This window comes from Chryseobacterium sp. Tr-659, assembly GCF_011752975.1.
Lineage (GTDB): Bacteria > Bacteroidota > Bacteroidia > Flavobacteriales > Weeksellaceae > Chryseobacterium.
In genome coordinates this window covers 57,672-173,014 of record NZ_VWWP01000005.1, presented here as the reverse complement: position 1 = coordinate 173,014, position 115,343 = coordinate 57,672, and the positions used below count along the sequence as shown (strand labels likewise).

The 115,343-nt window shown below is 36.2% G+C and carries 107 protein-coding genes and 1 tRNA gene (2 of these 108 cut by a window edge); 62 read left to right on the top strand and 46 right to left on the bottom strand.

The window, feature by feature from the left end; translation table 11 throughout:
- The 5 genes from F3J23_RS12940 to pnuC all read right to left on the bottom strand — a co-directional run.
- Positions 1–16 carry the 5' portion of a TonB-dependent receptor domain-containing protein gene (locus F3J23_RS12940; protein ID WP_167029475.1) on the bottom strand. It extends 2,594 nt beyond the left edge of the window, so only the first 16 of its 2,610 coding nucleotides appear in the window; its start codon is at positions 14–16; its stop codon lies beyond the left edge, outside the window.
- A 132-nt stretch (positions 17–148) separates the two neighbouring features.
- Positions 149–1,174, bottom strand: a complete 1,026-nt coding sequence (gene mltG, locus F3J23_RS12935) for an endolytic transglycosylase MltG (RefSeq protein WP_167029472.1) — start codon at positions 1,172–1,174, stop codon at positions 149–151.
- 32 nt (positions 1,175–1,206) lie between these two features.
- Entirely contained in the window at positions 1,207–1,971 is a 765-nt protein-coding gene (dapF, locus tag F3J23_RS12930; protein ID WP_167029469.1) for a diaminopimelate epimerase, read from the bottom strand.
- Between the two features lie 92 nt (positions 1,972–2,063).
- Complete coding sequence (locus tag F3J23_RS12925) at positions 2,064–2,759, bottom strand: hypothetical protein (protein ID WP_167029466.1); 696 nt, start codon at positions 2,757–2,759, stop codon at positions 2,064–2,066.
- Positions 2,756–3,433: a nicotinamide riboside transporter PnuC gene (gene pnuC / locus F3J23_RS12920; RefSeq protein WP_167029463.1), complete on the bottom strand. Its 678-nt coding sequence runs from the start codon at positions 3,431–3,433 to the stop codon at positions 2,756–2,758. Before pnuC ends, F3J23_RS12925 begins: the two co-directional genes overlap by 4 nt.
- A gap of 165 nt (positions 3,434–3,598) precedes the next feature.
- Between pnuC and F3J23_RS12915 the strand changes: the two genes are divergently transcribed.
- The 4 genes from F3J23_RS12915 to hemN all read left to right on the top strand — a co-directional run bounded on the left by F3J23_RS12915 (position 3,599) and on the right by hemN (position 8,467).
- Positions 3,599–5,116 carry an amino acid permease gene (locus F3J23_RS12915; RefSeq protein WP_167029460.1) on the top strand — a complete coding sequence of 506 codons (1,518 nt, stop codon included), beginning with the start codon at positions 3,599–3,601 and terminating at the stop codon, positions 5,114–5,116.
- 47 nt (positions 5,117–5,163) lie between these two features.
- Positions 5,164–6,177: a WD40/YVTN/BNR-like repeat-containing protein gene (locus tag F3J23_RS12910; protein ID WP_167029457.1), complete on the top strand. Its 1,014-nt coding sequence runs from the start codon at positions 5,164–5,166 to the stop codon at positions 6,175–6,177.
- Between the two features lie 49 nt (positions 6,178–6,226).
- Positions 6,227–6,865, top strand: coding sequence for a hypothetical protein (locus tag F3J23_RS12905; protein WP_167029455.1), 639 nt, complete (start codon positions 6,227–6,229; stop codon positions 6,863–6,865).
- A gap of 243 nt (positions 6,866–7,108) precedes the next feature.
- The gene (hemN, locus tag F3J23_RS12900; protein WP_167029452.1) at positions 7,109–8,467 is read left to right on the top strand and encodes an oxygen-independent coproporphyrinogen III oxidase; all 1,359 of its coding nucleotides are present in this window, start codon (positions 7,109–7,111) and stop codon (positions 8,465–8,467) included.
- 162 nt (positions 8,468–8,629) lie between these two features.
- Here hemN and F3J23_RS12895 read toward each other — a convergent pair whose 3' ends face one another.
- Positions 8,630–9,997 carry a PQQ-dependent sugar dehydrogenase gene (locus F3J23_RS12895; RefSeq protein ID WP_167029449.1) on the bottom strand — a complete coding sequence of 456 codons (1,368 nt, stop codon included), beginning with the start codon at positions 9,995–9,997 and terminating at the stop codon, positions 8,630–8,632.
- Positions 9,998–10,213: 216 nt separating this feature from the next.
- Between F3J23_RS12895 and secD the strand changes: the two genes are divergently transcribed.
- The 3 genes from secD (at position 10,214) to F3J23_RS12880 (ending at position 15,362) form a co-directional block, all read left to right on the top strand.
- Positions 10,214–13,123: a protein translocase subunit SecD gene (gene secD / locus F3J23_RS12890; protein WP_167029446.1), complete on the top strand. Its 2,910-nt coding sequence runs from the start codon at positions 10,214–10,216 to the stop codon at positions 13,121–13,123.
- 193 nt (positions 13,124–13,316) lie between these two features.
- Complete coding sequence (locus F3J23_RS12885; RefSeq protein ID WP_167029444.1) at positions 13,317–14,552, top strand: TCR/Tet family MFS transporter; 1,236 nt, start codon at positions 13,317–13,319, stop codon at positions 14,550–14,552.
- A gap of 3 nt (positions 14,553–14,555) precedes the next feature.
- Complete coding sequence (locus F3J23_RS12880; protein ID WP_167029441.1) at positions 14,556–15,362, top strand: arylamine N-acetyltransferase family protein; 807 nt, start codon at positions 14,556–14,558, stop codon at positions 15,360–15,362.
- 73 nt (positions 15,363–15,435) lie between these two features.
- Here F3J23_RS12880 and F3J23_RS12875 read toward each other — a convergent pair whose 3' ends face one another.
- Positions 15,436–16,386 (bottom strand): hypothetical protein, encoded by a 951-nt coding sequence (locus F3J23_RS12875; RefSeq protein WP_167029438.1) that lies wholly within the window; start codon positions 16,384–16,386, stop codon positions 15,436–15,438.
- Positions 16,387–16,648: 262 nt separating this feature from the next.
- On the opposite strand from F3J23_RS12875, the gene F3J23_RS12870 reads away from it, so the two are divergent.
- The 4 genes from F3J23_RS12870 (at position 16,649) to F3J23_RS12855 (ending at position 18,913) form a co-directional block, all read left to right on the top strand.
- Complete coding sequence (locus F3J23_RS12870) at positions 16,649–16,996, top strand: twin-arginine translocase TatA/TatE family subunit (protein ID WP_167029435.1); 348 nt, start codon at positions 16,649–16,651, stop codon at positions 16,994–16,996.
- A gap of 6 nt (positions 16,997–17,002) precedes the next feature.
- A complete protein-coding gene (locus F3J23_RS12865) occupies positions 17,003–17,569 on the top strand; it encodes a phosphatase PAP2 family protein (protein ID WP_167029432.1) in 567 nt (188 codons plus the stop codon).
- Positions 17,566–18,378, top strand: coding sequence for a tetratricopeptide repeat protein (locus F3J23_RS12860; protein WP_167029429.1), 813 nt, complete (start codon positions 17,566–17,568; stop codon positions 18,376–18,378). The genes F3J23_RS12865 and F3J23_RS12860 overlap by 4 nt, the downstream gene beginning before the upstream one ends.
- Before the next feature lie 82 nt (positions 18,379–18,460).
- Entirely contained in the window at positions 18,461–18,913 is a 453-nt protein-coding gene (locus F3J23_RS12855) for a tRNA (cytidine(34)-2'-O)-methyltransferase (protein WP_167029427.1), read from the top strand.
- 78 nt (positions 18,914–18,991) lie between these two features.
- On the opposite strand, the gene F3J23_RS12850 is transcribed toward F3J23_RS12855, so the two are convergent.
- Positions 18,992–19,465 carry a 23S rRNA (pseudouridine(1915)-N(3))-methyltransferase RlmH gene (locus F3J23_RS12850; RefSeq protein WP_167029424.1) on the bottom strand — a complete coding sequence of 158 codons (474 nt, stop codon included), beginning with the start codon at positions 19,463–19,465 and terminating at the stop codon, positions 18,992–18,994.
- A 327-nt stretch (positions 19,466–19,792) separates the two neighbouring features.
- Here F3J23_RS12850 and F3J23_RS12845 point away from each other — a divergent pair, with 327 nt between their 5' ends.
- Complete coding sequence (locus tag F3J23_RS12845) at positions 19,793–20,806, top strand: YihY/virulence factor BrkB family protein (RefSeq protein ID WP_167029421.1); 1,014 nt, start codon at positions 19,793–19,795, stop codon at positions 20,804–20,806.
- Here the strand turns inward: F3J23_RS12845 and nhaA are convergent.
- The 12 genes from nhaA to F3J23_RS12785 all read right to left on the bottom strand — a co-directional run bounded on the left by nhaA (position 20,803) and on the right by F3J23_RS12785 (position 36,219).
- A complete protein-coding gene (nhaA, locus tag F3J23_RS12840) occupies positions 20,803–21,981 on the bottom strand; it encodes a Na+/H+ antiporter NhaA (RefSeq protein ID WP_167029418.1) in 1,179 nt (392 codons plus the stop codon). The two genes, F3J23_RS12845 and nhaA, sit on opposite strands and share 4 nt — an antisense overlap.
- Positions 21,982–21,983: 2 nt before the next feature.
- Positions 21,984–24,194, bottom strand: a complete 2,211-nt coding sequence (locus tag F3J23_RS12835; RefSeq protein ID WP_167029415.1) for a RelA/SpoT family protein — start codon at positions 24,192–24,194, stop codon at positions 21,984–21,986.
- Positions 24,195–24,303: 109 nt separating this feature from the next.
- Positions 24,304–24,669: a hypothetical protein gene (locus tag F3J23_RS12830; protein WP_167029413.1), complete on the bottom strand. Its 366-nt coding sequence runs from the start codon at positions 24,667–24,669 to the stop codon at positions 24,304–24,306.
- 294 nt (positions 24,670–24,963) lie between these two features.
- Positions 24,964–26,919 carry an acetate--CoA ligase gene (acs, locus tag F3J23_RS12825; protein WP_167029903.1) on the bottom strand — a complete coding sequence of 652 codons (1,956 nt, stop codon included), beginning with the start codon at positions 26,917–26,919 and terminating at the stop codon, positions 24,964–24,966.
- A 14-nt stretch (positions 26,920–26,933) separates the two neighbouring features.
- Positions 26,934–28,820 (bottom strand): AMP-binding protein, encoded by a 1,887-nt coding sequence (locus F3J23_RS12820; RefSeq protein WP_167029410.1) that lies wholly within the window; start codon positions 28,818–28,820, stop codon positions 26,934–26,936.
- Between the two features lie 104 nt (positions 28,821–28,924).
- On the bottom strand, positions 28,925–29,284 hold the full coding sequence (locus tag F3J23_RS12815; protein ID WP_167029407.1) for a response regulator transcription factor: 360 nt from the start codon (positions 29,282–29,284) through the stop codon (positions 28,925–28,927).
- 9 nt (positions 29,285–29,293) lie between these two features.
- Positions 29,294–31,996 carry an ATP-binding protein gene (locus F3J23_RS12810; protein ID WP_167029901.1) on the bottom strand — a complete coding sequence of 901 codons (2,703 nt, stop codon included), beginning with the start codon at positions 31,994–31,996 and terminating at the stop codon, positions 29,294–29,296.
- Positions 31,989–32,183 (bottom strand): hypothetical protein, encoded by a 195-nt coding sequence (locus F3J23_RS12805; RefSeq protein ID WP_167029404.1) that lies wholly within the window; start codon positions 32,181–32,183, stop codon positions 31,989–31,991. Before F3J23_RS12805 ends, F3J23_RS12810 begins: the two co-directional genes overlap by 8 nt.
- Before the next feature lie 118 nt (positions 32,184–32,301).
- Positions 32,302–32,529, bottom strand: a complete 228-nt coding sequence (locus F3J23_RS12800) for a DUF6814 family protein (protein ID WP_167029401.1) — start codon at positions 32,527–32,529, stop codon at positions 32,302–32,304.
- Positions 32,530–32,572: 43 nt separating this feature from the next.
- The gene (locus F3J23_RS12795; RefSeq protein ID WP_167029398.1) at positions 32,573–34,153 is read right to left on the bottom strand and encodes an MFS transporter; all 1,581 of its coding nucleotides are present in this window, start codon (positions 34,151–34,153) and stop codon (positions 32,573–32,575) included.
- An 88-nt stretch (positions 34,154–34,241) separates the two neighbouring features.
- Positions 34,242–35,621, bottom strand: a complete 1,380-nt coding sequence (locus F3J23_RS12790; RefSeq protein ID WP_167029396.1) for a porin — start codon at positions 35,619–35,621, stop codon at positions 34,242–34,244.
- Between the two features lie 181 nt (positions 35,622–35,802).
- Positions 35,803–36,219, bottom strand: coding sequence for a helix-turn-helix domain-containing protein (locus F3J23_RS12785; RefSeq protein ID WP_167029391.1), 417 nt, complete (start codon positions 36,217–36,219; stop codon positions 35,803–35,805).
- Positions 36,220–36,379: 160 nt separating this feature from the next.
- On the opposite strand from F3J23_RS12785, the gene F3J23_RS12780 reads away from it, so the two are divergent.
- The 9 genes from F3J23_RS12780 (at position 36,380) to argH (ending at position 45,058) form a co-directional block, all read left to right on the top strand.
- Entirely contained in the window at positions 36,380–36,976 is a 597-nt protein-coding gene (locus tag F3J23_RS12780; RefSeq protein WP_228455335.1) for a GNAT family N-acetyltransferase, read from the top strand.
- Entirely contained in the window at positions 36,948–38,144 is a 1,197-nt protein-coding gene (gene argG / locus F3J23_RS12775) for an argininosuccinate synthase (RefSeq protein ID WP_167029388.1), read from the top strand. Before F3J23_RS12780 ends, argG begins: the two co-directional genes overlap by 29 nt.
- A gap of 52 nt (positions 38,145–38,196) precedes the next feature.
- Positions 38,197–39,162 carry an N-acetyl-gamma-glutamyl-phosphate reductase gene (argC, locus tag F3J23_RS12770; protein ID WP_167029385.1) on the top strand — a complete coding sequence of 322 codons (966 nt, stop codon included), beginning with the start codon at positions 38,197–38,199 and terminating at the stop codon, positions 39,160–39,162.
- 113 nt (positions 39,163–39,275) lie between these two features.
- Positions 39,276–40,415 (top strand): aspartate aminotransferase family protein, encoded by a 1,140-nt coding sequence (locus tag F3J23_RS12765; protein ID WP_167029383.1) that lies wholly within the window; start codon positions 39,276–39,278, stop codon positions 40,413–40,415.
- A gap of 100 nt (positions 40,416–40,515) precedes the next feature.
- On the top strand, positions 40,516–41,475 hold the full coding sequence (locus tag F3J23_RS12760; RefSeq protein ID WP_167029380.1) for an N-acetylornithine carbamoyltransferase: 960 nt from the start codon (positions 40,516–40,518) through the stop codon (positions 41,473–41,475).
- Between the two features lie 78 nt (positions 41,476–41,553).
- Positions 41,554–42,348 carry an acetylglutamate kinase gene (gene argB, locus F3J23_RS12755; RefSeq protein WP_167029377.1) on the top strand — a complete coding sequence of 265 codons (795 nt, stop codon included), beginning with the start codon at positions 41,554–41,556 and terminating at the stop codon, positions 42,346–42,348.
- Complete coding sequence (locus tag F3J23_RS12750) at positions 42,323–43,405, top strand: M20 family metallo-hydrolase (protein WP_167029374.1); 1,083 nt, start codon at positions 42,323–42,325, stop codon at positions 43,403–43,405. Before argB ends, F3J23_RS12750 begins: the two co-directional genes overlap by 26 nt.
- A gap of 8 nt (positions 43,406–43,413) precedes the next feature.
- The gene (locus F3J23_RS12745) at positions 43,414–43,581 is read left to right on the top strand and encodes a hypothetical protein (protein WP_167029371.1); all 168 of its coding nucleotides are present in this window, start codon (positions 43,414–43,416) and stop codon (positions 43,579–43,581) included.
- 172 nt (positions 43,582–43,753) lie between these two features.
- On the top strand, positions 43,754–45,058 hold the full coding sequence (gene argH / locus F3J23_RS12740) for an argininosuccinate lyase (protein ID WP_167029368.1): 1,305 nt from the start codon (positions 43,754–43,756) through the stop codon (positions 45,056–45,058).
- 449 nt (positions 45,059–45,507) lie between these two features.
- Here the strand turns inward: argH and F3J23_RS12735 are convergent, their stop codons facing one another.
- Positions 45,508–45,969, bottom strand: coding sequence for an Lrp/AsnC family transcriptional regulator (locus F3J23_RS12735; RefSeq protein ID WP_167029365.1), 462 nt, complete (start codon positions 45,967–45,969; stop codon positions 45,508–45,510).
- Positions 45,970–46,211: 242 nt separating this feature from the next.
- Between F3J23_RS12735 and F3J23_RS12730 the strand changes: the two genes are divergently transcribed.
- The 5 genes from F3J23_RS12730 to F3J23_RS12710 all read left to right on the top strand — a co-directional run bounded on the left by F3J23_RS12730 (position 46,212) and on the right by F3J23_RS12710 (position 52,609).
- Positions 46,212–47,102, top strand: a complete 891-nt coding sequence (locus tag F3J23_RS12730; protein WP_167029362.1) for an aspartate carbamoyltransferase catalytic subunit — start codon at positions 46,212–46,214, stop codon at positions 47,100–47,102.
- 223 nt (positions 47,103–47,325) lie between these two features.
- A complete protein-coding gene (locus F3J23_RS12725) occupies positions 47,326–48,399 on the top strand; it encodes a carbamoyl phosphate synthase small subunit (RefSeq protein WP_167029359.1) in 1,074 nt (357 codons plus the stop codon).
- 41 nt (positions 48,400–48,440) lie between these two features.
- Positions 48,441–48,794: a four helix bundle protein gene (locus F3J23_RS12720; RefSeq protein ID WP_167029356.1), complete on the top strand. Its 354-nt coding sequence runs from the start codon at positions 48,441–48,443 to the stop codon at positions 48,792–48,794.
- A gap of 59 nt (positions 48,795–48,853) precedes the next feature.
- Positions 48,854–52,036 carry a carbamoyl-phosphate synthase large subunit gene (gene carB, locus F3J23_RS12715; RefSeq protein WP_167029353.1) on the top strand — a complete coding sequence of 1,061 codons (3,183 nt, stop codon included), beginning with the start codon at positions 48,854–48,856 and terminating at the stop codon, positions 52,034–52,036.
- Positions 52,037–52,183: 147 nt separating this feature from the next.
- The gene (locus F3J23_RS12710) at positions 52,184–52,609 is read left to right on the top strand and encodes a DUF1801 domain-containing protein (protein WP_167029350.1); all 426 of its coding nucleotides are present in this window, start codon (positions 52,184–52,186) and stop codon (positions 52,607–52,609) included.
- Between the two features lie 102 nt (positions 52,610–52,711).
- On the opposite strand, the gene F3J23_RS12705 is transcribed toward F3J23_RS12710, so the two are convergent.
- The 3 genes from F3J23_RS12705 to F3J23_RS12695 form a co-directional block, all read right to left on the bottom strand.
- On the bottom strand, positions 52,712–53,875 hold the full coding sequence (locus F3J23_RS12705; protein ID WP_167029347.1) for an AraC family transcriptional regulator: 1,164 nt from the start codon (positions 53,873–53,875) through the stop codon (positions 52,712–52,714).
- Positions 53,876–53,996: 121 nt separating this feature from the next.
- A complete protein-coding gene (locus F3J23_RS12700) occupies positions 53,997–54,575 on the bottom strand; it encodes a hypothetical protein (RefSeq protein WP_167029344.1) in 579 nt (192 codons plus the stop codon).
- Positions 54,576–54,583: 8 nt separating this feature from the next.
- Positions 54,584–55,378 (bottom strand): alpha/beta hydrolase, encoded by a 795-nt coding sequence (locus F3J23_RS12695; RefSeq protein ID WP_167029342.1) that lies wholly within the window; start codon positions 55,376–55,378, stop codon positions 54,584–54,586.
- A gap of 391 nt (positions 55,379–55,769) precedes the next feature.
- Here F3J23_RS12695 and F3J23_RS12690 point away from each other — a divergent pair, with 391 nt between their 5' ends.
- From F3J23_RS12690 to F3J23_RS12665, 6 genes are all read left to right on the top strand, one after another.
- Entirely contained in the window at positions 55,770–56,267 is a 498-nt protein-coding gene (locus F3J23_RS12690; protein WP_167029339.1) for a hypothetical protein, read from the top strand.
- Positions 56,268–56,273: 6 nt separating this feature from the next.
- A complete protein-coding gene (locus F3J23_RS12685) occupies positions 56,274–56,846 on the top strand; it encodes a Crp/Fnr family transcriptional regulator (RefSeq protein ID WP_167029336.1) in 573 nt (190 codons plus the stop codon).
- Between the two features lie 59 nt (positions 56,847–56,905).
- A complete protein-coding gene (locus F3J23_RS12680; RefSeq protein ID WP_167029333.1) occupies positions 56,906–57,727 on the top strand; it encodes an acyl-CoA thioester hydrolase/BAAT C-terminal domain-containing protein in 822 nt (273 codons plus the stop codon).
- 159 nt (positions 57,728–57,886) lie between these two features.
- Positions 57,887–60,070 (top strand): TonB-dependent siderophore receptor, encoded by a 2,184-nt coding sequence (locus tag F3J23_RS12675; protein WP_167029330.1) that lies wholly within the window; start codon positions 57,887–57,889, stop codon positions 60,068–60,070.
- 209 nt (positions 60,071–60,279) lie between these two features.
- Positions 60,280–61,548: a PepSY-associated TM helix domain-containing protein gene (locus F3J23_RS12670; RefSeq protein ID WP_167029327.1), complete on the top strand. Its 1,269-nt coding sequence runs from the start codon at positions 60,280–60,282 to the stop codon at positions 61,546–61,548.
- Complete coding sequence (locus F3J23_RS12665; RefSeq protein ID WP_167029324.1) at positions 61,529–62,584, top strand: alpha/beta hydrolase; 1,056 nt, start codon at positions 61,529–61,531, stop codon at positions 62,582–62,584. The genes F3J23_RS12670 and F3J23_RS12665 overlap by 20 nt, the downstream gene beginning before the upstream one ends.
- Before the next feature lie 80 nt (positions 62,585–62,664).
- On the opposite strand, the gene F3J23_RS12660 is transcribed toward F3J23_RS12665, so the two are convergent.
- Together F3J23_RS12660 and F3J23_RS12655 are read right to left on the bottom strand one after the other, a co-directional pair.
- Positions 62,665–63,684, bottom strand: coding sequence for a hypothetical protein (locus F3J23_RS12660; RefSeq protein WP_167029321.1), 1,020 nt, complete (start codon positions 63,682–63,684; stop codon positions 62,665–62,667).
- A gap of 20 nt (positions 63,685–63,704) precedes the next feature.
- Positions 63,705–64,556: a hypothetical protein gene (locus tag F3J23_RS12655; protein WP_167029318.1), complete on the bottom strand. Its 852-nt coding sequence runs from the start codon at positions 64,554–64,556 to the stop codon at positions 63,705–63,707.
- 69 nt (positions 64,557–64,625) lie between these two features.
- Here F3J23_RS12655 and F3J23_RS12650 point away from each other — a divergent pair, with 69 nt between their 5' ends.
- The 7 genes from F3J23_RS12650 to F3J23_RS12620 all read left to right on the top strand — a co-directional run bounded on the left by F3J23_RS12650 (position 64,626) and on the right by F3J23_RS12620 (position 68,594).
- Positions 64,626–65,144: a Crp/Fnr family transcriptional regulator gene (locus F3J23_RS12650; RefSeq protein ID WP_167029315.1), complete on the top strand. Its 519-nt coding sequence runs from the start codon at positions 64,626–64,628 to the stop codon at positions 65,142–65,144.
- Between the two features lie 59 nt (positions 65,145–65,203).
- The gene (locus F3J23_RS12645; protein WP_317167725.1) at positions 65,204–65,752 is read left to right on the top strand and encodes a DinB family protein; all 549 of its coding nucleotides are present in this window, start codon (positions 65,204–65,206) and stop codon (positions 65,750–65,752) included.
- 58 nt (positions 65,753–65,810) lie between these two features.
- A complete protein-coding gene (locus F3J23_RS12640; protein WP_167029309.1) occupies positions 65,811–66,323 on the top strand; it encodes a methylated-DNA--[protein]-cysteine S-methyltransferase in 513 nt (170 codons plus the stop codon).
- A gap of 41 nt (positions 66,324–66,364) precedes the next feature.
- On the top strand, positions 66,365–66,970 hold the full coding sequence (locus tag F3J23_RS12635) for a CDP-alcohol phosphatidyltransferase family protein (RefSeq protein ID WP_194303856.1): 606 nt from the start codon (positions 66,365–66,367) through the stop codon (positions 66,968–66,970).
- A 128-nt stretch (positions 66,971–67,098) separates the two neighbouring features.
- A complete protein-coding gene (locus tag F3J23_RS12630) occupies positions 67,099–67,701 on the top strand; it encodes a DUF2911 domain-containing protein (RefSeq protein ID WP_167029306.1) in 603 nt (200 codons plus the stop codon).
- Positions 67,702–67,704: 3 nt separating this feature from the next.
- A complete protein-coding gene (locus F3J23_RS12625) occupies positions 67,705–68,232 on the top strand; it encodes a GNAT family N-acetyltransferase (RefSeq protein ID WP_167029303.1) in 528 nt (175 codons plus the stop codon).
- Complete coding sequence (locus F3J23_RS12620; protein WP_167029300.1) at positions 68,229–68,594, top strand: cupin domain-containing protein; 366 nt, start codon at positions 68,229–68,231, stop codon at positions 68,592–68,594. Before F3J23_RS12625 ends, F3J23_RS12620 begins: the two co-directional genes overlap by 4 nt.
- Positions 68,595–68,673: 79 nt before the next feature.
- Here the strand turns inward: F3J23_RS12620 and F3J23_RS12615 are convergent, their stop codons facing one another.
- Positions 68,674–69,429, bottom strand: coding sequence for a LytR/AlgR family response regulator transcription factor (locus tag F3J23_RS12615; RefSeq protein ID WP_167029297.1), 756 nt, complete (start codon positions 69,427–69,429; stop codon positions 68,674–68,676).
- Positions 69,426–72,257, bottom strand: coding sequence for a sensor histidine kinase (locus tag F3J23_RS12610; RefSeq protein ID WP_167029294.1), 2,832 nt, complete (start codon positions 72,255–72,257; stop codon positions 69,426–69,428). Before F3J23_RS12610 ends, F3J23_RS12615 begins: the two co-directional genes overlap by 4 nt.
- A gap of 274 nt (positions 72,258–72,531) precedes the next feature.
- On the opposite strand from F3J23_RS12610, the gene F3J23_RS12605 reads away from it, so the two are divergent.
- A complete protein-coding gene (locus F3J23_RS12605) occupies positions 72,532–73,404 on the top strand; it encodes a T9SS type A sorting domain-containing protein (protein ID WP_167029291.1) in 873 nt (290 codons plus the stop codon).
- A gap of 179 nt (positions 73,405–73,583) precedes the next feature.
- Positions 73,584–73,979 (top strand): PEGA domain-containing protein, encoded by a 396-nt coding sequence (locus F3J23_RS12600; protein WP_167029288.1) that lies wholly within the window; start codon positions 73,584–73,586, stop codon positions 73,977–73,979.
- Positions 73,980–74,057: 78 nt separating this feature from the next.
- Here F3J23_RS12600 and F3J23_RS12595 read toward each other — a convergent pair whose 3' ends face one another.
- The 6 genes from F3J23_RS12595 to F3J23_RS12570 form a co-directional block, all read right to left on the bottom strand.
- A complete protein-coding gene (locus tag F3J23_RS12595) occupies positions 74,058–74,801 on the bottom strand; it encodes a dienelactone hydrolase family protein (RefSeq protein ID WP_167029284.1) in 744 nt (247 codons plus the stop codon).
- Positions 74,802–74,951: 150 nt separating this feature from the next.
- Positions 74,952–76,613 (bottom strand): S41 family peptidase, encoded by a 1,662-nt coding sequence (locus tag F3J23_RS12590; RefSeq protein ID WP_167029281.1) that lies wholly within the window; start codon positions 76,611–76,613, stop codon positions 74,952–74,954.
- Positions 76,614–76,631: 18 nt separating this feature from the next.
- Positions 76,632–77,348, bottom strand: a complete 717-nt coding sequence (locus tag F3J23_RS12585; protein ID WP_167029278.1) for an outer membrane beta-barrel protein — start codon at positions 77,346–77,348, stop codon at positions 76,632–76,634.
- Positions 77,349–77,585: 237 nt separating this feature from the next.
- Positions 77,586–78,197: an HAD family hydrolase gene (locus F3J23_RS12580; protein ID WP_167029276.1), complete on the bottom strand. Its 612-nt coding sequence runs from the start codon at positions 78,195–78,197 to the stop codon at positions 77,586–77,588.
- A gap of 121 nt (positions 78,198–78,318) precedes the next feature.
- Complete coding sequence (locus F3J23_RS12575) at positions 78,319–78,732, bottom strand: hypothetical protein (RefSeq protein WP_167029273.1); 414 nt, start codon at positions 78,730–78,732, stop codon at positions 78,319–78,321.
- 93 nt (positions 78,733–78,825) lie between these two features.
- A complete protein-coding gene (locus F3J23_RS12570; RefSeq protein ID WP_167029270.1) occupies positions 78,826–79,257 on the bottom strand; it encodes a type I restriction enzyme HsdR N-terminal domain-containing protein in 432 nt (143 codons plus the stop codon).
- 7 nt (positions 79,258–79,264) lie between these two features.
- On the opposite strand from F3J23_RS12570, the gene holA reads away from it, so the two are divergent.
- The 3 genes from holA (at position 79,265) to F3J23_RS12555 (ending at position 82,204) form a co-directional block, all read left to right on the top strand.
- Entirely contained in the window at positions 79,265–80,302 is a 1,038-nt protein-coding gene (gene holA, locus F3J23_RS12565; protein WP_167029267.1) for a DNA polymerase III subunit delta, read from the top strand.
- A gap of 204 nt (positions 80,303–80,506) precedes the next feature.
- Entirely contained in the window at positions 80,507–81,448 is a 942-nt protein-coding gene (gene trxB, locus F3J23_RS12560) for a thioredoxin-disulfide reductase (protein WP_167029263.1), read from the top strand.
- A gap of 378 nt (positions 81,449–81,826) precedes the next feature.
- Positions 81,827–82,204: a VOC family protein gene (locus F3J23_RS12555; protein ID WP_167029260.1), complete on the top strand. Its 378-nt coding sequence runs from the start codon at positions 81,827–81,829 to the stop codon at positions 82,202–82,204.
- A 222-nt stretch (positions 82,205–82,426) separates the two neighbouring features.
- On the opposite strand, the gene F3J23_RS12550 is transcribed toward F3J23_RS12555, so the two are convergent.
- Entirely contained in the window at positions 82,427–83,242 is an 816-nt protein-coding gene (locus F3J23_RS12550; protein WP_167029257.1) for a hypothetical protein, read from the bottom strand.
- 541 nt (positions 83,243–83,783) lie between these two features.
- Between F3J23_RS12550 and F3J23_RS12545 the strand changes: the two genes are divergently transcribed.
- The 5 genes from F3J23_RS12545 to F3J23_RS12525 all read left to right on the top strand — a co-directional run bounded on the left by F3J23_RS12545 (position 83,784) and on the right by F3J23_RS12525 (position 89,316).
- A tRNA-Ser gene (locus tag F3J23_RS12545) sits at positions 83,784–83,868 on the top strand.
- 788 nt (positions 83,869–84,656) lie between these two features.
- Positions 84,657–86,063: a hypothetical protein gene (locus F3J23_RS12540; RefSeq protein WP_167029254.1), complete on the top strand. Its 1,407-nt coding sequence runs from the start codon at positions 84,657–84,659 to the stop codon at positions 86,061–86,063.
- A 233-nt stretch (positions 86,064–86,296) separates the two neighbouring features.
- Complete coding sequence (locus F3J23_RS12535; protein ID WP_167029251.1) at positions 86,297–86,728, top strand: transposase; 432 nt, start codon at positions 86,297–86,299, stop codon at positions 86,726–86,728.
- 538 nt (positions 86,729–87,266) lie between these two features.
- Positions 87,267–88,163, top strand: a complete 897-nt coding sequence (locus tag F3J23_RS12530) for a hypothetical protein (protein ID WP_167029249.1) — start codon at positions 87,267–87,269, stop codon at positions 88,161–88,163.
- Between the two features lie 586 nt (positions 88,164–88,749).
- A complete protein-coding gene (locus tag F3J23_RS12525; RefSeq protein WP_167029246.1) occupies positions 88,750–89,316 on the top strand; it encodes a DUF6134 family protein in 567 nt (188 codons plus the stop codon).
- 141 nt (positions 89,317–89,457) lie between these two features.
- Here the strand turns inward: F3J23_RS12525 and F3J23_RS12520 are convergent, their stop codons facing one another.
- Entirely contained in the window at positions 89,458–90,534 is a 1,077-nt protein-coding gene (locus F3J23_RS12520) for a hypothetical protein (RefSeq protein ID WP_167029243.1), read from the bottom strand.
- A gap of 708 nt (positions 90,535–91,242) precedes the next feature.
- Here F3J23_RS12520 and F3J23_RS12515 point away from each other — a divergent pair.
- The 6 genes from F3J23_RS12515 (at position 91,243) to gwsS (ending at position 96,824) form a co-directional block, all read left to right on the top strand.
- Entirely contained in the window at positions 91,243–91,857 is a 615-nt protein-coding gene (locus F3J23_RS12515; RefSeq protein ID WP_167029239.1) for a sensor histidine kinase, read from the top strand.
- A gap of 63 nt (positions 91,858–91,920) precedes the next feature.
- Positions 91,921–92,625 (top strand): LytR/AlgR family response regulator transcription factor, encoded by a 705-nt coding sequence (locus F3J23_RS12510; protein ID WP_167029236.1) that lies wholly within the window; start codon positions 91,921–91,923, stop codon positions 92,623–92,625.
- Between the two features lie 658 nt (positions 92,626–93,283).
- The gene (locus F3J23_RS12505) at positions 93,284–93,523 is read left to right on the top strand and encodes a hypothetical protein (protein WP_167029233.1); all 240 of its coding nucleotides are present in this window, start codon (positions 93,284–93,286) and stop codon (positions 93,521–93,523) included.
- 110 nt (positions 93,524–93,633) lie between these two features.
- Positions 93,634–94,680 carry a hypothetical protein gene (locus tag F3J23_RS12500; RefSeq protein ID WP_167029230.1) on the top strand — a complete coding sequence of 349 codons (1,047 nt, stop codon included), beginning with the start codon at positions 93,634–93,636 and terminating at the stop codon, positions 94,678–94,680.
- Positions 94,664–95,590, top strand: a complete 927-nt coding sequence (locus tag F3J23_RS12495) for a hypothetical protein (RefSeq protein ID WP_167029227.1) — start codon at positions 94,664–94,666, stop codon at positions 95,588–95,590. The genes F3J23_RS12500 and F3J23_RS12495 overlap by 17 nt, the downstream gene beginning before the upstream one ends.
- 163 nt (positions 95,591–95,753) lie before the next feature.
- The gene (gene gwsS, locus F3J23_RS12490; protein ID WP_167029224.1) at positions 95,754–96,824 is read left to right on the top strand and encodes a grasp-with-spasm system SPASM domain peptide maturase; all 1,071 of its coding nucleotides are present in this window, start codon (positions 95,754–95,756) and stop codon (positions 96,822–96,824) included.
- A gap of 157 nt (positions 96,825–96,981) precedes the next feature.
- On the opposite strand, the gene F3J23_RS12485 is transcribed toward gwsS, so the two are convergent.
- Together F3J23_RS12485 and F3J23_RS12480 are read right to left on the bottom strand one after the other, a co-directional pair.
- Positions 96,982–97,128: a bacteriocin-like protein gene (locus F3J23_RS12485; RefSeq protein ID WP_167029221.1), complete on the bottom strand. Its 147-nt coding sequence runs from the start codon at positions 97,126–97,128 to the stop codon at positions 96,982–96,984.
- A gap of 28 nt (positions 97,129–97,156) precedes the next feature.
- Positions 97,157–97,300, bottom strand: coding sequence for a bacteriocin-like protein (locus F3J23_RS12480; RefSeq protein ID WP_167029218.1), 144 nt, complete (start codon positions 97,298–97,300; stop codon positions 97,157–97,159).
- 264 nt (positions 97,301–97,564) lie between these two features.
- Between F3J23_RS12480 and F3J23_RS12475 the strand changes: the two genes are divergently transcribed.
- From F3J23_RS12475 to arr, 4 genes are all read left to right on the top strand, one after another.
- Positions 97,565–98,440, top strand: coding sequence for an alpha/beta fold hydrolase (locus tag F3J23_RS12475; RefSeq protein ID WP_167029214.1), 876 nt, complete (start codon positions 97,565–97,567; stop codon positions 98,438–98,440).
- Between the two features lie 58 nt (positions 98,441–98,498).
- Entirely contained in the window at positions 98,499–99,092 is a 594-nt protein-coding gene (locus tag F3J23_RS12470) for a dihydrofolate reductase family protein (RefSeq protein ID WP_167029210.1), read from the top strand.
- A 144-nt stretch (positions 99,093–99,236) separates the two neighbouring features.
- Positions 99,237–100,523 (top strand): hypothetical protein, encoded by a 1,287-nt coding sequence (locus tag F3J23_RS12465; protein ID WP_167029207.1) that lies wholly within the window; start codon positions 99,237–99,239, stop codon positions 100,521–100,523.
- Between the two features lie 393 nt (positions 100,524–100,916).
- Positions 100,917–101,321 (top strand): NAD(+)--rifampin ADP-ribosyltransferase, encoded by a 405-nt coding sequence (gene arr / locus F3J23_RS21830; RefSeq protein WP_410497880.1) that lies wholly within the window; start codon positions 100,917–100,919, stop codon positions 101,319–101,321.
- Positions 101,322–101,382: 61 nt separating this feature from the next.
- Here the strand turns inward: arr and F3J23_RS12455 are convergent, their stop codons facing one another.
- The 5 genes from F3J23_RS12455 to F3J23_RS12435 form a co-directional block, all read right to left on the bottom strand.
- A complete protein-coding gene (locus F3J23_RS12455; RefSeq protein WP_167029201.1) occupies positions 101,383–102,327 on the bottom strand; it encodes an MBL fold metallo-hydrolase in 945 nt (314 codons plus the stop codon).
- 245 nt (positions 102,328–102,572) lie between these two features.
- Positions 102,573–104,027, bottom strand: coding sequence for a sigma 54-interacting transcriptional regulator (locus F3J23_RS12450; RefSeq protein ID WP_167029199.1), 1,455 nt, complete (start codon positions 104,025–104,027; stop codon positions 102,573–102,575).
- Between the two features lie 36 nt (positions 104,028–104,063).
- Positions 104,064–105,203, bottom strand: a complete 1,140-nt coding sequence (locus tag F3J23_RS12445) for a vWA domain-containing protein (RefSeq protein WP_167029197.1) — start codon at positions 105,201–105,203, stop codon at positions 104,064–104,066.
- Positions 105,204–105,541: 338 nt separating this feature from the next.
- Positions 105,542–107,305 carry a flavin monoamine oxidase family protein gene (locus tag F3J23_RS12440; protein ID WP_167029194.1) on the bottom strand — a complete coding sequence of 588 codons (1,764 nt, stop codon included), beginning with the start codon at positions 107,303–107,305 and terminating at the stop codon, positions 105,542–105,544.
- Between the two features lie 12 nt (positions 107,306–107,317).
- Positions 107,318–108,505, bottom strand: a complete 1,188-nt coding sequence (locus F3J23_RS12435; protein ID WP_167029191.1) for an FAD-dependent oxidoreductase — start codon at positions 108,503–108,505, stop codon at positions 107,318–107,320.
- A gap of 561 nt (positions 108,506–109,066) precedes the next feature.
- Between F3J23_RS12435 and F3J23_RS12430 the strand changes: the two genes are divergently transcribed.
- The 3 genes from F3J23_RS12430 to F3J23_RS12420 all read left to right on the top strand — a co-directional run bounded on the left by F3J23_RS12430 (position 109,067) and on the right by F3J23_RS12420 (position 112,340).
- Positions 109,067–110,755 (top strand): sensor histidine kinase, encoded by a 1,689-nt coding sequence (locus F3J23_RS12430; protein WP_228455333.1) that lies wholly within the window; start codon positions 109,067–109,069, stop codon positions 110,753–110,755.
- Positions 110,755–111,408 (top strand): response regulator transcription factor, encoded by a 654-nt coding sequence (locus F3J23_RS12425; RefSeq protein WP_167029185.1) that lies wholly within the window; start codon positions 110,755–110,757, stop codon positions 111,406–111,408. The genes F3J23_RS12430 and F3J23_RS12425 overlap by 1 nt, the downstream gene beginning before the upstream one ends.
- Before the next feature lie 518 nt (positions 111,409–111,926).
- The gene (locus F3J23_RS12420) at positions 111,927–112,340 is read left to right on the top strand and encodes an ACT domain-containing protein (RefSeq protein ID WP_167029182.1); all 414 of its coding nucleotides are present in this window, start codon (positions 111,927–111,929) and stop codon (positions 112,338–112,340) included.
- Positions 112,341–112,401: 61 nt separating this feature from the next.
- Here the strand turns inward: F3J23_RS12420 and F3J23_RS12415 are convergent, their stop codons facing one another.
- The 3 genes from F3J23_RS12415 to F3J23_RS12405 form a co-directional block, all read right to left on the bottom strand.
- Positions 112,402–112,800 (bottom strand): VOC family protein, encoded by a 399-nt coding sequence (locus F3J23_RS12415; RefSeq protein WP_167029179.1) that lies wholly within the window; start codon positions 112,798–112,800, stop codon positions 112,402–112,404.
- A gap of 240 nt (positions 112,801–113,040) precedes the next feature.
- Positions 113,041–113,859 carry a DUF4249 domain-containing protein gene (locus tag F3J23_RS12410; protein WP_167029176.1) on the bottom strand — a complete coding sequence of 273 codons (819 nt, stop codon included), beginning with the start codon at positions 113,857–113,859 and terminating at the stop codon, positions 113,041–113,043.
- A 3-nt stretch (positions 113,860–113,862) separates the two neighbouring features.
- Positions 113,863–115,343: the 3' portion of a TonB-dependent receptor gene (locus tag F3J23_RS12405; RefSeq protein ID WP_167029173.1), read on the bottom strand. Its footprint extends 850 nt past the window's final position; 1,481 of the gene's 2,331 nt are visible here — the last part of the coding sequence; the start codon falls outside the window, past its right edge; it ends in the stop codon at positions 113,863–113,865.

The following is a 115,343-nucleotide window of genomic DNA, read 5'->3' as shown; positions in this document are numbered from 1 at the left end:
CTGTCTTATTCTTCATAGGTTATTTTTTTGTATAAAATCGTGAAAGGATAACCCGTAATATTTTGAATATCTATATCAATTTGATTGTCAAAATATTATGATTTATTTATTATTTTTCTAGCTGTTAAATTTTAGGTGCTTTCTAAGCTTATTTTATATTTTTTGAGTTGAGCCAGTCCTGATAAGCCTTAGCATTTACAGCATGTTCTTCAGCGCTTGCCGTAAATTTATGATATCCAAATCTTGCCGGATCAGCACACATAAATATATAATTGTTGTTTTCAGCATTTAAGACCGCATCTATTGAGTTCTTATCTACCACGCAGATAGGTCCCGGAGGAATACCCGCATTGGCATATGTATTATAAGGAGATGGGGTAGACAAATGCTTATAAAATACCCTTTTAATAGGTTCTTTAAAATTAGTTTGTTTATTGATCGCATAAATTACCGTAGGATCAGACTGAAGTTTCATTCCTTTTCTGTAACGGTTTAAATACAATCCTGCAATCGTTCTCATTTCATCTTTCTTTCCTCCGGATTCTTTATAAACAATAGAAGCCAGTGCATAGATCTGATCTCTGGTAAGGCCAGACTGCTGCTCCTTGTTTTTTCTCTCACTCGTCCAGAAAGTATTATACTGATTTTCAAATTTTGAGAAAAACTCTCTCGGACTTACCGTCCAGAAAAAATTATAAGTATCGATGAAAAAATATTTTTTTAAATCCTCAACACTTTTATAACCTTTCTCCTGAGCTACCGCATCAAGATCATTCACAAAATGCAGAGAGTCCAGTTCTGTTTTTTTGGTTACCTTACCAATCATCTGATACATATCTCCAAAATCTCCAATTCTGAAGGAGTTTGCGGTCTGATTACCCGCTTTGATCATATTAACAAGGTCTGTGTTTCCTGTTCCGTTTTTGATCTGATAACGTCCTGCTTTAAAATTAGCAGCAAGATTTTTATCATTGGCTACAGCTTCAAAAGATTCCTTGTCTTTAATATAAGGAGCAATAGAATCCAGAATCTGTTTGAACCCCGCTTTATGTGGAATCAGAACATAACCCTCTTTTTCTACGTTATTTCCATAATATTTATTATAAAATCTCAAACCAAAAAATCCTACAACTACAAAAACCAGCAGAATGATAATGAGAATAGCTTTTTTCATTCTTATAAATGTTGATTAAAAGTTTTTTATTTTTAAAGATTAGTTTTACCTCTAAAAACTTGTTTTGCAGGTCCTTCCAGCCAAATGTTCTTAAAAGAATCTCCGCTTTTTTCTGCATATACTTTGAGGTTTCCACCTAAAGTTTTAACTTTTACAGAGGTTAGATTGTGTTTTTCAAGAAAAGTTAAAGCAGAAGCTGTAACTCCGGTACCACAACTGTAAGTTTCGTCCTCAACGCCTCGTTCATAGGTTCTTACAAAAATCTCATCATCGGAAATTTTTTCTACAAAGTTGACATTGATTCCTCTTTCTTTATAATTTTCGGAATTTCTGATCCCGTTTCCTTCAGTATATACATCATATTCCGGAAGATTATCCACGTATTTTACATAGTGAGGAGAACCTGTATTCAGAACAAAGTCGTTTCCATCGTGAGAAATTGTATCTACGTCTATCATTTTCAGTTTAATAATCCCATTATGGATTTCAGCATCATGTTCTCCGTCTATCGCAATGAACTTACATTTATCTTCAAAAATGTCAAGGAAAAAAGCAAAGGCTACAAGACATCTTCCTCCGTTTCCGCACATGGTACTTTCTCCTCCGTCAGAATTATAGTAAACCATTTTAAAATCGTACTCAGGATCATTTTCCAGAAGAATAAGCCCGTCTGCACCTATTCCAAAACGTCTGTCACATAATTTTTCAATGGTGGTTTTGTCTTTGGGAAACTGAAGATCACGGTTGTCTATCATTACAAAATCATTCCCAGTTCCCTGATATTTATAAAATTCCATATTTTTTTTGTCTAAAATGAAGAAGCAAAATTAGTATATTTAAAATGAAAAACGAACAGTGTTAGCTGTTCGTTTCCTTATTTATAATCGTTTTATCTAAAGCCGCCTCCGCTGCTCTGTTGTCTGCTGCTTGAGCTGCTGCTTTGGCTGCCTGAGCTATTTCTAAATCCGCCACCTGAAGATTCGGACCTGCTGCTTTCGGAATTTCTGAATCCTCCGCTGCTTTGATTTCTGAATCCACTGTTATTCTGGTTCTGGCTGCCCTGATTATTTTGGTAACCGCTGCTTTGGTTTCTGAAACCACTGTTGCTGTTGGAATTTCTGAATCCGCTATTGTTTTGATTACTCTGGTTATTCTGGTAACCGTTGTTTTGGTTTCTGAATCCACTATTGCTGTTGGTGTTTCTGTTATTATTAAAACCTCCGCTATTGTTATAAGAACCGTTACTATTGGTAGTACGTGTGTTCTGGAAACCGTTTTCTGGTCTGCTAGAAGTAGAAGATCTTCTTTCTACATATACTTTTCTTCTGGTATTATTATAGTTGTAGTAATAATAAGGCATGCCGTTATCATAGTAATAATTTACATTGTTTCTGTAATAATAGCCGTCATTTCCCCAATATCCGCCGCTTCCATAATATCCGGAAGGAGCATAGTAGTATCCGTTATTATAATAGGGATCACCATAATAACCACCATTGCTTCCGTATCCGTCCGTATATGCTAAACAAGATGTTAAACTGGTAATAGCAAAAATACTGACTGCTATTTTAAATAAATTTTTCATGACTTTATTGTACTTTTTTCTTTAAAACTTTTTTTCCAATTAAGGTATCCTAAGATAGCCATTATAGTAAATACCAAATATTGAACCGAAGTGATTCCAAGTCCCTTAAAAATCATCATAGGCATACAAATAAAGTCTCCGATAATCCAGAAAATCCAGTTCTCAATGCGCTGTTTGGCCATAAACCACATTCCTACTAAAAAAATTGAAGTAGTGAAGACATCCATCCAGTTGGCCCAGTCCAGATGATATAATCCGAGACTCGTTCCTTCCATAGAAAATTTATTGTCGATATAAGGCTTATAATAGTAGATAAGCGTTACCAGCGCGAGGCTCAGTATAAAAAGTATAGATGCATAGAACCATTCTTTTCTGGTGGCCCAGGTAACATCCACATGAATATGGTCTTCCGAATTCTTCGCCCACAGAATCCATCCGTAAATACTCATTACAGAATAATACACATTGATCAGACAGTCTCCCAATAAACCGAAATTGTAAAGAATGTATACATAGATCAGAGTAGAAATAATTCCCGTAGGGTATACCCAGATATTTTTTTTAATAGAAAAGTAAACACTTAACGTTCCGAAAACAGCTCCGGAAGCTTCCAGTATAATCTGTAAAGCATCATAGTTTTCATAAGGCTTTACAAAAAGATCATATAAATTCATGTGATCAAAAATAAATAAAAATTAACACTTGCGGAAATAGGGTAAATGAGGTGTCTGTAAGGAATTGAAAGTTTTTAATGTAAAATAAATGATGAAAATTTAACGATTAACGTGAGAGTTTCTAAATTTTTTATATTTTCGTAAATCCTTAATAAATAAAAAAACATGTCGAAAATTTGGGTTAAGAAGCCGCTAAGTGCCTATGAGGCAGATATGAAGAAAAGTGAGCTGAAAAAAGTCCTTGGAAAATGGAGTTTAACAGCAATTGGAGTGGGTGCTATCATCGGTGGTGGAATCTTTGTTCTTACCGGAACCGGAGCCTATTATCATGCAGGTCCTGCGCTTGCAATCTCCTTTATTATAGCAGGTCTTGCCTGCGTTTTTGCTGCACTGTGTTATGCAGAGTTTGCATCAATTATTCCTGTAGAAGGTTCTGCTTATGCCTATGCGTACGGAACAGTAGGAGAAATTTTTGCATGGGCAATGGGGTGGTGTCTCATTCTGGAGTATGCTATGGCGAGTATGGCGGTTTCCGTGAGCTGGTCCGGATACTTTAACAAGTTTTTGAAAATTTTTAATATTCATTTGCCCGCCTATCTCACATCAGATCCGGCGAGTTATACAGGTGAAGGTTTTTCAATGAATCTTCCTGCATTTATTCTTGTTCTTTTGATCACTGCATTATTGGTGAAAGGAACTAAAGAAGCTGCAGGAGCTAACAACTTAATCGTTCTTTTGAAAACAGCAGCTGTTATTTTTGTAATTATTGCTGGGGTTTATATTATCTTTTCAAATACAGATCTTTATAATGCGGCTGATGGAGTTAAGAACTGGAAGCCTTTCATACCGGATCAGGTGAAGATAAGGAACTCCGAGGGAGATATGGTCTCCGCCTATGGTATTCAGGGAATTATTTCCGGAGCTGCAGCTATCTTCTTTGCTTATATCGGCTTTGATGCTGTTTCTACACAAGCAGGAGAAGCTATTAATCCTAAGAAAGATGTACCTTTTGCAATTATCGCTTCATTATTGATATGTACTGCTTTATATATTTGTGTATCTCTTGTATTAACAGGGATGATGCATTATTCAGACTTTAATCCGGAAGGAAAATATCCTGATGCAATTAAAGCTCCGGTAGCGTATGCTTTTGAAATTGCAGGAAAACATTGGGCAAGTAATATCGTAACGATTGCTGCTACTGTAGGATTGATTTCCGTAGTAATGGTAATGATGATGGGACAGTCCAGAATCTTTATCGGAATGGCAAAAGACGGTTTGATTCCAAGATTCTTTGGTGAACTTCACCCGAAAACAAAAACTCCTTATAAAGGAATTATCCTTTTAGGTATTGTGGTTGCACTTATTGCAGCACTTACACCAATTTCAACGCTTGCTGATATGACCAGTTTCGGGACTTTGTTTGCATTTACCTTAGTTTGTATTGCCGTTTGGGTAATGAGAAAGAAAGAACCTACTCTGATCAGACCATTTAAAGTTCCTGCTTATAAAGTTGTAGTAGCTTTAGGTGTAATTATTAACTTATACCTGATCTATAATTTAAGTGACCATGCAAAAGAACTGTCTGCCGGTTGGTTATTACTGGGAGCTATTGTATATTTTGTTTATGGTAAAAGAAACAGTAAACTAAATAATCCTGAGAAATACCAGGATGCAGATTAATAATATAAACCGCTTCGGCGGTTTTTTTTGTTTTTAAATAATATAATATGAAAAAGATTTTCTCCATTTTATTGATGTCCGTGGGATTCATCGCGTTTTCCCAACAGGTAGAAAGCATCGAGACGATTCTTAATGATAAAATCAGTATCAGAGCTATTGAGCTGTATGATCATAAGGTTTGGTACAGCGGAACAGATTCCAAATTCGGGTTTGTGGATCTTAAAGATCATAAAAATCAGAAACAGATTAAATTATCTGATGACAAACTTCAATTCAGAACGTTAGGGCAGGATAAAACGTCTTTTTATGCCATAAACATAGAAAGCCCGTGTCGTTTCTATAAGATAGATAAAAAGGACCTGAAGTCTCAGATTGTTTTTAAAGACACAGCCAAAACAGCTTTCTATGATGCTTTGCATTTTGTGAATGATAAACTGGCATATACTTTCAGTGATTCAGATAAAGATCTTCTGTTGAAGCTCGCAGTGTACAGAGATGGAAAATGGAGTATGCTGAAAAGCAGTTTGAAGCTCAATGAAGGAGAAGCCGCCTTTGCAGCCAGCAATACCAATATTTCTTCAACAGGAAAATATATGTGGATCGCTACCGGAGGTAAGGCTTCAAGAATCTTAAGAATGAATCTTAAAAATGAGAATATTGAAGTATTCAATACACCTTTTGTACAGGGAGAATCTTCTCAGGGGATGTATTCCATAGATTTTGCTGACGATCGTTTCGGAGTTGCAGTAGGAGGAGATTATACCAAACAAGAAGCCAATATCAATAATATCGCAACGACCAATGATGGCGGACAATCGTGGCAGATTCAGGCTTCGGGACAAAATGCAGGCTATATGACCTGTGTAAAGATCAAACCAGGTTCCAAAGGAAAAGAGATGATTGCTGTAGGAGACCAGAACATCAGTTACTCTTCAGATTTTGGAAAAACGTGGAAGAAGATTTCCGATGAAAAAGGATTTTTTGTTTGTGAATGGATAGATGACAATAAAATAGTATTTGCCGGAAATTATAGGATTTCAGTATTGAAATTGAAATTTTAAAATTGAAAGAACTACATTTAACAAGTCAAAATAAATAGTAATGATGAAAATGATTAAAAATAGACCCTTGATTATAGGAGTTATTCTGTCAGCGCTTGTTTTATCAGCCTGCAAGAAAGAAGAAAAAAAAGCAGCGGACAAAACAGCAGATCGTTTAACGGCTTCACCGGAAGGTAATGCACCGGATTCCGTAAATCTGGCTGCAGAAGAGCCGGCGTTTCAGCCTGAAACAGCAGATGAAACAACCGCAGAAAAACTTAAATTATATTTGAGAGATTATCTGAAAGCTGATTTGCCATCACTTGAGGCCTCAGACCGTAAGTTTTCTTTTTATGCAATTGATCTTAATAACGACAAAAAAGATGAATACTTTATTTCGCTTTCAGGGCGAGGGTTTTGTGGAAGTGGCGGCTGTACTTTTCTGTTGCTGGACAATAACTTGAAACTGATCAACAGATTTACGGTAATGAGAGGGCCTGTCTTCAGAAGCTCATCGGTAACAGACGGGTGGAATGACCTTATTTTGAAAGGAAGCAATAATAAGTATATTCATTTGAAATGGGATGCTAAAGCAGGGAAATATCCTTCTAATCCATCTGTGGTTAAAGAAACGGATATAGCTCCGGCAGGACATGATTTTATCATGTGGGATGATGATTTCTCAAGAGCTAAGCCATTTACATTTTAAATGGTATACGAATACTCAGAATATTAAACACCAAAGATTATTTCTTCGGTGTTTTTTGTTTTTGTAATAGTAGAAATAGAATTTATCATTAGATCTTAAAAACCAGCAACAGCCGTATTTAGATTCATTATAAAATAGAACCTAATATAATTCATAGGTTAAAATTCATAACTAATGGTTAATTTTGTAGGATGAATTTTAATAATGTTAAATTTCATGCCCCTATAAAATTTTAATTTTCAAATGAACTCTTTAATAGATAAGTATAATATTCCCGGACCACGTTACACTTCTTATCCTACTGTTCCGTATTGGGATGATTCCACATTTTCACCGGAAAAATGGAAAGAAAGCGTCATCAGGTCTTTTCATGAAAGCAATGCTGAGGAGGGGATTTCTATTTATATCCATTTGCCTTTCTGTGAGGCATTGTGTACATTCTGTGCCTGCCACAAACGTATTACAAAACAACACAGTGTTGAAATTCCGTATCTGGAAAGTGTTTTAAAAGAATGGAAGTTATATCTTGATCTTTTCAACGAAAAACCAAAGTTAAAAGAGCTGCATCTTGGAGGCGGTACTCCTACTTTTTTCTCTCCTGAAAATCTAAGAACTTTATTGGAAGGGATTTTTGGAACGGTGGAAATTGCAGAACATCCGGAATTCTCTTTCGAAGGACATCCGAATAATACCACCAGAGAACATCTTCAGACTTTATATGATCTTGGATTCAGAAGGGTAAGTTTCGGCGTCCAGGATTATGATCCGAAAGTGCAGAAAGCAATCAACAGAATTCAGCCTTTTGAAAATGTAAAAGCCGTTACGGAATGGGCGAAGGAGATTGGATACAGAGGAATCAGCCATGATTTGGTTTTCGGACTGCCACACCAGAATTGGGAAGCAATGGAACATACCATTAGAAAAACAATGGAGCTGAAGCCGGACAGACTGGCATTTTATTCCTATGCACATGTTCCATGGGTAAAAGGAGTAGGGCAAAGAGGATTTGATGAGAATGATCTTCCAAGCGGAGAAGAAAAACGCCGTTTGTATGAAGATGGTAAAAAACTGCTTCAGGATTTAGGATATATTGAGGTTGGAATGGATCATTTCTCTTTAGAACATGATGATCTGTATCAATCATTAATCCATAAAAAACTTCACAGGAACTTTATGGGATATACTTCAAGTAATACCCAATTGATGGTAGGACTTGGAATGTCTGCCATTTCAGACTCGTGGTATGCGTTTGCCCAGAACGTAAAAACAGTGGAAGAGTATCAGAAAATGGTGGAAGAAGGGCAAATTCCTGTAGTGAAAGGACATGTATTAAATGAAGAAGATTTGACGGTAAGAAGACATATTCTGAACCTGATGTGCCAGCTTGAAACCACTTTTAACAGCAATAATTCATTCCCGGAACTTGAAAATGCCCTGGAAATGCTGAAAGAAATGGAAAATGACGGTTTGGTTGAAATCAACGGAACTGAAATTAAAATTACTGAAGAAGGAAGAGCTTTTACAAGAAATGTAGCCATGGTTTTTGACCTTAGAATGTTGAGAAATAAACCGGAAACGAGAATTTTCTCCATGACAATATAAAAATAAAAGCGGTTCAGATCTGAACCGCTTTTTATTTGCTTTTAAATTTTAGTTGAAGTCTTATGTTGTGTACAGTGCTTGTTATGGAGCAGCTGTCTTCCTGAATATAAACTGAAAGTTTAGGAAGGTAGTTCACGAAACATGATATGTTAAAAAATAATTCTATTTAATAATCAATTTCTGACTGTAAGATTTCAGCTCCCCGGATTTCAGATTGATAAAATACACCCCTGCCGGGATGCCGGAAATATTGATGGCTTTACCGTTGGTCATTTGATCCGCTGTTAAAACTTTTCTTCCTTCCGAACTGATGATTTCCAAGGTTGTTTTTTTATCCTTAATACCATCAATAAAAATCTCTTTTGAAGCAGGATTAGGATAAACTTTTATGCTGGCTAAAGCATTTTCCTGAGTGCTTAAAGTTCCCGTGGAGATTTTAAAAATTTTTCCACTGTTAACGGCTGCTACATACAATTCTTTTTGATTATCTTCCCCAAAAGTAGAGAAATTATTTCCGGTATAAGGAGAAGTCCAGGTTATGGCATTATTGGTATCCAGAATTCCGATTTGTGTGGAACAATAGTCCGCAAAAAAATACTTTCCCTGGAGTGAAGGATATTGATTTCCTCTGTACACATAGCCTCCGGTAATGGAACATTTTCCTCCGGAATGGTCATATACGGCTATAGGAAAGGTCATTGTAGATTGAGCCGGACATCCTGTGGTATTGTAAGCGCTGTTTCCTTCATAACACCGCCATCCGTAATTTAAACCAGCTTGTGTAATCGGCATTTTATTGATTTCTTCGATGTTTCCCTGGCCTACATCGGCAATCATAGCATTTCCGGTAGACAGGTCAAAAGAAAACTTCCATGCATTTCGGAGTCCGTAGGCCCATATTTCATCAGCTCCATCTACACCAGCTCCTGCAAAGGGATTATCAGGAGGGATATTGTAAGGGCCTGTGGCATCCACATCTATTCTCAGCATTTTTCCGAGTAGGACATTTTTATTTTGAGAATTATTATTCGGATCACCGCCACTTCCGCCGTCACCGGTAATAATCCATAATTTTCCGTCAGGAGCAAAATGAATGCTTCCTCCGTTATGATTATCAAAAGGCTTCGGGATATTCAGCAGTATTTTTTCAGAATTAGGATCAGCAATATTGGGATCAGCTGAGCTTACAGTGTATCTTGCAACAACCACATTTCCGGCTGTATTGTTGTAATACACAAAAAAATACCCGTTGGTAGAGTACTGTGGATGAAATGCTAATCCCAGGAGACCTCTTTCTCCGCCAAAAACAATCTTTGAAGAAATATTCAGAAAATTAGTGGTATTCACTGTTCCGTTGGGCTGAACAATCTTTATCATACCGTTTTGCTGTACAACGAAGAGCCTGCTGTCATTGGCATTCGTAATCTCTACAGGACTCGTAAGTCCGGTCACAAATTCTTCCAGATTAATGCTTTGAGCATTAACAATTAAAGAAGAAAAAATACTAATGGTAAAAAGTAGATTTTTCATAATATTTTGATAGTTAGTGTGTTGAAATATGAATGAAAATTTTATACCAATCATATTTTGAAAATTTAATTAAGATACCACGAAATAATTATTAAATCTCAAATAGAAATGAGAATACCAATATCTCTGAAAATAAACCATTTCTGTTGTTAAAAATTCATAAAATACAAGAAAATCATTATATTTGCCGACTTAATTTAACGTAGTTATAACAAAATGCAAGGAAAAGGACTTATTACAATTGTCGCTATTGTACTAGGGTTGATTTGCTTAAACGAGCTATTACCAACATGGTACGCCAGCAAAATTGAAAAGCAGGCGACTGCTATTGCAGGAGACAATCCGGAGAAGTATCAGAAAGAAATCGCAAGACTTTCTAAGGATACTTTGAATCTAGGATTCACAAAACTTTATTACACAAGAGCCAAAGACAAGGAAATGAAACTTGGTCTTGACTTGAAAGGAGGGATCAACGTTCTTTTGGAAATCAACCAAAGAGACCTTGTGAATGATTTAACCAATTATTCTACCAATCCTGTTCTTATTGAGGCTCTAAACAAAACCGATGAAGTACAAAAGAATTCTACAAGATCTTACATCGATAATTTCTTCGATCAGTTTGATGCAGTGAACCAAGCTAAAGGTACTAACCTTAAGTTGGCAGATCCGGAAATTTTCGGAAATACCACACTTACTGAGGTAAAGTATAATACTCCTGATGATCAGGTGAAAAGCATTGTTAAAAGAAAAATTGATGCATCTGTAGGAACGGCTTTCGAGGTAATCAGAACAAGAATTGATAAGCTTGGAGCTATTCAGCCAAATGTTCAGAGAGTACCTGGTACTGCTAGAATTTCTGTGGAAATGCCTGGTATGAAGGACATCGATAAAGTGAAAAAAATGCTTCAGACTTCTGCAAAACTTCAGTTCTGGGAAGTACAACAAGTTCCTGAAATTGCACCTTATTTCCAGACTTTAACAACTATGGTTGCTGCAAAAGGAGATTCTATGGGAGTTGCAAAGAATGTGAACTTCATGAACCTTTTACAGCTTGACAAATTAAGAACGAATGGTGTTGCTAACGTAAAATTATCTGATACAGCTGCTGTTAACAAGATTTTAAACAGCAAAGTAGGGATCTCTTTACGTCCGGCTAACATTAAATATACACAGTTTATGTGGGGTTACAAGCCTGAAGCTACAGATGCTGAAAGTTTGGTATTGTATGCAATCAGAGGTAACATCAATCAAAAAGCTCCGGTAGACGGTGCAGTAGAAACAGCAAGCATCAGCTATGACGAACTTGGAAGAGTAGTGGTAGATATGCAGATGGATTCCAAAGGAGCAAAAGAATGGAAAACATTAACAGAGAAAAACGTTGGAAAACCTGTTGCAGTAACTCTTGATAACAGAGTATACACAGCTCCGAATGTTGTGAATGCTATTCCTAACGGTAGAACTCAGATCTCTGGTAACTTCTCTCAGGAAGAAGCTAAAGAACTGGTAGACGTTTTAGGAGCAGGTAAATTACCAGCAGGTGCAAAAGTAGTTCAGGCTACGGTTGTAGGGCCATCATTAGGTCAGGAAGCGATTGATTCCGGTTTAATGTCATTCCTTATTGCATTCGCAATTATTATTGTTTATATCATTTTCTACTACGGTGGAGCTGGTGTTTATGCAGTAATTGCAATGGTGATCAACCTATTCTATATTTTCGGTATCATGGATTCAGGAGACTTTACGCTTACGCTTCCAGGTATCGCGGGTATCGTTCTTACAATGGCCGTTGCCGTAGATACGAACGTTATCATTTATGAAAGAACCAAAGAAGAATTATTTGCCGGGAAAGGTATCCTTGAAGCATATAAAGATGGTTTCAAACATGCATTAAATGCGATTATTGACGGTCACACTACTACTTTCCTAACGGCAGTTGTATTGTTCTTCTTCGGAACAGGGCCTATTAAAGGTTTCGCATTAACATTGATGATCGGTATCGCGATGACATTATTTACATCCGTACTGCTTTCAAGAGTGATGATCTTCTCAAGATTAAATAAAGGAAAAGGACTTTCTGTTTGGACTCCGGCTACAAAGAATTTATTCAGAAATACATGGATAGACTTCATCGGAAAGAGAAAATATGCATATATCATTTCTGCGGTTCTTACCGTTGTATGTATCATTTCAATAGCCACTCATGGTTTTAAATATGGTATCGACTTTACTGGTGGTAGAAACTATGTAGTGAGATTTGATAAAGATGTAAAAGCTGAAGATGTTGAAGAAAAATTAGTCGCTTTATTCAAAACAGAAGACGGTAAAAACTCTTCCGTAGAAGCTAAGACTTTCGGAAATAACAGACAATTAAAGATCTCTACGGACTACCTTATCCAGGATGAATCTTTAAAAGCTGACCAGATTATAGAACAGAAATTATTTGAAGGTTTAAAATCAAACTTACCAGCAGGAACAACATTGAAAGATTTCAAATCTGCTGATAAAGATCATGCAGGAATTATTTCTTCTGAAAAAGTAGGACCTTCCGTTGCTGATGATATTCAGACTCATGGTATTTATGCGGTTTTAGCTGCTTTGGCAATGATCTTCATCTATATTTTGGTGAGATTTAGAAAATGGCAGTTCTCCCTTGGTGCGGTTGCAGCATTATTCCACGATGCGGTAATTATTTTGGGAACTTATTCATTACTTCACAAGTATATGCCGTTCAACATGGAGATCAACCAGGATTTCATTGCTGCGATCCTTACAGTATTAGGATACTCAATCAATGATACAGTAATTATCTTCGACAGAATTAGAGAATATCTGAGAGAGAAAAAATCTTTAACATTGGCCGGTTTATTTGACGACTCTATTTCAAGTACATTGGGTAGAACATTTAACACCTCGTTCACTACGATTTTGGTAATCCTTGCGATCTTTATTTTCGGAGGTGACAACCTGAGAGGATTTATGTTTGCCATGTTGATTGGTATCGGTTTCGGTACTTATTCATCTATCTTCGTTGCATCTGCAATTGCTTATGACTTCCTTAAAAAAGGAAAAGAAGAAGAAGTACATGGGAAGTCTACTTCCAACAAAGAAGTAGCAACTTCAAAGTAATATAAACTACAATAAATTAGTAAAGGCCGTTTCGAAAGAAATGGCCTTTTTTATAACACTCATACATTGGAAACACAGGCAGGCTGGACGGGAGTTTAAAATTTTATCCTTCTGTTTTTGGTGCGTGTTTTCAATTTGAACTTTTCATAATTTAGAACCATTATTTTTAGGATTTGATTAATTTTGCACCATCATGGAAAATTCAAAGAAAAAAGCAGCCATTGGCTTCATATTTATCACTTTACTGATTGATATTACGGGATGGGGAATCATCATTCCTGTTGTTCCCAAACTCATTGAGGAACTTATTCATGCAGATATCAGCGAAGCAGCAAAGTATGGCGGCTGGCTGGGGTTTGCCTATGCCTTTACACAGTTTATTTTCTCACCACTTGTAGGAAACCTGAGTGATAAATACGGGCGCAGACCTATTATTCTGATCTCACTTTTCGGATTTGCAGTAGATTATATTTTTCTTGCATTAGCACCCACAATTTGGTGGCTGTTCCTTGGACGTATTATTGCGGGAATCACAGGCGCGAGTGTAACAACCGCCAGTGCGTATATTGCAGACATTTCTACGGATGAAGACAGAGCTAAGAATTTCGGACTGATAGGTGCAGCTTTTGGGCTTGGATTTATCATAGGACCTGTTCTTGGGGGAGTATTGGGACATTATGGAGCGAGAGTGCCGTTTTATGCAGCAGCAGGTTTGTGTCTGCTTAACTTTCTTTATGGTTATTTTATTCTTCCGGAAAGTCTGGATAAAGATAAAAGAAGAGAATTTGACTGGAAACGTGCCAACCCTGTGGGTTCATTTAAGTTCTTAGGAAAACACCCTGAGATTTCAGGGCTTATCTTTGCTTTGATCTTGATCTATATTGCAGGCCACGCCGTACAAAGTAACTGGAGCTTCTTTACGATGTACAAATTCAGCTGGACGGAAAGAATGGTGGGAATTTCATTAGGAGTTGTTGGACTTCTTGTAGGTTTGGTACAGGGGCTTCTGATCAGATGGACAACTCCAAGGCTGGGTGAGCAGAAAAGTATTTATTACGGGCTGGCTTTCTACGCCGTGGGAATGCTTTTATTTGCGTTTGCTTCCGAAGGCTGGATGATGTTTGTATTTTTGATTCCTTATTGCCTGGGTGGAATTTGCGGACCGGCTTTACAGTCTGTGATCACGAAAAGTGTCCCATCTAATGAGCAGGGAGAACTTCAGGGAGCTTTGACAAGTTTAATGAGCGCAACATCCATTATCGGTCCGCCGATGATGACGAATCTGTTTTACTTTTTCACGCATGATGAAGCACCATTCAAATTCTCAGGAGCACCATTCTTTTTAGCATTTATCTTAATGACCATAAGTGTGGTGGTTACATACTCTGCCTTTCAGAAGACAGGAAAAAAGAAAGATTTAAAAATTTAAATTATGGATCAATCAAGACTTGAAAAATACCTGGAAAGGATTCATTATACAGGAGAAGTGAAGGAAGGAGATTGGGAAGTATTGAAAAAGATTCATCAGCTTCATCCTCAATATATCCCTTTTGAAAATATTGATTCTTATACCGGAAAAGTGCCATCTCTTCATCTGGATGATATTTTTAAGAAACTGATTACCGATTCAAGAGGTGGATATTGCTTTGAACAGAATCTGCTTTTGAAAGATATCCTGACCTTTTTAGGTTTCAAAACAGATCTTCAGCAGGCAAGAGTGCTGTGGAGGAAAGATGAGAACAGTATTTCGGCCAAAAGCCATTTGCTGTTGATTACTGAAGTAGAGAATAAGAAATATCTCGTAGATTGCGGGTTTGGAACAGCAACGCTTACCGCTCCTTTACTTTTGAATGATGAAGGGACACAGGAAACTCCTAACGGGTTATTTAAAATTTCACAAAAAGAAGGAACTTATATACTCTGGACCTTTAAAGAACAATGGTTTCCGGTCTACCGTTTTGATATTGAACATGTGGAAGCAATTGATCTTGAGCTTCCTAATTGGTATTTATCTACGCATCCGGAATCTAATTTTAAAAAGAACCTGGTGCTTTCCAAAGTGGATGAGAATGCCCGTTATACATTCACAGAAAATACATTGAATATCCGTCACGAAAACGGAGGAAAAGAATCTATTCCGATTCTTAATAATACGGAGCTGTTTGATATGCTGAAAGATACTTTCGGACTGAAGGAGAACGCAATAGAAGCTCTTAAGGTAAGAGCTGGAAATGAATAGAAATTAATCTGTAAAATAAAAAAGGAAGCTGAGCAAGCTTCCCTTCTTTTTAAAATCAGATTCTATATGAAAATTACGGATACAGAGATTTTGTTCCGTTGCTCACAATATTGCTTCCCAATCCTGAGAATGATACAGAAAAATTGTTGGAGTTAAAGCTTAAAGATCCGGTAGGTGTACAAAGCCCTAAAGCATATTGACATTGCCCGTATGCACCCGTTCTTTTTAAAATTCGGCTCTCGCTTTTGGCTTTTCCTAAGCTGATATAACCCCAGTCGCTTACATCCGCATTGGAAACTGTAGCTCCGGAATAGTAGATGGTAATCTGGTAGCCTGCTTCGCCTCTCTTAGAACCCCATAACCAGTTTGCTGTCCACCATTGTTTATACCAGGTAGACACTACTTTTGCTGCCGGATTATTTTCAGATGCTTCTGTATTTCCTCTCGTATCCATCATGATCAGACCTCCGAAGATGTTGTCCCAGATAATTCCTGATTCATTATAAAAACATAAGGTGGTAAATTTTCCGTTTTTACTGTTCCAGGTTACTTCCATAACATTGGTGTCCGTTTTAATTTCCTCAGCAATGGTTTCTTTTAATCCTTTCTGAGCTGTTGTCAAATCATCACCGGTATACAGATTACCTATTTTCCCGATCTTTACAGATGAAGGATCCATAATGTTTCCTAAAGCGATGAACTGGTCTTTATCGGAGATCAGGCTTTGAGAAATCTCGATCCCTTTTGAGGAAGATATTTTCCCCAATACATTTACACCTGCAATTTGTAAATCACTTTTTAGATAAGTTTCAAGATTTTTTCCGGATTCATTTAGCTGGGCTTGAACTTTTTCAGGGACCAGCTTGGAAGAAGGTGCTGTCACCTCTTTTTTCAGGTCTTCAGTTGTTAGTTTAGCCTGAAGGGTTTCCTGTTGAGGCATTTCATTGTTTTCGTCACGGCAGCTGTTCAGCAGCAATACCGACAGAACGGCGAAAACTTTAAAAGTAGTCACTAGTTTTTTCATAATAAATATTTAGCGGGTTGTGTAGAGTAAATATACTGAAATTCAACGTAATTCTCGTTAACTTGAATTAATTATTTATTAACTAATAGGTACAGGCGGTTGGGATAAGGGTAACTAAAATCCGCTTTTTTGAATGATGAATATTAAGTTTCTACCTTCTAATTCTCAGCCTTGGGCTTTATACTTTTTATAGAATCTTAAAATTTGTTTAAATTTTTAGTTTATCATCCATAAATGCAATAATCTTTCGTAATTTTACGCCATGGAATTAAGCATTGGAGAAATGGCACTCATTGCCATTGCAATCGTTGTATTATTCGGTCCGGATAAACTGCCTCAGATTGCGCGTGACCTAGGTGCAGGCGTAAGAAAAATGCGTGGAGCAGTAGAAGATATCAAAACGGAAATTATGAAGGAAACAGATAATCCTGTTTCTGAGATTAAACGTGAAATTGAAAAGGTAAAAGATGCGGCAAAAGATTTCAATCCGGTGAAAGACATCGAAAAAGATATTCTGACAGAACCGGCTTCTTCAACTCCTGCCAATGACGAACCTCCGAAACCGAAACCTGCGGACGATGAAACGCACGAAGGACCTGTAAGCAGATAATAATATATGGAGGAGATCATTCAGGAAGATAAAAAGGTATTTCTTTACCTTAATAATTTGGGCGATACATCTTTCGACCAGTTTTGGATGCTCATTTCAAGTACCTGGATCTGGGTGCCTCTTTACATTATATTTCTTTATTTTTTATACAAAAACTATAAACTAAGATCATTAGTTTTTATCCTTATATTTATCGCACTCGGAGCTACGGTTTCAGACCAGCTGGCAAGTGTTTTCAAATATGGTGTGGCAAGGCTGAGACCATGTCATGATCCTACTCTGGAGCATCATATGAGAATTGTGAAATGCGGCGGACAGTATGGGTTTTATTCAGCACATGCATCCAATACTTTCTTTTTGGCTTCCTTTTTAAGTATTTTATTAAAAAAGAATCTTAAATGGTTTCCATATGCTATATTTGTATGGGCTATAGTAGTTTCCTACAGCCGCATATATTTAGGAGTGCATTTCCCGATAGATATTTTGGTGGGGGCGTTTGTTGGATCTTTATTGGGAGTGATATTTGGTGCACTCACCAAAAAAGTGATCAACAAGCAAAATATAACCTCATGAAAAAAAGTTTATTAGTTCTAAGTTCCATTTGTTTCTCATTTAATTTCTATGCCCAGGATAAAAAGCTGGCTGAAGATTGTTTCAAAAAGGCCGATTATAAATGTGCCGAAGAACAATACCTGAAACTGGCAGAAAAGGAGCATATTCAGAAATATCAGTCGGAATATTATGATTATCTCGGAACAGCTCAGAGAAGGCTGGGGAAGACCACACTGGCTTTCAAATCTTATGAATCTGCTCTAAAAGCTAATCCGATGTCTGTTTCGGTATATGTAAATCTGTCATCACTCTATAACCAGAAAGGAAATAAGGCAAAAGCAATGGAGTATGTTGAAAAAGGCCTTAAAATAGATGCTGAAAATGCAGATCTGTATCTTACCCGTTCCAAGATCTATGACAGCCAGGGGAAGAAAGATCTTGCCATTAAAGATCTCAACCATATTCTGACCTTTGCCCCGGATAATATATTTGCCAAAACTGGTTTAGCTAATCTGAAGAAAAATAACGGAGATCTTGATGGGGCTTTAAAAGACTACAACAAACTTATCACTGAAAAGCCGGAATCATTGCTGTACAACGGAAGAGCAGATGTATATTTTAAAATGAAAAAATATAAAGAAGCACTTACAGATGCCAATAAAGCAATTTCCATAGACCCAAAATTCGCACAATCTTATGTAAGCAAAGCCATGATTCTGCTGGATACTTCTAAACTTAAGGAAGCTTGCGAAAACCTGGATAAAGCGGTTGCCCTAGGCTACGAAAAAGCTGTACTCACAGATTCTTATGCAAAATGTGCAAAAAAATAAATCATGATTTTCACTCACCAGATCATTAAAATAAATATATACTCATTGATTTAATTACTTTAAAAACGAATAAAAGAAAAAGATGCTGAATGTTGTTCTTGTAGAACCTGAAATACCTAATAATACAGGAAATATTGGAAGATTATGTGTAGGAACTGAAAGCAGACTACACCTGGTTCATCCATTTGGATTTGTAATTAATGATAAAAACCTAAAGCGTTCCGGGCTGGATTACTGGGTACATCTTGATGTTACAGAATATGCAGATATTGAAGAATGGATTCAAAATATTCCTGATAGGTCACGCGTTTTTTTAATGAGTTCACATGCAGAAAAATCCTATTTGGAAACCGATTTTCAGGATGGAGACTGGCTGGTTTTTGGAAAGGAGAGTGTGGGATTGGGTAAAGATGTTTTAGAGCGTTTCGAAAATCATTTAACAATACCTATGTCAAAATTGATCAGGAGTTTTAATATCGCCAATTCCGTTGCTTTTGTAGTGGGTGAAGCCAAAAGACAAATCAATCTGAAATAGGAGAGTACTTCCTGTTTTTAAATTAGCAATAGACCATAGTTCTAAAGAAATAAAAGCCCTTTCTAATAAAGAAGGGCTTTAGTCGTTATGATAAGGTTTTCCCTGGAGAATCTGATCAGCCCGATAAAGCTGCTCCACAATGAACAGCCTGATCATCTGATGGGTAAACGTCATTTTGGATAAAGACATTTTCTCATTCGCTCTGCTGTACATTTCTTCTGAAAAACCATAAGCTCCGCCAATCAGAATATGCACTTTCTTTACTGAAGAGTTCATCCATGCGTCAATTTTCTGAGAAAATTCCCGGCTGGTGAACTGTTTTCCTTTTTCATCAAGAATTACCACAAGATCGTTTTTATCAATATGATTCAAAAACAATTTTGCTTCTTCTTTTTTGAGGAGCTCCGGGGATAGATTTTTCGCATTTTTAACATCAGGAATTTCCGTGATTTCAAAATTCCAGTGTTTGGGAAGGCGGTTAAGGTAATAATTGATTAAAGACGTAATTTCCTTATCGTCTGTTTTACCGATACAAAGTAAACTGATTCGCATTGTAAGAATTTTCAGAAAGCAAAGATAGGGCTTCGGGAAGTAAAGTTCAAAGATTTCAGGGTAATGTTGAGGAGGGGGAGTTGCTGTTTTTTTTCTAGTTGCTGGTTGGTGTGTCTTTTTCTGGTGATTAATGAATGATGGTTTTTGACTACCGATTTCTTATTAAAAAGATTCACCATTCATCTGCGAAGCAGAATTCCCATTGAGATCCATAGACTGTCATCATTATTTTAGAGTGTATTTTGTCTAATGTCTGTAATCTCTCAGCTGTCATCTTTTCCTCATTTAATTTAATTCCCCTACATTTGTATAAAGACCAACAGATCGATGAGTGTAAAGGTTCCTAAATTTATTTTGAAGATTCAACAGTTTTTTGATAACATCCATATTCCTGTTTTGGGAATATCATTGTGGCAGATGTTTCAGATTTATATTTCGGGGATTTTCAAAGGGAAAATAGGAAGAAAAGCAGCTGCAATTTCCTGGAGCTTTACCATAAGTCTTTTTCCTTTTATTCTGTTCTTACTTTCCGTACTGCCTTATATGCCGCTTTATGATGAGCTTCAGTTTTATATTTTTGATGTACTGATGCATAATGTCTTTCCTTCAAATATGGAAGGAGACGTAAGAGGCTATATTGTTAACAATATTATTCCGAACATGAAAGGGATCAGTAATCTGACTATTGTACTAGCGCTTGTCTTTGCTACGAATGGTACATTTTCCCTGATTAATGGCTTCAACGAAAATTCGGAAGAAAAGCTTAGCGATGTAAAAGAATTCATTCTTTCCTTTTTTATTACGATAGGCTTTATCACCATTGTTTTTCTGACACTTTTTGGGGTGTATTATGCGGAAGTTGTAATGAAGCTATTTACACCTGCCTATGATATTTCGTGGCTGGTAGACAACCTTTCCCGTATTATCGGATTTGTGTCTTTTCCATTGTTTTATTTTATTCTTCTAACGTTATTTTATTGGTTAGGAACCGTGAAAATAACCAGATTCAGACAAGCGGTTCCCGGAGCGATTTTAACAACTGTTCTATTTGTAGCCACAACTTATATTTTTGCAATTTATGTAAAGGATATTGCAAGGTACAACGTACTTTACGGTTCCATAGGAAGTATGATTCTGCTGATGGTTTGGGTAAATGTGAACGTATACCTGCTTCTATTCGGAAATGAATTGAATATGGCGATCAGAAAGCTCCGAATAGAAAAACTGCTGTCTGATGAAATTCAGAAAGAAACCGTACAGTACAGCACTCAGATTACAGAACCTGATTTTGAGGGAGACGAGGAACATAAAAGAAAGCTGGAGAACGGAAAAAAAGATTAATTTTCTTCCAGCTCAGGGTTTTCTTTTGAACTTATGCTCAGAATGGTAAATCCTGCAACAGCGGCTATGAAAGAAGCAATCAGAATGGCAAACTTAGCTTCATCCTGAATTTCAATTTCACCTTTGAAGGAAAGTAATGCAATAAAGATCGACATGGTAAATCCGATTCCGGCCAATAAACCTACGCCAATCATCTGAAGCCAGTTACTGTTCTGAGGTAAAGAACTGAGTTTTAATTTGATAGCGATTAATGAAAACAAATTGATACCAATCAGTTTTCCTAATATTAAACCACAGATAATCCCAAGACCTAAGGTGCTTGTAACGCCTGCAATCATTTCATTGGAAAAGGTAATATTGGTATTCGTTAAAGCAAATATTGGCATAATCAGGAAGCTTACAGGAATGTGTAGCTGATGTTCCAGTTTTTCCAAGGGTGAAATTTCCACATTGGAAGCGTTGGTTGGAATTGAAAAAGCAAGTAAAACTCCTGCTATGGTTGCATGAATTCCGGAATGATGAAGGAAATACCATAAAAATAATCCGGGAATAATATAAAATATTGTTTTGGTAACCTTTAAAAAATTCAAAATAAACAACAAAGCGGTTACACCGAAAGACAATAGAAGGTAGCTCCAATGGATCTGTTCCGTATAGAAAATTGCAATTACCAGAATAGCTCCTAAATCATCCACAATGGCCAGTGCAGCTAAAAATATTTTGATAGAATTGGGGATTTTCTTTCCCAGCATTGAAATGATAGCCAGAGAGAAGGCAATATCCGTTGCCATAGGAATTCCCCAGCCGTTACTGTATTCAGTTCCGGAGTTGAAAATAGTATAGATCACGGCAGGAACCAGCATCCCGCCTACTGCCGCAAAAATAGGAAGAGAAGCGTTTTTAAAAGATGAGAGCTCACCTTCTACAAGTTCCCTTTTTATTTCAAGACCTACCAAAAGGAAAAATACAGCCATCAAACCATCATTGATCCAGATGCTGACAGGATATTCCAGCCCAAAAAGATGTGTTCCCACTTCCTGGTCTAAAAAGTGCTGAAAGTTTTCTGCAGCAGATGAGTTGGCAATAAGCAATGAAATAAGTACACAGAAAATGAGTATAATTCCTGAGGCCTGGCTGTTGTTGAAAAATTTTTTAAAATAAAGAGATAAATTCATGTCTATGATTGTAGTCGTCTCACTCTTGAAACACCATTAATACTTTTAAGTTTTTTAAAGGTCTCTTCCAGCTGACCTTTATTTTTGACTTCGAGATTGATATTTCCTGTGAAAACACCATTATTGGATTCTATGGACATACTCTTCATGTCCATTCCCATACTTCCGCTGATGACGGTGGTAATGTCATTAATCATTCCCATTCTGTCAAGCCCTTCAATTTCAATTTTTACCCTGTTCTTAAAGCTTTCAGCATTTACCCATTTAGCAGGGATCACACGGTAATCATACTGTGCTCTCAAATTAATTGCATTCGGGCAGTTATCACTATGTACTTTGATTCCGTCTGAAATGGTAATAAATCCGAAAATTTTATCTCCGGGAATCACTGTACAGCATTTTGCATAGCTGTAATTAAGCTTTTCTTCATCTTTCCCAAAGACGATCATATCGAGGTTTTCCTGTTTCGGTTCCTCGAAATGCTGGGTTTTATTAGGCGATTTTCTGAATCTTGAAAGCAAGTTGTTGAATACGTTTTTACTTTCAATATACTTTCTCAGGCTGCTGACATCCAATTCATTACTTTGAAATTTAAGAAAGAGTTCCTGGGATGATTTTAAGTTAAAGAACTTTTGAAGTTTGTTAATTTCATCATCATTGAAATTAATTTTTGCATGGCGCAGTTTTCTCTGCAAAATTTCTTTTCCTTCCTCTACCAGCTGATTTTTCTGAGAATTCAGGTAACTTTTGATTTTAGACTTGGCTTTTGAAGTCACTACGAATTCCAGCCAGTCAGATTTTGGCTTCTGGTTCTGTGACGAAAGGATATCTACCTGATCGCCATTCTGAAGGACATACGAAATAGGAACCAATTTTCCATTAATCTTAGCTCCCAAACATTTCATTCCTAAATCTGAATGGACGGAAAAAGCAAAGTCAAGTGCCGTAGCATTGGTAGGCAGAATTTTGATTTCTCCCTTCGGTGTAAATACAAATACCTCTTTGGAATACAGATTAAGCTTAATATTATCCAAGAGCTCCGAAGTAGAAAGATTTTGCTGCTGTTCCAGTACTTCCCGGATCTCGGTTACCCATTTTTCAAAATTTCTGTCGTCAGAACTTTGTTTATATCCTTCTTTATATTTGTAGTGTGCGGCAACCCCTTTTTCAGCGATTTCATCCATTCGTTCTGAACGAATCTGTACCTCGATCCATTTTCTATCCGGGCCTAAAACCGTCAGGTGTAAGCTTTCGTATCCTGTGGAACGCGGCTGGGTAATCCAGTCACGCATTCTGGAGGGATTGCTGTGATATACATCGGTAACGATAGAGTAGATCTTCCAGGCCAGAAACTTTTCGTTCTTCGCATCAGATTTGTAAATAATTCTGATGGCATAGTTATCAAAAACTTCCTCAAAAGAAACTCCTTGTTTCAGCATCTTTCTGTAAATGGAAGAAATGGCCTTGGCACGGCCTTTTATTTTGAAATTTAGACCTTCTTCACGAAGTCTTTCAGATACTTCTTTTTTAAACTCTTCAATATATCTTTCACGGCTTTCTTTGGCTAATTCAAGCTTTTCCGTGATCTCATTATATATTTCCGGATTATTATATTTTAAAGATAGGTCTTCAAGTTCGGATTTGATATTATACAGCCCCAGACGGTGAGCCATGGGAGCGTAGATATAAACCGTTTCCGAAGCAATTTTCTTCTGTTTGTCCGGAGCCATGCTTTCCAGCGTCCGCATATTGTGAAGACGATCTGCAATTTTGATCAGAATCACCCTGAAGTCTTCGGAAAGTGTTAATAGCAGTTTTCTATAATTTTCAGACTGTACCGAGATATTCTGATGGTTCATGATGGAGATTTTGGTCAGTCCATTCACGATATTGGCGATTTTTTCACCGAAGATTTTTTTCAGGTCCTCGTAGGTATAGTCGGAGTCTTCAATTACATCATGCAAAAGCGCACAGGCAATAGATGTAGCGCCCAAGCCAATCTCTGTAGCTACAATTTTAGCAACAGCAATGGGATGGTAAATATAAGGTTCTCCGGATTTCCTCCTTTGATCCTTGTGGGCATCCAAAGCAATATCGAATGCCTTTCGGATGAGTTTATTATTTTCCTCATCCAAAGTCCTGTATGTATTCGAAATCAGATCCTTATATCGGGCAAGGATCTCTTTATTTTCTTGTTCTAAATCGTAACTCATTTGTGCAGACGCCTATAATCACACGAAAATACGAAATTTTTTACTTTTTTCAAACATAAAAAATCCGTAGAGTGGTCTACGGATTTAATTTGACTGATCTTTATGACAGTTAGAATTTTACTTCAGAATTCATTCCGTCACTGGATGTTTTTATCTTAATATCAGGGCTGTTGTGTATTTCAGCTCTGTTTCTTGCATCAATGTACTTTTTAATGGTATCATAATTAGCTTCTCTGATGCTCATGTTTTCAAATAAATAGGTTTTTAAAGCCGCATTTTGAACGAAAACATTCCGGGCAGTATCAATCTGGCCATTGTCTTTTACAGTAACACTTGCCAGATATTGCGCGTTATTAGTATCGCTGTTTAGGTATATAATGTAATCTGCATTTTCAAATCCTGAATTTTCCAGATCACCTTCTAGTTTTTTGTAGTCGCTGTGATGCTCAAATAGTCCAGCTAGTATATTTGACATAATTAATAGGTTTAAAAGTTATGATTAAAGTTAATGATTATTTTCTGATTTTTATTATGTTTAAATCAATAAAATTTGTTAATTAACATTTCATTGACAATATAATGTGATATATTTTAGAAATATTTATTGAACAGGTGTTTAATTTTGATGATTAAATAATGTTTCTTTAGCTTAATCATCTTTTTTTCATAAATAAGTCAATTTTCTATCAACCTATTTTAGAACGGGGTGTTATAATAAAAAAGAGCCCTGAAAATAACTTCCAGGGCTCACTATAGGTTAAAAAATGAGTTAGATTCTTTCGTTTTTGATTTCCTCAACAATTTCAGGATTTAAAAGAGTAGAAATATCTCCGAAATTACTGAAATCACCTTCCGCAATTTTTCTTAATATTCTACGCATGATCTTTCCGGAACGTGTTTTGGGAAGTCCTGAAACAAACTGAATCTTATCCAGTTTGGCGATAGGCCCGATCTGATCCGAAATCAATTGATTGATCTCTTTTTTAAGATTTTCCTTATCACGCCCTTCACCGCTTTCTTTAAGCATTACATATCCATATAAGGCATTTCCTTTGATATCGTGAGGGTATCCTACAATCGCAGATTCTGCAACAGCAGGATGTTGGTTGATGCTGTCTTCAATAGGAGCTGTTCCTAGATTATGCCCGGAAACGATAATTACATCATCCACACGCCCTGTAATTCTGTAGTATCCCACTTCATCTCTCAACGCGCCGTCACCAGTGAAATATTTACCCGGGAAAGCCGTAAAATAAGTTTCCTTGTATCTTTGGTGGTCACCCCAGATCGTTCTGGCAATTCCTGGCCACGGAAAGCGGATGCAAAGATTTCCGGTCACCTGATTTCCTGTAATTTCATTACGTTTATCATCCATCAGAACAGGCTGTACACCTGGCAGTGGAAGAGTAGCATAAGTAGGTTTCGTTGGTGTAACAAAAGGAAGCGGTGAAATCATGATTCCTCCTGTTTCCGTTTGCCACCAGGTATCTACAATTGGGCATTTTTTCTTTCCTACATGGTCATTGAACCAGTGCCATGCTTCATCATTGATAGGTTCCCCCACAGAACCGATTACTTTCAAGGAGCTTAAATCGTGCTTGTCTACCCATTCTGCACTTTCTTTTGCTAAAGAACGGATAGCGGTAGGAGCGGTATAAAACTGAGTGATTTTATGTTTTTCGATGACCTCCCAGAAACGATCCGGTTCCGGGTAGGTAGGAACCCCTTCGAAAATAACGGTGGTAGCTCCGTTTAATAATGGTCCGTAAAGAATATAAGAGTGTCCTGTAATCCATCCGATATCTGCTGTGCACCAATAGATATCATTTTCTTTATAATTAAAGACATTTTTAAAAGTATAAGCCGTGTAAACCATATATCCGGCGCAGGTGTGGAGCATTCCTTTCGGTTTTCCTGTAGATCCTGAGGTATAGAGAATGAAAAGCGGATCTTCAGAATCCATGATCATGGTTACAAAATCAGGAGAAGCTTTTTCGTACAGGTCAGCCAGCCAGTAATCTCTTCCATCTTTCATTTTAATCTCGTTGTTTGTTCTTTTGACTACAAGAACTTTATCAACAGTTGGTGTCTTTTCTAATGCTTCATCAACGATACTTTTAAGATCTAAAACTTTATTTCCCCTGTAACTTCCGTCTGAGGTAATCACCATTTTTGCTTCGCAATCATTGACTCTTGAAGCCACAGCAGAAGCAGAAAATCCGGCAAAAATAACGGAATGAACAGCTCCCAATTTTGCACAGGCCAGCATCGTGATGGCTAATTCAGGAATCATCGGAAGATAAATACAGACTCTGTCTCCTTTTTCAATTCCCATATCGCGTAGCACATTTGCTGTTTTGTTGACACGGGTATATAATTCATTGTAAGAAATATGCTGTGCTTCTTCTTTCGGATCGTTGGGTTCCCAGATGATGGCCGTTTTATCGCCTCTTACGGAAAGATGTCTGTCAATACAGTTTTTGGTAATATTGAGTTTGGCATTTTTGAACCAGGTAATTTTGGCTTCATTCATGTCGTACTTAACAACCTTGCTCCATCTTTGGTACCACACGAAATTCTGATCTGCAACTTTGTCCCAGAATTTTTTAGGATTTTTGATAGACTTTTTATAATCCTCAAAATATTGTGGTAAATCTTCTATTAAGTAATTTCTCATATCCCTTTCGTTTTTTTGAAATTTGAATTTATTATGTTTTAAATTTATGTTTAATTTCCCTTTTAAGCCCTATATTCCTTGATTTTTTCCTGAATTTCATCAATGATTTTCTCGTCATCAATTGTGGATGGAATCTGAAAATCTTTTCCATCAAGCAATGTTCGGATTAATTTTCTTAAGATCTTTCCGGACCTTGTTTTAGGTAAGCGTTTAACAACCATTGCGTTTTTCAGGAAGGCTACCGCTCCGATTTTGTGACGTACCATCTGAATGATATCTTTTTCAATATCTTGTTCAGAAATAGTAGAGCCATTCTTTAAAACAACTGTGGCAAAAGGAATTTGTCCTTTCAGATCATCGTCAATTCCTACTACAGCGCATTCTGCAACATCCGGATGTGAAGAAACGATTTCTTCCATCTCAGAAGTGGAAAGTCTGTGTCCCGCTACATTGATTACATCATCCACTCTTCCTGTGATGAAAATATAACCATCTTCATCCTGTATGGCGCCATCTCCGGAAAAATAATATCCGTTGTATTGAGACAGGTAGCTGCTTTCAAAACGTTCATAGTCTTTCCATATTCCAAGCATTGCGCCCGGAGGAAGAGGGAGTTTGATTACTAAATAACCTTCATGATGAGGATCAAGTTCCAATCCATTTTCATCAAAAATTTTAATATCGTATCCCGGAATCGGCTTTCCTGCAGAGGCTCTTTTGATTTTGTATTGCTCGTCAAAAGTCATTAAGCCAAGCATTGGCCATCCGGATTCCGTCTGCCACCAATGGTCAACAGCCGGAACTCCGATGTGTTCTGCAAACCAGTCTAATGTAGCGACATCGCATCTTTCACCAGCCAGAAACTGTTTTTTGAAGTGGGAGAGATTGTACTTTTTTACAAGTTCCCCATCCGGATCTTCCTTTTTAATAGCTCTGATTGCTGTAGGAGCGGTGAACATTACAGAAACCTTATACTCTGAAATAATTCTCCAGAAAGTTCCAGCATCGGGTGTCATAATAGGTTTTCCTTCAAAAATGATGGTAGTATTTCTGTTGATCAGCGGTCCATAAACAGAAAAACTATGTCCCACGGCCCATCCGAAATCTGATGCAGCCCAGTAGGTTTCTCCCGGTTCAACACCATATACATATTTCATGGAAAACTTCAAGGCAGTAGCATATCCTCCGGTGTCACGAACAATTCCTTTTGGTTTTCCTGTGGTTCCGGAAGTGTAAAGTAAATACAGCGGGTGGGTAGATGAAACAGAAACGCAGTCAGCTGGTTCTGACTTCTGAACCAGTTCTTCGTAGTCTATTAGTCCTTCAAACATTTCATTCTGATTATCAACTAATTTTCTGTTATAAACAATGATGTTGTCTACTTTGTCCTGAGCCAGTTCAATTGCTTTTTCCACCAAAGGAAGGTAAGGGATTCTCTTGGCGATCTCTATTCCTGCGGTAGCTGTGATTAATACTTTAGGTTTGCAGTCATCAATTCTTACTACCAATTCGTGAGGGGCAAAACCGCCAAAAACCACATTGTGGATCACGCCAATTCTGGCGCAAGCCAGCATAGCAAAAAGAGTCTGGGGGATCATGGGCATATAAATAACGGCAGTATCTCCCTTTTTCAAACCCAAAGAAGTCAGTCCGCCGGCAAGTTTAGAAATTTCTTCTTGGGCCTGATTAAATGTATAGGTTATTTTTTGATGGGTAACCGGAGAATCATAAGCAATAGCAATCTGACCTCCGAAACCGTCTTCAATATGTTTATCAATGCATAGGTAGCACATGTTAAGGTTTCCGTCGGAAAACCATTGCGGGTAATCATTTTCATCTTTTGAAAGAATGTGCTGAGGGAAATCAAACCATTTTATTTCTTTGGCTTGTTCTTTCCAGAAGTCTTCTTTGTGTTCTATACTTTGTTTAAATAAAATATCGGTATTCATGTCAATAGTTATGTGTTTGGTTTTTTTATCCTTGTCAAGGTTTAAAACCTTGACAAGGATAAAAGTCTAAGAAATTTAATTACAAGCACATGCGGTGCAGTCTCTTAAAACATTTCCTCAATCTGCTGCATTAGCTTTTTAATAGAGTAGGGCTTGGTTACATAAGCATCTGCTCCCATTTCAATCCCTTTTTCAATATCTTTCGGATTGTTTTTTGCACTCAGGAAGATTACCCTGGTGTCTTTCAGTTTTTCATTTTGTTTGATCATATCAAGAGTACTGTATCCATCGAGGTTGGGCATCATAATATCAAGAAGGATCACATCTGGTACCATGGTTTTTAAAAAGTCCAGAACTTCTGTACCATCCCTTGCAATATAAACATCATAGCCGTTTTTCTTGAAACTGTACTCCAGTGACATTAATATTTTGTGCTCGTCGTCCGCAATGATTATCTTTCTCATAAATAGGTTTTAATGGTGTTCAACTTCATCTGTAATCTCTTTTATAGTTTTTTCAGGAATGCTGATGGTGAAAGTAACACCAAGTCCGCTGTTTTCAGCTTTAATGCTTCCTCCGTGAGCCTGTACAATTTTTTTTGAAATGGCGAGCCCTAATCCGCTTCCTGTTGGTTTTAAAATATTCTGGTTTTTAGATTGATAAAATTTGTCAAAGATCATTTCCAGGTCTTCTTCAGGAATATGTTTCCCGGTGTTAAAAATGGAAATAACCAAATGATCATCTTTTTCAAATAACTTGGTTTGTATGGTTCCCTGCTCATCGGTAAATTTTAAAGCATTTCCCCAAATATTTTGAAGCAATTGAATTATTCTTGCTTCATCATAGTCAAATATAAACTGATTCAGAAGATTAACTTCACTTAAATGAATATTTTTCTGCTGTATCAGATGGAGAAGTGGATTTAATGCTTTTTTATAGGTTTCAAGAATATTATTCTGCTGAATAGTAAGCGAAATTTCCCCGTGCTGAAGCTTATCCAGATAAAGTATATCATTGATGATCTCGCTCAGCCTGTCGGATTCAGTAATGATATTATTTAGAAACTCCTGTTTGATCTCAAAAGGAATCTCATCATCATCTGCCAGAATTTCTCCTGCAGAGCGAATGGCGGTGATCGGAGTTCTTAATTCATGGGCAACAGAATCCAGAAAGTCGTCTTTCTGTCTGTCCTTGATAATCAGACTTTCATTGGCGGTTCGAAGATCATCAGATAGTTTTTGCAGTTCCTCAGATTGTTCCGTAAGTTTTTTATTTAAGCTGATGTTTTCTTTAGATTCTTCAAGGATATTCAATACCTCTTTTAAAGATATTTTATCTTCTTTGGTTACCCCTTCAATCAATATTTTTGCTGAAGCAGTACCGATTCTCCCTGCTAAAAGATTTTCCGAAAATTTGATGAATCTTGAATCTGCAGTTTCGGTTTTAGAATCGATATTATATTTTAAATTGAAAATTCTTAAGGCCTGTTCCGTTTTGTTTTTGCCCAAAAAACGTTCAAGAATATTCCGGATATCAGAAATATAAGCGGTTCCACGCCAGATAAAAGCATTCTCGTGATTTTGAATATATTTGTCAATATCTACATAAAGTTCGGCAAAATTTCTTTCACGATAATTCCCCTTCGTGCTTACGGAAATGATGGTAAACAAACCTGTGTTGACAAGGAGAGACCAGAAAAAAATCTGCGGAATTCTATCCAGATAAGGAATGGTGAAAAAACCGAAAGCATTATACATATCCCTTAAAACCACCTTGAATTCCTGATTGTACGAAAAATAATACTGTGGAATGATCAGTCCGAAATAACAAATCGCCAACCCGGCCCCAAGCCCTATGACTGCTCCTTTATAGCTTCCTCTTCTCCAGAATAAAGCTCCGAAAAACGTGGGCGCAAGCTGTGCAATGACTACAAATGAAATCAATCCGACAGAATCCAGTGATGTTTTCAGAATGAAATATTTATAGAAAGCAAAAGCCATGATGATCAAAGCAAAAATGCTGAATTTTCTGATGTTGGTGATGCTTCTTGTATTTTGAGCTTCGTTTTCAGACTTTAGTTTTCCAAGCAGGCCATAAGGAATGATAAGATTGTTGGAAAGCATAATAGATAAGGTAATAGCGGAAATAATGATCATGGAAATACATGAGCTCAATCCTCCAAGGAAAACCAGAACTGTAATCAGAGTATTGTTAAAATGTTGGGGAATCAGGATAGAGTAGAATTCCGGATTCACTTTTTGGCCGTCGAAGATTAACCTTCCGCCCCATGCAATGGGGAAGATGAATACAGTAAAAATCAAAAGGTAAAGCGGAAAAAACCATATGGCAGTTCTTATATGTTTTTCCTGTCTGTTTTCAACTATAGCTGTATGGAACTGCCTCGGAAGAATACAGATTGCTGTTGCGGAAATCATACACAAAACCATCCAGTTCATTGCACCTTCAATTCCGTTGAAGGTATTTTTTTCTTTAAAATCTTCAAAGCGGCTGGCTTTTGCGTAAATGTCTGAAAATCCATCAAAAACATAATAAATAACAAAAAGTCCGAGGATAATAATAAAGAAAAGCTTTAAAAAACTTTCCAGTGCGATTGCCGAAATGATTCCCAAACGTTTTTCTGAAGCATCAACGTATCGTGTTCCGTAATAAGAAGAAAATAGCGCGATGAGAACAACCACAAAAGTAGCATTATCAGTAAGAATATCCTTTGACATTGGAGTTTCCGTTACCAGATGAAAGGTTTCAGAAATTGCCTTGATCTGCAAGCCGATATAAGGAACAATAGCAAGAAGGCAGACTATGGTAATAATAGCACTCAGGCTTCGGCTATTTCCGTATCGTAACGAGATGAAATCTGCAAGGCTGCTTATTTTATTGATCCTGGAAATTCTTACAATCCTGGTGTTAATGTAGATCCAGGCGGGAATAATCATGATAGGACCGATGTAGATGGGGAGGTAATTCAATCCGCTTGTTGCGGCAACACCTATACTTCCGTAGTACGTCCATGCTGTACAATATACAGCAAGAGACAATGCATAAATGTAAGGATTGTTGATCCAGAGCTTGCTTCTTTTCTTCTCTGCGAGATGAGCAACTAAGAAAAGGAGGGCCAGATAAAACAAGACTACAAAGAATAATGCAAAACTACTCATCATACCTTTTTACAATTACAAAAGAAACCACAATAGAGATCATCCAGATAGAAAACAGATAAACTAAAATCATAGGATAACCAAAAACTTCCCTTTCACTGTTAAAAAGTAATGAAATAGGAATACTGAAAGCAATCATTAATGCGATGCTGAGGATAATCAGTTTTTGTTCGTGTCTCTTTTTCATATAGATACTTATTCTTTTTTTAAGATCATATGGAATCTCGCCATCTTCTTTAGGGTAAATTAAAATCAGCCTTGTCAAGGTTTAAAACCTTGACAAGGCTTTTTTTTAGGCTATGTTTTTAAACATTATCGTCAGAATATTCTCCCGTTAATGCGTAATAGCCAAAAACTGCCATTCCGCCTGAGATGATCGGCATCAGAACAAATAAGATGATGATGCCGAAAACAAGGTCTTCCTGCTTTCCGGAACTGATCTTCGGGATTCCTAATACCGTTATTCCGAAATAGCCTACAACCAGTGCTATTGCAATCCAGAGAATGCCTAATATTTTTTTTACTCCGTTCATTTTAATAGTTTTAAAATTAATAAAAATTTGAGTGATTCAGTACTTAATCGTGAAGATTATTGTTCTTATTTTTAAGATAAAATAATCCGATGATGAGACACACAGCGGCAACTCCAATCGGATACCACAGTCCTTCAAGGTACCAGGTTGCGTGTCCTGCTTCTTTGCCTGTCGTAACCAGGTAAGTGGCAACTGCGGGGAGAAGGCCTCCGAAAACTCCATTTCCGATATGGTAAGGCAAAGACATTGAAGTATAACGGATTCTCACCGGGAACATTTCAACAAGGAAAGCGGCAATTGGCCCGTAAACCATTGTTACAAATATTACCTGAATAAATACAAGGAAAATCAGATACCATTTTGTATCATCGCTTAGCTTTACTGTTTGGGAAACTTTAGGTTCTTCGGCTTTTCCGTCTTTCATTACCGGGCCGCTTGGAGACCAATGAGTAATGCTGTCTTTTTTGATTAAAGTCCCATCTGTGTAAAGTGTTTCTTTATGGAATGTAAAGAGGCTGTCGGTGGCAATATCGTTATGTATTTTGGCGGTTCTTTTCTCTGTAATTCCATTAGCAGCAACGGTTTTGTTTTCCAGATTGACACTTTTAAACATACTGTCATAAATAGGCCGGTAGGCTAAAATAGCGATCAGCATTCCTGTCATCATAACGGCTTTTCTTCCGATCTTATCAGAAAGCCATCCAAAGAATACAAAAAAAGGTGTTCCTAAAAATAAAGCCGTAGCCATCAGGGAATCTACCTGTGCAGACTCTACATTCATCACCTTTTGCAGGAAACTCATGGCATAGAATTGTCCCGTATACCAGATAACACCTTGTCCCATTGCGGCCCCGAATAATGCCAATAGTACAAATTTGAAGTTGTATTTATTTCCGAAACTTTCTTTTAATGGGTTTTTAGAAGTCTTTCCTTCGCTTTTCGCTTTGGCAAAAAGTGGAGATTCCTTCATGTTCTTTCTGATGATATAAGAAACTCCCACCATCAAAATAGAGATCCAGAAAGGAACCCTCCATCCCCAACTGTCAAATTCTTCAGGAGAAAGAGATGTTTTTGTGATCAGAATTACAATCAGTGATATGAAAAGTCCTGCCGTTGCTGTAGTTTGGATCCATGAGGTCCAGTATCCTCTTCGATGAGGTTGGGCGTACTCGGCAACATAGGTAGCTGCTCCTCCGTATTCTCCTCCCAGAGCCAATCCTTGTAGTAATCTCAAAATCAGAACCAGAACAGGAGCCATGAATCCTATGGTTTCATAGCTGGGAATACATCCAATAAGGAATGTAGAAAATCCCATGATCAGCAGAGTGACAAGAAAAGTATATTTTCTTCCTATAATATCTCCCAGTCTTCCGAAGAATAAAGCTCCGAAAGGCCTTACCACAAATCCTGCAGCAAACGTGGCTAGCGTAGATAAAAATGCTGCAGTAGGATTATCTGCCGGGAAAAATTTGGTAGCTAAAACGATAGCTAAACTTCCGAAAATGTAGAAATCATACCATTCTATAAGTGTTCCGAGGGATGAGGCTGTAATTACGCTCCAGATGGTACGGTTTTTCTGCCTTTCGGTCATATTTTCGTAGTTTTCGTGATGATTTTCGCTCATATAGATTAGTTTTTGTGTTATTGGAATAGAGTATTAAGTCATTCAAGATGAAATTAATTTTAAACCTTTTCGTTATTCTTAGGTTTTTTTATAAGTAGATCTGGAACTGTACAATGAATTCTCCTTTTGAAGAGGGACTTTCCGTAGGACTTGTATATACAGGCCTTGTTGAATATTGGGTGGTGATTTTTGCATGATGTCCGTCTATGAACCAGTTGGCTCCTACATCAAATTGATTGGATGAGTGATCAAAAGCTTCAAAGCTTTTATGGGTATAGGCTGCAAAAGGCTGTATTCTGATTTTGGGTTTTTCTGCCTGGCTTGGCAATAGTAAACCTGCCTGTGCATAGATAATATTACCTGTTCCGATGGTTGGCTGCAGATTTCCGGGACCTGCGATAGCTTTATTTCCAATGAAATTAGGATCGGAGGCGGCAATATTCATCGTTCCCAGATTTCTTACGTAGTTCGGACCGAAATTGTAATTGTAATATCCTGCATATGCGGAAACTGCCATTTTATTTTTTGCCTGACCCAATGGAATATCAGCAAAAGCATCCACAGCAAAAAGACTAATATCATGTTTTTCAATATTGGAGTTCACAGAAGTTCTGGTTCCATCTTTCTGATGATAAAATCCGGCACCTACATTGAATACTCTTTTGGTTCCGAGATAAGAACCTACTTTAAAAGGGAGTGTATTGGACTCCTCGTCAAGGAATTGGTATTCAACATATCCTGCTTTAGAAAAATTAGGATTTCCGTTGTTGTCTACAGCTACAGCTTTTGCGGGATCGGTCACATTTGCCGGGATAAGATCAGTGGCAAAAGGTTTGTTTAAGCTGAAACGGTATTCCAGCTTTCCGTATTTGCCTTTTGCGAACATCCCAAGCTGTCTTGCGAACTGGTCAGAATTATCAATTAACGGCCAGGAGAAAACCGGAGAGTCTATGGTAAGGAAATTTAATGTGGAAGCCATGGTCATACGGGAAAGTCCCATATAATAATGAAGACCTGCTCCTAAAGATAAACTGAATTTTCCGGCTTCTCCAGGTAAAATAACTGCATATTCGTTCCAGGCATCATGGAAAAACAACTGGGTTTTCTTTCCGTTTCCATAACCTCCTGTGCCTGAAGTGCCTGTGGCACCACCGTTAATGAAAGTTTGGTTGTTGATTCCAAAGTGTAGTAGGATCATATATCTTTTAGAGATCTGAGCATAGGCCAGAGCACGTAATCTTCGGTTTCCTATGCTCCAGGAATTGTCTGTAGGTTCACCTCCAACCATACTTCCGGGATTCATTGAAGTATTTCTCAGCCAAAGCTGGTCCCATAAGATAAATCTGATAAATTTATCTCCGTCAGGATTGAGGTTTACCTTTAAGCCGCTGCCATAATCAGGAGAGCCTTGCGAGTATAGAGAACTACTGATTAGGGCTAATCCAATGAATGTAAGTAATTTCTTCATAAATTATCAATTTTTGGCGTTGTTTTTTGTGAATGCCAAATTGTAATTAATAATTTATTTACGAAAATTTAATATATATTATTGGTAATTATATAGTTTTTTGATAGTTGAGGTTTAAAAGGAAAATATAAAATAGGGATTTTATATTTTAAATGATTGATTTATATGTTTTAATATCGGTCTATTTCTTAAACCTTTCCCACTTAATCAACATATATTTGTCTGCAAACTGAGTAATAATAATCCCTGCATTTTTAATATTCTCCTCCTGTGCGATATACTCGATCAGTTCGTTTTGCTTTAAGATCTTATAGACAGGATGGAATTCGGAATGAGGAGGTCTGGTGATATTGTATTTTTTAATCCACGAACTTATGGTAACATGGGAAACACCGATAATCCTCTCAATTTCACGATAGCTTAGCCCTTCCAGATAAAGCTGGAGCGCTTTGGTAACATAATAATCATCAATCTGTTTCCCCAGCTTTTTAACGGTAAAGTAATAGTTACAGTCTTTGCAGTGAAATCTTTGTTTTTCATTGATGATACCACTTTTTACTATTTTGCTGCTGTTGCATTTTGGACAGGTGTTTTCCATAACTATATTATTTTAGCAAATATATAATAATTTAGCAAAAGTATATTTTTCATCAAAGATAAATTTACCTGTATAATATTTTTAAACAAAAAAAATATCTTTTTTATTTGGATTTAAAAGAAATTATATTTTAAATTTGCCAAAAAATTTAGATAAATAAATGGAAATAGAAATTTCCTCATGCGAACATCTAATGTATGTGAGTGAAATACAGCAGGAAATGTATGATTCTGCACAGCGTAGAGGAACGGGAATCGCAAAACGTTCTATAGAATATTTGAGTAAGAAGATTTCAGAAGGCAATGCTGTGGTAGCCACTGAAAACGGTGAGTGGGTAGGTTTTTGTTATATAGAGACCTGGTCACATGGGAAGTTTGTGGCTAATTCGGGGCTGATTGTGTCTCCGAAATTCAGGAACGGGGGAGTAGCAACTCAGATCAAACATAAAGTTTTCCAATTATCTAGAGAAAAATATCCGGAAGCAAAAGTATTCGGGTTAACAACAGGTCTTGCGGTAATGAAAATCAATAGTGATTTAGGTTATAAGCCGGTAATTTATTCTGAACTGACTCAGGATGAAGAATTCTGGAATGGCTGCAAGAACTGTGTGAACTATGATATTTTAATGAAAAAGGAACGTAAAAACTGTTTATGTACAGCCATGTTATTTGTTCCTGAAAATCAAAAAAAAAATGAGGTTGTGAACAATCAGCCTGAAAATCAATATTATGAAGAAAAAAGTCATCTTAGCGTTTAGTGGAGGTCTGGATACTTCCTACTGTGCTAAATATCTTAGTGAAACACTAGGATATGATGTGTATGCTGTAACTGTAAATACCGGAGGTTTTTCTAAGGAAGAAGAAAAAGAGTTGGAGAGAAAAGCTTTAAATCTTGGGGTCAAAGAATACAGGTGCGTAGATGCTCAGGAAGACTATTATAATTCATGTGTAAAGTATCTGATTTTCGGGAATGTATTGAAAAATAACACCTATCCTCTTTCTGTAAGTGCTGAACGTACGATTCAGGCTCAGGAAATTGCAAAATATGCAGTTGAAGTTAATGCAGATGCAATTGCTCACGGAAGTACAGGTGCGGGGAATGATCAGGTTCGTTTTGATTTGATTTTCCAGGTGATGTGTCCGAATATTGAGATCATTACGCCAATCCGTGATATGGCTTTATCCCGTGAAGAAGAGATTGAATTCCTGAAAAATCATGGGTATGAAATGGAATTCCAAAAAGCACAATATTCAGTGAATAAAGGACTTTGGGGGACTTCAGTGGGAGGAAAAGAAACACTGACTTCAAGAAATTATCTGCCGGAAGAAGCGTTTCCGTCACAGATCAAAGAAACTCAGCCCTCAGAACTGGAGGTAGAATTTAAAAACGGAGAAGTAATTGCTGTTAACGGAGAAAATTTTGAACATTCTGTATATGCGATCCAAAAGATTGAAGAATTAGCTTCTGCTTACGGAATTGGCCGGGATATTCATGTAGGAGATACGATTGTAGGAATTAAAGGGAGAGTGGGATTTGAAGCAGCTGCAGCATCAGTGATTATCAAAGCACATCATTTATTGGAGAAACATACGCTTTCAAAATATCAGCAGATGATGAAGTCTCAATTATCCGATTGGTATGGAAACTGGCTTCATGAAGCGCTTTTCCTGGATCCTGTAATGAGAAATATAGAATCCTTTTTAACAGATTCTCAGAAAACTGTAACTGGAAAAGTATTTGTAACCCTTCATCCGTACAGATTTGTTTTGAACGGTATTGAATCTGATCATGATTTAATGTCTGATAAATTCGGAAGCTATGGTGAAGCAAACAGAGCCTGGACGGGAGACGATGTAAAAGGATATACCAAGATTGTAAGCAATTCTTTAAATATATATCATCAGATCAATCAAAATATCAACTAGTTCCGAGGGGACGATTTAATAAAAGACAGGAGATGTTCCTGTTGATTACAATATGAAGAAAACAGTAGGAATAGTTGGTGCCAACGGTTATACAGGAAGTGAGCTGATTCGTTTGCTGGCTTTCCATCCCCATGTGACATTGAGTTTTTTATATAGTCGTTCGAATTCGGGAACAAGAATATCGGATCTGTACCCGGATTTAACGACGGTTTGTGAAAAAGTTCTGACGGATAAACCTGAAGAGGTAGACATTCTTTTTCTATGTCTTCCCCACAAAGAAAGTCAGAATTGGTTAGCTCAAAACCCTGTTAAAGATGAAACGTTAGTCATTGATTTAGGAAATGATTTCCGTTTGGATGGAAATTTTGAAAATAGAAATTTTATCTACGGATTGCCTGAAGTTAATAAAAAACAACTGCTGGGAGCAAAAAGTATTGCTAATCCGGGATGTTTTGCAACGGCAATTCAATTGGCTTTGCTGCCTTTAGCAGACAAGAAAATGCTGGACGAAGTTTTTACAACGGGAATCACAGGTTCTACGGGAGCCGGGCAGTCTTTACAGGCAACGACGCATTTTACGTGGAGAAATGATAATGTATCGGCGTATAAAACTTTGACACATCAGCATGTAGATGAGATTTTACAACAATTGGTGTCATTCAATAATAAAGAAGTAAACCTGAATTTTGTTCCGTGGAGAGGAGATTTTGCAAGAGGGATTTTTACAAGCTCCACCATGAAGACGGATATGGAGCTGGAGGAAATAGAGCAATTATATCAGGATTTCTATGCGGAGGAACCTTTTGTTACAGTTAGCAAAAACGCAATTGATTTAAAACAGGTTGTCAATACCAATCGCTGTGTGATTCAGATCGAAAAGAATGGAAATGTTATTGTTGTTCATTCAGCGATTGACAATTTGTTAAAAGGCGCTTCAGGACAAGCGGTACAGAATATGAATCTGGCTATGAACTGGGAGGAAAATGCAGGATTGAATTTAAAACCGATAGCATTCTAACATAAAATGTAATAATAAGGTAGAAAGTTGCAGATGATAGGTTGTAGTAGTATAAAGAATAACTATTTAGACCTGTAAACTTTCAACCATCAACTAACAACTAGCAACAAAAAATGAATTTATTCAACGTATATCCATTATTCAATATAAATCCGGTTAAAGCACAAGGTTCTTTTCTTTGGGATGATAAAGGAGAACAGTATCTTGATTTTTATGGAGGTCATGCAGTAATCTCTATTGGTCATAATCATCCGCATTATCAGAATAAGCTGAAGGACCAATTGGAAAAAATATCTTTTTATTCCAATTCTGTTCAGAATGAATTACAGACTGAGCTTGCAGAAAAGTTAGGTAAGCTTTCCGGATATGAAGACTACCATCTTTTCTTATGTAATTCAGGAGCTGAAGCTAATGAAAATGCTTTAAAACTGGCTTCATTTCATAATGGGAAAAGCAAGGTCCTTTATTTTTCTGGCTCATTTCATGGAAGAACTTCCGCAGCAGTTTCTGTAACAGACAATCCGAAAATTGTTGCTCCGGTTAACTTTTCAGAAAGATTTATCAAATCAGAATGGAATGATGTACAAGGGCTTGAAGAAGCTTTTGAGAAGTATGGAAATGAAATCTCTTCTGTAATTATAGAAGGAATTCAAGGAGTAGGAGGAATTATGATTCCTACACAGGAATTTTTATCTAAAATTAAAGAACTGTGCGAAAAATATGATGCTGTTCTTATTTTGGATGAGGTGCAGTCAGGATACGGAAGAAGCGGCTATTTCTTTGCGCACCAGGAATTTGATATTCAGCCGGATATTATTACAACGGCTAAAGGAATGGGAAATGGCTTTCCCGTGGGCGGAGTTTTGATTCATCCGAAATTCCAGGCAAGTAACGGTTTGCTGGGAACAACATTCGGTGGAAATCATCTGGCTTGTGCGGCTTCAATTGCTGTTCTGGATGTAATGAAAGATGAAAATCTTATCGAAAATGCTCAACAGATGGGTGAGTATATTGAAAATGAAATTAAAGAATTACCACATATTAAATCCATCCGAAGGAAAGGGTTGATGATTGGAATAGAGCTGGACAGAGACTGTTCTGAAGTGAGGAAAAGTTTACTATTTGATCATCATATTTTCACCGGAAACTCAAATGATAAAAGTGTTTTAAGGATTCTTCCGGCACTGAATATCAAAAAAGAGGAAACGGATCTTTTTATCAAGGCCTTGAAAACAGTATTAGAAGGAATCTAAACAAGCAGCCGGCCTTTAAGATCTTTTAACCATAAAAGCTTTTATGTCTTTTTGGTTAGATCAAAAATTTATAGGTAAAAATCTTTAAAATCAATTCAAAATGAAAAAATTTACCACTGTAAGTGATGTTGAAAGCTTACAGGGAATCATAAAAAAAGCTTTAGAAATAAAAGCAGATCCGCTTTCTGAAACAGAAAAAGGGAAAGGAAAAACAATAGGACTTGTATTTTTAAATTCCAGCCTTAGAACTCGTCTGAGCAGTCAGATTGCAGCTCAAAATCTGGGATTGAATGTGCTGACATTAAACGCAGCACAGGAAGCCTGGAATCTTGAATTTGCTGATGGAGCAGTAATGAACGGTGATACGGTGGAGCACATTAAAGATGCTATTGAAGTTCTGAATCAATATTGTGACATCATTGCAGTGCGTTGTTTTGCAGGAATGAAGAGCAAAGAAGATGATGTGAATGAAAGTATTCTAAGCCAGTTCGAAAAACATGCAAAAGTGCCTGTGGTTTCGTTGGAGTCGGCAACCCGCCACCCGCTGCAAAGCCTGGCAGACTGTATCACAATTACGGAAAACTGGAAAAAAGATCGTAAACCAAAAGTTGTATTAACCTGGGCTCCGCATATTAAACCTATTGCACATGCTGTTGGAAACTCTTTTGCAGAATGGATGCAGGAAATGGATGTAGAGTTGGTAATTGCGAATCCGGAAGGGTATGATCTAGATACAAATTTTACAAAAGATGTAAAAGTAATTCATGATCAGGATGAGGCGTTAAAAGATGCTGATTTCATTTATGTTAAAAACTGGTCCTCTTTTGATGATTACGCTGCTATGCCGGAAGTGAAAGGAGATTGGATGTTAACCAATGCGAAACTAGACAATACTAATCAGGCAAAAGTAATGCACTGTCTTCCCGTTCGCCGTAATGTGGAATTGAGTGATGAGGTAATGGACGGAGAAAATTCAATTATTTATCAGCAGGCAAAGAACCGTATTTTCTCAGCGCAGGCTGTATTCAGTGAAATTTTAGATGAACTGAATGCCGGATAATCCTCTGCTGATTGATCCTTGTCAAGGTTCTAAACTCTGACAAGGATTGGAAGAAGTAAGAATCTAAAAGAACATACAATGAAAGAAAAGTTATACATCATAAAAATTGGCGGAGCGCTCATTGATGATGAACAATTACTGGATCAGTTTTTAGATCAGTTTTCAGAAATAAGAGAAAAGAAGATTCTTGTTCACGGCGGTGGAAAATTAGCAACAACTTTGGCTGATAAGCTTGGTGTAGAGCAAAAGATGATCAATGGAAGAAGGATTACCGATAAAGAAACACTGGATATTGTGACGATGGTGTATGCAGGAGGAATCAATAAAAATATTGTTGAAAAACTGCAGCAGAAGAAATGCAATGCAATCGGTTTTTCTGGAGCAGACGGAAATTTGATTAAAGCTAAGAAGAGAGAAGATCCTGAGATTGATTTTGGGTTTGTGGGAGATATCAGTAAAAAAAGTGTGAATAAGAAGCTGCTTTCGAAATTGATCAAACTGGATCTTGTTCCTGTGTTTTCAGCGATTACTCATGACAGAAAAGGAAACCTTTTCAATACCAACGCAGATACAATTGCCTCTGTGATGGCTCAGGCCTTAACTGAAAAATATGAAGTTGAACTGTTGTATTGTTTTGATAAAATAGGTGTTCTTGAAGATGTAAATGATCCGGAATCCTTAATCAAAACCGTATCTGAAGAAGAGTTTACGGTTTTAAAAGAAGAAGGAAAACTTCACAAAGGGATTTTACCCAAACTTGAAAATGCTCTTGGAGCTATAAAAAATAATGTAGATAAAGTGTTTCTGATCAAAGAAACCGAATTGAAAAACCATATAGAAAATCATCATGCAGGAACTGAAATCTGTTTATAATAAAGAAGAATTGTTGAATAATGCGGTCGGATTACTTAAAAATTTGATTGAAATTCCTTCATTTAGTAAAGATGAATTCAATACATCGGTAGAGATTGAAAACTTTTTCAAGAAACATCAGATCCCTACCAAACGCTTTAAAAATAATATCTGGGCGGTTAATAAGCATTTTGATGTATTCAAACCGTCAGTTTTGCTGAATACCCATCATGATACGGTAAAGCCGAATAAAGCATACACACTTGATCCGTTTGTGCCGATTGAAAAAGATGGAAAGTTATACGGTTTGGGAAGTAATGATGCCGGAGCGTCTCTTGTTTCCATGGCTCAGGTATTTTTACATTTTTTTGATAAAGAAGATTTAAAATATAATTTAGTTATTGCTTTGACAGCTGAGGAGGAGATTTCAGGATTTGATGGAATTGAAGCTCTTTTTCCGCAACTACCCAATGTAGAACTCGCTATTGTAGGAGAACCCACGCAGATGAATCTGGCGATTGCCGAAAAAGGACTTCTGGTGATTGATGGAGAAATGAAAGGAACTCCTTCTCATGCTGCTCATCCTAATGATGATAACTCGATTATAAAATGTATGGAGGATCTGCAGAGTATTTTAAACTTTGAATTTCCCAAAGTGTCAGAATATCTGGGAGAAGTTAAGGTTACTTTATCGGGGATCCGTGCCGGAGTACAGCATAATGTAGTGCCGGAGTCGTGCAACTTTACGCTGGATGTGAGGGTAACAGATGAATATTCAAACAAAGAAGCTTTTGAAATTATTCAGTCTCAGATGAAATCTACACTTACAGCGAGATCTTTCAGGCTGAACTCTTCAAAGATAGAAATGGATCATCCGTTTGTACAGGCTGGTCTTGAAATAGGGAGGACAACCTACGGATCACCAACTTCCTCTGATCAGGCGATTATTCCATGTACTTCTGTGAAATTGGGGCCTGGAGACAGCAGGCGCTCTCACACAGCAGATGAATATATCTATATCAGCGAAATAGAAGAAGGTATAGAAATCTACATCAGAATTTTAGAAAAAGTGTTATAAAATGGAAGATGGGTGTAGGACGATGGAAGTTATTACAGTATGTGATTAACTTCCAGCTTTCAGCCTCAGACTTCCAGTTCAATATATGTTTTGACGTTGCTCAGCAGGCATTAAAAGTTGAGTTTTTAATAAGGATTTATGCAAAAAAGAATATTAGAAATGAAAACTTTACATAAGGAAATGTTTTTTTATAGTTAATAGTAATAAGGATTGCCTTGCTGGGCATGTCAAAATCATCAAATATTTTAAATCAGGTTTATTGTGAAATCATCATCGGAATTTTCCGGTACATAGAAATAGGTAAAAAGATCATTACATAGGAGACCTTAGTTAAATAAAGATTTACATATGAAAAAAATATGGCAGAAGGATGACCTTGCCACCAATATATTAGTTAATCAGTTTACAGTCGGGAAAGATCTTGACTTTGATGAGCGCCTTGCAAAATACGATGTAAAAGGTTCAATGGCACATTGTAAAATGCTTGCAGAAACAGGGATTATTTCTCACGAAGAATCGCAGCAGATGCTGTCTGTTTTAAATATTATTTTAGAAAAAATTGAAGACGGGAGTTTTGAAATTGATAAAGAAGCTGAGGATATCCATTCTCAGGTAGAAGCAATCCTGATCGAAGAATTAGGCGATACAGGAAAGAAAATTCACACTGCAAGATCAAGAAATGATCAGGTTTTGCTGGATATTAAATTGTATTTGCTGGATGAGATCCGTGAGATCACAGCACTTACGGATGAGTTTTTTCAGATCCTGATTCAGTTGGCAGATCAACATAAAAATGTATTGCTTCCAGGATATACCCATTTGCAGATTGCAATGCCTTCATCTTTTGGATTGTGGTTCGGTGCTTATGCAGAAGCACTTCTGGATGATGTTGAAATGCTATTTTCAGTAAAAAATATCATCAATAAAAATCCGTTGGGATCTGCTGCAGGTTATGGTTCCTCATTTCCTATCAATCGTGAAAGCACGACTTATAACTTAGGCTTCCAGTCAATGAACTATAATTCAGTATATGCTCAGATGACCCGTGGGAAATCGGAAAAAATATTGGCAATGTCGATGGCTACTTTAGCCGGAACTCTTGGTAAATTTGCATATGATGTATGTCTGTATCTGAATCAGAATTTTGATTTCATCAGCTTTCCGAAAGAATTTACCACGGGGAGCAGTATTATGCCTCATAAAAAGAATCCGGATATCTTTGAACTGGTGCGTGCGCGATGCAGCAGAATCCAGTCTCTTCCTAATGAGTTGATTCTTTTAACCAATAATCTTCCTTCAGGATATCACAGAGATGTACAATTGACTAAAGAAATTCTTTTCCCTGCCATCGATTCTTTAAAAGAATGTTTAGAGATATTGAGTTATACTTTGCCGAATATTCAGGTAAAAGACGGAATTCTGGAGGATGAGAAATACAAATATCTGTTCAGTGTAGAAAAGATTAATGAGGAAGTGAAAAACGGAAGCTCATTCCGCGATGCTTATGTAAAAGTAGGACAGGAGATAGAAAATAATGAGTTTGAGTTCGAACCGGGAAACCTCGATCATACCCATCAGGGAAGTATCGGAAATCTTTGTTTGGACAAAATAGAATACCAGTTCAATAAACTGAAGAATAAATTATTGGGTTAGAATCAAAACCATTAAGGTTGTAGTATGCTTAAGCTGGAGTTGCGGAGTTTTGATACTTTAGCTACTGCCTTACATCCGTTTGTAAATCCTTAATCTTAAATCTTACCTGCTTAGGTAATCTTAATGGTTTGATTTTACTCTGCTCTTTGAATTTAATGATTGACTATATTATTAAGGTAGATGAAGACTTTAAAGTAAGTTAAAAAAGCATTATAGTTTTAAAATTCGCCTGCGAATTCCTTAATTACTCTTCTCCCTTATATATGAAGCTTTTAAATTTTCTTTTACGCCTTTGCGTTTTTCTAACAAAATAAGAGATCGAAAGAAAATATGTTATAGACACAAAGGCGCAAAATGATAATGATGTATATTGTTTTTTAAGACACAAGAAAATCAAAAATTTTCAGCAAGTGAAACCGGAATTAATATTGAGCTTAAAATAAAAGGACTTATTCCAGATCAATTTTAAACTTGGTAGATTTTTTCACCTCGTGAAGTACGATGGAACTGTGGTATTGTCCAATGTTAGGGAGGTTGGAAATAACATTAACAGCAAATTCATTATAAGAGTTGATATCTTTGGCGATGATCTTCAGCATATAATCGTATTCCCCGGAAAGACTGGTGATTTCCTGAACCTCGTCATATTTCCCGATGTTTTTCTCAAAAGTTTCCAATACTTTCTTGGACTGCTCTTTAAGACGAACATTGCAATACACGATAATATTTAACCCCAGTTTCTCACGGTTTAAAAGTCCAACATATTTTTCAATGATCCCATGTTTTTCCAATTGTTTGATTCTTTCATACGTAGGGGTAAAGGTAAGACCAATCCTTTCGGAAATTTCCTTAACAGATAATGTAGAGTCTTCCTGAATAATGCTGAGAATCATTTTGTCTTTTAAATCCATAGAACTAATTTGAGTTTTTAACAAAAATATTAATTTTAAATGACAATAAGGAAAGACTGAAGTTTTTAATTTATTTTAAACTTAATTTTTGTAGGTTCATAAAATTGTTGTATCTTTGCACCTAATGAATAAAAAAGTATTTATATCATTAGATTTACCGGGCGAAAGCGCCCTTTACGATATTTATTGTTATTAAGCGAAGATTGTTGTCTTCGCTTTTTTTATGCCCAAAAATAAGAATTATGTTTACGATTACAGAACTAAGCACCGAGAGAATCAACAGTATACTGACAGAAGCTCTGGCTTTTGCAAACGGTAAAACTGCGAAAATTGAAGGAGAAGTTTTTTGCTCAAATCTTTTCTTCGAAGACAGTACAAGAACGAAAACAAGTTTTGATCTTGCAGAAAGAAAACTAGGACTGCAGGTTGTTCCTTTTGATGCTTCTCACAGTTCGGTAAACAAAGGAGAGAGCCTTTATGATACGGTAAGAACCATTGAAAGTATAGGAGTCAATTTGGTGGTCATTCGAGATAAGAAAGACCGATATTTTGAAGAATTAGAAAATATAAATATTCCTGTAATTAATGGAGGGGACGGAACAGGAAATCACCCTTCTCAATGTATGCTGGACCTGATGACTATCTATCAGGAATTCGGAACATTTGAAGGATTAAAAGTTGGAATTGTAGGAGATGTAAAACACAGCCGTGTGGCCAACTCAAACGCAGAAGCATTAAGAAGATTAGGAGCAAAAGTATATTTCTCAGGACCGGAACAATGGTTTGACGAAGGTGCCCTAATCAACGGAACTTACCTTTCTGTAGATGAACTGATCGCAGAAGTAGATGTGCTGATGTTATTGAGAATCCAACATGAAAGACATGACGCCGCTATGAGCTTCAGCGCATCGGAATACCATAAAAGATATGGTTTAACAAAAGAAAGAGAGCAGGCTATGAAAAAAGAAGCCATCATTATGCATCCGGCTCCCATCAACAGAGGAGTTGAGATTGATTCAGACCTTGTGGAATGCAAAAGATCAAGAGTCTTCAAGCAAATGCAAAATGGAGTTTTCGCAAGAATGGCGATTTTAAAAGAAGCGTTAGAAAGTAAGGGATATACCTTTGAATAAAAAGAGTCAAGATAAAAACAAAAAGTATAGCGAGCCCCGGAGGGGCGACCTGTTAATAGCAATGGGGAAACCCACGGAAACAAAAGGATATAGATAATCCAAGCCCCGGAGGGGCGACCTGCTAATAGCCATAGGTGCAACCTGTGGATATAATAAAGAGAAAGATTATATAAGCCTCGTAGAGGCGACCTGTTAATAAAAAAAGAAAATCTAAATAGAAAAAATGAAGAAAAAATTAATACTGGAGTCCGGTGAAGTGTTTCATGGAGAAGGTTTCGGAGCAGAATTGGAAACTGCAGGGGAAGTAGTTTTCAATACCGGAATGACAGGGTATCAGGAATTGATCTCTGACCCGTCTTATTGCGGTCAGATAGTTTGTATGACCTATCCGCTTATCGGGAATTATGGTATTAACCGTGATGATTATGAAAGTATCGAGCCGGCAATCAAAGGGCTTATCGTAAAAGAACTTTGCGATCTTCCTTCCAATTTCCGTACTCAGATTACTTTAGATGAATTATTTAAAAAGAAAAACCTTTCAGGAATTTCAGGGATAGATACAAGAAGACTAACAAGAATTCTTCGTAATTCCGGAGTGGTGAAAGGAAAAATTGTAAATGCTGATGCAGATGAAAATGCAGTAGCATCAGAACTGAAGTCAACAAACTTCCCAACCAATCAGGTAGAAGAGGTTTCTACAAAAACACCTTATGCAAATCCTAACAGAGGCTTTAAAGTAGTACTGGTAGACTTCGGAGCAAAACTGGGTATCATCAGAGAATTATCTCAAAGAAATTGCGATATCATTGTAGTTTCTCAGGATACGACAGCAGAAGAGATCCTGTTGATGAATCCGGATGGAATTATGTTATCAAATGGTCCTGGTGACCCGGAAGATGTACCACACGCTTTAGATATGATCAGAGGATTATTAGGAAAAGTTCCAATCTTCGGAATTTGTTTAGGACATCAGCTCATTGGTCTTGCTTGTGGAGCAAAAACTTTCAAGCTGAAATTCGGACACAGAGGAGGAAACCACCCGGTGTTAGACTTAGAAAAAAACAGAGTAGCAATTACTTCTCAGAACCATGGATATGCCGTAGATCAGGAAAGTTTAAAAGGAACAGACCTCATAGAAACGCACATCGCTCTGAATGACAGAACAAACGAAGGATTGAAACACAAAATTTACCCTTGTTTCTCAGTTCAGTATCACCCGGAAGCAAGCCCTGGCCCTGAAGATGCAAACTACCTGTTTGATGAGTTCATTCAAATGATGGAGGACTTTAAGAAGTAAGAAAGACATCAGATATTAGACATCAGATAACAGACTCTATCATGCATAATTTTGAAAAACTGGTTTTTTGGAAGAAATCTATAGAACTTGCAAAACAAGTCTATATAATTTGTGCTGATCTCCCAAAGGATGAAAAGTTTGGTCTGGTTTCTCAAATTAAAAGATCTGTAATCTCTATTCCTTCTAATATAGCAGAAGGAGCAGGAAGAAATAATGACAGAAAGTTTTATCATTTTCTTGGAATTGCAAATGCTTCCTCTTTTGAGTTACAGACACAGTTAATTTTAACCAGAGAATTAAATTTGCTCGAAGTAGAAAAAGTTAATAGTTTAATATCAAATCTGAATGAAATTCAAAGAATGATTTATACATTCAAATCTAATTTAAAAAAGTAAAACACGATATTGGAAGTCTGACATCTGACATCTAACATCTTGTATCTAAAAAAAGAAAAATGGCAAAACGTACAGATATAAAAACAATTTTAGTAATCGGTTCAGGACCTATCATTATCGGTCAGGCAGCTGAATTTGATTACGCAGGAACGCAGGCTTGTCTGTCTTTGAAAGAAGAAGGCTACAAAGTAATTTTGATCAATTCAAACCCTGCAACAATCATGACGGATGTTGAAATCGCGGATAAAGTATACATCGAGCCGATTTCCTTACAGTTTGTAAGCCACATCATCAGAAAAGAGCGTCCGGATGCACTATTACCAACGCTTGGAGGTCAGACAGGACTGAACATGGCAGTGGAATTGGAAAAATCAGGAATTCTTGAAGAATGCAAAGTGGAAGTATTGGGAACGAAGCTTTCTGCAATCAACAGAGCAGAAGACAGAGATCTTTTCCGTGAGCTGATGAGAGAATTGAATGAGCCGGTACCAGAATCTGATATCGTGAATACAGTAGAAGGAGCGCTAGCTTTCGCTGATGAGATTGGTTATCCTGTAATTGTTCGTCCTGCTTTTACGATGGGAGGAACCGGAGGAGGTATTGCTTCCACAGAAGTTGAATTGAAAGAGATTGCTGAATTGGGATTAAAACACAGCCCGGTTACTCAGTGTCTTATTGAAAAATCAATTGCAGGTTTTAAAGAAATAGAATACGAAGTAATGCGTGATGCCAACGACAATGCGATTGTGGTTTGTAACATGGAAAATATAGATCCGGTAGGTGTTCACACAGGAGACTCTATCGTAGTAGCACCTTCTCAGACGCTTTCAGACAGAGAGTATCAATTACTGAGAAATGCCTCTTTAAAAATCATCAGAGCTTTAGGAATTGAAGGTGGGTGTAACGTACAGCTGGCTCTGGATCCACATTCGTTCGATTACTATATCATCGAAGTAAACCCGAGAGTATCCCGTTCATCAGCGTTAGCAAGTAAGGCAACAGGATACCCGATTGCAAAGATCGCAGCAAAGATCGCAGTAGGATTAACACTGGATGAAATTATGAATCCGGTAACAGGGAAAACATACGCATGTTTTGAACCGGCTCTTGACTATGTGGTGACAAAATTCCCAAGATTTCCATTCGATAAATTCGAAACTGCGGACAGAAGACTTTCAACTCAGATGAAAGCAACCGGAGAAGTAATGGCGATCGGAAGAAATCTTGAAGAATCTTTACAGAAAGCTATCCGTTCATTAGAAACAGGAATCAAGCATTTAGGCTTAAAAACCAAGCAGGCGCAGGCTCTTACTGCTGAAGAAATCGAAAGAAGAATTAGAGTGTGTGATGATGAGAGATTATTCATCATCGGAGATGCGTTAAGAAGAGGATACGATTGGGAACAGATTGTAGAATGGAGTAAAATTGATAAATTCTTCATCTGGAAACTGAAGAAATTAGTTGACTTCGAAAAAGTTATCGCAGCTAATAAATTTGACAAAGAAACATTAATTGAAGCTAAGAGATTAGGTTTCGCAGATATCAATATCGCTGTTCTTTGGGATGTAAAAGAACGTGAGGTATTCAATTTCAGAAAAGAAAACGGGGTAATGCCGGTTTATAAAATGGTAGATACCTGTGCTGCTGAGTTTGAATCTGAAACCCCTTATTTCTACGGAACTTATGAAGAAGAGAATGAAAGTGTAGTTTCAGACAAAGAAAAGATCATCGTACTTGGTTCAGGACCTATCAGAATCGGGCAAGGTGTAGAATTTGATTATGCAACCGTTCACTCTGTATGGGCAATCAAAGAAATGGGTTACGAAGCAATTATTATCAATAACAACCCTGAAACTGTTTCTACAGATTTCTCCATCTCTGATAAACTATACTTCGAACCACTTACAGAAGAGGATGTAATGAACATCATCGAGCTTGAAAAACCTAAAGGAGTAGTGGTACAGTTCGGAGGACAGACTGCAATTAACCTTGCAGATAAATTAGCTTCTCACGGAGTACAGATCTTAGGAACTTCATTAGAAGATCTTGACAGAGCTGAAAACAGAGATAAATTCGAGAAAGCCCTTCAGGAACTTGGAATTCCTCAGCCAAAAGGAAGAACTTCAACTTCTAAAGAAGAAGCGATCAAAATTGCCAACGAAATTGGTTACCCGGTATTGGTTCGTCCGAGCTACGTTCTTGGAGGTAGAGCAATGGAGATTGTATATGCTGAAGCAGAATTAGCTCATTATATGGAGTACGCGGTAGATGCGAGTCCTGAACACCCGGTATTGGTAGACAAATACATGGTAGGGAAAGAAATAGAAGTAGATGCAATCTGTGACGGAGAAACAGTAGTTATCCCAGGAATTATGGAGCACATCGAAAGAGCAGGAGTTCACTCCGGAGACTCAATCGCGGTATATCCACCACAAAATATTTCTCAGAGCGAAATCGATACTTTGGTAGACTATACGAAGAGACTGGCAAAAGGTCTGAATGTTATCGGGTTAATGAATATCCAGTATGTTCTTTTCGAAGGAAATGTATATGTGATCGAAGTAAACCCACGTTCTTCAAGAACAGTTCCTTTCTTATCCAAAATTACAGAAGTTCCGATGGCTAACCTTGCTACAAAAGCGATCTTAGGACAAAAACTGAAAGATCTTGGATATGAACACGGATTAGTTCCAAATAAAGAAGGCGTTTTTGTAAAAGTTCCGGTGTTCTCTTTCTCAAAACTAACAAAAGTGGATATCTCTCTAGGGCCTGAAATGAAGTCAACGGGAGAGGTTATGGGGAAAGACACAACGCTTGAAAAAGCACTTTACAAAGGATTGGTTGCTGCAGGAAGAAAAGTTCCGATGCACGGTTCAATCCTGTTTACAGTAGCAGATAAGCATAAAGAAGAAGCTGCGGCTCTTGCAGCAAGATTCCACGAAGTAGGATTCAGAATCTGGGCAACAGAAGGAACAGCAAAGTTCTTCGAAGAAAAAGGAATTCCTTGCAAAATAGGATACAAAATCGGTGAAGAAAGTGTAAACCTTATCGATCTGATTCAGAAAGGAAAAGTTCAGTATGTTGTGAATACCACTACAAAAGGTAAGCAGGCAGAAAGAGACGGATTCCAGATCAGAAGAATGAGTGTGGAGAATGGTGTTCCTTGCTTAACTTCAATGGATACGGTAGAAGCCATTTTAAAAGTAATCGAAAGTATGAGCTTCAAAATGGAGACAATGTAATTTCGAAGAAAAAAATAAATACCATAAACCTCATAGATCTTAAAAATCTATGAGGTTTTTTTTGCAGTTATATTGAATTTCTTAATTTTATTATATTCCTAATTTAAATGAAAGGAGTTAAAAACAACCTGCCATAATAACCAATATATGAATACCCAGGAACAAATCCAGAACTACATCAACAGCCAATCAGAAACGAAGAGTAAAGATATGCAGGAGCTGCATCAGCTCATTTTAAAAACGTTGCCAGAGTGCAGATTATGGTTTCTGGATGGGAAAAATGAGGAAAATAAAACAGTTTCGAATCCCAATATCGGATATGGGGCTTATCTTATGCAGTATGCTGACGGAAGTAATAAAGAATTTTACCGCATCGGAATGAGTGCCAATACAACAGGAATTTCAGTATATATTATGGGAATTAAGGATAAAAACTATCTGCCCCAAACCTATGGAAAAGAAATAGGTAAGGCAAACGTAACAGGGTATTGTATTAAATTCAAAGCATTAAAGGAGATAAACATTCAAGTTCTGCAAGCAGCGATACAATACGGAGCTGAACTGGGATTCTGATTACAGGGTTGAAACAAAAGATAATATCACTTTTATAAATGGGCTGGTAAAGGTATGTATAGCAGTTGAAGACGAGATAGAGGATGGAATCAGTTAAATGAACTATCCTTCTCCATCTTCAGATTGTGTTTCAATTTTCAGTTTTTTTGCATACTGGCTGGGAGATATTCCGGTAATTTTTTTAAAATTACGGTTAAAACTTGTTTTGGAATTGAATCCACATTCAAAAGCCAGAGACAACAATGTGTACTGCCTGCTTCCAGGCTGTAAAAGTAACTGCTTGAAAGACTCGGTCCTCAAAGTATTGATATAATCATAGAAATTTTTTCCTTCTTTTGAATTAATGACCTGAGACAGCATACCTGGTTGTATATCCAGTATTTTGGCAAGATCTCCTAAAGTAAGCTCGGGATCTTTATAGCATTCTTCTTCCTTCATTAATAGGGCAAGTTGGGCCTGAATTTCAAACGCTTTAGTGTCTTCAAGCTTTGTTTTTTCATATTTTACAGAATCAATAGCTTCAGGAATAGCTGTAGCTGTTGGCGGTATATCACTTTCAAGTGCAATAGGCTGAATCACCTCATGGCTTGATGATACATTAGAAAAAATACCCACCTGGCGAATACCGAAATATCCAATGAAAAAAATAAATAAAGCAACGGCAACGTACAGAGCCTGCACCGATTGTATAAAAATTACAATAATCCAGATAATACTCATTCCTGCAATAAGATATTGCATCCAGTTAAGAGTAATCTTATCCGTATTAGAAAACTGACCCACAATATTGTGCTGATGTCTGCGCAACAGAATGAGCGATCCTGCTACATAAGCCACACCTGAAATCATAATGGCAGCTACTATACCATGAAATAAAGATTTATAGGCTGGCACGGTTAATAAAGAACTAAACTGAGCCCCTGGAAGTATGAAGAAGAGTAAGACAGCCACCAATACAGCTGGAATATAATGAATAAAGTATCGCCGCCCATTACTTTGTTGGCTGCTTAAAAATAAAATATACAAATAAAGAAAAGGACCGTGAAGAAAAGGTAATGGTAGTTCCCATCCCAATAACAGAGGGGTTTTATAGATAGCTCCGGAAGCATAGCCTGCAATAAACAACAGGTGAATCAGAGCAAAAAAAAGCCAGGTACACAGAATCCTGTCAGCAATGCTTTTATGCTGTTTACTGATCAATATAATGAAAAGGAACGATGATATCGAAATCCCGCCTATGTAAATAAGTTCCCAGCCTATTGCCATTGTAATAACAAATCTAAAAAAGTAAAAATAGCAAATAATCAGCCTGTTATATTTTTTTCTTCAAAAGGTTTATATATTCCATACCAAAATACTTTCTATTCGGCTGATATCCAATTCTTTTTTATTTATAGAGCCTGATGCCTATTCCTACTTCCAGATAAATCAGATTGGTCAATGTTCCCTGTGGGTAATATTGGATGGGGCTAAAAGGAAGGTACAGTCTGGTATCAAATGTATATCTCTTTTTTCCCACTGAAAGCTCATACATCAGGCCATAATCGGCAACTGTACTATGAGTACTGATACTTACCTCGTCCAGATCCGGATGGTTCAGTGTTTCTTTAAAAGCAACATGCCTGATTCCGCCCAGTGCCAATAGGGTATGCCGGCTTTTTCCCTTTTTTCCGTACAAAGAATAGCCAATTCCCAGTTTTTGGGATAAAGAATAATTGTAATGAGTTTTGATGTATTGCTCAGAATTATTTGCGAACAGTAAAAAACTGATCATGGAGTGGGAGACTGCAGAAAATCTAAGATTCAACGGGTGGAGCACCATTACTGATACAGTAGGTTTTATGGGGCTTCCCGTAGCTCCGATAGCAGGTTTAATTTCAAGTACCCTTTTTTTCCGGATTGTGTCCTGTGCGTGTAGCTTGACACCAATACATGTAAAAAGACAAATCAATAATAGTAAACGCATATAAAAGATTAAAGTTGATGAAAATAAAAAGAGATAGCTTTCCGGATATTAGTCTTTTTAGAGCCCAGATGGTCCAGCCCTCCTGCCAGATTATATGCTTGAGAGAACCCTGTATAATGTTGGCTGAGAATCAAACGGAATGCTTCTATAGGCGGAAGCATTCCTCCATCTTCCAGCTCTCCTGCAGCTAGAAAGAATCTACCATTTCGGGCCTGGTTTCCGGGCCTGTTTTTTTTTTCGTGGATAAGTACAATCTGATTTCCCACCCAAAGTGAAGGACTCAGGCAAAGATAACTTCCAAAGATGTCCGGATAATTGGTAAAACAATATGCACTTAAGAGCCCTCCTGCGGAATGCCCTAAGATAGTCCGGTCTTCTCTGGATTGGGCTGCATGGAACTCATTTTCAATTCTGGGAATCAATTCATTATTAATGACTTTCACAAACTCATCAGCCCGGCCGGTACCGCTTTTATAAGGTACAGGCAGATAATCATCTAATCGGTCATTACCCCAGCCGATACCTACAACAAGAACATCATAACGCTGGAATTTTTCGGATTGTTTTTGAACCTCCTGAGCGACCAAATTAAAATCCCATTTTGAATCCAAAACATATAATGCTTTATATTTTGAAGCTGTAGAATAGTTTTTTGGCAGTGCCACTTTGATAGGATAAGTACTTCCGTTAATCGAAGATGTAAAACTAAAGTCCTTTACATGGTTCTGATCAAATTCTTCCTCCCGGCAAGCAGTTAAAAGAAACAGGATAATACCAAGACACGTGATAACAGATATTTTCATTTAGATCGGTTTTTATTGAGAGCGTTTTTTGAATGTTGACAATGCAAAATTAATGGTGCAGTTGATGCCGGGCGCTCCATCTTATAAGGTGGTCTTTGTTTTAAATGTCAATGAATAAGCGTGTTACGTTATCGGTTGTTGAGAATGGTAATAGAGATGGCTAAAAGGGGAGTTTCCCATGTATGGATTGAAAAATAACAAAATGATAAGAATCTAATGATAGAGAAAAATGGTTTTTCAGCCTTTACAGATCATTCGGAAATTAGAATATAAAAAAAGGATTTTAAAAGCTGTTATTTTTTGCCGATTTATTTATAAATTAGAGCGTTAAAATTCAGATTGTTAATGATATTTAAAAACCGATAGAAATTCCACCAAATTAAAAATAACCATGGCAGAGTACCACGCAAAATCAATCAATTCTTTATCTTTTGAAGTGTCAAAAGACAGCCAGTTTGTAGGGAGACTTATATATAAAAGCTGGTTCAAATTTAATGCAGAAATTGAGATTGGAAACCGTTTTTACCTGGTAGAGCCAAAAGGTTTTTGGGGAACAACTATCGAGCTGAAAGACAATGAAAGAGTGATTCTGAAGTTCCGGATGAACTGGAATGGTGAAATTGTGATACAAACCTATTTTGATGAGGTAAAACAAGGCTTTCTTTTTAAACACAGGGGAATATTTAAAGAATCATTTGTTCTTACCGATCAGCAGGGAAATGAACTTTTTGTGATGAAGCCCCATTTGAAGTGGAGTTCTATGAATTATGAATACGACATTACCACCTCTGAAACGTTTGAAACCCTTTTCAATAAAGAAATATTACTAATCAATTCTTTGCATTGTGCCAATTATTATATGTCGATGATTTCTTCCGCCGTAATCTAACCGCTGATGAACAATCATGATCCTATCTTAGAACACTTCAGCCGGTATATAAAAATAAGTGAAGCTTTAGAAAAAGAGCTTACAGAGAGACTGTCTCTTCATATTTTTGAAAAAGGAGAACTTGTACAGGATGCTGATAAGATCTGTACCAAAAGCTATTTTATTCTTAATGGTTTGGTGAGAACCTATTATCTGAAAGACGGCGTGGAGATCAGTGAATATTTTTCCTGTGAAAATGAATGGATCAATTCTCCCAAAAGCTTTATAGAAAGGACAAAAGACATCTATTATATCGACTGTCTCGAAAAAACAGAAACTTTCTGCCTGAAAGTAAATGATCTCGGCTATCTTTTTGATCATTTCCCGGAAATGGAACGATATGCAAGACTCTCGATGGGAAGCGTATTCGGACATTTGATGGAGCGTATCACCTCACAAAGATTCACTACGGCAAAAGAAAAATACGAACATTTTTTACAGGTATACAAAGGCGTTTATCACAGGGTTCCGCTGGGGATGGTTGCTTCTTATCTTGGTATTACACAGTCTACATTGAGCAGATTACGAGCGGAAAAGTAGTTTTTGATCTAGAGCAAAAATAAATCGGATCCACTGGAATATTTTTGTCAAAAAAAGTCATGAAACGATTATTTGAAATTTTCTTCTTTTTGCTGATGGGGATTGTAGTGAAAGCTCAGGATACAATTCACTCAAAAAATACAGATGCGGTTCTATATCTTCCGCAAAAAAATATAAAAGGACTGATTGTAGGCCTCGGAGGCTCTGAAGGAGGGAATGCCTGGGCATCCAACCATTGGAAATCGGTGAGGGATCAGTTTCTCGGTAAAGATTATGCTTTTCTGGCAGTTGCTTACTTCGGATCAAAAAATTCTCCCAAGCTTCTTGAAAAGATTGAAATCCAGGATGTTTATAATACCATATCCATCGCAAAACAGAAAATTCATACAGATAAAATAGCAATTGTCGGAGGCTCTCGGGGAGCAGATCTGGCTTTGCTTTTAGGAAGTTATTATCCTGATATTTCTTGTATCATTGCGCTTTCGGCCAGTCATGCGGTTTTCCCGGGAAATACCAGTCATTTTTCTACTTCCAGCTGGACATTTGGAGGAAGAGAACTTCCTTTTGTCCCTGTAAATGAAGCGGCAGTTCCTTTTATGATACAAAGGAATATAAGAAAAGCGTTTGAAGCAATGCTTCAGGATAAAGAGGCCGAAAGCAGATCTCTTATAAAAGTTGAGAATGCTAAAGCTTCCATTTTACTGATGTCTGGTAATCAAGATGAAATCTGTCCTTCCTCTGATATGTCGGAGAAAATGATCCAAAGACTTAAAAACAGCCATTTTAAATACCATTATGAGCACATACAATGGCAGGGTGGTCATACTGAACCTTACAAACATTTTGACCGGATTTTTGCTTTTCTTCAAAAATATTTCTAATATTTTAAACTTAAATACTTCACCATAGAGGGTTTTCAAATTTTGGAAACCCTTTGTTTATGCGCTTTTATGAATAATTCATTTTATGATTTGTGTCATGTTTTTATTTAGAATTAATAAAAATAAAATAATTTTGTACTCACTAAACTTAATTATAAAATGAAAAGAACAATTATTTCTGCAGCACTATTAGCATTTGCTATGGTGGGTGCCCAGGAAACAGATACCATTAAAGTGGCTGAAATACAGTCGGTATCTCTTCAGGGAACCCACAATTACAGAACTAAAAAATCTGAATCCATAGCGAGGCTTCCGTTGGAAAACCTTGAAAACCCTACTGTTTATAACCTTGTTCCCAAAGAAATTATCAGTGAAATGGGAGCTACGGATTTCAATACGGCAATGGCATCAGCACCTGGAGTTGTTGTAAGCAACAGTGTGAATGACAGCGGGAATGATATTTTCCTGAGAGGTTTCAGCTCCAATTCCAGTTTCAGAAACGGATTGATTCAAAATCCAAGAGTACAATCAGAGATTGCGAATGTTGAAAGAGTAGAAGTAATAAAAGGACCGTCAGGGACTTTATTTGGAGGAACGCTGGCCAATTATGGAGGTGTAGTGAATGTAGTAACTAAGAAGCCGCAGGAAAATTTCGGAGGAATCATCAATTACACCACCGGAAGCTGGGGTATGAACAGGATTACAGCAGATGTGAATACTCCTTTGAATAAAGAAAAGACAGCATTAGCAAGATTCAATGTTGCCGCTTATTCACAGGATTCTTTTCAAGATGCAGGATACAATAAAGGACTGTTTTTCTCAGGAAGTATTTTATACAAAGTCAGTGATAAAACAACGGTAACCCTGGATACAGAATTTCATGCACCGGAAAAAACGCTGAATGCTTATGTGAGACAATCTGAAAAGCTTACCCTTCATTCCATGAAAGACCTGGCATCAGCTTATGACAGATCATTTACCAGTAATGACATAGGATCAAAAAGAACCAATTTTGTGACCATGGCTGAAGTCACTCATAAATTCAATGATCAATGGACTTCCAGAACTTCTTACCAGAGAGGAGAAGCCAATGAAAACGAATCAATTTTCCTGGTTTTAAATTACCTGAACAATAATTCAGTCAGCAGAAGCATCCGCCCTTTCGACAGCTATAAAATTACAACGGATAATATTCAGCAGAACTTCATAGGAGATTTTAAGATCGGAAATCTTAGAAACCGCTTGGTTGTTGGGGTAGATTACTTCCAGCAAACCAGCAAAAACCAATATCCTGTTTATAAAGTAGGGAAAAATAACGCGTCTGTATTCGTTCCTTATCCTTTAAACGGGGTTATTGTTAGCGATAAAGATCAACCTGCAGATGTTGTTTATCTGGATTCTTCCACAAAGTGGACACCCCTCTCCAGAGATATTATTAAAGCCCTTCCAAGAAGCGGAACAATGTATGATATCAATAAAATAAACACATTCAGTGTATATGCTTCAGATGTTCTTAATATTACAGACAATTTACTGGTAATGGCGAGTTTAAGAATGGATAATTACAGGAGTGATAATATCATTTCCAATGGAGTAGAAGGCGGTGGTAAATATACCCAGACTCAATTCGCTCCAAAATTCGGACTGGTGTATGAAATTATCAAAAATGAAATTTCATTCTTTGCTAATTATGTCAACGGATTTAAAAATGTTGCTCCACGAAAAGACCCGAGAGACGGAACAGGTAATACATTCATTGAATACAAACCTGAGCAGGGAAACCAATTTGAGGCAGGATTTAAATTAGATCTGTTCGGTAAAAAGCTACTAACCACAGTAAGTTATTATAATATGAAAATAAAAAACCGTCTGATTGCAGATCCTTCAGGTATTCCAGACCTTTATATCCAGGATGGAAATATCAAAAACCAGGGATTCGAACTGGATCTGGTTGCCAATCCTGTTAAAGGCTGGAATATAGTTGCAGGCTACGGCTATAACGATAATAAATTTGATGACAGAAGTAAGGATGCCGGAAAAAGAAGTGCCTGGTCTCCTAAACATGTTGCCAATCTGTGGACGAGCTACAAAATAATGGATGGAGCATATGAAGGACTCGGCTTCGGGGCCGGATTCAATTTTGTTGATAAAACATACATTAACATTACCAATCATTTCCTTGCTCCTGCCTATACAACCGTTGGAGCTACCATTTTCTACGACAAAAGAAAATACAGAATCGGTCTGAAAATGAACAATGCTTTGAACCAGAACTATTGGAACTTCTACGGCCAGCCACAGAAACCAAGAGAGTTTCTTGCCAATTTCGCATTTAAATTTTAGAAACTAGAGAACTGTTTTACATCATAAGAATGTATTGAAGAATGTGAAAGTGAGGAGATATATCTTATTTTTTCTCTCGCAGATCAAAGAGATTACGCAGATTTTTATAATTAAGATCTGCTTTATCTGCAAACTCCGCGTGAGAGAAAAACAACAGTAAAATCTCTGAGCCTTCGCATTCTTCAACAAACAGTTTATATCAATCAGATATGGAAAATAAAAAAACTAATCCAAAGAAAAAACAAGGGAAATCCCTTACCAAAAGAATTACCGGTTGGCTGCATCTCTGGCTCGGGCTGGTTTCCGGGATCATCGTTCTCACTGTAACGTTATCAGGGACCATATTTGTCTTCTGCGATGAAATTGTCGATTTCTGCGGCGGAAGTGCCAAATATGTTGAAGCTCCGGCCAATCCAAAGAAAATGACACCTGAAGAATTGCTTGTTCAATTTCATAAGCAGGTTCCGGACAGGAAAGCATTTTATTTTGATACTTATAAAGATGCAGGCCGCAGTTTCAGAATAGCTTCAGCAACCCAGCCGCCCAAAGATAAAACCATTGAAAAAGCCAAAAAGAAAGGCCGTGGCCCGAGAGGGATATTTGCCTATCATTATCTTAATCCTTATACCGGAAAAGTGTTAGGTTATACGAAAAGCTACGAGTTTTTCTATGTGGTTGCCCACATTCATGCACAGCTGCTTGCCGGAAAGTTTGGGAAAACAGTAGTGGGAATCGCATCCATTATCTTTTTTATTCAATTGATAAGCGGGTTGATGCTCTGGTGGCCTAAAAAATGGAATAAAACAACAAGAACAGCGGCATTTAAGATCAAGTCAGGAACAAAATGGCGAAGGAAGAATTATGATTTTCATAATGTTTTCGGGTTTTACTCATTGTTGCCTGCCGTTTTTATTACAATTACAGGGCTGATCATGGCTTATAAAGTTTTAACGGATCTCACACAGGAAGCATTCGGAGGAGTAGCGGATGCTCATACAATTGCAGAAAAGTATGAACCCAAATTTGATCCGGAGAAAAAAGCGTTGTCTTTTAGTGATTTCGTAAATAAAAATTTCAGGAAATTTCCTGAAGCGGAACAGTTCAGAATGAGTATTCCAGGAAATGATTCTGCAACGGTTTATCATGTTGCTGCTGCAAAATTTATAGGCTTAAAAAGCCTCGTCAACGGAAAAACGATGGAAACCAATAAATATACGGGAAATGAAATTGATTACCCTAAAGAAGTTCAGATGCATGAAGTGATTGAACATATGAATTTCGATCTCCATGTGGGATATTGGGGCGGGATGTTTGGGAAAATATTCACATTCATCATCGGGATTATCTGTACAAGCCTTCCTGTTACCGGATTCCTGATCTGGTGGGGAAGAAGAAATAAATCAACAAAAAAGAATAAAGAAATTAAAAATGTCCATCAACACAGAAAAGATTCACACCATGAGCAGCAATTTGTTTAAATTTTTATACATCTCACTATTTTTATTAAGTATACCAGGCAAAGGACAGGAAAAAATTGTGATAGGAGAGAAGCAGAACCTATTTTCAAAAGTTTTAAATGAAAACAGGGAAATTTGGGTTCATCTTCCAAAAACATATGATGATAATACCATTAATCCTGCCCGATACCCGGTTATCTATCTTTTAGACGGAGAAATCAACTTTGAATATTTTTCAGGAATGACCGATTTTATTTCCCGTCCTCCCTATGCTGACATTCCGGAATGTATTGTGGTAGGAATTAAAAATACAGAACGGACAAGGGATCTTACACCTACAAAATCTGAAAAGAAAAGCCCGGTAAATCCGAATGTCATCCTTTTTGCAGACAGTGGAGGAAGTGAGAACTTTGTAAAATTTATGCAGGAAGAAGTGAAGCCGTTCATTAATAAAAATTACAGAACGCAGGACTATTCTATTCTGGTAGGACATTCTTTCGGCGGGTTGTTCGCAATCAATACATTTCTTTCTCATCCTGATTATTTCAATGCTTATGTCGCAAATGATCCCAGTTTATGGTGGGATCATAAAGTTACCATTTCAAGGACACAGCAATATTTAGAAAAGAACAAAAAATTTCCTGCAAATACATCTTTATATGTTTCTCAGGCAGATAATGAGGAACAGCAGAAAAACTGGAATTCAGATATGACACAAGCCATTGACGAGTTTAAAGGAATTATAGAAAAAAACGGTTCATTGAATTATAAACATAGTTTTTTTGAGGGAGAGACACACGGAACAGTTTCTTATCAGGGAAATTATGAAGCTTTGAAATTTATTTTCAAGGGGTTTAGAACTGATATCAAACAGTTAGCGAAAGATCCCCAAAAACTTGAAGACGATTATAAAAAGTTTTCAGAGAAGACAGGAGCAGGGTTTATTCCTTCAGAACCTTATCTGAATGTTGTTCTCAAATTTATGAAAACAAATAATTTTAAAGAATCCGAAACTTATTTCATGAAAATGAAGAATAAATATTATCCTAAGAAATAATTATAAAAAGCAAATCTGTACACTCACAGATTTGCTTTTTTATTTATAGCTAAAAATTTAAACGAAAATTTTAGTTTCTTCTAATGCCTGTTATCACAATTAATGGTCATTGCTTTCTCTTTTTTGTCTAAAAAAACAATAGAAGGGCATCCAAAAGATGGTGAAATCAATCCGAAAATTACAGGAGGCTTTCCTTTGAAAAGGCGGCCTGTCCATTGAAATTGATTAGCTTCATCACTATTGATTCCGTTCAACGGGGAGAATTCAGCTCCGTCACTGCCCGCTATGCTAAACGAATTTTCAAATATTTTTTCGTTATGATCATTCATTACTACCAGCCTGCGTTCCAGTACATTTTCGTTCTCAATAAGATCCTGGAGATAATAGGTCAGATTTTCATATCGGGCCTGATGGGTTTCTCCATATTTGAGCTTTGAGTCAGGGAAATATTTCCTTGAAATTTGAGCATCGGCTTTTTTCCATTGTATAGGCTTCATCTTATTTTCTATAAATGGATTTTTATTCCCGAAATAGGCAATAACATTATTATATCTATCGTGGTCGGTTATACTTTTATTGGCTTCAATTTGAAAACCAAGCATATAAGAACCGGCATCTACTTCTTCACCTTCTGTAGCATATACATCGAGGTAAGCTGCAGCTTTTAATTTTTTTACAGGAATTTTCTGAAGTTGATTGAATTCATAGTTATACATGTACAGAGAATCATTTTCTGTAAGATGAATTCCATCAAGCATTCTTTTTCTGTGTGGAGCATCCAGTTCAAGATACTGTAACTGTTCAAAAGATTTCTGCTTCTGGTTCTTTATAAACTCTTCCGGAACAGAATGAGGATCGCTATAAATATCAGACACAGAAATAAAAAGATCCATTAATTGGTTATTTCCTATGGATGACATGGAAGAAATATTGAAAATGTTGAAATCTTTATAATCAATTTCATCTACCGGTTTTGTAATTTTTACGGAATCATTGGACGTGTCAGATCTACTGATACTTGTCTTTTTTTCATCTTTCTGACAGCCGATGAAGACCAGCTGAAAAAATAAAAGTGCTGATACTGCTTTAACCTTCTTCATAAGTTTTTATTAACATGAGTTTAATTTATTTTGTAATAAGGATCTGAAAAATATTTGCTTGGTTTGATGTATGCTGTCTCCCTTTTGGCATCAAAAATCCAGATAAATCGGCGCAGCATATCAGCGCCAAAATAATTTACGTTCTGGGTTTTAAGTTCTCCGGAGAAAAATCCTACAGAAACATTTTTAAATACAAAACGGTCCAGTTTGAAATAAGGAAGAACTGCTTGTCTGGTGATAAGACTTTTTCCTTCAGAGTTTTTCAATGTTTTTTCACCGGTTATTTTCAATTTTTTGTCCAGATAGTTTTCTTCAGCAAATTTATTACTGTACAGAATCCCTCCGGAATAGCCGGATTGAAGGACAAAAAAAGCTTCACGCTGTTGGTCTCCTTCAATTACATTATCAGCAGGAATATAAAAACCATCATGATCTGTAATGATTTTAATGGCCTGATAGCCTTTTAAGTCTGGCATCTTATCATAAATAACAAACCGGTTCTGATCATAATCGATTTTAAATACTTTGCCTTCAAAAAGCCCGGTTCCGATCTTTCCGTCAGCCTCATTTCCTGTCAATTGATTATCAAAGAAGCGCACATTTTCCAATGTTTTCTTCCCGATCTGAACCGTGTTATGATCACTGATCTCATCTTTAAAAATAATATGATCTGCTTTCTGTTTTCGTTCAGGAGAAATAGAGCATTCTTTCATGGCGATCTGGAACATCAGATCCAGTGAATCCTTTTTATTAACCAGTGTTTTTACAATAATATTATTGTACTTTGTGATCCGGAAAGGGATGGTTTGCTGAGCTTTCAAACTTAAAAGTCCGGAAGTAAGGAGTAAAAAAAGTCCTGTTTTTTTGAGCATTATCAGTGATTAGTGTTTTAAAACTTTAAAATTACCCATTATCTTTGGAAAAGCAAATAATAAAATAAAATGGTTGAACAATTGCTTCAAAGTGGAATTCATTGGGAAAAGAAAGAATTCAGACGGAATGAGTTCCTGAAGATCTCTGGCAGTACGGATACTCATATTTATTTTATTGAAAAAGGAAGTGTACGGATTTTTATGATGGATGAAAAAGAAGAAAGGATTATCCGTTTCGGGTATACCGGAAATATTATTGTTTCACTGGATTCTTTTCTATCAGGAAAACCTTCCGATCTTTATATTCAGGCTATAAAAAAAACAACGGTACAGATGGCTTCCAAAAATGATTTTTACAATTTTATCAGATCTGGTGAGGAGCAGATGGAATTTTGGATGAAAATACTGGAAGACCTGGTATTGCAACAGCTGGAAAGAGAAAAAGATTTGCTGATCAACGCTCCCGGAGAACGTTTTGAGAGGGTTTTAAAGCGGAGTCCGAAGCTTTTTCAGGAAATTCCCAATAAATACATTGCCAATTATCTCAGAATGTCTCCGGAAACCTTGTCAAGACTTAAAAAATCTTGAGTTCAGTCAAGATTTAAGAATCATCCAATCATGATATTTGCATAAAAAAGATAATGAAAATGTCAACGTCAGAATTGTTAGATGAATTAAAAAAGAGAACCCGGCAGCATTTGCATTTTGGTGAAGTGCTATTATTAAAACCTGACCATGAACTGAATTTCAGGACTTCAACAGACAGCTGGAGCGCTTTGGAATGTATTGAGCATTTAAACCGGTATGGAGATTTTTATCTTCCAGAAATCAATCGTAGAATCTCTTCGGCGAAGAATACTTCCCAATCTGACTTTAAACCGGGAATTCTTGGAAATTATTTTGCAGAAAGTATACTTCCCAAAGAAAAGCTGAACAAAATGAAAAGCCCGAAAATAATGAATCCCATTCATAGCAAACTGGACAAAAACGTAGTTGATAAATTTGTAAGACAACAGGAGAAAATGCTTGAGTTACTGGAAGACGCTCAACATGTTAACCTGGAGAAAACCAAAACTGCTATCAGCATTTCCAAACTGATCAAACTGAAACTGGGGGATACCTTCCGTTTTGTTATTTATCATAATGCAAGACACCTCGAACAGGCAAAAAGAGTTTTAAATCATAAGTCTGTTTAAACAACTTTAACATATAGAAAGGAAGTATGAGTTCCAAAAAAAGTTTAATTTTAAACGAATGGAAATCATACATCAAAAAATAATACAAACGCCGCTTGGAGAGATGATCGCCTGTGCTGTGGATCAGGGTATTTGTCTGCTTGAGTTCACAGACCGGAAAACCATTGAAAGGCAGCTGAAGACTTTGTCAAAAATACTGAAGGCTGATATAGCAGAAAAAGAGCATGCGCATTTTACACAGCTGGAAGAAGAACTGAAAGAGTATTTTGAAGGAAAAAGAAGCCAATTCAATGTTCCTATATTTACCACAGGAACCGAATTTCAGGAAAAAGTATGGCAGCTTCTCCGCGAAATCCCGATAGGAGAAATAAGAACTTATAAACAACAATCTGAGCTCTTGGGAAATCCGAAAGCCATACGGGCTGTGGGTACTGCCAATGGAATTAACAAAATTGCAATTTTAATCCCATGTCATCGTGTGATCGGTTCAAACGGAGAATTAGTGGGGTATGCGGGCGGAATTTGGAGAAAACAAAAATTACTGGAGCTGGAAAAAGCGATTCTGTTTTAGAAGTCTTTTCCAAATTAAATTCCACTTTTTAGTATATTTTTATGAAATCAAAAATTCCAATTATCTTAATTTTTTCGAGGCTTTTCATCGGGTTTGTGATTATCTTTTTTAGTATTATCAGGCCTGATCATTATAGAACAATAGAAATTGTTTTGTTGTCAGTTGGTTTATTAACCGATGTTTTTGATGGGATTATAGCAAGATACCTTAATATTTCAACGCAGAAAATCCGCCGTCTTGATTCCACAATTGATCAGATTTTCTTTATTTCAGTTGGTGTGGCCGCTTATATTCAATGCCCTGATTTTTTTAAGGCAAATTTTGATAAGATCATTATTCTTATAGGGGCTGAAGCCTTGATTTATCTTGTTAGCTTCTTAAAATTTAGAAGAGAAGTAGCTACTCATTCTATCGGAGCGAAAATCTGGACCTTGCTGCTCTTTGCAACATTAATTCAGATTATCCTGGAATGTAAGTCTGTACTGCTGTTTAATCTTTGTTTCTGGGTCGGATTATTGACAAGGGCTGAGATTATTGCAATCCTTTTAATTCTGAAAACCTGGACTAATGATGTACCAACAGTATTTCACTCAATAAAACTCAGACAAGGAAAAGCGATAAAAAAATATAAAATTTTCAATAGCTAAAATCAAATAATAACTAAACAATTACCAGAGCTATATCTTACGGGATAATTCCTGGAAAAATGAAAATTATTGAAGTTATAGAAAGCTATTTTGTTTTGATTTTCGTAATTTTAAGCAAAAATTTACACGTGAAAAAATTATTAATAGCAGTTTGCATTTCAGTTTCAGCATTCAGTTTTGCACAGGATTATTCTGTGCCCGCAGCGAGCCCGCGTCAGAAGGTAGAGCAGCAGTTTTCAATGTCAAAGATCACAATCGATTATGGAAGACCGGGAGTGAAAGGGCGTAAAATTTTCGGAGAACTGGTTCCTTACGGACAGGTTTGGAGAGCGGGAGCTAACTCCTCTACGAAGATTACTTTTGGACAAGCTGTTAGTTTTGGCGGTAAAATAGTTCCTGCAGGAACGTATGGATTATTTATCGTACCTACAGAAAAAGAATGGAAAGTAATTTTGAACAAAGATTTCCAGCAATGGGGAGCTTATACCTATGATCCGAAACAAGACGTTGTAGATGTTATGGTTCCGGTAAACAAGTTAGCAGACAAACAAGAGTGGTTTGAAATTACATTGAATCCTACAGACGAAAACTCAGGAAATCTGGTAATCAAATGGGATATGGCTCAGGCAGAAGTTCCATTGAAGCCGTCAAAATTAGATACGGTAATCAAGATTTCTGACAAACTGAAAGAAATCAAGAAAATAGAATCAGATTCTTCTAAAAAGAGCTAAATAATGAATTTTTCTGTTCAGCCTGTTTTAGAAAATGAAAAGTTTCAACTAATCCCCTTACAGCAAGGGGATTTTGAATCTTTATATGAAGTAGCATCCGATCCTCAAGTTTGGGCACAGCACCCAAATAAAGACCGTTATCAAAGAGACGTTTTTGAGAATTTTTTCAGAGGAGCTATGGAGAGTGGCGGTGCTTTCAAAATTATTGAGAAAGCTACCGGAGAAGTATTGGGAAGCAGCCGTTATTATAACTTTGATGAAAATGACAGTCATATTTTTATAGGATATACTTTTTACGGAACCAAATCCTGGGGAAAAGGAATCAACCCGCAGGTAAAAAAGCTGATGCTGGATTATATTTTCCAGTTTGTAGATAAGGTTCATTTCCATATTGGAAAAGAAAACTTTCGTTCTCAGACTGCCCTGGAAAGACTGGGAGGAAAAAAAATTGCGGAAGAGGAAGTTGCTTACTTTGCAGAGCCTTCAAGAACCAATTTCGTATACGAAATCAAAAAAGAAGATTGGATATGAAAAAATATAAAATTCAGCAATCCCCATTTGTAGTTCCTACTACAGACGGAAAACTGATTGAAGAGCATTGGGGAAATTCTACCGGAAATTCTAATGTTTCGATTGCACATATGGTGGCTCCCCCAGGCTGGAGTGAACCCCATCAGACCCCTGATTTTGATGAATTTACTTACATTATTTCCGGAAAAAAGCAATTTGAGATTGATGAAGAGATTGTATTGCTGGAAAAAGGACAGAGCATTCTTATTGAAAAAGGAGCGAGAATCCGTTACAGCAATCCATTTTCAGAGCCTTGCGAATACCTTGCCATCTGTCTGCCTGCATTTTCGATGGAGCTGGTAAACAGGGAAGAGGAAAGGTAGATTAATGAAATCAAATATACAATACAAGGCAAATTTGCAAATCAGCAGATCTGCCTTTTTACTTGTATTATAATTACTGTTATTTCATTCTTTTGATAATTCGGAGAAACTCATCTTTTTTTCTCTGTGATACCTGTAAAGAGGTTTCGTCACTCATAATGATATAGCCGCCACGTCCTCTGATGTATTTTTCAACATGCTGAAGATTGATGAGATGCTGATGATGAATACGGACAAAGCCCTGCTCTTTCAACGTTTCCTCAAAATAGGCCAATGTATGGGAGATCATCATTTTCTTGCCTCCTTTGAAAAAAATGGAAGTATAATTGTCATCAGCCTGAAGACGTACAATATCTATAGTGTGAACATACACGAGACCTTCCATGGTGGGCAGCGCGATTTTACTCTGTTCTACAGGGCTTTTAATATGATGAAGCAAAGCAGATAACTGCTGTATTTTATTTTTATCTTCTAAGAGTTTGGAAACCCTGTTTACAGTAATGATCAATTCGTGGATTACAATGGGCTTCAACAGATAATCTACTGCATGATGTTTAAATGCCTGCACGGCATACTGGTCATAAGCGGTCACAAATACCGTGTAAAAATTAATATCCGGCAGCTTCTCAAATAATTTAAATCCATTTTCAACAGGCATATTGACATCCAGAAAAACGAGTTCCGGAGATCTTTCTCTGATAACTTCTGCTGCTTCGTTCACAGAGCAGGCTTCTCCGATCAGTTCAACGTCCGGGCAATATTTGGATAAGAAGCGAATAAGGGTTTCGCGTGATTCCTGTTCATCATCTACAACGATAGACTTGATTTTGCTCATAGAAAAGGGGTGTTTTTGATGGTTATTTTTACAATTGTTCCCTGCATATCAGGATTTATACTCTTTTTATCAGTAATCTCTGTAGAAATGGATGTACCGTACAGCTCGTTGATAGCAGAAATTCTGCCGGCAGTAATTTTCAGTCCCATGGATTTATAATCGTCTGGTCTGCTGTCAAATTCACGGGCTTTTTCAAATCCAACACCGTTGTCTTCTACAATACATATGATGGAATCTTCACTTCGGCTGCAGGAAATCTGCAGAGTTCCTCCTGTTTTTAGATGTCTTAATCCATGGCTGATGGAATTTTCAGTATAGATTTGAAGAAGCATAGTAGGAATTTTTAACTGCTCCAATCCAGCTTCAACAGATATTGTATATGTGAAATGATTTTTAAAGCGCATCTGCTCCAGTTCAATATACGTTTTCAGCATAGCCATTTCTTTGTCAATGGTGTTCCAGTGTTCTTTGGAGTGGATAAGGGTTTTGCGGATCAGATCCGAAAAGGCTGCCATATAATAATTGGCATTCAATTCATCTTCTTTGCCATAATAATTCTGAATAGCATTCAAAACATTGAAGATAAAATGTGGGTTAATCTGGGCACGGAGGGCCTGCATTTCCAGTTCGGCAATCATCTTTTTCCTCTCTGTTTTCTCAGCTTCTTTTCTGCGTATAATGTTGATACGGCGTATGTATATCACAATAATTAAAATCAGCAGCAGCAGCAGTATACCTCCCACAAACCAAAATTCTTCCCAAAATGGAGGTTTTACAGCAATAGCCAGTACGGCAGGGGTTTTATTCCATATATTATTTTTTCCGGAAGCCCAAACGCTGAGCTGATAGTTTCCGGGTTTTAAAGCTCCCAGGTTTAATGTACTTTCTTCTGTAGTCACAGTGTCATTTTCTGCTCCGGACAGAAGATATTTATACTTAATGTCTTTTTCATCCAGATAGGAAATGGCCGTGTAAGAGATCTGAGCATTATTCTGATTGTATTTCAGGTTGATCTTTTTGGGATAGTAAACGATGCTGTCTTTAAACGATGCTTTCAGAAAATATACTTTGTAAGGCTGGCTTTTGCTGACATGATCCTGATTGATGACAATGATGCCGTTTGACGTAGCAAGAAAAGCTTTTCCTTCTCCAAATGTAATACTGTTGATCATATGGCTGGGAACACCATCAGCTGCCGAAAAATTGTAAATAGAGTAGTGCAGTCTATTATCAAAGGTAATCCTGGATAAACCTTTATCTGTATTTACCCATAGTCTTTCTTTTTCATCCACATAAGCTTTTTCACAAATATTACTTATTAACCCGGTTTTTGTATTCAGTTTGATCATTCTTTGGCCGTCACGGATGAAAACTCCATCAGAGTGGGTACTGATGACAAGCCTGCCCTTCAAAAAGGCCAGTGAAGTAATACGGTTCCTGCCCAGAGTGGGTTCCTTGATAAATTTCCGGGATATTTTATCATAATAAAACAGTCCTTGCACTGTACCCAGCCACCATACGCCTTTTGCGTCAATAGCTGTTGCAGGGGCTGCAATGGAAGTAGGCAGCTCAGGCAGTTTGCTGAATTTTCCTTCTTTAAGATCATAGATAAGATGATTCCTTTTCTCTATACCGGTCTGGCTGAGCAGCATGGTATGCCCTTTGATTGATGCTGATTTTTGTGAGAATTCCAGAAGCCTTTCGTAATTCTTTCCGTTCAGACTGCATTTGAATAATCCCTTGTCCGTTCCGGCAAAAAACAGATCATCATTGATGGGCAGGATGTATCTAAGCCTGTTCCACTGCCCGTCACCCAGAGTATACAACGGTTTGAATCTATTCTTTTCCCTGATCACCATCTCACTGTTGCTGTATCCTGCCAGAAGCTTTCCTCCCGGCATATATTTTACGGTTAAAACATTATTATCTGTAAGACCGTCCTGTGTTGTATATACCAATGTTTTATTGGCTGGCTGCATATATACCCCTTTATTGGTAGGATACCAGCAGTTACCTTGTTTATCAATAAAACTGCTATAACTTACAATGCCTTTCATCGCGATACACTGTGGATTTTGACCGGTTTTTTTTTCAGGATCATATTCCAGAATCCCACTGGTAGTACAATTCCAGATTTTGTCATTTTTGCCTATCGTAAGATCAATGATATTATTGGGCAGTTCGATTTTTTTGACTAAAGGTTTTCCTTCTTTAAATATGATATCATACAATGTATTAAGATATCTCACATATAAATGCCCTTTCAGATAAAAACAGGCTCTTACTGCTTTTTCCTTAAATATGTATACTGTGGTTGGACCTGTAGGATCTTTTCGTATAATTTTTTTTGTTGAGACATAGAAGCTGTGGTTCTGATCTTTAAAATGATAATTGGGGGATTGCGAGATGGTATCTTTTGGATTGGAAACACTTTCTTTACCGATAATATATTTTTTATGCTGATTGTAATACAAATCCCATCTTGGGCTAATATCATAAAACCCGATTTTCTTTTTTTCCATAAAACGACATAGCCGGTCATTATGAACGGAATATACTTTTCCATTATAAATATAGGTAGGGCTTCCGTTATAAGTGGCCACCCATAGGCGTTTCCAGGGGTCTTCCCATGCCTGGAATGTTTCATTATCGGGAAGCCCGTGATTGCTGGTAATGGTTTCAAAATGATGGCCGTCAAATCTGGAAATTCCCCAGCTGGTACAGAACCAGATAAATCCTTTGCTGTCCTGGTACACAGAGTAGACTGTATTACTGGGCAATCCGTCACTTAAACTATAGTGGCGGAGCTGTGGCCTCTGGCCGTACATTAGCAAGCTTTGAAATAAAAGGAATAATATGAGGAGGTAATGATACATAGTTTTCAGGCTAATATAGAAAATTCTCCAGAAAGAGAAATGCTTCTATAGATGATGTTTATAGTTGTTATGCTCATTGAAACGATCAAAATACCCGTTTAGGTTTTTATCCTGCTCACTTGCTCATTAGTACTTTTTTTTTCATTAAAAAAGAGACAACTTGTACCTGTTTATCGGCAATGGCGTCCCGAAATTAAAAAGAACGCTATCACTAAAATATTACTTTATGAAAAAAACTCTAACTAAGATCTTGAGATCATCAAACTCATTTTTAAGAGAAGGAAAAACAAGTCTTTTTCTTTTATTGGCTGTATTGTGCAGCGGCGTTTTAAGTGCTCAGTTTGTTCCGGTTAACCCCTCCGGTACAAAAGTAAATGTAATCAGACAGGATGGGGCGACATCTCTTAATATACCGGGATATGTTCCTTCTGCGGTATCACTGGAGTTTAAGACAGGTACAATAGTAGAATCCAAAAGTTTCCCCCAAGGTCAGGTGACTACTCATAATTATCTACTTCCGGATGTCTTTACGACTATTGGGCAGCCGCCTATAGTACGTACTTTTAAAGTTTATTTTCCTAATCCAGGGCTAACAAGCAGATATTATCCGATTCCAATGGCCATTGGAGGGTCTACCACCATTATTCCGGGATGCTGGACAGCTGAGATGGATCGCGGATTATTCTATTATATAGGTCCAAATGGCAGCTATGGATATGGAGTGACCCTTACCCGTACTACTTCTACAGAGTTTCTTCTTCAATGTACTAAATTTCTCTGCTACATATGTGATAACCCATGTCCTCCTATAGTTTCCACAATGGGTAAATCAAATAGAACTGAGCAGAACAAAGCCAAGCTCTATCCCAATCCAAGCAGCGGATTTTCAGAGCTTGAGTATACCGCTTCAGGAAGAGAAACGATCACCGTAATGGTTACCGATATTGCAGGCAAAACATTATATGGATATAAGACCGATATTGAAGCAGGAGTTAATAAACTGCCCATAGATCTTCAAAAAGGATTAGCGGGAACCTATTATGTGAATTGGAGTTCCAGTAATGGAAATGCAGGTTCATTACCAATCATAAAAAAATAAATTCATCCCGGTAAAAACTAATATTGATGAAAAAGAGCGCACTTAGGTGCGCTTTTGTGATTTATTATTCTATAATCCTTATGGTTACTATGTTTTGTGAGATATTTGTATCAATTGATAGCATTTGTTTTTGAATTATTTTGTAAGTTCGCGGCCTTAAAAAAACTATTTTAAATTATATGAAAAATAAATTATCAATTGTATTCATGCTTGGGATCGCGTTTTCTACAACTTCATGTGCAACTATTTTTACAGGAACCCAGGATCCAATATCATTTTCATCAACCCCTGAAGGAGCTGCCGTGTTTCATAAAGGTATTGAGAAATGTGTTACACCATGTACAGTGAAAATTCCAAGATCATTGAGCAAACAAACTGTTACCATTGAGAAAGAAGGCTTTAATAAAGAAGAAATAAAGCTGACGAAAAACTTTAATGCGGTAACGCTGCTTAATATTCTTTTCGGAGGAGCTATTGGAGTAGGGATTGATGCTGCTACAGGCTCTCTTACTAAATATTCTCCAAAAAAATATGAAGTTGTGCTGGAAGCAAAACAAAATTCTGAAAGCAAATAAATTGAATAATACAGCAATGTACCAATTTCGCTTATTATTGGTACATTGTTATCCTGATATATTGGTAAATTGTTGTTCTTATTTCAAGATCTCTTTCAGGAACATTAACGTATGATTCCATGCTCTTTTAGCCATCACAGCATTATAATCCGGTGACTCCGGGTTTGTGAAGGTATGTTTCGAGTGGGCATATGTGATGATCTGCCAGTCCGCATCTCCTTCGTTCATCTCCTTAATCAGATTATTGTAGTCATCAGGAGTTACACTTTTATCATCGGCAGGATTTTCCACCAGGATTTTAGCAGATAGTTTTTCATTTTTTCTGCTCTGATCTTTAGACAGGCCTCCGTGAATGGAAACAACACCTGCTACGGGCAAGTTTCCTCTTGCTGATTCCAATGCTCCGGATCCTCCGAAACAATACCCAATGACTGCCGTTTTATCAGAAATAGCACCATTTTTCTTCAATTGCTCCAGTGCCAGGGAAATTCTTTTTTGATATTCTTTATAGTTTTGTTTGTAATACCCGGCACTTTTAGCTGCAGCATCATTATCTGCAGGGATCTTTCCTTCACCATAAATATCAGCGATAAAGGCTATGTATCCTTGTTTTTCAAGTTCAAGAGCAGCTGTTTTAGCTTCCTCGTCAATACCTTTCCAGGCCGGAAGAACCAGAACTCCGGGAAGTTTTTTTCCTGCATTGGACGTGATGAGGCCGTTCAGTTTCTGTGAGCCGTCTTGGTAGGAAACTGTTTTAAGTTTCTGGCTGAAAAGGTTTCCTGAAGCCATGATCAATGTGGTTAATAAGATGGAACGTATCATATTTTTATTTAGGCTTTTAATAGGATTCATGAAAAATCCTCAACTAAATTACCGAAAATAAATTAGATGAGGATGAAAATTATAAATAGAAAATATCTTATCCTTTAAATATTTTAAGACATATATGATCCTAAAGTGATAAAGGTTTCTTTATTTGGCAGAAATATACTTAATTGCTTCTTCCATTACCCGGTCTGCAAATGTTGCCGGGCTGTTTTTCATTTGCTGTAACTCTGCATCCGTAGGAGGTGTCACATAAATATCCGGCTTTACTCCAATGCCTTCAATCACTATACCATTAGCATCTTTTGTTGCCATTAACGGCATTGTAAATTCTAAGAGTCCGCCAGCAACTTCGCTTCGGATGCCGCCATTATATTCATCTGAGCTCCCCAGACCGGCGGTGGCTCCATTACTATAATCTCCTATGGAAATAACATGGTTTCCCTGGCTTTTCAGCATTAAGGTTGTCATTTCAGACATGCTTGCGCTATTTTTATCAGTGAGGATAACAATAGGGATATTTTTGGGAATCCCGAATTGATGGAGCTGGCTCTCTGTAGGTACCCATGGGGTGTAGTTGAATCTGCCGTTTCCCTCCTTGGTACGCTGATAAAATGCTGTGGCTGTTTTAGTGATAAACCGGTCTGTAAAAATGCGCAGATCGCTGGCCATTCCGCCACGATTGCTTCTCAAATCAAGGATCATCTTTTTTATATTTCCCTTATGAAGAGGATTTAATATCTTTTTGTAATATTGTGCCTTGGTAAGTATGCTGTAAGCGGCCTCCTGAAACTGTTTCAGATTATAACCCAATTCTACATGGTGTTTAATTTTCGTTTTAAACCACTGAATATAAGCTGCGGTCTCATTGGTAAGAACATCCGCATAAGTCGCATCATCCGCGTAAGCAACCAGAGTCTGTGAGCGTTCCAGTAATTGTGCGGTGGTTTCTAAGAAAGAATCAGAAAGTGTTTCAGTTTCCTTAAATATTTTAACCTGGTCGTTGAAATAATTTATTTCCGGTGAATTTGGGAAATTATTCCATTTATTTAATAGGTTAATCGTGAAATTTTTCACTTTGTTCCTAACCTGAATATTAGTGATGGAATTAAGTTCTGTACTGTTTTCAATAGCTTCAGGGGTAAGAATCACTATGTTTCCCGGGTCAGGACGAAGATATTTGTCTCTTAACTGGAGATATACAGTCTGGGTCAGATCAAATTTATTAAAGCTCAGGTAAAAAATCCCCGGATCTGATTTTAAATAGCCCGCCAGCATTTTATTATTAATTTTTACAGCGTCATCTTGTACGCGGTCTTTCATGTATTCATATTTAGGATTAAAGTCATAAACACTGGGTTTAGGATCATTCATTCCGCCGGAAAAATATTGGGGGATAGAAAATCCCGAGTTTGAAGCAGGAAGTTGGATGGTTACCCCGAAATGACGATCTATAATAGGGTTGATGATTTCTGTGAAATACTGATTGGCTTTTTTAGCTTCGGCTGCGTATTCGGCATCAGTAAGTGCTGGATTTAGATTGTAGGACTTAAGGGCGGCAAACTTAGGATAATATTCTTTATAAATAGCATCCCAATCCATCCCGTCTTTCCTTTTCTGTTCATAAAAGTAATTGTACTTCTGATCCATAACAGTCCAGAATATTTTGAAAAGATCAGCGTAAGATTTTACATCTTCCCTTGTATATCGTTGAGGTTCTGTGATACTTTCATTTTCTTCCAGGCATGAGCTTATAGTTCCCAGAGAAACGATCATGGCCAGGCCTGGTATTATAAAATTTTTTTTCATTGTGTATGTGTTTATCGATTAGTTGATTGTGTAAGTAATTCCGGCAGAGATCATATAGGATCTGATGGAGGATTTTTGCTGTTTATTCTCATTATAGCTGTTGATATCCGAAAGCCCATGCTGATAATTATACGAAGCATGTACACTAAGCTTTTTGAATGAATATCCTGCCTGCAAAGTTCCTGTTAGCCCATATCCCCAGCGATCGAGCTGATTCTCATTTGTCTTAAAGTCATAACGCTCAGATACAGAAGCATGCGTGTTGGGAGGGGATTCCTGCAGCCCTCCAACAAGAGGATATCTGCCTTCTCTCTTCATAGAAAGCCAATATTCAGAATATATGCCTCCTGATACCTTAAACCAGAGACCTTTGTCTTTATGAGGGTTATTCAATATATAAGAGCCTGCCTGTATAGGAAGCACAATGAAATTATTGGTATAATTGGTATACCATCCTGCATATTGTCCTGTCCTTTCAAACCGGTAGTTTTTTTGCTGAAAGCCAGCTCCTGCGGATACAAAAAATGACTTCCAGACCATATATTCTCCGGATAGATTAATACCATAACCCGGCCTGCTCTTATATTTTGATTCTATGAGATTGGACAAATTGGAATGAAGAATACTGTTAGTGTACCCTGCATCAAGGGTAACGTTAAATTGATGCTGTGCAGAAATATAGGTGCCAGCAGATAGTAGGAACAGACTGACTGCCCTGCATAATTTTTTTTTCATAAAAGTGTGTTTTTAAATAAATTTTTCTTGGATCAAAGAAATGAAAAATAATTGGAATTTTAAGTTTTTTTATAAATTAAGTTATTGATTTAGAGTTTTTTATATGCTTTTTGTTATTTATTTTTTTAATCAATTTTCTAATTGTTATATAAATATTTAAAAACATTTTTTTTAAAATAAAAAAATCCTCAATTAACAATTGAGGGTATGTAGAAAATTATTAAAATTGAAAATGTATTAAATTTTTACACCTAAGCGGACAAGTTCCTTTTCTAAATTGGTATCAGGAGTGATGTGAATGGTAACAAACCCTAAAGATTGTGCCGTTTCAATATTCTTCAGGTTATCATCAATAAAAACAGACTGATTAGCTTGAATGTTATATCTTTCCAATAAAACATACCATATCTTCGGATCCGGTTTGATAAGCTTTTCAGTTCCGGAAACCACAATCTTTCCATCGAAAATTTGAAAAAAATCATAATTTTCAAGAGCATAAGGGAAGGTTTCTGCAGACCAGTTCGTCAATCCGAATAACTGATATGAAGTTTTTCCCAGTTTTCTTAAAACGTCTACATTTTGCGGAATATCACTTTTCAGCATTACCGTCCAGTTGTCATAATAAGCTCTGATTTCCTTTTCCCAATCCGGAAATTTTTTCACCTGGATGTCGGTTCCCTCTGAAAGGCTTCTTCCTCTGTCCTGTTCCTCGTTCCATTCAGACTGGGCAATATTTTTAAGAAAGTACTCCATTTTTTCATTATCGTTAAAATAATCTTTGAAAAAGTATCTTGGATCCCAATCCATTAACACCCCGCCGAAATCAAATATAATGTTCTTAATTTCCATATTTTAAATTATGCCTTAAATTTAGTTGTTTTTTTACCTTTCTTTTTTACATTCTCTGTTAAGATCGCTTTATATAAGTAATAAAAAAACCGGAAGATTTCCTCCGGTTCCAATTATTTTTTTACATGCGATGCTCATCGTGACGGTATCTAAACCTTCCATCATGATACATTGGTGGTCTGTCATAATGTTTTCTGTAAGTATTATCATATATAATTCTTGGATTCTGACCTTGATAATACCTTGCATAAAATCTTTTATACTGTTCAGGAGTCATTATTCTTTCGATTGCATAATAACGGTCTGTATACCATCTGTTCGGTTGTTTGGCATAAACACGGTTCCAGGAATTATAATCAGGATAACGGTTGTTTAATATCATAATCTGATTGATCTGATTTTTATTTAATCCAAGAAAAATGGCTGCTTGTCCCCAGTTGATAGAAGAAATACTTCCTCTGTAATCATTGTAATAATTTTGTGAAAAGCCTAATGTGAATATACCTAAGGCCGCCACAATTAATAACTTTTTCATGACTAAAATTGTATTTTAAACTAATAATGAAATACCCAAAAGTATACCATTTCATATAGTTTTTATATACAATTTTAGTTTATTTTTATCCTTCTATTCCGGTCTGTAAAACTGATATTGCCCGTCTTTGTAATAAGCATTAATATGCTGCAGACCATTGGTTAAGATAATTTCTTTAGCCCCGATAATGGAATTGTATCTGGCTGTTTGTTCAAATGTTTTTTCCGTTAATTTAATTTGCGGAGCTTTACATTCAATCAGAATTACAGGCTCTGTTTTCTCCGTAATCAGAAGGTCTATGCGCTTGGTAAGGCCATTCAGAACAATTTTTTTTTCTGTGATTAGAGCAGAGGTAGAGTAGGATTTTACAGTAAGATAATAATGTATCCAGTGCTGTCTTACCCATTCTTCAGGAGTGAGCAGGAGATAAGTTTTACGAACCAAATCATAAATAAAAAACTTATCTTTGTCTTTCTTGAATTTAAAATCAAAAGTTTCCTGAAAATTCAGTTTTGGAAGTTCCATTAATAAGATGAAAGAATTAGATTTAATCCTCAAAAATATTAAAAATAAAGAAGTTTTACCTATTTATTTTTTCCACGGAGAAGAAGCCTACTTTATTGATGTTGCTGTAAAAGCCCTTGAGCACAACTTTTTGGAAGAAGATGAAAAAGCTTTCAACCAAACAGTTACTTACGGAAAAGATACATCTTACCAGGAAGTTCTTTCGTTGGCAAGACAGTTCCCAATGATGGGTGATAAGCAGGTGATTATCGTTAAAGAAGCTCAGGATCTGAGATTTAATGAGGAAGAAAACCGAATTCTGGAATCTTACGTAGAAAGCCCTGTGCCTTCAACGGTATTGGTTTTTGCCCATAAGCACAAGAAACTGGACAGCAGAAAAAAGGCTGCCAAAGCCTTGGATAAAGCTAAAGCTCTTTTTCTAAGCGAATCTGTAAAGGAAAATAATCTTCCCAAATGGATATCGGATGAATGTGCAAGCCTTAATATTAAAACAGCACCCAATATTTCTCATCTTTTAGCAGAATATCTTGGAAATGATCTTTCAAGAATTGCCAACGAACTGAATAAGCTAAAAATCATTCTTAAAGAAGGAGAGGTTCTTGACGGAGCAATCATCGAAAACCATATCGGGATCAGTAAAGAATATAATGTTTTTGAACTTCAGAAGGCTTTAGGAACAAAAAATGCGAATGCAGCATTTAAAATAGCTCATTTTATGGGTAAAAATCCCAAGAATAATCCCTTTGTGATGATGTTGGCAAGCCTTTATAACTATTTTTCAAACGTTATTATTTATCAGACAATGGCAGGGCAGTCTCCTCAAACCATTGCCTCCCAGATGGGGGTGAATCCTTATTTTATTAAAGATTATGCTGAAAGTGCAAGATTGTATCCTTTGAAACATGCCACCAGAGTTATTTCTATTCTGAGAGAATTTGATATGAAAGGAAAAGGACTTGGCGCGGTGAATATGGGAGAAGCAGAACTGATCAAGGAGCTGGTATATAAGATTATCAATGTAGATAAAATTAAGATGAAAGTGTAGAGATAAGAGATAGCAGAACATGAGGTAATGATGATTTTTGATAAATCAAAACTCGAACGCTGTCATTTTAAACCTATAGCAATAATCATCGAAATTCAACATATCAGATATTGACAAGTATCATTAAAATAACTTTAAAAAGAAATTAAAAATTCCGAAATTAGCGGTCTAATTCAAATTAAATCTTTTCGAACAAAGTAAATTATGGAGCAAAACATTTTAGATTGTGTGATCGTTGGATCTGGACCTTCTGGTTTCACAGCTGCTATCTATGCAGCAAGAGCAGACTTAAAACCTGAATTATATACAGGTCTGGAGCCGGGCGGACAATTAACTACAACCACGGAAGTTGATAACTTTCCAGGGTATCCAGCTGGGATTACAGGTCCTGAAATGATGATGGATCTGCAAAAACAGGCAGAAAGATTTGAAACAAAAGTTCACTACGAAATGATCACCAAAGCTGAATTTTCTAAGGAAGTTGGCGGTGTTCACAAACTATATGCAGGAAACAAAGAAATCCTTGCCAAAACAGTTATTATCTCTACAGGAGCTACTGCAAAATATCTAGGTCTTGAAGATGAGAAGAAATATGCAGGAGGAGGTGTTTCGGCTTGTGCTACATGTGACGGATTCTTCTATAGAGGAAAAGACGTGGTAGTGGTAGGAGCAGGAGATACGGCTGCAGAAGAAGCTACTTATCTTGCAAAACTATGTAAAAAAGTAACGCTGTTGGTAAGAAAAGACGTGTTCAGAGCTTCAAAAGCAATGGTTCACAGGGTAGAAAGCACTCCAAATATTGAAGTGAAATTCCACCATGAGTTAATCGGGATTGAAGGAGAAAACAGTTTAGTGGAAAGAGCAGTGATCATTAATAACCAAACTCAGGAAAAATCTACAGTGGATGTTGAAGGGATTTTTATCGCGATTGGTCACAAACCCAATACAGACATTTTCGTAGGTCAGGTAGATCTTGATGAAAACGGATATATTGTTACTGAAAAAGGTTCTTCAAGAACAAATCTTCCGGGAGTATTTGCTGCAGGGGATGTTCAGGACCATATCTACAGACAGGCTATTACTGCTGCGGGAAGCGGATGTATGGCTGCAATGGATGCAGAGAAATATTTAGCTGAATTACACTAATAATATCAGTTTATAAAATACAAAGCGTGCCTTATGGGTGCGCTTTTTTAATTATCTATTATGACACGGACTAATATCTTCTCGCAGATTAAGGAGATTTTGCAGATTTTTCTATTAGTATCTGCTTCATCTGCGCAATCCGCGAGACATAAAAAATTCAAAGTTGAATTTTATCAGAGATAAAATCTTTGCGTCTTAATGCAGTGTTGTATACATATTCCTTACGCCTTTGCGTTTTCCAATTTTCAACATTGCTCTTATAAAATATTCTATAAAAATTCATGAAATAGCTAACAAAAACATTGATATATTTGTGAAATTTCAAAACGAACGAAATTTATATCAGAAAACTATAAACTAAACAAAAACGAATAAAAAATGAAAAGAGTAACCGCTATCGGAGGAATCTTCTTTAAGTGTAAAGACCCGGAACAAGTAAATGAATGGTACAAAACTCATCTGGGATTGCCAACCAGTCCATACGGAGCTAAATTCGACTGGAAAGATGCAGAGTCTGATAAAAAAGGATATACGTTATGGAGTCCTTTCAAAGAATCTACCCAATATTTTGAGCCTTCATCCAAAGAATTTATGATCAATTACCATGTTGAGAATATTGAAGCATTGGTAGAAGAGCTGAAGAAAGAAGGCGTAACTGTATTGGATGAGGTTGCTACGTATGAATACGGAAAGTTTGTACATATTCTGGATCCGGAAGGAAACAAGATTGAGTTGTTCGAACCGGCAGGGGAGTAAAAGACTAAGAATGCTGCTATATGCATAATACTTATCATTCTGAGCAGAACAAGGTGAAGCGTGGAATCTAAAGTACTTCAGCAAGGCTGAGATTCCTATGGAATGACAAAGTGAACGCAAAAAAATCTAAAGAATTTTTAACGGGGTGGTTTGGCATCCCCATAATCAATAAAGACGGCTTTCAATGAAATTGAAAGCCGTTTCTTATATCATGTATTTTACCTAATCTAAAATATAAATTTTCTTCTCTTTAAGGTTGAATCCCAGTTTTTTGCCAAGCCAGTTGATACTTGTTTTACCTTCATAAATAAGTCCTTCTACAAAAAACACATTAGGCTTTTCAACAGTTGCAAAAGGAGTGGAAATGGAACCGATATCACTTTTATAGAATTTGGTAATCAGTTCGGGATTAAATTCACTTTTTTTCTCTATAGCCTGCAGGCTTTCTTTTTTGATGTCCAAGGTAGTCATAAGACGTTCACTCAGCCAGAAAGAATCTTTGCCGGAACCGGAATCCAGAAGAACGTTGATTGTATATTTATTATTCAGAAGAACGTATGTTGTAATATCCAGAGACTGGTCTGCATGGGTAGACAGCTGGATATCCATCACTTTTTTGCTGCTCAGTTTTTCTTTTGGAAAGGTGAGCTGATTGGTGGTATAGTCTATGATAAATTCTGTATCATAAAGCATGGGCAGAGAAATTAAACCGTCAATTCCCTTGATCTCCATGTCATGAGTAGAATACCAGGTATCTTTAAACTTTTTACCGTTAAAAATAATTTCTTTTGATTTGAATAGAGGAATGGTCATTTTTTCACCGGTTGCCCGAAAGGCTGTCAGATAATTATAAGTTTCTTTCCTGTCCAGCTTTTTGGAAAAATTTCCCAGGAAAAGATTGATTCCTCCTCCGGTGTCAAAAATGAAATTTCCTTTTTTACCATCTATTTCAGCACCTACCACCAGGTGGCCGGATGGAAGAACAGACATGGGTGTTTTCTGGGCAAAAACCACAGACGAAAAAACTAAGGAGGCCATAACAGCCATGTTCTTGGTGAAAAATTGAGTAAACATTTGAAAATATTGTATTAGTTTTTAATTGGTTATTATAATGAAAAGGATCTTTACAAATATAAGTATTCTGATTATAAATATATTATGTTCCTTCTGGTAGACTAAGGAGACTTTAGAAAGAAAAAATGGATTTTTATTTTATGTAAAAGAGATTACCCCTTTTTTAGTTTTGATGGCCCAATTATAGTTATTTTTCCATTTTTGATTTAATTAGAGATTAATTTTTATAGATTTAGGATGTGGTTTTAGCAATCAAAACATAGTTTAAAATATAAATTTGAAATGCTTTCCGCGTTCTCCAAAGATAAAGTTGTTAAAATTTATAAGATTAAGGGATTCCGTAATAGCATACTTTATTTTCATGAAAAAATATTTATAAAAATAATTCCCCTGATTCCTAGTCTATTATTAAGTTTTGTTAAAATTTGTGTTACAAAAGTTTTGCAGAAATTAAAAATCGTTCTATATTTGCACCACTGAAAACAACGGTATAGCCGGAGTTTAGGGAGAGTTGGCAGAGTGGTCGATTGCGGCAGTCTTGAAAACTGTTGACTGTAACAGGTCCGGGGGTTCGAATCCCTCACTCTCCGCAAAAAAAGCCTTAGAAATTTACTTTCTAAGGCTTTTTATTTTCCCTTAACATTTTATAGTGGTTTAAATAAAATAGGAGCGAATATTTTCTCTGTATAGAAGTCTCAAAAAAGCCTTACAATTAGAGATCGTAAGACTTCTTTAATCTTTAACTCAATATATTACAAGATGCCACACAGGCCACTAGGGGTATTTTTTAATTCCTGGAGGTGGGCGGTATGCTTCGGCGCAAGTCAGTGTTTCTCCTTTTATACTTTTTATTCTGGAAATTTTCGCAGAATTATTTCCATTTCCCCTGATTGAGCTGGTTTGGCCACCAGGGCAGTTAATACCTCCTTTAATAGCTTTCTGCTCTTGTCTTCTAATTTTATACCATTATGGTTAATTCTGTTCAAAATTAATAAGCTTTTTATAGTATAATAAGAGGAGAGTAAAGAATAAATAAAAAGGGGACGAATTGAGTCATTCAAATAGTAAATGGGTGTAAAATGAGATATTGTGAGATAGTGTGAGATAATGATAGAATACGTATGTTGATTGATACTAAGTTTCTTATGATTTTTGTAGATGAGCTTTAACCATCTGCTAAGGAGTATATATTTGTATAAAAAAATGCTTTGCTAATTGTTATTTTCTGAAATTTTAATAACATTAAAGAGCAAATAGTTAATTGGAATAATTTATGTTTTTAGTTTTTAATATTATATTGAGATAACCTATGAAGGCTTTTATATTTCTATGCTTTCTGCCTGTTGTTTTGCTGGGTCAGAACTTTTCCAAACAGAAGATGGAAAAGATTATTAAAGAACTGGATAAGATAGATATTCAGGAGCAGGATAAATATGAAAAAATACTGCTACAAACGGATGAACTTTATGATCTTTCGAAGGAAGCTGACTATAAGAAAGGAATGGTAATAGCGCTTACCAAACGGGCTTTAATACTCGTTCATCAATCAAATAATACTTCGACATTGAAACTGATGCCTGAAGCTTTAAGTCTGGCTGAAGAAATAGGTGATTATAAAAATAGATCTGATTTACTTATGTATAAAGGAATTGCACTTACAATGGTATCCGATTATGATGAGGCAAGGAAATGTCTTGGGATATCTTTAAGCATTTGTGATCAGTTTAAAAATAAGGATTCTCTTCATTCGGCGAAAGTAGCCATATATTGTGTCCTTATGGATTTTGCAGATCATGGAGCAAAGGCGACTAAGGATAAAGTATATAATGACTCAATGCGTTATTTTGCAAGAAAGGCTTATGATGAGGCAACCAAGCTCTCTGATCATTGTCATGTTAAGAAAAGATGGCTCGGATATACGTTGGCGGTGATGGGGTCTGCGTTTGTGCATTCCGGAAGGATCAAAGAAGGAGAACAATATTTTGATCAGGCAGAAAAAATTATAGCTAAAGCTGATGATCAGTTATCATTATATGCTATATATTCGGAAAGGGGCCGTTTAGAACTGATTAGCAAAGGGAACAAAGAAAAAGCTCTTGATTACTATAATAAAGCGTATCGCCTTGTCGGCCACAGGCCAAGGTTATTAGAACCTTTATATAAACTCTATATTGAATATTATCAAAAAACACAAAATACATATATGGAGCTGTATTATCTTAAAAAGAGTAAACGACTTGCAGATAGTCTTTCGTCTGAGAATCAATCAGCTTTATTAAGTCAAAGTAGAATTAAAGAGAAAGAAGCTATAGAGTCTTATAAGAAAGTACATGATAATACAACTGATATTGTTGTATTTGCTTTAGGGATTCTGGCGATTGGCAGCGGTATATTTCTCTTTTTTTACCTGAACAAAAAGCATAAGCCGGATCATCAGTTTTCTATGGAAAAGAATTTTAAAGAAGTGTCCGGAGAGTATTATCCGAGCCCTGAGAAAATTGAGCGGTTATTAGATCTTGCAAAAAGAAATGATAGCAATTTTCTCATCACTTTTCAGGATACTTTTCCGTCTTTGTATCAAAAGCTGCTGAATATGTGTGATGAAATGACTCCGAATGATATGGAATTGTGTGGCTATTTAAAGCTAAACATCTCCAGTAAAGAAATTGCAACTTACAAAAAGACTTCTGTGGGTTCTGTTGACAACCGTAAATACCGTTTGCGTAAAAAGCTGGGTATTTCTTCTGAAACCAACCTTTATATTTGGATCAGTGAAATAGCTTAGAAACTCAGATTATATATTTTAGTTTTTATAGACCGTGCATTGTTGTACGGTCTTTTTTTATCGCAATGATGAATAATCGGGACTTTTTACCAGAAGATGAGAGGGTTTCTTGTCTTTTAAAGCAAAGGGAGTGTTTTAATTTTGAGATTGTTAAAAAGCTTGTGGGGGATGCTGATGTATAGAAGAATGACTGATGATTTATGCATTGCAAAATAGTAAAACTGAGAATTATAATGGCTATTGATTTTAAAGACCTGAATATAGGTGACCTTATTGAAAAAAGACTTAGGGATTGTGATATTGAAATGTCCCGTGTTTGTAAATTTTTGAAATGTACTGATGGTGAGATTAAAGAAATGTTTTTGCAGAAAGATCTTCCAACAGATATCCTTCTGAAATGGAGTAAATTATTGGAGTATGATTTTTTCAGATTGTATTCTCAACATCTTATATTATTTAGTCCACCGGGAAGTGCTCAGTATAACAAAATAAAAAAGGAACGTACTTCGCATTTACCACAATTTCGTAAGAACATCTATACTAAAGAAATTATTGAATTTATTTTAGAGTTGATTGCCATTGGCGAAAAGACTAAAAAACAGGTGATGGAAGAATATCGGATTCCAAGAACAACACTTTATAAGTGGATTGAAAAATACAACTAATCTTTATTATTTTTTTATGAAAGAATTAAAGCCTGATTACCATAGAATCTTTAGAGATATCTTGACAAAGAAAAAACCAGTTAAAACAGAAGAATGTTTACGTATTCTCGAAAAGAAGAACTTGTCTGCATTGGACGTTATTAAACTTAATACACTGGTTTTTGGAAAGATGAAAAATAAACATCGCAGTTATAGCAAGACAACTATACTGTATATGCTGGATTTTCAGAAAGAAAACAGACTGCCCAATGAACATGTATCAAGACATTTTAATGTGAGTCGCAATTCAGTTGCCAAATGGAAAAAACTTTTTGGATACTGACAATTAATTTACAGGTTTCTCAATATTTTTTTGAATTCATTCCTACTTGATAAAAATCCTGCCAGGGGAGTGATGTTTTTTACATATGTTAATATACACAAATACTACACATGAGTATTTGTAAGGTTTTGTGAGATAAAGATGAATCATCGGGAGAGAATATATTTGAAATAAAGATGAAGTAGTGGCTAGTTTTGCCGAGCAAAAAAAACAATTATGAGATGTAAAATTATTTCTGGCCTTATGTTGTCATGCATATGTCTGTTATTAAAAGCACAGGTGGGAGTAAGAACACCTACACCCAATAGTACATTGGTTGTGAATGGTTCCTTTGAAGCAGATTATAAGGAAATTGTCACAACCAATTATGTGTTAACGGCCGATGATCACTATATTACCTATAACGGTTATGGGAATTCAAATTTTAGACTTCCTGAAATTAAAACAGGGACTAAAAGTTTTACCGGAAGGATTTATAAAATTAAAAATATTTCTACCTCTGATATTATGCTTCGGCCCTCTGACGGAAATACGATCAGAGTAAATAACCAGGAAATGAGTAGTTTTACCATTCCTGCAGGTGCTTATGTAGAAGTTGTAAATAATGCCAATGTTTCAGGAGGTACCTGGGATCTTTCATTCACAGCATTTCCTAAACCCAGTCAAGTAGATATTTACGGTGCCCAGTTGAAAATACCTCCTCATGGAAATGGAATGAACTGTTCAGACTGGACTAACCATAACAATTACAATTATGACTCGGGTACAGGGAATGATCGTTGGTGGATCATTAGTAAAAGATCAAGCAAGTATGTTTTTACTTCTAAATTTATAAGAACCAGCCGAATGACATTGGTTTATGAATATCAGGGTAAGCCTTTTAATATTCATAATATGTATCCTATTATAACCTGCGGAAATAACTCAAATTATCCTGACGTCTTTACGGGATCGTTTGTTCGGCTTGCTAATGATGGAGTGAATGGAAAAACAAGACTTACCGTTACGGTCGCCAGAGTTGATTTTGTGGGATGTGAAAATGATGATAAAAGTGACTGGGAGGGGATGTTCCTGATGAATATATTATTGGTACGGAGTCTGAGTATTTCATAGAGTATTGCAAATGGCAGTAGGCTGGGAAGTATCCGACATGGTAATCTTTTCCACTAGGATATAGACTGGTGTTTTCTAAGTATGTTGAGGTTTTAATTTATTGTTATTCAGTTGTTTAATTTTACTTAGAAATAATAAAATAGGCATTAGGTGTTCGACTGTGATCCCTCCAAGCCCGCAAGTATTAATAAAAACCTACTGAAATACAGTAGGTTTTTTTTATTAGACTTTTTGGTCCCACATTCATTACTATTTCTTCTTTAAAAAATTATCGTTTAATACTTTCAAAGTATAAAAAGAGGTTCAGAATTATAAATTGGAACGTGATTTTATTTTAAATTATTGATTTTCAAATCATTGTACTTTTATTGTTTAATAGGTTCACATTTATCTTGCGGAACATTTCAGGCTTTTCTCATCCCTAATTTTGCATTATAGATATTTCTATTCTAAAATACAGAAAAAAATATCATTAAAATCTATTTCGAACCTTACGTACATCAATAGCAAATCTTATAAAAGAATAAATACAATGAAAGCACTCCTGATTTTTTCACTATTGTTACCCGGTTATTTTCAATCCAATATGGCAACACCAATTAGCAAAGAATATCTGAACTATTCTATTATAAAAGGTGATAAAACCATTGGTAATATCCGTGTGGAACGTTCTTTGAAAAACGATATAACCGAATATCTTTTTGAATCTCGGGCTAAAGTAAAAATTCTCTACAGTATTGAGATTTACGACAAAATGGGTGTTACTTTTAAACAAAATATTCTGCAACAGGCCAAACTTTACCGGACAATGAACGGGAAATTAAAAGTGAACAATACGACTACCTGGAACGGAAGTTTTTATAATCTTTCGGATAAGGATGGCGCAAATGGCTTTCTGCAACAATCTATTTTCTGCTCTACCGCAAGCCTTTATTTTAATGAGCCCGGAAATGTAAAATCTGTTTTTTCGGAAAAATTCCAGAAAATGATTCCTATTCAGAAGATTGATTCCAAGAGATACAGAATTAATCTGCCAAACGGCAACACTACTACTTATACATACAGCAGCGGAATTTGTACTTTAGTTGAAGCTAATACGGATTTTGCGAACCTAAAGTTTGTTCTTAGTACGGCCCCGAATAAAAATCATTAGGGTGGTTCACAGCGGGACGATCGCAGCAGTAGGAAGGAAGTGTCTGAAAACATAAAAATCCGAAGAAACTAAAACGCTCTCCGGATTGAATCTTATTTTTTAATATATGTCAACCTATTTTACGAGGCATTTAATTTCAATTTAATTATCGAGATCAAAGCTTGATATCGTATGAAAGGCATCTATTTCTGTATTTTTTTCGCCTGGAAAAGTATCATAATTAACGACTAATAATTTTCCTTTATAGATAATCGTTTCGCAAGGATTATCCAGTTTTCCGTCAGAGCCGTCCGCATTATCATTTTTCCAAAGCAGAGAAATTGTATTGGTGTTTAAATTGAGTTGATATACGCTGTTATCCTCATAGTTGGCAATAAAAATTGAATTCCTTTTTTCGTCATAAAAAAATCCGTCACAGCATTTTAACTGATCTGAATCGAAAACTATTGTATTCGATTTTAGTTTTCCGTCTTTATCAAATTCCAGTTTATTAATGACGCCGTCTCCAAAATTTCCTGCGTATAAATTTCCTTTTTTATCAAAAGCAATTCCGTCAATTCCTATTGTTCTTTTTGTGACTTCTGGTTTTAAGGTAAAAGTTGCAATAAGATAATTTTTCTTGTTAGCTGGATTTAAAGTGATGTTCTTAGCATTTAATTGTTTTAGTGAGAAACTGTAAATTCCACTTTCTCTTCTGTTTTCAAATAAAGCATCTGTTATATAAACTCTGTCCTTGTACCATCTTACGGCTTCTCCAAAATTAAATCCTTCAACCAAAACTTCAGCCTTTAATGGTTTTCCATCTTTTACAATAACCCTGATCAATCTTGACAAATTTTCTTTTCCAGTAAAAAACTGATTGTCCATTACATATAAATTTCCATCGGGGCCAAATTCCATTCCCATTGGATGTACTTTTTTAGTAATAGGATGCGGCGGGAGTTGGTCAAACCAAGTTACGGGTTTGTCATCTTTATCAAAAGTCAGAATTTTGCTGCCGTATTTTTCAAAGGAAATTGGATTTGTGATAGATAAAAATAAATTTCCTTTTTTATCTAAAGCCATTCCATCTGGTGTTTGACAGGTTTCTCCCAGGTCGGCAAATAAGGTCGGCTTTATGAGTTTAGATGTTTCGCTGTATACTATTTCTTGTTTGTTCACTTGCGAAAACAAATTTAAAGTATTCATTAGCATCAGAATACCAAGTATTTTTTTCATTTCTTTTTTAATCATTTCTTTTTAAATAGGGTTTTCATTTTTATTATTTAAAGCAAATATAGTATCGCCATTATGCTCCTGTTTTGTAAGCACATGAAGAACCCATTTACGCATTCAAATAATAGATTTTTGCATTTTGTTGAATTCATATGCTGAAATGTATTTTTTAGAAGCCAAAACAGACTATTTATATTAATTGATGAACTTTGTTTCTATATTTTGTTACTTTGCCGTCAATTAAAATAGGATATGAGTTTTATTAACAGAATTGATTTAAAAAGAGTGGCTCTCCATTGTTTATACTGGATTTTATTTTTGCTGTTTTCTTTTTCAAATAAATCTGATAATGAAGATTCTTATGCATTCATTTTTATTTATTCCTGTAAAACTTTAGCACAAGCTGCTGCTGCTTATGGTTTAATCTATTGGATTATTCCGGAAACATTAAACAAAAAAAGATATTTGCTTTTTGTAATTTCTGCCTTAGGCTGGATTTATACTGTTTTTGCTTTTTTAATAATTTTAAAGTTTTATTATCTCGAACCCAGATTTCCAACTTTTTTCAATGATTGGCTGGGACATAAAATGACACTTATTGAACGTCTTACTTCAGGCAGTCTGATGATAAGGGAGTTTTCTTTTATTACATATCCTGCTATTATCTTAGGATTTATCAGTTTTAATCGCAAGCAGCAGAAGCTTTTAAAATTGGAAGAAGAAAAAAAGTCGATCGAATTGAAAGTGTTGAAAAATCAACTGAATCCTCATTTCTTGTTCAATACTTTAAATAATCTATATGCTTTAACCTTAAAAAAAGATGATAGAGCACCTGAAATAATTGCTAAACTATCTGAGATTTTAGATTTTGTTTTATACCGATGCAATGAAGATTATGTTTCTATTGAAAAAGAGATAGCGCTGATTGAAAATTATATTGCTTTGGAAAAATTACGATATAGCGAAAACAGACTGGACATATTATTTACGAAAGATATTCAGGAAAGCAATAAAATTTCACCTTTGATCGTATTGACTTTTATCGAAAACGCTTTTAAGCATGGTGTGATTAATGAAACTGAAAAAGCAATAATCAGGCTGAATTTAGAAAGCAAAAAAGAACAAATTATTTTTAGTATTGAGAACACAAAGCCTCAAAATGAACTGGCTCAAATGACCAATAAATCTAAAATTGGCTTAGAAAACGTCCAGAAGCAATTGGATTTATTATATCCCAAAAGACATCAGTTAGAAATTGAAGAAACGAAAATGTTGTATAAAGTTAAGCTTTGTCTGAAAAATCAAAGCAGGAAAGAACTTTTATAAGTCTGCCCATAGACCTTCAAAACCATTAAATTAGCTTTTAGAACTCCAAACTACTTATCCAAAATGAAACACAGGTGTATTATTGTTGACGACGAACCTTTTGCGAGAGAATTAATTGCTTCTCATTTAGCCAATTTTGAAAATTTTGAGGTAATAGATTCTTTTGAAAATGCATTAAAAGCGTATTCTTTTTTGGAACATAATTCTGTTGATCTCATCTTTTTGGATATTGAAATGCCGCTGATGAAAGGAAATGATTTTTTGAAAAAACTAAAAAATCCGCCTAAAGTAATTTTTACAACTGCTTACAGGGAATACGCAATTGAAGGCTATGAACTTAATGTGATTGATTATCTTTTGAAGCCCATTACTTTTGACCGTTTTTTTGTTTCAATAGAAAAATTTAAAGAATCTCAAACTCCGAGAAAAGAAAGTCATACAGCACCTGAAAGTCATATTTTTGTAACAAGTGGTAGTAAAAATATCAAAATTATCTTTGATGAAATTTTGTACATCGAAAGCTTGAAAGATTACATAACTATTCATTTAGAAAATGGAAAATCACATCATGTAAAACATAATATTTCGGTTTTTGAAAAACTATTGAATTCTGAATTTATCCGGATTCATCGTTCTTTTATTATTCAGACCAAAAAAATAACCGCTTACACTAAAAATGAAATTGAAATAAATTCTGTCGAAATTCCCATTGGTATTAGCTACAGGGAAAACTGGCAGAATTATTTAGAAACTCATATTTTAAAATAATAAATCCCCGAATCTCATTCTTATTTAAGAACCATTTTTTGTGATGAAGCGTTTACTTTGATCGCTTTAACATCTCTCTCTTTGTAAGCAGATTCGTTCTATAATTTCATTAAGAGACAAAGCGAAAATACCCAACACACGGGCTTCAGTTATGGTCAATCCTGTATTTTTTTCATTTATCATTAGTTTATGGGGCTCCATGTTGAACGATATTGAGTTCAAAGTAAATATATCCGTATGTGGATCGCAGGGTAAGATTTTCCAGTGCATTAATTCTAAATAGGTGAAAAAATGACATTGGAGACCGTGGTGATAAGGATGGTATAAAGTCAGAGGATTTAAAACATTACTTTCGAGACTGTTATTTGTAATTTTCAACCTTTCAAAGAAATCAAAAACATATGTTTTTAGATATTAAATATTTAAATGAGAATAAGCGTATTAAAATATAAAATAAAAATAACATTCAATATGAGGTGAAATAATAATCGTTTTTCATTAGTATATATTAAAAATGTAAATATTTAATTTTGTAATAAAAATTAATATTATTTAGTTTTATTTTGTTAAAATTGTTTATTTTGTGTTTTGTTTTAAAATAAAAATTATATTTACAATGAATTTGATAAAATAATTATTAACGTTTAAAATTTATTTGATGAAAACAAAATCATTACAAAAATTAGGAAGTTTTAAACTTCAAAATGAGAAATTATCAACAGTTTTAGGAGGACAAGGAGGTCCTGCTTTGCCTTCTTTTGATCTTGGTTTTCAGGCAACTGGTGCTGGGGAAATGTGTTATAATGGACAGTGTCTGTCTTATTCAAGTGATGCTTTCTATCCCGATGGCAGCTATAAGTATGTCAATGTTAATAATGTCCCTGACAAATCGTGTTAAAAACATTTCTAAGAGGCTGTCCGAAATGGTCAGCCTTTTTAGTTTTAGCAATTATTACTGAGGGGTCTCAATTAGTAGATTCCAGCAACACTATAAAGGCTTTTTAAATTATGAAACAATCAATATCATACATCTTTCTATTCCTATCTATAGTATGCAAGTCTCAAGCTTTAGAATTAAAAGATAAAAATCTTGTTAGATATTATGAATTAATAAATGAAGCAGAAAATAAGATTGTCAATAATGATTTGCTTAAAGCAAATAGTTTATACAAGGAGGCATTTCGTGAATTTAAATACCCACATGCTAAAGATTTGCATAATAGTATGAGAGTTGCTTTAAAGACGAATAATTTAGAAACAGCATATGCACGTTATCAATCTTTAAAATGTTTAGGAAAAAAGTTTGACGATGATTTTGTAACGAATAACTTTAAAAGTATTGAAAAGTATAAAGTAGTAATACCTTGCCAAAATACAATAGATTTAAACTATAAGAAGAGCTTAGATTCTTTAGTTAATGTAGACCAGTATTATAGGAAATTATCAAAAGGAAATTATCAGGCATACAAAAAAGAACTTACTAAAAACGATAGTATTGCTTCTATTAACTTATTGAAACTAATCAAAAAGAAAGGGTTTCCTAATGAATATAATATAGGGTTAGAAATGAAAAGTTGGGTATATTTTCATGACTTTTACCTTATCATTTGGCATCAGCTAGCAAGTAACCTATATAGCCCTCAACGAGTAAATTTTTCCGACGAAATAATGAAGGCTTTAAATGAGGGAAAAATCAGACCTGATATTGCAGGCTTTCTACTTGACTTAAATAATAACACTAAAAATTATTCTTACTTTAAAATTTCTCAATTTGTTGCAAATGATGGCAAAATTGATTGCTGTTATGTTAGTAAAGATTTTTTACCAGAAAATAGGACAGAAGTATCTTTAAAAAAAATAAGAGAGGTTAATGAGAAAAGGAAGCTAATAGGCTTGTCATCAACTGAAGATGAAATTCATAAAAGTATTTTCTATTTGAATAATAAAGATTATGTTTTCTCAAACAATGTTATTGAAGGATGGAACTTCAACAATAGTAATGATATTGAAGTGTTTAAAAAGAACTTAATTAAGTTAGATGATACTACTCATTAGTTTAGATAATGATACTATGACAGATGAGATTTGTACTTGGTTATCGTATCAAAATAAAGAATTTGTTCGTCTAAGTGAGAACCAGTATATCAACAAAGTTTTTTTTGATTTTAAAAATAATATTTTCAAAATTTCTATTGGAGAAATTGAGTATAATTTAGAAGACTTCAAATCTGTATTCTATAGAAATGGGGGAGTTTATTATGATACGATAACGGGTGAAATAGATAGTAATTTAGTTGATTTTTATAATTCGGAACTCAAATCTATATCGGGGTTTATTTACTATTGTTTTAAGGTAAATGGGGTTCGTATCTTTGGAAACCTCTTTACCAAAGAAGTTAATAAGTTAGAAGTTTTATTTTTGGCAAAATCTCTAGGTTTAAAAATCCCTGATACTTATATTTTATCAAGATTAAATGACTTGGGACTGATTAATATGTCTCAGGCTTATATTACAAAGGCAGTTTCTGAAATGAAACCTATTATCGTTGAAAATGACCTGTATCTGAATTATACACATGAAGTAGACCTAAATAATATTCATGATAAAAAAGGAAATATTATTCCTTCATTAATCCAAAGAAAGATTGATTGTCTTTATGAAATAAGAGCATTCTTTTTTGAAAAGCAGATTTGGGCCATTGCCACATTTGATTTTTCTGACAATGTTGATATTAGGAATATAAGAGAGAGGGACAAAAGATATCTTCCTGTTACACTTCCGTCAGAACTGAAAAGGAAAGTTTTAAAATTAGCAAAGAACCTGGGCATTCAGTGTGGAACAATTGACTTGCTAAAGTCTCATGATGATTATTATTTTTTAGAAGTTAACCCATTAGGACAATTTCACCAAGTCAGTTACTATGGAAACTATCAAATAGAAAAGCATATTGCAGATTTATTATGAAAGAAAAAAAAGAATTACACCTAAAAGGAATCGAATTTTCTCTACAGGAATGGAAGAGAAGTAACAGTGTGTCTCACGTTAAATATTCTGAAAATAAAGATAAAAAAAGTGGAAAAACAAAGATTTTCCGTTCACAAAAACATTATTCCCTTTTGTATTAAGTATGTTTTTAAAGTTATTTGACTCGGTTAAAATTACCAGAGGAGCTAAAAATGCTATTATTTTGGATGCAAGTACTGGATTTTTGCAACTCATTCCGATTGCTTTTTTTGATTTACTATCAAATGAACATCACAACTATTCCGTATTAAAAAAACAATTGGATAACGAGAGCTTAGAAGCCTTAGAGGAGTATCTTAATTTTATTATAGACAATAAGTTAGGAATTATTCTGAATACTAAGAAAGAATTATCAACTTTTCAGAATGCATCAGGGTTTAAAGAATCCCCTTCTTATGTTGAATATTTAATTTTAGATGTCAACAATTCTGGGGTTTTAGATAATGTGCTGGTACAGCAAATTTGTGATTTGAGAATTAAATATCTACAAATCAGATTTTCAGAACTGGAATTAAATGATATAATAAACGTAATTAGTAAATTAAATTTACTCAATGATTCTAGTATTAATGAAGTATCAGTTGTTGCAAATTATAACTTACAATTGGTTAAATTTATCAAAGAGAATCAATACAACATTTCAAATAAATTTCTACATTTTATATTACATTCATCGGATGAACAGGATTCTCAAACTTTAGAACATGTTCAACTAAGTATCATTAAAAATAAAATTAATATCCCTTTAAGTTGTGGATTGATTGATTTAAAAAATATCAATCTTAATCGTAACTTTTATCTCGAAGCCAAACAACACAATACCTGTCTTAATAAAAAAATATCAATAGATGTAAAAGGCAACATTAAAAATTGCCCCTCCATGCCCCAAAGTTTTGGAAATATCAAGGATGCAACATTAGAAAGTGCTTTAAATCATCCTGGATTTAAGAAATATTGGAACTTAACCAAAGATAGTATTGAAGTCTGCAAAGATTGTGAATTTCGTTATATATGTACAGATTGCAGAGCTTATACTGAACAAACAAGTGTTAACAAGGAGGAGCTTGATACTTCCAAGCCCTTAAAATGTGGTTACAATCCTTATACTGGTGAATGGGAAGAATGGAGTATAAATCCTCTGAAACAAAAAGCAATTAAGTATTATGGAATGTAGGACTTTACCAAGAAAGTATAGAAAAATTCAATCTGCAATTTATTTTCCAGGTAATGCAGCTTTCCTGTTTTTCAGAGAAAACAGAAAAGAGGCTGTCTCAAAAGACAACCTCTTCTTTTCATTTAAGTGAATCGTAAAATGATAATTCTTAGTCATTCTAACTTAATACCTCACACGCTACAAGGCAAGCTACCCAAGGGCATCTTTTTATTCCCGGAGGCGGGCAGCATGCTTCGGAGCAGCCTGAAGTACCGCCGTTAATATTTCTTAGCTGGTCTCTTGAAATTTTCTTATAATTTTTCATAATAAAATATTTGGATTAAACTTTCAATTTAAGGCTGGTTTCCGCCGCCACATCCATCATAAGGCATGCATTGCCATTTTCCATTGATCAGGCATATTTGCCCGCCCGGACAGTTAATGCCTCCTTTAATTGTTTTCATTTCCTGTCTTTTGATCTTGTTTAAATTTTTCATAATATTTAAGTTTAGTTCAATCCGAAATTAATCAATTTTTATTAACTATAATTGATTTTTAATGAAAAATATTTATCACAATTGGGTTTTTGCTTTATATTTTCTATAATTGCTTAAATACAACGCATCTGAGAATATTAAATGCGCCTGTTTAAAGGATAAGGTAAAATTGCAGTTGTACAAAATCTTGTCCTGTGGCAAGTGAACCTTCACGATAACTTGGTAATTTTGATTGAAAGTTGAAACCAAAATCTCTATAATACTATGAAAAATTTATTCAGACTCAATAATCTTCTTAAATCATTATTGGCATTTGTTCTTGTGATGCTAGCCGTATCACAGTTACACGGGCAGAATGTAAAACCTTCTGCTAGTGGCTATATACCCGTTAATGGTATTAAAGTTTATTACGAAGTATATGGTGAAGGCAGACCTGTTGTTTTGTTACACGGTGCTTTTATGACCATTGATATGAATTGGGGCCAGTTAATTCCTGAATTGTCAAAAACCAGGAAAGTCATTGCTATAGAATTACAAGGACACGGGCATACACCGTTTTCAGACAGGAAATTATCTTATAACACATTAGCAGGCGATGTAGAAGGGGTAATGGATTACTTGAAAGTTGAAACTGCCGATGTGGTGGGATATAGCTTTGGGGGAACGGTAGCCTATCAGTTTGCAATTCAGAGCCCTAAGCGATTAAAGAATTTAGTGATTATTTCTGCCACTTATAAAAATAAAGGCTGGCTTCCGGAAGTCAACGATGTTTTTAAAACAATGAAGCCTGAGTTTTTTGAAAAAAGCCCTTTACATACAGCATACGATGCCGTAGCTCCTGATAAAACAAAATGGACAAAATTTTTAGAGCAGATGTTTAATTCTATGAAAACTCCATTTGATCTGGGAGATGCTAATATTTCGAAAATTACAGCTCCGGTATTAATCATATCAGGCGATAATGACGGGCTGGATAAAGAAGAGCTCATGAAAACCTATAAATTATTAGGAGGTGATGTATCTGCGGATATGGCTCCTATGCCGAAATCTCAGCTGGCCATTGTTCCAGGGCAAAGTCATGTAAGCCTGATGATGCAGACCGGAACAATTCTGAATTATCTGAACGGTTTCTTAAAGTAATATAGCCCTTACAGTATAGATCATAATTAAATATTCTCCCTTAATAAAATTGAATACTATGAGAAAAATAACTGTTTTATCAATGATTACTCTGGATGGCGTAATGCAGGCACCCGGAGGTATAGAGGAAGATACTTCCGGCGGCTTTAAATATGGCGGCTGGACCGTTTCTTACGGCGATGAACTCTTCGGTGAGATCATGAAAGAAGAAATGAGACCGGCAGACTATCTTTTGGGCAGAAAAACCTTCGATATATTTTCATCCTACTGGCCTGAACATGCAGATTTTTGGCCCGCCGTTAATGAAGGAACAAAATATGTTCTTTCACAAACGATGGAAGAATCTGACTGGAAAAATACAGTTTTCGTTAAAAATCTTGCAGATATTGAACGACTCAAAAGCTCAGAAGGTGCAGATATTCAGGTTTGGGGAAGCGGGAAACTTATTCAGCTTCTGCTTAAACATGATCTGGTAGATGAATTACGGATCAAAATCTATCCGGTTATCCTTGGAGAAGGAAAGAAACTGTTTGAAAACGGAGCCCTTCCGGCTGCATTTACTTTAATAGAAAGTTATGTGACATCAAAAGGGGTTATCATTACCCATTACAAGCGTGATGGAGAAGTGGTGACGGGAAATATTGAAATATAAGCTGATCAGTTTACATAAAAACCATTTTACGGCTGAACCTGTTTTTTTCAGAGTAATTCATTATATTAGTGAAGTGTTTAGGATGAAGGTTTTATGAGGAGGTAGAATAAGTGCAACAGACTTCTAACAGAAATGAATTTAACCATGAAACAGACCGTTTGGCTGATTGTATTTTCTTTGTTTATGCAAAGTGTTAAAGGGCAGAAACAGGAAATTTCCAACGATAGTATTTCCATATTTTTTGATGAAATTAAAACGGCTTCACAAAAGAATACCGGTCTTTGGAATAAAGATTTGTATGGACCTATACTCCTTGTTGATCCAAAGACAAAGGAACTCTTTGCCAATGAGGCAGATGCAGAAGGGGAACTAAAACGGAGTGGTAATATTTATTCCGGAATTTTGCCCGGCAAAATCAATATAGCAAATACGGCCATCAATTGGAATGGAAAAAGATGGGCAATGATCATGCTTCCGCTTCCTAAAAACAAGCAAAACAGAATTAATCTATTAGCTCATGAATCCTTTCACAGCATCCAGCCTGCGTTAGGATTTACCTTGAATAATGCAGAAAATAATCATCTGGACCAAAAAGAGGGTAGAATTTATCTTCGATTAGAGCTGGAAGCTCTGAAAAAAGCAATTCTGGCTTCCTCAGAAAAAGAGATGCAGAAGCAATTAACCCATGCTTTTACATTCAGAAAATACAGACATTCTCTTTATAAAAATTCAGCAGCTACTGAAAATCTATTGGAATTAAACGAAGGAATGGCTGAATTTACAGGGGTGATTGTAAGTGACAGAGATAAAAAGCAAGCAACTACATTTTTTATCAACGGAATTGATGACTTTCTTAAAAACCCGACATTTGTACGCTCATTTGCTTATCATACCATTCCTGCGTATGGTTATTTGCTGTATCATAAAGACAAAAACTGGAACCAAAAAATTACAGCTAAAACAGATCTTACTGATTATTTCATAAAAACTTTCAATAGAAAGATTCCGGGAGATTTGAAAAGATCAGCTGAAAATCTCTCAGACCGTTATAACGGAAAAGAAATTGTGAGAGAGGAAACAGAAAGAGAAGAAAAAACCAAAAGACTCATTGCTGAATATAAACTTAAATTCATTGATCAGCCTCATTTTGAACTCAAATTTGAGAAAATGAATGTCTCTTTTGATCCGAGAAATATTATTCCAATAGAAGATAAGGGAACGGTATATCCAAACATCAGAGTAACCGATAAATGGGGAATTCTTACCGTTGAAAATGGTGCTTTGATGAGTCCAAATTGGGACAAAATTACCATTTCAGGCCCAATTAAAACGGATGGTAAAAAAATTTCCGGTGATGGCTGGGTACTTGAGCTGACCGATGGTTATGCCGTTGAAAAAGACGATTTAAATTATAAGCTGATTAAAAACTAAAAAGGTAAAGAACATTCAGAAATTCATTAAGGCTTAAATAAAAATACTTGGAATATGGAATTTTCACCCTTCAATACTGTTGTTAAACTTTGTCTTCAGGGAATGAGTATGGAAGAACAGGGTAAGCCTGAAGAAGCTGTCAGATTGTTTATGCAAGGCTGGAATGAAGCCACAGATGATCTGGAAAAATTTCTTGCTGCTCATTATGTAGCCAGACACCAGGAAACAATGTCCGAAAGACTACGCTGGCTTGAAACCGCATTGAAATATGCCTTAAAAATAAATGATGATACAGTAAAGAGTGCTTTTCCCTCTCTTTATACACATATTTCGGAATGCTATGCCAACCTCTCTGAACCGGAAAAAGCAAAAGAAAATGCGGAACTAGCAAGATTGTTTAAAGATAACCCTTCTGATAAAGGCCCTTTTTATCATGGGACAAAAGCAGATCTTAAAGTTGGCGATATGCTGACAGCAGGAGGCAGTTCCAATTATAAATCTGAATTTAAAATGAATCACATCTATTTTACTTCTTTGGTGAACGGCGCCGGGCTGGCGGCCGCTTTAGCAAAAGGAAATGGCAGAGAGCGTGTGTACATTGTTGAACCTATGGGAAACTATGAAAATGATCCCAATCTGACAGATAAAAAGTTTCCCGGTAATCCAACGCGTTCTTATCGTTCTGAAGCTCCATTGAAAATCATTGGGGAGGCTGCAGACTGGATAAGGCCAAGTGCTGAAGATCTTCAGAGGTTTCGCGAAAAATTGGAAAACAGTAAAGGAAAGATTATAAATTAATCTATTTTAGGAACTAAATCAAAAGAAGAGACAAAATTTTGTCTCTTCTTTTGATTTATAGTTAAGGTAAGCTCACTTTTTTACCCTGTTCCGGGAAAATATAATTTACTTTTAAAGGGTTATTTTTCAAAAGCTCCTGCTTTATAATTTCCGGATTGTCGCCGGTAGGTTTTCTGTGGGTAACTACTATAGTAAGACCTTCAAGGTTTTTTTGTCCTGTTTTTTCTTTTAGCCTGGTTAATTCTTCTATTAACAGATTGGGAGTGAGATGGCCAAATAGCAGGTGTTCAGGTTGACTGTTCGGAAAAGAAACTTCTATTAATATGGTGTTTAACTGTTTTTTCTTTACCAATGGAGCTGCGGTATTCCAAAGGTTGTCCAGGCGGTCAGATTTTTCAATCCGGTCAGCACCGGTATCACCTAAATAAAGTAGATAATGATCGTCTTTTCTTACCAGTGCAGCACTGCTTTTATAAGGATTTACATGGCTTAGTTCATAACCTGTAATATAGAATGAAGTTTTTTGTACGGGTATTTCAATCCCTTGCTGAAGCTCATTATAATGGTATTTTCCAAGCATGGGTTTTTGTCCCTGATCGGCAAAATTAATCCAGGTATCCGTAATAAAATAATGGTTTTGAAGGATCTGAACCACCGGAGCCATTGCAAAAATATCTTTTTTGGAATCCGCCGGAGAATTGATGATCATGCCTGATAGGTGATCCAAATGGCCATGCGAAATAAAATATCCTTTTATCTGATCTTTAAGAACAGTTTCTTCCAGTCCCGTAAGGCTTTTCAGCTGAATAGCTTTTCGTATCCCGCTGTTAATGGTACCTGCATCAAGGCAGAGGAAAGCATTATCCTTTGGGGCGCTTACCAGGTAAGCTGATAGGTTGTCTTCCTGTTCTCCACCGTAAATACCCAATGGAATAAGATCAAAATTTTGTGCCTGACAGGTAATATGCAGAGCGAAGGCAAGTAAAGAAAGTGCAGTCTTTTTCATGATATCAAAACTAAAAATCTACCTTTTTCGGTAAGATAGGGCAAATTTACGTTGTTTTTTGTTCTTAGTTTTAAAATTATAATCTGTACACAATTAAAAAAAATTAATATAGCTTAAGATTGTTTGAATTAGAGGTAAGGAAATATGAAATAAAAAATCAAAGAATTGAAAAATTCATACCGGTTAAAAAATAAAAACCTTCAGTTGAGTACCGAAGGTTTTAGTATAAATGTTATATATATCATTTAATTGCGTAGAAACTGTCCGATTCCCGGAGAATCAAAAGTAAATGTATGCTGGTTTTCAGATTTATCGATCTTATTGCTAATGGTTAATGCCCACAAAACTAATTCTTTGCAGAAATTCTGATCTTCGATACTGAATTCTGAAGCATTTTCTTCAACAACGGTTACTAATGGACCTATCTTATCCAGTTTAGCATAGAATTCTTGGTCTGTGTCATTGTAATTAAGCTCCAGATGATTTTTGTTAAACCATCTGATCAGATCTGTATAAGGTGTTTTAATCCCTTCTTTCTCCAATTTGGAAATGCGTGGAAATATGTTTTCGAACTGTTTCATCACTGCTTTGTCAATGAGAATTTTTGCTACATAATCTGCACCTTCCTGTTCTCCTTCATACACCAGTTCAATCTTTCCTGTGATGGACGGGATGATTGACAAGAAATCAAGGAGGCGGACGGTAGTTTTTTCAACACCGGATTCAATCATGCGTAATTTTGCGGCTGCTACTAAATTTTCCATCGCACTGATGGTCAAACGGGCACTTACCCCGCTTTTCGAATCCACATATTCACTGGTACGTGCTGCAAAAGCAACTTCTTCCAAAAGATCTTTTGCCAGATCGGAAATCTGTATTTTGGATTGATCTTCCGCAGAAATTAAGGCTTCCTGCTCTGTAATCTGGCGGGCAAGGGCAATTGTTTTTGGATAGTGGGTGAAAATCTGTGATCCTATTCTGTCTTTGAGAGGGGTTACAATACTTCCACGGTTGGTATAATCTTCCGGATTGGCAGTAAATACAAACTGGATGTCAAGAGGCATTCTCAGCTGAAATCCCCGGATTTGTACATCTCCTTCCTGCAGAATATTGAATAGAGAAACCTGAATTCTGGCTTGCAGATCCGGAAGTTCATTCAATACAAATATAGAACGGTTAGCTCTTGGAATCATTCCGTAATGAAGAACACGTTCATCAGAATATGGCAGTTTTAGGGTAGCGGCTTTAATAGGATCAATATCACCAATCAGATCGGCAACATTTACATCAGGAGTTGCCAGTTTCTCAAAAAAACGGTCGGAGCGATGTACCCATGAAATAGGAGTTTTATCCCCAAGTTCTGCAATAAGATCTTTGGCGAATTTTGAAATAGGACGAAACGGACTGTCATTAATCTCAGATCCTTTCACAACAGGCATATATTCATCCAGCAGATTAACCATACTCCTTGCAATTCTGGTTTTTGCCTGGCCTCGCAGCCCTAATAAATTGATATGATGCCCTGCAAGTATGGCTTTTTTTAATTGAGGAATTACGGTGTCTTCATAACCCCAGAGTCCTTCAAATACAGGTTCATTGGCTTTAATCCTTGCAATTAAATTCGCCTGGATCTCTTCATTGATCGTTTTATCAGTATAACCGGAATTTTTTAATTCCTTGAATGTGATATCGTTTTTCATTTTCTTTAAGTAATAATTATCGGGTGAGAATTCTGGTTATATTCTCTTTATTCTGTTTTTTTCGTAATCTTCAAAAATCATTTGTCCTAATCCCGAGAGACCTGTTAAAAAGGCTTTCCCTTTATTTTGAGCAGTAAATTCTTCTACAAATTGTCTCAGATAGGGATCCTGGGCGATCATAAAGGTGGTAATGGGAATTTTTAATTTTCTGGCTTGGGCAGCTCTGTTGAGGCATTGGTTGACAATCATTTCATCCAAACCATAACTGTTCATATAAAATTCGCCGGAAGGCAGCTGGATACAGCTTGGCTTTCCATCAGTAATCATAAATATCTGTTTATTCGTGTTTCTTTTTCTGCGAAGAATATCCATGGCCAGTTCCAGCCCGGCGACAGTATTGGTATGGTAAGGACCTACTTTCAGATAAGGCAGATCTTTGATTTTGATGGGCCAGGCCTCGTTTCCAAAAACAATAATATCTATAGAATCTTTAGGGTATTTTCGTTTGATCAGCTCTACCAGTGCCATTGCTACTTTTTTTGCAGGCGTGATGCGGTCTTCTCCGTATAAGATCATAGAGTGGCTGATATCGATCATCAGAACCGTACTCATTTGTGCCTTATGTTTGGTTTCTTCTACTACAAGGTCATCTTCCGTAAGTCTCAAATCTGAAATTCCGTTGTTGATCTGAGCATTTTTTAGGCTTTCAGTCATATTAACGGCGGTCATATCATCACCATACTGGAAGGAACGGTTTTCACCGTCTCGCTCATCACCGATTCCTGTTTTTGAGGTCCGATGGTTTCCTGCACCGTTTTTTTTAAGCTTTCCAAAGATCTGGTCTAAAGCATACTCACGAAGGGCCGCTTCCAGTTTGGGAGTTAATAGGTTTTTACCTTTTCCCGTTCCGGAATTTCCCTCCTCGGGATCTTCCTCTTTAATGTAGCCCCGTTTTTTTAAATCTTCTTCAAAATCCTGAAGGGTATATTCGTCATTGAAAATATCATATTCCTGATCAAGCATATCAAGCCATTCGAAGGCTTCCTCAATATCACCGGAAGTATGGGTGAGCAAGTCTTTGAAAATATCAAAGACACGGTCAAAATGCGATAATTCTTCCGGAACATGCTTACTGAATGTATAGCCTCTCTGAGAATTAAAATCTTTATTGGTCATAAGATGGTGAAACGTTTTGCTGTTATTGCTTTACTACTGTTTAGAACAGAGGTTTATCAGTTTGTTATAAGTGTTTTTTAAACCCCGGTTACTGATTGTTAAGTATGTGTATTTTTTTACTTTTCAAACAGACAAGTTAGTAAAATATCATTTCAGGATTCCTTATGTAAGATAGAAAATACTAATAGTAATGATATGAATAAGAATATAATTAGGAAATTCCATAGAGTGACAAAGGTTGTTTACCTTTCATATCAGAGTTTCTTGTAATCATTAAAGAACCTATTATATGACAAAAGCCCCGGATTTCCGGAGCTTTATTAATACACTTTTTTTATTTACCATCCTAAATAGTAATCTGGGCTAAGCCAGTATGGGCGGTCTAATCCGAAATGTTCCTGAAGCATTTTTTCAGCTTCACAGAAAGCACCTTCCACCCAGCCTTGCTGATCGGAATAAGCCTCTCCGATGATATGAATATTTTCGTCAAAAACCGGTTTTCTCATATATGGCATAACATCTTTAACAGAGAAGCCGGCTTTCCAGGCATGATATCCTGCGCCGTATGGATCATCAGTCCAGTCTTTGAAATACGTTACATACGGTTCCGGGATTTGTACATGTTCACCATGTAGTTCCCGAAGCTGGTTCATCAGTTCATTTACCATAAATTCGGTAGCCTGAACATCATCCAGCTGATGAAGTTCTTCTAGTGATGCTGATTTAGCTGCTCTTACTTTAAAAAGAACCTTATCATCAGAAAGTGCTTTCCAGAAGGTTTCAGTTTCCATATCACCATAGCTTCCCAGTAGCATAGAATTATTCGTTTCCGGATCTGTGCCGAAATAATAACACTGCCTCATGGGTAAATCGGTAATAGAATGTCCGGAATAAATTTCCAGTTCTTTCCACCAAGGGCGTTCAAAGCCCATCAGGATTTTAAATGCCGGTTCCATGATGATAGAGCGGATATTATTGTTCAGTTCAGAATGCTGGTTAACATCAAAAAAGAAATTGTTCTGATCCAGGAGCTCCAGAGATTTTCTAGGCATACCAAGAACGATTGAGTTTGCATAGACTTTCCATTGGGTATTTGACTGCAGATTCAGGAAGGTCAGTTCATATGTGTGAGTATGAATATTTGGGTGATCCTTTGTGAAAGTGATCAGCTTATTTTCAGACCAGATGCAAGCCCCTTCATTATCCATATAAGCATTGGCCACGGCGTAAGCAATGCTGTCGTAACCTTCTTCAATGGTTTTGTATGTGGTATCGGCAGAAAAATCCCCTACCATATAAGGAAATGCTTCAGCAGAGTTCCAATTGATCGTATTGGAATAGTACCCTCCGGCATTAGCCAGGAATTCATAACCTTCTTGTGAGACCTGATCTTTGAGAAGGTTCCAGAAACCAATATCATTTACCTTGCGTTTGTCATAAGGTGAGCCTGGGAAATTATATATCAGCCTTGGCTTTATCTCATCCCAGTCTCTGCTGGTCAAAGTGAATGTGAAATCATAAACGTTTGGTCCCGCCACAATTTTATCCTTGTAGTTTTCCGCAACCCATGGATCTGCCATAAGAACATTATAAATGACCTTGTTGAATAACTGATCCGAGCTGAAACCTTCATCATCTTTATTCAGATAATAACGGGTAATCAGTTTTTTATCATCTTCCTGATAAACATTCCATGCATCTTGTTTGAAACGTTCTTTCCTGATATACATAAAAAGTTTTTTCGGATCACCCATCGGGAAATCTACAGGAGTCATTTTATCTTTCAGAACGGGAGTTCTCTTTTTCAGATCTTTTTCCTTTAGCGGGTAGCCTTCTATTAAAGTGGTTACAATCTCTTGCGAGGTCAGGTAACGCATTCCTCCAAGTTCGCCCCAGAAGTTCATTCCCGGCATGATTACAGATTCAAGTCTTCCGCCTAATTTATTGCTCATATCAAAGATTTGTACTTCATGAGCTTTATATTTTTGATCTGTTACCAGACGAAAGGCGGTGTATAATCCGGAAGTTCCGGCACCAATGATGGCTACTTCTGTTTTGAGATCACGGTGCATTCCCGGATTCAGAGGTGTATTTTTATTCATGATATATAATTTTTAAAGTGCTAAGAAATATTTGCGTCCTAATTGGAAAGGGCTGATGTCAAAATCCGTATGACCGTCTAATGCAAGGTCAGACATGATTTTGCCTAAGAAAGGAGTGAATTTGGCAGCCCATCCTGTGGCATATACCACAATGTTTTTATGGTTGGGAACATAAGAGGGAGCAAAATCAATCAGTAATTCTTTATTAGGAATTGTACTTAAAGCGATAAGACAGGTGGAAGTGTATTCCGGTTCTGTAGCCAGCCCGGTCATGTGGTTTTTTACCCAGTCTGAAGTGTAGCCCAGTTCCTGCGGGTTAGGAATTAATGTTCTGTCGTTAGGCTCTTCCAGAGGGGTAATTACAAAATCAGGCGCCACGCGGATATATTCCGGGTGATCCCAGTCAACAGAAGGGAACCCATAAAACTGGTTTCCGTTTTCTCCGGTTGCATTCTGGAATACAAACCAGGTTGGGTACTGAATACTCGGATCCGTCTTTTTAAAATAGGCAGAGGACATATTCCAGTATGTAGCTTCTATTTTAAAATCCAGTAAATTAATCACACTGTTGATGTAAGGTCCGGGAATGATGGCCAGTTTTTTAGCAATATAAATTCCGTTAGGTGTTGTAAGCTCAAAAAGATCCCCTTTTTGATTGATCTGAAGGACAGGAGAATTTTCTTCCAGTTGAACCGTTTCTTCCTCCTTGCATAATCCTAAAAGTGTTTCAATGGTTGCTTTGAAATTAATGCTGGCACCATCTGGCTGAAACAATCCGGTATAATTTTCAGGAAGGTTTTTAAAATGATATTGTTCTTCAATTTCTTTTGAAGTAAGGGTAGAATAGGGAACATTTAAAGCCTTTAAAGCTTTTTCTGCTTCGGCGATATTTCCTTCTGTTGAATGTACTTCTGGATCACCAAACCAAAGCGTGCCTACTTTGTCAAGCAGTGGGATATCTGTCTTTTTTTGAAGTTCATCCCAATAAGGCTGTGCATCCAAGGCCATTTGTACCATGTATTCATCCGGATAGGGAATCCTGAATTGACGGGATACTCCTGCGGAACTGCCGAGCTGATTAACAAACGTGTATTGTTCCAATACTAAGGTTTTTGCCTTGCGCTGTCCAAGATGATAGGCTGTTGCCAATCCTATTGCACCACCGCCAATGACGATTACGTCGTAGTTTTCTGTAATCATGAGTTATTTATTTTTAATTTTTATGATTTTATCATACAGATACAGAAAGTAAAGGCACCTGAATACGCACCATTATCTGTAATCTGATCTGATATAATTGAACAGATTCTGTCTGCAGGTACATTGAATAAGCATTTCAAAGTAACAAAGAAGAGGGCAGATGCGATAGAGTGTAAATAACCAATCGTAGTGTTGGGTAGAAATACTTAATGATGACTATAAAGAATAGGTTTGAGCTTAAAAGAAACATAAAAACAAGTATTTTATGAGCTTACACTTTTGCAGTTGATCTAAGAAAATTGGTTTACATAAATAAAACTTGAGGTTTGCGATAGATTTTGGTAATAAATAAAAAGAGATATCATGAATTTTATCAAATATTTGCTATTATATGAAGATAAAAATTACTTTAACTTTGTTAAGCAAAAGTTTAAATGGCTATTATGAAATTAATTAAAATAATGCTATATTGTTAAAGGCTAATACTCTATGGACTTTCACGGTCAGGATAAATAATTTAACTGATAAACGAATATGAAATATAAATTCTTAAATTTTAAATTGAGAAAAATTGTTCATTACTCATTGATTTTGTGTATTTTATTGATACAGGTGATTATCGCTACATTTTTTTATAATGAATTCGTTAATGGAAAAAAACTGCAGTTTATTAAGAATCAACTTGAGGAAAGCCGGGCACTGGGAGGTTTGACAGATAATTCCCGAAAAGATTTTATGGATGCCCAGGATCATCTTCAAAGATATATGGTGAGCCAGGATAACAATGATCTCCAACTTTACTTTCAATCCCTCAGAAAACTTAAGACCAATTTTGACAAGATTGGGGAATATGAAAATACAAGTCCCAGATTGAAAAGGAATCTGGCAGCACACAAACTGGATACAGTAAAGACTACAAAGCTGAAAACTTTAATAGATTCGGTATACCGGACTTCCCTGAACCCGCCCGGCAAGATAGAGGATAAGAAATATGAGCCGAAAAAGTATAAGAACGATTTTGAAGATCTGAAAATAGAGACACATACCTATGCAGATACGATCAAGAAGAAAGGGTTTTTCGGTAGATTGAAAGATGCTGTTAAAGGCAAGGTGGATGTTCAGAAAGAAAGTACGGTAATCACGATGACCAATAATAAGACAATCGATATTTCCAATGTAAAATCTAAGATGGACAGCACGATAAAGTCGATGGATAAACATTATGTGGCTGAAGTGAAAAAGGTTCAGCTGAATGCAGCACAAAATCAGAAAGATAATTTTAAATTTTATAGCAACTTCAGTAAGTTGTTGGTTTACAGTAACGGATTGATAGGGGTTTATGAAAAAGCAATTAAAGATTTCAAATCTGAGCTGGAAAGGGAATACAATGAACAGAATTCAAATAATAACAGAATCAGAACCTATCTGGTGCTTGGTTTAATGATCCTGATGTTCATTGTATCTGTTCTGATCATGTATCTTACAAGACTTGCTTTTGTCTATGAGCGTAAGCTGAATGCTGCCAATGACGAGATTAAAAAGAACCTTAATTTCAAAAACCGAATATTGGGAATGCTGAGCCACGATCTTAGATCTCCGTTAAAAATAATTAATATTTTCATTGATAAGATATACCGTACCACAGAGGATGAAACCATCAAGGATTACCTGAAATCGATAAAATTTACAAATAGTACTTTGCTTCTTCAATCTAATCAGATTTTGGAATACACCAAGAATGAGAACGCTGAGAAAGAGCTTATACAATCTGTATTTAATCTTAAAGATGAAATAAGTTCCATTGTAAAGGTAATTACACCTTATCTGGAAACCCGGAATAATAAATTTGTGGTTACAGACAGGATCCCGGAAAATATTGTAGTGTTTTCAGATAATATAAGAATCAATCAGATCTTTATGAATATTCTCGGGAATGCCAATAAGTTTACGGAAAACGGACAGATCGATCTTACCATGACTACGGAACTTTTGGGTGAACATCAGATTTCTCTGATCACATCCATAGCAGATACCGGAATAGGAATATCAGAATCTGATCTGGCGAAGATATTTGACCCTTATTATCAAGGAATGGTATCTGATGAGGTGGATAATCTTGGGGCAGGATTGGGACTTAATCTGGTGAAGGAAATCGTGGAGCTTTTTAATGGTGATATATCCGTAGAAAGTAAGCTTCACAAAGGAACAAAAGTAACATTCAGGATCAACTTAAATCGTAATAATAAATAATGGAAATACCGGTTCAAAATAAAGAAATAATATTCCTTTTAGCAGATGATCACAGCATTGTACGTCAGGGAATGGAAATTGTAATCAGTGATATTGCTCCCAATGCAAAAATCTATCATACTTCATCTTTGCATCAAGTGATGGAGCTGGTAGAATCTAAGGGAATTGAGATGGCTATCATTGATGCCCACTTCCCAGACGGTAATAGTCTGCATATTTTACCTCAGATGAAAACCGTAAATCCTAATATTAAAATTTTAATTTTTACAGGTCTTGAAGAGGATCTGCACGCCCTTAAATTTATTAAAGCCGGTGCCAACGGCTATTTGAGCAAACTGAGCGAAGAAGATGAGGTTCGGGAAGCATTAGCAACTTTCATCGAGAAAGGAGAGTATTTCTCCGAGCTTTCACGAAATTTACTGGTACAGTTTGTTTATAATCCGGACCTGATCAGTCCTTTAAATAGTCTAACTAAACGTGAGCTGCAGATTGCTGAATTATATGCAGAAGGTTATGGGAATCTGGAAATTGCGAATAGTTTAAACATAAAACAAAATACAGTAAGTACCATCAAAAAAAATATCTTTGAAAAACTGAAGATAGAAAACCTTGTTGAGCTGGTTGATTTGATCAAGATACATCATAAAATATAAGTGTTCAAGGCATATTCAGCACTTCTTTATAGTTTTATCGATAAATATCTATAACCCCATCGAGATGTATCGATGGGGTTTTTAAATGATTTTATTTCATAATGTTGTTCCTTTGTACTGTGAAATTTAAGAAATGAAAAACACAAAAGTAAATGAGAATGCTTTTTTTCAGATTTTAAATTTTATACCAAAGCGCAAATAATTATAGCATAAAGATATTTAACTATAATTATATAAAACGCAAATGATGAAATTAACAAGTGATGAAATTAAAAGAAGTGTATAGATAACCTGTAATGGATTTCTTGAAAAAAGCCAAATGATAAAAAAACACAAATACACATAGAGAAGTTCAATTGGTAGGTTATTAGTACAAAAAAGGAAGGAGGCAATTAGCCTCCTTCCTTTTTTGCCAATCCCAGATAAGGAATTGTTCATCGATTTCTTTCAAAAAAATCTTTTTTTATCAAATGATAAATCCAGACTAAGATCTATATTTTAGTTTTGTAATAAAAAAGATGTCAGGAGAAAAAGATTTGTCCGTTCTGCTTCAGAATATGGAACCGGTGTTGAATTCCGGAGAATATGTATTTTGTACCCTTGAAAAACCTGATCAGGTCAGTGATCCTGATAAAATCCTTTTTTTCTTTCGGGAAACCGAAGCTGTCACAGTAGTTGTAGAAAAACAGATAGCAGATGAATGGAACATGCATTATACGTATATTGCTTCCTGGATTACCCTGAATATCCATTCTTCACTGGAAGCTGTAGGACTTACGGCTGCTTTTGCCAATGCTCTGAAAAAGGAGAATATAAGCTGTAATGTAGTGGCGGCTTACTTTCATGATCATATTTTTGTGGCGAAAAAGGATGCTGAAAATGCAATGAAAGCACTTAATGGGTTGACGGGCAGGGACTCGGGATTTAAATAATAAATTTTGAAAATTACACAATAAAAATATCGCCCTTGTAGAGACGATATTTAGTTTAAGATTATTGATTAAATTTTTGAATAGCTTCTGCACTCACCGGTGTAAAGAAATTAATGAGATTTCCATCCGGATCGCGGAACAATAAAGAACGGTTTCCCCATGGCATGGTGGTGGGCGCTTGAACGATATCATTCGTGAGTTCTTTGATGCTCTCGTATCCTTCATCCACATTGGGTACCATAAATTCAATGATTGTGTTCTTCTGGCTGGCAAAATCAGTAAGCTGCTCTCCAAACATTTGCATAGTGCGTGTACTGCCTATGGCAATGGTGATCGAATCGGTCACAAGTTCCGCAAAATCTTCCGTGTACCATTGGGCGGTTAAACCCATTACTTTTTCATAAAAATGGACAGATGTTCTGATGTCTTTGGTGATCAACCTTAATGAAGTTAATTTCATATTGTTTTAAATTTTATTGTTGAATAAGTTTAGAACAAAGGTAGAACAGGATTGTGACAACAGAATGTCAGTAGGTTTTTGTTCTTACTGAAATTAGATTAATCCCTTATCATTAATTGTATCATGAAAGGTGCAGCTATTATTACGTTTTAATATTATATAGGATGGGAGAAGGCTTAAGATAGGGTATGAACTCATAATAAAAAAGACTACTCAGAATCAGGAGTAGTCTTTTTCAATTTATGGAGTTGGCATCTGCTGAATAACAAAACTCTGTTTGTTTTCCGTATGGGCTGAGAAATATCCCAAAGCACCATTGCTGATATTGCTTGGAGGATTAGCAGGGGTTGCTGTGCCACCATTACCACCTGAAATCTGCAGCAATGCATTGTAATAGGTGAAAATGTTAGTGTCAATACACTGCATTTCTACATGAATAGTATCTCCCACCACCACTTCATGGTCTCTGCCTTTATTATCGTCATTAGGAAGAATCAGAGGCTGCTGATTAGGTAATCCGTTGTTAACATTGTCTGAAAAGACATTCATATATTTTTTAGGTAAATTATTGATCGTAAAATTGATAAGATATCGGTTGCCTAAAGGCGCAGGATCAGTAAAAACAGGTAAAAGAGTGTAAGTGATCTTGTCTCCAAATTTAAAAGAACTCTGTACCAGGTCGGTTAAAAGAACAACTTCAGGCATTGTACTCTGGGCGGTATATTCTTTTCCCTCAGCTTTTACTTTCAATGTGTAGGTTCTCCCAGGATCCCCATAAAAAGTGGAGGTCTGGTACATTCCGTTGCCTACATACTGTAATGTTTCAGTCTGTCCGGCATTATCACTTAAAATAACCTGTGCTCCTGTAACAGCAGGATATTGGTTAGGAGCAGAAAAAGCTACGGATTTTGTTATTTTAACCGTATAAGGCCCGGGTTTATCCGTTACATTGCCTTCAATAACGATATTGCCACTCTGGTCGTCCAGATTCAGGTCTATTTCTTTTTCACAGGAAGTGAGAGCAAACAGGGATAATATGATAAAAAATGTATTTTTCATGGTTTAAAATTTGAAATTGTAAGTGATGTTAGGTACCCAGCGGAATAATGATGTCTGCATGGCGCGTGTTGTTCCCGGACGATCAGGATTGTCTTCGAAGTTGATGGTATAGGCATTTTCACGGCCGTAAAGATTATAGATCCCAAACGTCCATGAACCACGGAAACGTTTATTGGAGCTTGGTTCATAGGTAGCACTCAGATCCATTCTGTGATAGGCAGGCATTCTGTTAGCATTTCTGTTGCTGTATTGGAAAATGGTCTGTCCGTTCAGCTCATATTTTCCGGTAGGGAAGGTAACAGCATTTCCTGTACTGTAAACAAATAGACCAGAAAACGACCATTTCGGATTAAGCTGATAAGTGGCAACAATCGAAATGTCGTGGGTTTTGTCCATTCTGGCATTATACCATTCATTATTATTGATCCCGTTAATCTTTCTTTCCGTTTTAGAAAGAGTATAGGAAATCCATCCTGTAAGTTTACCGCTTTTCTTTTTAGCAATAAGCTCCAATCCGTATGCTCTTCCTTTTCCGAACAGAAGCTGGCTTTCTACGTCTGCTCCTGTATCAAAACCGATCTCAGCTCCGTTCTTGAAGTCGATCTGGTTCTGCATGGACTTATAATATATCTCGGCATTCAATTCATAATTGTTATTATTGAAATTCCTGCTGTAGCCTAAACTGATCTGATCAGCGATTTCAGGTTTTACGGTGTAGCTGCTTCCGATCCATTGATCTGTAGGGTTTCCACTATTGCTGTTGCTTAAAAGATGCAGGTTCTGAGTGTTTCGGGAATAACCTCCTTTTACACTGCTGACTTCATTGATACGATAGTTGGCACTGATACGCGGTTCCGGATTAACATACGTTTTTCCGAATTTTCCTTTTTCCAGAAACTCACTGTCTGTAAGCACTCCATTCTCATAGGTATTGAATGTATCTCCACCCAATACACTAAACATAGAAAGTCTTATCCCATAATTAATGGTAAGTTTTTCCGTAGCCTTGAAATCATCATTGATATATAAGGCATTTTCCCATGAATATCTGGGATTTCTAGGATAACTGCTTACACTTGTACCACCAGCAGTACTCGGTTTAAGAGTATGATAAATAGACTGAAGACCAAAGCGAACGGAATGCTTATTTCCGGCAAACCAGGTAAAATCCTGTTTAAGATTCCAGTCTTGTATCTTTGAATTCAGATCAAATACCGTATCATCATTTTTCAGACTGATTTTGTAATCATAATTACTGTAGATAAAAGAGGTATTCGAGAATAACTTACTGCTGATAATACTGTTCCATCTTAAAGTAGCCGTTGTGTTTCCCCAGTCGGTAGAAAATGTATCTCCCAGTCCCAGAACATCCCTTCCGAAATATCCGGACAGATAAATACGGTTGTTTTCATTGATCTGGTAATTGGCTTTCAGGTTAAGATCATAAAAATACAGCTTGTTGTCTTTATAATCTTTAGACGTTT

Bases quoted from the DNA above. Each gene is read 5' to 3' on its own strand.
- F3J23_RS12710 (WP_167029350.1), top strand. From the start codon at position 52,184: ATGAATACCCAGGAACAAATCCAGAACTACATCAACAGCCAATCAGAA.
- holA (WP_167029267.1), top strand. From the start codon at position 79,265: ATGAAAGAATTAGATTTAATCCTCAAAAATATTAAAAATAAAGAAGTT.
- F3J23_RS12820 (WP_167029410.1), bottom strand. From the start codon at position 28,820: ATGAATACCGATATTTTATTTAAACAAAGTATAGAACACAAAGAAGAC.
- F3J23_RS12435 (WP_167029191.1), bottom strand. From the start codon at position 108,505: ATGATTACAGAAAACTACGACGTAATCGTCATTGGCGGTGGTGCAATA.
- F3J23_RS12760 (WP_167029380.1), top strand. From the start codon at position 40,516: ATGAAAAAATTTACCACTGTAAGTGATGTTGAAAGCTTACAGGGAATC.
- F3J23_RS12875 (WP_167029438.1), bottom strand. From the start codon at position 16,386: ATGAAAAAACTAGTGACTACTTTTAAAGTTTTCGCCGTTCTGTCGGTA.
- mltG (WP_167029472.1), bottom strand. From the start codon at position 1,174: ATGAAAAAAGCTATTCTCATTATCATTCTGCTGGTTTTTGTAGTTGTA.
- F3J23_RS12425 (WP_167029185.1), top strand. From the start codon at position 110,755: ATGGAAATACCGGTTCAAAATAAAGAAATAATATTCCTTTTAGCAGAT.
- F3J23_RS12585 (WP_167029278.1), bottom strand. From the start codon at position 77,348: ATGAAAAAAAAATTATGCAGGGCAGTCAGTCTGTTCCTACTATCTGCT.
- F3J23_RS12415 (WP_167029179.1), bottom strand. From the start codon at position 112,800: ATGAAATTAACTTCATTAAGGTTGATCACCAAAGACATCAGAACATCT.
- hemN (WP_167029452.1), top strand. From the start codon at position 7,109: ATGAACTCTTTAATAGATAAGTATAATATTCCCGGACCACGTTACACT.
- F3J23_RS12700 (WP_167029344.1), bottom strand. From the start codon at position 54,575: ATGCGTTTACTATTATTGATTTGTCTTTTTACATGTATTGGTGTCAAG.
- argC (WP_167029385.1), top strand. From the start codon at position 38,197: ATGAAGAAAACAGTAGGAATAGTTGGTGCCAACGGTTATACAGGAAGT.
- F3J23_RS12725 (WP_167029359.1), top strand. From the start codon at position 47,326: ATGAAGAAAAAATTAATACTGGAGTCCGGTGAAGTGTTTCATGGAGAA.
- F3J23_RS12835 (WP_167029415.1), bottom strand. From the start codon at position 24,194: ATGAGTTACGATTTAGAACAAGAAAATAAAGAGATCCTTGCCCGATAT.
- F3J23_RS12830 (WP_167029413.1), bottom strand. From the start codon at position 24,669: ATGTCAAATATACTAGCTGGACTATTTGAGCATCACAGCGACTACAAA.
- argB (WP_167029377.1), top strand. From the start codon at position 41,554: ATGAAAGAAAAGTTATACATCATAAAAATTGGCGGAGCGCTCATTGAT.
- F3J23_RS12895 (WP_167029449.1), bottom strand. From the start codon at position 9,997: ATGAAAAATCTACTTTTTACCATTAGTATTTTTTCTTCTTTAATTGTT.
- F3J23_RS12455 (WP_167029201.1), bottom strand. From the start codon at position 102,327: ATGAAAAAGACTGCACTTTCTTTACTTGCCTTCGCTCTGCATATTACC.
- F3J23_RS12660 (WP_167029321.1), bottom strand. From the start codon at position 63,684: ATGAAGAAGGTTAAAGCAGTATCAGCACTTTTATTTTTTCAGCTGGTC.
- F3J23_RS12510 (WP_167029236.1), top strand. From the start codon at position 91,921: ATGAAACACAGGTGTATTATTGTTGACGACGAACCTTTTGCGAGAGAA.
- F3J23_RS12695 (WP_167029342.1), bottom strand. From the start codon at position 55,378: ATGAAAATATCTGTTATCACGTGTCTTGGTATTATCCTGTTTCTTTTA.
- F3J23_RS12600 (WP_167029288.1), top strand. From the start codon at position 73,584: ATGAAAAATAAATTATCAATTGTATTCATGCTTGGGATCGCGTTTTCT.
- F3J23_RS12785 (WP_167029391.1), bottom strand. From the start codon at position 36,219: ATGGAAAACACCTGTCCAAAATGCAACAGCAGCAAAATAGTAAAAAGT.
- F3J23_RS12645 (WP_317167725.1), top strand. From the start codon at position 65,204: ATGTCAACGTCAGAATTGTTAGATGAATTAAAAAAGAGAACCCGGCAG.
- F3J23_RS12845 (WP_167029421.1), top strand. From the start codon at position 19,793: ATGAGTGTAAAGGTTCCTAAATTTATTTTGAAGATTCAACAGTTTTTT.
- F3J23_RS12520 (WP_167029243.1), bottom strand. From the start codon at position 90,534: ATGAAAAAAATACTTGGTATTCTGATGCTAATGAATACTTTAAATTTG.
- F3J23_RS12550 (WP_167029257.1), bottom strand. From the start codon at position 83,242: ATGGCCTCCTTAGTTTTTTCGTCTGTGGTTTTTGCCCAGAAAACACCC.
- F3J23_RS12705 (WP_167029347.1), bottom strand. From the start codon at position 53,875: ATGGCAATAGGCTGGGAACTTATTTACATAGGCGGGATTTCGATATCA.
- F3J23_RS12450 (WP_167029199.1), bottom strand. From the start codon at position 104,027: ATGAAAAACGATATCACATTCAAGGAATTAAAAAATTCCGGTTATACT.
- F3J23_RS12470 (WP_167029210.1), top strand. From the start codon at position 98,499: ATGAGAAAAATAACTGTTTTATCAATGATTACTCTGGATGGCGTAATG.
- F3J23_RS12635 (WP_194303856.1), top strand. From the start codon at position 66,365: ATGAAATCAAAAATTCCAATTATCTTAATTTTTTCGAGGCTTTTCATC.
- F3J23_RS12860 (WP_167029429.1), top strand. From the start codon at position 17,566: ATGAAAAAAAGTTTATTAGTTCTAAGTTCCATTTGTTTCTCATTTAAT.
- argG (WP_167029388.1), top strand. From the start codon at position 36,948: ATGAAGAAAAAAGTCATCTTAGCGTTTAGTGGAGGTCTGGATACTTCC.
- F3J23_RS12650 (WP_167029315.1), top strand. From the start codon at position 64,626: ATGGTTGAACAATTGCTTCAAAGTGGAATTCATTGGGAAAAGAAAGAA.
- F3J23_RS12480 (WP_167029218.1), bottom strand. From the start codon at position 97,300: ATGAAAAATTTAAACAAGATCAAAAGACAGGAAATGAAAACAATTAAA.
- F3J23_RS12910 (WP_167029457.1), top strand. From the start codon at position 5,164: ATGAAAAAGATTTTCTCCATTTTATTGATGTCCGTGGGATTCATCGCG.
- F3J23_RS12780 (WP_228455335.1), top strand. From the start codon at position 36,380: ATGGAAATAGAAATTTCCTCATGCGAACATCTAATGTATGTGAGTGAA.
- trxB (WP_167029263.1), top strand. From the start codon at position 80,507: ATGGAGCAAAACATTTTAGATTGTGTGATCGTTGGATCTGGACCTTCT.
- F3J23_RS12475 (WP_167029214.1), top strand. From the start codon at position 97,565: ATGAAAAATTTATTCAGACTCAATAATCTTCTTAAATCATTATTGGCA.
- carB (WP_167029353.1), top strand. From the start codon at position 48,854: ATGGCAAAACGTACAGATATAAAAACAATTTTAGTAATCGGTTCAGGA.
- F3J23_RS12555 (WP_167029260.1), top strand. From the start codon at position 81,827: ATGAAAAGAGTAACCGCTATCGGAGGAATCTTCTTTAAGTGTAAAGAC.
- F3J23_RS12675 (WP_167029330.1), top strand. From the start codon at position 57,887: ATGAAAAGAACAATTATTTCTGCAGCACTATTAGCATTTGCTATGGTG.
- pnuC (WP_167029463.1), bottom strand. From the start codon at position 3,433: ATGAATTTATATGATCTTTTTGTAAAGCCTTATGAAAACTATGATGCT.
- F3J23_RS12595 (WP_167029284.1), bottom strand. From the start codon at position 74,801: ATGATACGTTCCATCTTATTAACCACATTGATCATGGCTTCAGGAAAC.
- F3J23_RS12570 (WP_167029270.1), bottom strand. From the start codon at position 79,257: ATGGAACTTCCAAAACTGAATTTTCAGGAAACTTTTGATTTTAAATTC.
- F3J23_RS12590 (WP_167029281.1), bottom strand. From the start codon at position 76,613: ATGAAAAAAAATTTTATAATACCAGGCCTGGCCATGATCGTTTCTCTG.
- F3J23_RS12735 (WP_167029365.1), bottom strand. From the start codon at position 45,969: ATGGATTTAAAAGACAAAATGATTCTCAGCATTATTCAGGAAGACTCT.
- F3J23_RS12640 (WP_167029309.1), top strand. From the start codon at position 65,811: ATGGAAATCATACATCAAAAAATAATACAAACGCCGCTTGGAGAGATG.
- F3J23_RS12690 (WP_167029339.1), top strand. From the start codon at position 55,770: ATGGCAGAGTACCACGCAAAATCAATCAATTCTTTATCTTTTGAAGTG.
- F3J23_RS12680 (WP_167029333.1), top strand. From the start codon at position 56,906: ATGAAACGATTATTTGAAATTTTCTTCTTTTTGCTGATGGGGATTGTA.
- F3J23_RS12575 (WP_167029273.1), bottom strand. From the start codon at position 78,732: ATGAAAAAGTTATTAATTGTGGCGGCCTTAGGTATATTCACATTAGGC.
- F3J23_RS12525 (WP_167029246.1), top strand. From the start codon at position 88,750: ATGGCAACACCAATTAGCAAAGAATATCTGAACTATTCTATTATAAAA.
- F3J23_RS12495 (WP_167029227.1), top strand. From the start codon at position 94,664: ATGATACTACTCATTAGTTTAGATAATGATACTATGACAGATGAGATT.
- F3J23_RS12505 (WP_167029233.1), top strand. From the start codon at position 93,284: ATGAAAACAAAATCATTACAAAAATTAGGAAGTTTTAAACTTCAAAAT.
- F3J23_RS12465 (WP_167029207.1), top strand. From the start codon at position 99,237: ATGAAACAGACCGTTTGGCTGATTGTATTTTCTTTGTTTATGCAAAGT.
- F3J23_RS12925 (WP_167029466.1), bottom strand. From the start codon at position 2,759: ATGAAAAATTTATTTAAAATAGCAGTCAGTATTTTTGCTATTACCAGT.
- F3J23_RS12870 (WP_167029435.1), top strand. From the start codon at position 16,649: ATGGAATTAAGCATTGGAGAAATGGCACTCATTGCCATTGCAATCGTT.
- F3J23_RS12730 (WP_167029362.1), top strand. From the start codon at position 46,212: ATGTTTACGATTACAGAACTAAGCACCGAGAGAATCAACAGTATACTG.
- gwsS (WP_167029224.1), top strand. From the start codon at position 95,754: ATGTTTTTAAAGTTATTTGACTCGGTTAAAATTACCAGAGGAGCTAAA.
- F3J23_RS12620 (WP_167029300.1), top strand. From the start codon at position 68,229: ATGAAAAAATATAAAATTCAGCAATCCCCATTTGTAGTTCCTACTACA.
- F3J23_RS12745 (WP_167029371.1), top strand. From the start codon at position 43,414: ATGGGTGTAGGACGATGGAAGTTATTACAGTATGTGATTAACTTCCAG.
- F3J23_RS12800 (WP_167029401.1), bottom strand. From the start codon at position 32,529: ATGAACGGAGTAAAAAAAATATTAGGCATTCTCTGGATTGCAATAGCA.
- F3J23_RS12670 (WP_167029327.1), top strand. From the start codon at position 60,280: ATGGAAAATAAAAAAACTAATCCAAAGAAAAAACAAGGGAAATCCCTT.
- F3J23_RS12440 (WP_167029194.1), bottom strand. From the start codon at position 107,305: ATGAATAAAAATACACCTCTGAATCCGGGAATGCACCGTGATCTCAAA.
- F3J23_RS12885 (WP_167029444.1), top strand. From the start codon at position 13,317: ATGGAAAATTCAAAGAAAAAAGCAGCCATTGGCTTCATATTTATCACT.
- F3J23_RS12865 (WP_167029432.1), top strand. From the start codon at position 17,003: ATGGAGGAGATCATTCAGGAAGATAAAAAGGTATTTCTTTACCTTAAT.
- F3J23_RS12855 (WP_167029427.1), top strand. From the start codon at position 18,461: ATGCTGAATGTTGTTCTTGTAGAACCTGAAATACCTAATAATACAGGA.
- F3J23_RS12805 (WP_167029404.1), bottom strand. From the start codon at position 32,183: ATGAAAAAGAGACACGAACAAAAACTGATTATCCTCAGCATCGCATTA.
- F3J23_RS12655 (WP_167029318.1), bottom strand. From the start codon at position 64,556: ATGCTCAAAAAAACAGGACTTTTTTTACTCCTTACTTCCGGACTTTTA.
- F3J23_RS12605 (WP_167029291.1), top strand. From the start codon at position 72,532: ATGAAAAAAACTCTAACTAAGATCTTGAGATCATCAAACTCATTTTTA.
- F3J23_RS12540 (WP_167029254.1), top strand. From the start codon at position 84,657: ATGGAAAAGATTATTAAAGAACTGGATAAGATAGATATTCAGGAGCAG.
- F3J23_RS12765 (WP_167029383.1), top strand. From the start codon at position 39,276: ATGAATTTATTCAACGTATATCCATTATTCAATATAAATCCGGTTAAA.
- F3J23_RS12750 (WP_167029374.1), top strand. From the start codon at position 42,323: ATGCAGGAACTGAAATCTGTTTATAATAAAGAAGAATTGTTGAATAAT.
- F3J23_RS12810 (WP_167029901.1), bottom strand. From the start codon at position 31,996: ATGAGTAGTTTTGCATTATTCTTTGTAGTCTTGTTTTATCTGGCCCTC.
- F3J23_RS12815 (WP_167029407.1), bottom strand. From the start codon at position 29,284: ATGAGAAAGATAATCATTGCGGACGACGAGCACAAAATATTAATGTCA.
- secD (WP_167029446.1), top strand. From the start codon at position 10,214: ATGCAAGGAAAAGGACTTATTACAATTGTCGCTATTGTACTAGGGTTG.
- F3J23_RS12500 (WP_167029230.1), top strand. From the start codon at position 93,634: ATGAAACAATCAATATCATACATCTTTCTATTCCTATCTATAGTATGC.
- F3J23_RS12615 (WP_167029297.1), bottom strand. From the start codon at position 69,429: ATGAGCAAAATCAAGTCTATCGTTGTAGATGATGAACAGGAATCACGC.
- F3J23_RS12535 (WP_167029251.1), top strand. From the start codon at position 86,297: ATGGCTATTGATTTTAAAGACCTGAATATAGGTGACCTTATTGAAAAA.
- F3J23_RS12420 (WP_167029182.1), top strand. From the start codon at position 111,927: ATGTCAGGAGAAAAAGATTTGTCCGTTCTGCTTCAGAATATGGAACCG.
- F3J23_RS12685 (WP_167029336.1), top strand. From the start codon at position 56,274: ATGAACAATCATGATCCTATCTTAGAACACTTCAGCCGGTATATAAAA.
- argH (WP_167029368.1), top strand. From the start codon at position 43,754: ATGAAAAAAATATGGCAGAAGGATGACCTTGCCACCAATATATTAGTT.
- dapF (WP_167029469.1), bottom strand. From the start codon at position 1,971: ATGGAATTTTATAAATATCAGGGAACTGGGAATGATTTTGTAATGATA.
- F3J23_RS12790 (WP_167029396.1), bottom strand. From the start codon at position 35,621: ATGAAGAAATTACTTACATTCATTGGATTAGCCCTAATCAGTAGTTCT.
- F3J23_RS12485 (WP_167029221.1), bottom strand. From the start codon at position 97,128: ATGAAAAATTATAAGAAAATTTCAAGAGACCAGCTAAGAAATATTAAC.
- F3J23_RS12610 (WP_167029294.1), bottom strand. From the start codon at position 72,257: ATGTACGGCCAGAGGCCACAGCTCCGCCACTATAGTTTAAGTGACGGA.
- F3J23_RS12915 (WP_167029460.1), top strand. From the start codon at position 3,599: ATGTCGAAAATTTGGGTTAAGAAGCCGCTAAGTGCCTATGAGGCAGAT.
- F3J23_RS12410 (WP_167029176.1), bottom strand. From the start codon at position 113,859: ATGAAAAATACATTTTTTATCATATTATCCCTGTTTGCTCTCACTTCC.
- F3J23_RS12880 (WP_167029441.1), top strand. From the start codon at position 14,556: ATGGATCAATCAAGACTTGAAAAATACCTGGAAAGGATTCATTATACA.
- F3J23_RS12905 (WP_167029455.1), top strand. From the start codon at position 6,227: ATGATTAAAAATAGACCCTTGATTATAGGAGTTATTCTGTCAGCGCTT.
- F3J23_RS12445 (WP_167029197.1), bottom strand. From the start codon at position 105,203: ATGACCAATAAAGATTTTAATTCTCAGAGAGGCTATACATTCAGTAAG.
- F3J23_RS12580 (WP_167029276.1), bottom strand. From the start codon at position 78,197: ATGGAAATTAAGAACATTATATTTGATTTCGGCGGGGTGTTAATGGAT.
- F3J23_RS12850 (WP_167029424.1), bottom strand. From the start codon at position 19,465: ATGCGAATCAGTTTACTTTGTATCGGTAAAACAGACGATAAGGAAATT.
- nhaA (WP_167029418.1), bottom strand. From the start codon at position 21,981: ATGAATTTATCTCTTTATTTTAAAAAATTTTTCAACAACAGCCAGGCC.
- F3J23_RS12530 (WP_167029249.1), top strand. From the start codon at position 87,267: ATGAGATGTAAAATTATTTCTGGCCTTATGTTGTCATGCATATGTCTG.
- F3J23_RS12625 (WP_167029303.1), top strand. From the start codon at position 67,705: ATGAATTTTTCTGTTCAGCCTGTTTTAGAAAATGAAAAGTTTCAACTA.
- F3J23_RS12665 (WP_167029324.1), top strand. From the start codon at position 61,529: ATGAGCAGCAATTTGTTTAAATTTTTATACATCTCACTATTTTTATTA.
- F3J23_RS12795 (WP_167029398.1), bottom strand. From the start codon at position 34,153: ATGAGCGAAAATCATCACGAAAACTACGAAAATATGACCGAAAGGCAG.
- F3J23_RS12720 (WP_167029356.1), top strand. From the start codon at position 48,441: ATGCATAATTTTGAAAAACTGGTTTTTTGGAAGAAATCTATAGAACTT.